113 protein-coding genes, 2 tRNA genes, 1 other RNA gene and 3 pseudogenes (2 of these 119 running past the window's edge) are annotated in these 112920 nt (G+C 71.1%); 48 read left to right on the top strand and 71 right to left on the bottom strand.

Features of this window, described 5'->3' with window-relative positions; genetic code table 11:
• From AB0K82_RS10130 to AB0K82_RS10120, 3 genes are all read left to right on the top strand, one after another.
• Nucleotides 1-528, top strand: the end of a protein-coding gene (locus AB0K82_RS10130) for a sensor histidine kinase (protein WP_364394958.1). The gene continues 636 nt to the left of window position 1, outside the view; 528 of the gene's 1164 nt are visible here — the last part of the coding sequence; its start codon lies off the left edge, out of view; it ends in the stop codon at nt 526-528.
• 32 nt (nt 529-560) lie between these two features.
• Nucleotides 561-1166: a response regulator transcription factor gene (locus AB0K82_RS10125; RefSeq protein ID WP_364394956.1), complete on the top strand. Its 606-nt coding sequence runs from the start codon at nt 561-563 to the stop codon at nt 1164-1166.
• 136 nt (nt 1167-1302) lie between these two features.
• Nucleotides 1303-1536 carry a hypothetical protein gene (locus tag AB0K82_RS10120; protein ID WP_364394954.1) on the top strand — a complete coding sequence of 78 codons (234 nt, stop codon included), beginning with the start codon at nt 1303-1305 and terminating at the stop codon, nt 1534-1536.
• A 1306-nt stretch (nt 1537-2842) separates the two neighbouring features.
• Here AB0K82_RS10120 and AB0K82_RS10115 read toward each other — a convergent pair.
• The 4 genes from AB0K82_RS10115 to AB0K82_RS10100 all read right to left on the bottom strand — a co-directional run bounded on the left by AB0K82_RS10115 (nt 2843) and on the right by AB0K82_RS10100 (nt 4659).
• A complete protein-coding gene (locus AB0K82_RS10115) occupies nt 2843-3418 on the bottom strand; it encodes a hypothetical protein (RefSeq protein WP_364394952.1) in 576 nt (191 codons plus the stop codon).
• Between the two features lie 2 nt (nt 3419-3420).
• Nucleotides 3421-3585, bottom strand: coding sequence for a hypothetical protein (locus tag AB0K82_RS10110; protein ID WP_364394950.1), 165 nt, complete (start codon nt 3583-3585; stop codon nt 3421-3423).
• A 138-nt stretch (nt 3586-3723) separates the two neighbouring features.
• Entirely contained in the window at nt 3724-4101 is a 378-nt protein-coding gene (locus tag AB0K82_RS10105; protein WP_364394948.1) for a hypothetical protein, read from the bottom strand.
• Between the two features lie 3 nt (nt 4102-4104).
• Nucleotides 4105-4659, bottom strand: a complete 555-nt coding sequence (locus tag AB0K82_RS10100) for a TetR/AcrR family transcriptional regulator (RefSeq protein ID WP_364394946.1) — start codon at nt 4657-4659, stop codon at nt 4105-4107.
• A 240-nt stretch (nt 4660-4899) separates the two neighbouring features.
• Here AB0K82_RS10100 and abc-f point away from each other — a divergent pair, with 240 nt between their 5' ends.
• On the top strand, nt 4900-6537 hold the full coding sequence (gene abc-f, locus AB0K82_RS10095) for a ribosomal protection-like ABC-F family protein (RefSeq protein WP_364394944.1): 1638 nt from the start codon (nt 4900-4902) through the stop codon (nt 6535-6537).
• Nucleotides 6538-6666: 129 nt separating this feature from the next.
• Nucleotides 6667-7245, top strand: coding sequence for a biotin transporter BioY (locus AB0K82_RS10090; RefSeq protein ID WP_364394942.1), 579 nt, complete (start codon nt 6667-6669; stop codon nt 7243-7245).
• A 144-nt stretch (nt 7246-7389) separates the two neighbouring features.
• On the opposite strand, the gene AB0K82_RS10085 is transcribed toward AB0K82_RS10090, so the two are convergent.
• Nucleotides 7390-7944: a TetR/AcrR family transcriptional regulator gene (locus tag AB0K82_RS10085; protein WP_364395057.1), complete on the bottom strand. Its 555-nt coding sequence runs from the start codon at nt 7942-7944 to the stop codon at nt 7390-7392.
• 148 nt (nt 7945-8092) lie between these two features.
• Between AB0K82_RS10085 and AB0K82_RS10080 the strand changes: the two genes are divergently transcribed.
• Nucleotides 8093-9382 carry a GH1 family beta-glucosidase gene (locus AB0K82_RS10080; RefSeq protein ID WP_364394940.1) on the top strand — a complete coding sequence of 430 codons (1290 nt, stop codon included), beginning with the start codon at nt 8093-8095 and terminating at the stop codon, nt 9380-9382.
• A 17-nt stretch (nt 9383-9399) separates the two neighbouring features.
• On the opposite strand, the gene AB0K82_RS10075 is transcribed toward AB0K82_RS10080, so the two are convergent.
• A complete protein-coding gene (locus AB0K82_RS10075) occupies nt 9400-10455 on the bottom strand; it encodes a CapA family protein (protein WP_364394938.1) in 1056 nt (351 codons plus the stop codon).
• Between the two features lie 65 nt (nt 10456-10520).
• Here AB0K82_RS10075 and AB0K82_RS10070 point away from each other — a divergent pair, with 65 nt between their 5' ends.
• The 4 genes from AB0K82_RS10070 (at nt 10521) to AB0K82_RS10055 (ending at nt 14453) form a co-directional block, all read left to right on the top strand.
• The gene (locus AB0K82_RS10070; protein ID WP_364394936.1) at nt 10521-11681 is read left to right on the top strand and encodes an aminotransferase class V-fold PLP-dependent enzyme; all 1161 of its coding nucleotides are present in this window, start codon (nt 10521-10523) and stop codon (nt 11679-11681) included.
• Nucleotides 11682-11749: 68 nt separating this feature from the next.
• Nucleotides 11750-12235, top strand: a complete 486-nt coding sequence (locus AB0K82_RS10065; RefSeq protein WP_364394934.1) for a Fur family transcriptional regulator — start codon at nt 11750-11752, stop codon at nt 12233-12235.
• Between the two features lie 448 nt (nt 12236-12683).
• The gene (locus tag AB0K82_RS10060; RefSeq protein WP_364394932.1) at nt 12684-13931 is read left to right on the top strand and encodes a lipase family protein; all 1248 of its coding nucleotides are present in this window, start codon (nt 12684-12686) and stop codon (nt 13929-13931) included.
• Between the two features lie 9 nt (nt 13932-13940).
• Entirely contained in the window at nt 13941-14453 is a 513-nt protein-coding gene (locus tag AB0K82_RS10055; RefSeq protein WP_364394930.1) for an O-acetyl-ADP-ribose deacetylase, read from the top strand.
• 82 nt (nt 14454-14535) lie between these two features.
• Here AB0K82_RS10055 and AB0K82_RS10050 read toward each other — a convergent pair whose 3' ends face one another.
• The 3 genes from AB0K82_RS10050 to AB0K82_RS10040 all read right to left on the bottom strand — a co-directional run bounded on the left by AB0K82_RS10050 (nt 14536) and on the right by AB0K82_RS10040 (nt 16685).
• Nucleotides 14536-15108, bottom strand: a complete 573-nt coding sequence (locus AB0K82_RS10050; RefSeq protein ID WP_364394928.1) for an NAD(P)H-dependent oxidoreductase — start codon at nt 15106-15108, stop codon at nt 14536-14538.
• Nucleotides 15109-15192: 84 nt separating this feature from the next.
• The gene (locus AB0K82_RS10045; protein ID WP_364394926.1) at nt 15193-16251 is read right to left on the bottom strand and encodes an SPFH domain-containing protein; all 1059 of its coding nucleotides are present in this window, start codon (nt 16249-16251) and stop codon (nt 15193-15195) included.
• A complete protein-coding gene (locus tag AB0K82_RS10040) occupies nt 16233-16685 on the bottom strand; it encodes an NfeD family protein (protein ID WP_364394924.1) in 453 nt (150 codons plus the stop codon). The genes AB0K82_RS10045 and AB0K82_RS10040 overlap by 19 nt, the downstream gene beginning before the upstream one ends.
• A gap of 201 nt (nt 16686-16886) precedes the next feature.
• Here AB0K82_RS10040 and AB0K82_RS10035 point away from each other — a divergent pair, with 201 nt between their 5' ends.
• Nucleotides 16887-17795 (top strand): Rieske 2Fe-2S domain-containing protein, encoded by a 909-nt coding sequence (locus AB0K82_RS10035; protein ID WP_364394922.1) that lies wholly within the window; start codon nt 16887-16889, stop codon nt 17793-17795.
• Between the two features lie 193 nt (nt 17796-17988).
• On the opposite strand, the gene AB0K82_RS10030 is transcribed toward AB0K82_RS10035, so the two are convergent.
• The 4 genes from AB0K82_RS10030 to AB0K82_RS10015 form a co-directional block, all read right to left on the bottom strand.
• Nucleotides 17989-18237 (bottom strand): hypothetical protein, encoded by a 249-nt coding sequence (locus AB0K82_RS10030; RefSeq protein ID WP_364394920.1) that lies wholly within the window; start codon nt 18235-18237, stop codon nt 17989-17991.
• A gap of 120 nt (nt 18238-18357) precedes the next feature.
• Nucleotides 18358-19293 (bottom strand): PrsW family glutamic-type intramembrane protease, encoded by a 936-nt coding sequence (locus AB0K82_RS10025; RefSeq protein ID WP_364394918.1) that lies wholly within the window; start codon nt 19291-19293, stop codon nt 18358-18360.
• Between the two features lie 193 nt (nt 19294-19486).
• Entirely contained in the window at nt 19487-20284 is a 798-nt protein-coding gene (locus AB0K82_RS10020) for an ABC transporter ATP-binding protein (RefSeq protein ID WP_364394916.1), read from the bottom strand.
• 127 nt (nt 20285-20411) lie between these two features.
• On the bottom strand, nt 20412-21059 hold the full coding sequence (locus tag AB0K82_RS10015; RefSeq protein WP_364394914.1) for a transposase: 648 nt from the start codon (nt 21057-21059) through the stop codon (nt 20412-20414).
• Nucleotides 21060-21127: 68 nt separating this feature from the next.
• Between AB0K82_RS10015 and AB0K82_RS10010 the strand changes: the two genes are divergently transcribed.
• Nucleotides 21128-21901 (top strand): hypothetical protein, encoded by a 774-nt coding sequence (locus AB0K82_RS10010; protein ID WP_364394912.1) that lies wholly within the window; start codon nt 21128-21130, stop codon nt 21899-21901.
• A gap of 67 nt (nt 21902-21968) precedes the next feature.
• On the opposite strand, the gene AB0K82_RS10005 is transcribed toward AB0K82_RS10010, so the two are convergent.
• From AB0K82_RS10005 to AB0K82_RS09975, 7 genes are all read right to left on the bottom strand, one after another.
• On the bottom strand, nt 21969-22739 hold the full coding sequence (locus AB0K82_RS10005; RefSeq protein WP_364394910.1) for an RDD family protein: 771 nt from the start codon (nt 22737-22739) through the stop codon (nt 21969-21971).
• Between the two features lie 71 nt (nt 22740-22810).
• Complete coding sequence (locus tag AB0K82_RS10000) at nt 22811-23137, bottom strand: DUF2752 domain-containing protein (protein ID WP_364395055.1); 327 nt, start codon at nt 23135-23137, stop codon at nt 22811-22813.
• 390 nt (nt 23138-23527) lie between these two features.
• Nucleotides 23528-24277, bottom strand: a complete 750-nt coding sequence (locus tag AB0K82_RS09995) for a protein phosphatase 2C domain-containing protein (RefSeq protein WP_364394908.1) — start codon at nt 24275-24277, stop codon at nt 23528-23530.
• 115 nt (nt 24278-24392) lie between these two features.
• Nucleotides 24393-25019, bottom strand: a complete 627-nt coding sequence (locus tag AB0K82_RS09990; RefSeq protein ID WP_364394906.1) for a response regulator transcription factor — start codon at nt 25017-25019, stop codon at nt 24393-24395.
• Nucleotides 25020-25071: 52 nt separating this feature from the next.
• Nucleotides 25072-26178, bottom strand: a complete 1107-nt coding sequence (locus tag AB0K82_RS09985) for a GAF domain-containing sensor histidine kinase (RefSeq protein WP_364394904.1) — start codon at nt 26176-26178, stop codon at nt 25072-25074.
• A gap of 65 nt (nt 26179-26243) precedes the next feature.
• Entirely contained in the window at nt 26244-26561 is a 318-nt protein-coding gene (locus AB0K82_RS09980) for a hypothetical protein (protein WP_364394902.1), read from the bottom strand.
• Nucleotides 26562-26573: 12 nt separating this feature from the next.
• Nucleotides 26574-26960 carry a DUF2752 domain-containing protein gene (locus AB0K82_RS09975; RefSeq protein WP_345365942.1) on the bottom strand — a complete coding sequence of 129 codons (387 nt, stop codon included), beginning with the start codon at nt 26958-26960 and terminating at the stop codon, nt 26574-26576.
• 112 nt (nt 26961-27072) lie between these two features.
• On the opposite strand from AB0K82_RS09975, the gene AB0K82_RS09970 reads away from it, so the two are divergent.
• The 5 genes from AB0K82_RS09970 (at nt 27073) to AB0K82_RS09950 (ending at nt 32457) form a co-directional block, all read left to right on the top strand.
• Complete coding sequence (locus AB0K82_RS09970; protein WP_364394901.1) at nt 27073-27741, top strand: SDR family NAD(P)-dependent oxidoreductase; 669 nt, start codon at nt 27073-27075, stop codon at nt 27739-27741.
• A complete protein-coding gene (locus tag AB0K82_RS09965; RefSeq protein WP_364394900.1) occupies nt 27738-29069 on the top strand; it encodes an MFS transporter in 1332 nt (443 codons plus the stop codon). Before AB0K82_RS09970 ends, AB0K82_RS09965 begins: the two co-directional genes overlap by 4 nt.
• Nucleotides 29062-30069, top strand: coding sequence for an S-adenosylmethionine:tRNA ribosyltransferase-isomerase (locus AB0K82_RS09960; protein ID WP_364394899.1), 1008 nt, complete (start codon nt 29062-29064; stop codon nt 30067-30069). The genes AB0K82_RS09965 and AB0K82_RS09960 overlap by 8 nt, the downstream gene beginning before the upstream one ends.
• Before the next feature lie 359 nt (nt 30070-30428).
• Nucleotides 30429-31634, top strand: coding sequence for a phosphoserine phosphatase SerB (gene serB, locus AB0K82_RS09955; protein WP_364394897.1), 1206 nt, complete (start codon nt 30429-30431; stop codon nt 31632-31634).
• Nucleotides 31635-32205: 571 nt separating this feature from the next.
• Nucleotides 32206-32457: a hypothetical protein gene (locus AB0K82_RS09950; protein ID WP_364394895.1), complete on the top strand. Its 252-nt coding sequence runs from the start codon at nt 32206-32208 to the stop codon at nt 32455-32457.
• 59 nt (nt 32458-32516) lie between these two features.
• Here the strand turns inward: AB0K82_RS09950 and AB0K82_RS09945 are convergent, their stop codons facing one another.
• From AB0K82_RS09945 to AB0K82_RS09925, 5 genes are all read right to left on the bottom strand, one after another.
• On the bottom strand, nt 32517-34670 hold the full coding sequence (locus tag AB0K82_RS09945) for an FUSC family protein (protein WP_364394893.1): 2154 nt from the start codon (nt 34668-34670) through the stop codon (nt 32517-32519).
• A gap of 65 nt (nt 34671-34735) precedes the next feature.
• Nucleotides 34736-35206 carry a histidine phosphatase family protein gene (locus AB0K82_RS09940; protein ID WP_364394891.1) on the bottom strand — a complete coding sequence of 157 codons (471 nt, stop codon included), beginning with the start codon at nt 35204-35206 and terminating at the stop codon, nt 34736-34738.
• A gap of 282 nt (nt 35207-35488) precedes the next feature.
• A complete protein-coding gene (locus tag AB0K82_RS09935; protein ID WP_364394889.1) occupies nt 35489-37879 on the bottom strand; it encodes a sodium-translocating pyrophosphatase in 2391 nt (796 codons plus the stop codon).
• 408 nt (nt 37880-38287) lie between these two features.
• Nucleotides 38288-38719 (bottom strand): ATP-binding protein, encoded by a 432-nt coding sequence (locus AB0K82_RS09930; protein WP_364394887.1) that lies wholly within the window; start codon nt 38717-38719, stop codon nt 38288-38290.
• A gap of 6 nt (nt 38720-38725) precedes the next feature.
• Nucleotides 38726-39121 carry an STAS domain-containing protein gene (locus AB0K82_RS09925; protein ID WP_364394885.1) on the bottom strand — a complete coding sequence of 132 codons (396 nt, stop codon included), beginning with the start codon at nt 39119-39121 and terminating at the stop codon, nt 38726-38728.
• Nucleotides 39122-39405: 284 nt separating this feature from the next.
• Between AB0K82_RS09925 and AB0K82_RS09920 the strand changes: the two genes are divergently transcribed.
• The 3 genes from AB0K82_RS09920 to AB0K82_RS09910 all read left to right on the top strand — a co-directional run bounded on the left by AB0K82_RS09920 (nt 39406) and on the right by AB0K82_RS09910 (nt 43748).
• Nucleotides 39406-41673, top strand: coding sequence for a DEAD/DEAH box helicase (locus AB0K82_RS09920; RefSeq protein ID WP_364395053.1), 2268 nt, complete (start codon nt 39406-39408; stop codon nt 41671-41673).
• 72 nt (nt 41674-41745) lie between these two features.
• Nucleotides 41746-42114 (top strand): hypothetical protein, encoded by a 369-nt coding sequence (locus tag AB0K82_RS09915; RefSeq protein ID WP_364394883.1) that lies wholly within the window; start codon nt 41746-41748, stop codon nt 42112-42114.
• A gap of 437 nt (nt 42115-42551) precedes the next feature.
• Complete coding sequence (locus AB0K82_RS09910; protein ID WP_364394881.1) at nt 42552-43748, top strand: FAD-dependent monooxygenase; 1197 nt, start codon at nt 42552-42554, stop codon at nt 43746-43748.
• 356 nt (nt 43749-44104) lie between these two features.
• Here AB0K82_RS09910 and AB0K82_RS09905 read toward each other — a convergent pair whose 3' ends face one another.
• The 9 genes from AB0K82_RS09905 to AB0K82_RS09865 all read right to left on the bottom strand — a co-directional run bounded on the left by AB0K82_RS09905 (nt 44105) and on the right by AB0K82_RS09865 (nt 53437).
• Nucleotides 44105-44917, bottom strand: coding sequence for a hypothetical protein (locus tag AB0K82_RS09905; protein ID WP_364394879.1), 813 nt, complete (start codon nt 44915-44917; stop codon nt 44105-44107).
• A gap of 529 nt (nt 44918-45446) precedes the next feature.
• Nucleotides 45447-45887: an Rv3654c family TadE-like protein gene (locus AB0K82_RS09900; protein ID WP_364395051.1), complete on the bottom strand. Its 441-nt coding sequence runs from the start codon at nt 45885-45887 to the stop codon at nt 45447-45449.
• Nucleotides 45888-46103: 216 nt separating this feature from the next.
• Complete coding sequence (locus AB0K82_RS09895; RefSeq protein ID WP_364394877.1) at nt 46104-46457, bottom strand: TadE family type IV pilus minor pilin; 354 nt, start codon at nt 46455-46457, stop codon at nt 46104-46106.
• Nucleotides 46458-46915: 458 nt separating this feature from the next.
• The gene (locus AB0K82_RS09890; RefSeq protein WP_345365978.1) at nt 46916-47110 is read right to left on the bottom strand and encodes a DUF4244 domain-containing protein; all 195 of its coding nucleotides are present in this window, start codon (nt 47108-47110) and stop codon (nt 46916-46918) included.
• A gap of 285 nt (nt 47111-47395) precedes the next feature.
• Nucleotides 47396-47977 (bottom strand): type II secretion system F family protein, encoded by a 582-nt coding sequence (locus tag AB0K82_RS09885; RefSeq protein ID WP_364394875.1) that lies wholly within the window; start codon nt 47975-47977, stop codon nt 47396-47398.
• A 660-nt stretch (nt 47978-48637) separates the two neighbouring features.
• Nucleotides 48638-49375 (bottom strand): type II secretion system F family protein, encoded by a 738-nt coding sequence (locus AB0K82_RS09880; protein ID WP_364394873.1) that lies wholly within the window; start codon nt 49373-49375, stop codon nt 48638-48640.
• Nucleotides 49372-50526 (bottom strand): TadA family conjugal transfer-associated ATPase, encoded by a 1155-nt coding sequence (locus AB0K82_RS09875; RefSeq protein ID WP_364394871.1) that lies wholly within the window; start codon nt 50524-50526, stop codon nt 49372-49374. The genes AB0K82_RS09880 and AB0K82_RS09875 overlap by 4 nt, the downstream gene beginning before the upstream one ends.
• The gene (gene ssd / locus AB0K82_RS09870) at nt 50523-51602 is read right to left on the bottom strand and encodes a septum site-determining protein Ssd (RefSeq protein ID WP_364394869.1); all 1080 of its coding nucleotides are present in this window, start codon (nt 51600-51602) and stop codon (nt 50523-50525) included. The genes AB0K82_RS09875 and ssd overlap by 4 nt, the downstream gene beginning before the upstream one ends.
• Nucleotides 51603-52651: 1049 nt before the next feature.
• Nucleotides 52652-53437: an oxidoreductase gene (locus AB0K82_RS09865; RefSeq protein WP_364394867.1), complete on the bottom strand. Its 786-nt coding sequence runs from the start codon at nt 53435-53437 to the stop codon at nt 52652-52654.
• Nucleotides 53438-53678: 241 nt separating this feature from the next.
• Between AB0K82_RS09865 and acs the strand changes: the two genes are divergently transcribed.
• The 4 genes from acs (at nt 53679) to AB0K82_RS09845 (ending at nt 57877) form a co-directional block, all read left to right on the top strand.
• The gene (acs, locus tag AB0K82_RS09860) at nt 53679-55649 is read left to right on the top strand and encodes an acetate--CoA ligase (RefSeq protein WP_364394865.1); all 1971 of its coding nucleotides are present in this window, start codon (nt 53679-53681) and stop codon (nt 55647-55649) included.
• A gap of 226 nt (nt 55650-55875) precedes the next feature.
• A complete protein-coding gene (locus AB0K82_RS09855) occupies nt 55876-56310 on the top strand; it encodes a phage holin family protein (RefSeq protein WP_364394863.1) in 435 nt (144 codons plus the stop codon).
• 113 nt (nt 56311-56423) lie between these two features.
• Nucleotides 56424-57365 carry an alpha/beta hydrolase gene (locus AB0K82_RS09850; protein ID WP_364394861.1) on the top strand — a complete coding sequence of 314 codons (942 nt, stop codon included), beginning with the start codon at nt 56424-56426 and terminating at the stop codon, nt 57363-57365.
• A 26-nt stretch (nt 57366-57391) separates the two neighbouring features.
• Nucleotides 57392-57877 (top strand): DUF309 domain-containing protein, encoded by a 486-nt coding sequence (locus AB0K82_RS09845; RefSeq protein ID WP_364394859.1) that lies wholly within the window; start codon nt 57392-57394, stop codon nt 57875-57877.
• Between the two features lie 10 nt (nt 57878-57887).
• Here AB0K82_RS09845 and AB0K82_RS09840 read toward each other — a convergent pair whose 3' ends face one another.
• From AB0K82_RS09840 to nth, 4 genes are all read right to left on the bottom strand, one after another.
• On the bottom strand, nt 57888-58691 hold the full coding sequence (locus AB0K82_RS09840; RefSeq protein ID WP_364394857.1) for an aminotransferase class IV family protein: 804 nt from the start codon (nt 58689-58691) through the stop codon (nt 57888-57890).
• An 87-nt stretch (nt 58692-58778) separates the two neighbouring features.
• A complete protein-coding gene (locus tag AB0K82_RS09835; RefSeq protein WP_364395050.1) occupies nt 58779-59972 on the bottom strand; it encodes a MarP family serine protease in 1194 nt (397 codons plus the stop codon).
• 84 nt (nt 59973-60056) lie between these two features.
• Entirely contained in the window at nt 60057-60719 is a 663-nt protein-coding gene (locus tag AB0K82_RS09830; protein WP_364394855.1) for a CoA pyrophosphatase, read from the bottom strand.
• Between the two features lie 64 nt (nt 60720-60783).
• Nucleotides 60784-61524, bottom strand: a complete 741-nt coding sequence (gene nth / locus AB0K82_RS09825) for an endonuclease III (protein WP_364394853.1) — start codon at nt 61522-61524, stop codon at nt 60784-60786.
• Nucleotides 61525-61842: 318 nt separating this feature from the next.
• On the opposite strand from nth, the gene AB0K82_RS09820 reads away from it, so the two are divergent.
• Both AB0K82_RS09820 and AB0K82_RS09815 read left to right on the top strand, forming a co-directional pair.
• Entirely contained in the window at nt 61843-62907 is a 1065-nt protein-coding gene (locus AB0K82_RS09820; protein ID WP_364394851.1) for a hypothetical protein, read from the top strand.
• A gap of 37 nt (nt 62908-62944) precedes the next feature.
• Nucleotides 62945-63805, top strand: a complete 861-nt coding sequence (locus AB0K82_RS09815; RefSeq protein WP_364394849.1) for a hypothetical protein — start codon at nt 62945-62947, stop codon at nt 63803-63805.
• Between the two features lie 62 nt (nt 63806-63867).
• On the opposite strand, the pseudogene AB0K82_RS09810 reads toward AB0K82_RS09815, so the two are convergent.
• Nucleotides 63868-64068: pseudogene (locus tag AB0K82_RS09810) on the bottom strand (hypothetical protein); the annotation flags it as partial.
• A gap of 54 nt (nt 64069-64122) precedes the next feature.
• On the opposite strand from AB0K82_RS09810, the gene AB0K82_RS09805 reads away from it, so the two are divergent.
• On the top strand, nt 64123-64809 hold the full coding sequence (locus AB0K82_RS09805) for a Crp/Fnr family transcriptional regulator (protein WP_364394847.1): 687 nt from the start codon (nt 64123-64125) through the stop codon (nt 64807-64809).
• A 55-nt stretch (nt 64810-64864) separates the two neighbouring features.
• On the opposite strand, the gene AB0K82_RS09800 is transcribed toward AB0K82_RS09805, so the two are convergent.
• The 5 genes from AB0K82_RS09800 to AB0K82_RS09780 all read right to left on the bottom strand — a co-directional run bounded on the left by AB0K82_RS09800 (nt 64865) and on the right by AB0K82_RS09780 (nt 68165).
• Nucleotides 64865-65644 carry an MBL fold metallo-hydrolase gene (locus AB0K82_RS09800; protein WP_364394845.1) on the bottom strand — a complete coding sequence of 260 codons (780 nt, stop codon included), beginning with the start codon at nt 65642-65644 and terminating at the stop codon, nt 64865-64867.
• Nucleotides 65641-66501 (bottom strand): NUDIX hydrolase, encoded by an 861-nt coding sequence (locus AB0K82_RS09795; RefSeq protein WP_364394843.1) that lies wholly within the window; start codon nt 66499-66501, stop codon nt 65641-65643. The genes AB0K82_RS09800 and AB0K82_RS09795 overlap by 4 nt, the downstream gene beginning before the upstream one ends.
• Before the next feature lie 78 nt (nt 66502-66579).
• On the bottom strand, nt 66580-67041 hold the full coding sequence (locus tag AB0K82_RS09790; protein ID WP_345366009.1) for a RidA family protein: 462 nt from the start codon (nt 67039-67041) through the stop codon (nt 66580-66582).
• Nucleotides 67038-67193: a DUF4177 domain-containing protein gene (locus tag AB0K82_RS09785; protein ID WP_364394841.1), complete on the bottom strand. Its 156-nt coding sequence runs from the start codon at nt 67191-67193 to the stop codon at nt 67038-67040. The genes AB0K82_RS09790 and AB0K82_RS09785 overlap by 4 nt, the downstream gene beginning before the upstream one ends.
• 12 nt (nt 67194-67205) lie before the next feature.
• Complete coding sequence (locus AB0K82_RS09780) at nt 67206-68165, bottom strand: slipin family protein (RefSeq protein ID WP_364394839.1); 960 nt, start codon at nt 68163-68165, stop codon at nt 67206-67208.
• Between the two features lie 125 nt (nt 68166-68290).
• On the opposite strand from AB0K82_RS09780, the gene AB0K82_RS09775 reads away from it, so the two are divergent.
• Both AB0K82_RS09775 and AB0K82_RS09770 read left to right on the top strand, forming a co-directional pair.
• The gene (locus AB0K82_RS09775) at nt 68291-69286 is read left to right on the top strand and encodes an ArsA-related P-loop ATPase (RefSeq protein ID WP_364394837.1); all 996 of its coding nucleotides are present in this window, start codon (nt 68291-68293) and stop codon (nt 69284-69286) included.
• 5 nt (nt 69287-69291) lie between these two features.
• Entirely contained in the window at nt 69292-70437 is a 1146-nt protein-coding gene (locus AB0K82_RS09770) for an ArsA family ATPase (protein WP_364394835.1), read from the top strand.
• A gap of 205 nt (nt 70438-70642) precedes the next feature.
• Here the strand turns inward: AB0K82_RS09770 and AB0K82_RS09765 are convergent, their stop codons facing one another.
• Nucleotides 70643-70951 carry a WhiB family transcriptional regulator gene (locus AB0K82_RS09765; RefSeq protein WP_364394833.1) on the bottom strand — a complete coding sequence of 103 codons (309 nt, stop codon included), beginning with the start codon at nt 70949-70951 and terminating at the stop codon, nt 70643-70645.
• Between the two features lie 239 nt (nt 70952-71190).
• On the opposite strand from AB0K82_RS09765, the gene AB0K82_RS09760 reads away from it, so the two are divergent.
• The gene (locus AB0K82_RS09760) at nt 71191-73476 is read left to right on the top strand and encodes a transglycosylase domain-containing protein (RefSeq protein ID WP_364394831.1); all 2286 of its coding nucleotides are present in this window, start codon (nt 71191-71193) and stop codon (nt 73474-73476) included.
• 97 nt (nt 73477-73573) lie between these two features.
• Here the strand turns inward: AB0K82_RS09760 and AB0K82_RS09755 are convergent, their stop codons facing one another.
• Nucleotides 73574-74023: a GatB/YqeY domain-containing protein gene (locus AB0K82_RS09755; RefSeq protein ID WP_364394829.1), complete on the bottom strand. Its 450-nt coding sequence runs from the start codon at nt 74021-74023 to the stop codon at nt 73574-73576.
• 66 nt (nt 74024-74089) lie between these two features.
• Between AB0K82_RS09755 and AB0K82_RS09750 the strand changes: the two genes are divergently transcribed.
• Complete coding sequence (locus AB0K82_RS09750; protein WP_364394827.1) at nt 74090-74992, top strand: metallophosphoesterase; 903 nt, start codon at nt 74090-74092, stop codon at nt 74990-74992.
• Between the two features lie 146 nt (nt 74993-75138).
• Nucleotides 75139-75212: transfer RNA gene (locus tag AB0K82_RS09745), tRNA-Pro, on the top strand.
• A 144-nt stretch (nt 75213-75356) separates the two neighbouring features.
• Here AB0K82_RS09745 and AB0K82_RS09740 read toward each other — a convergent pair.
• Complete coding sequence (locus AB0K82_RS09740) at nt 75357-76601, bottom strand: serine hydrolase domain-containing protein (RefSeq protein ID WP_364394825.1); 1245 nt, start codon at nt 76599-76601, stop codon at nt 75357-75359.
• Between the two features lie 223 nt (nt 76602-76824).
• Between AB0K82_RS09740 and AB0K82_RS09735 the strand changes: the two genes are divergently transcribed.
• Complete coding sequence (locus tag AB0K82_RS09735; RefSeq protein ID WP_364394823.1) at nt 76825-77310, top strand: hypothetical protein; 486 nt, start codon at nt 76825-76827, stop codon at nt 77308-77310.
• A gap of 145 nt (nt 77311-77455) precedes the next feature.
• Here the strand turns inward: AB0K82_RS09735 and AB0K82_RS09730 are convergent, their stop codons facing one another.
• Nucleotides 77456-77683 (bottom strand): hypothetical protein, encoded by a 228-nt coding sequence (locus AB0K82_RS09730; RefSeq protein ID WP_364394821.1) that lies wholly within the window; start codon nt 77681-77683, stop codon nt 77456-77458.
• A 222-nt stretch (nt 77684-77905) separates the two neighbouring features.
• Here AB0K82_RS09730 and AB0K82_RS09725 point away from each other — a divergent pair, with 222 nt between their 5' ends.
• Nucleotides 77906-78676: a hypothetical protein gene (locus tag AB0K82_RS09725; RefSeq protein WP_364394819.1), complete on the top strand. Its 771-nt coding sequence runs from the start codon at nt 77906-77908 to the stop codon at nt 78674-78676.
• A gap of 401 nt (nt 78677-79077) precedes the next feature.
• On the opposite strand, the gene AB0K82_RS09720 is transcribed toward AB0K82_RS09725, so the two are convergent.
• Entirely contained in the window at nt 79078-79842 is a 765-nt protein-coding gene (locus AB0K82_RS09720) for an SDR family NAD(P)-dependent oxidoreductase (protein ID WP_364394817.1), read from the bottom strand.
• Between the two features lie 100 nt (nt 79843-79942).
• Here AB0K82_RS09720 and AB0K82_RS09715 point away from each other — a divergent pair, with 100 nt between their 5' ends.
• Together AB0K82_RS09715 and AB0K82_RS09710 are read left to right on the top strand one after the other, a co-directional pair.
• Nucleotides 79943-80809, top strand: a complete 867-nt coding sequence (locus AB0K82_RS09715) for a helix-turn-helix transcriptional regulator (protein WP_364394815.1) — start codon at nt 79943-79945, stop codon at nt 80807-80809.
• Nucleotides 80810-81281: 472 nt separating this feature from the next.
• Entirely contained in the window at nt 81282-82343 is a 1062-nt protein-coding gene (locus tag AB0K82_RS09710) for a phosphatidylinositol-specific phospholipase C domain-containing protein (protein WP_364394813.1), read from the top strand.
• Between the two features lie 93 nt (nt 82344-82436).
• Here AB0K82_RS09710 and AB0K82_RS09705 read toward each other — a convergent pair whose 3' ends face one another.
• Entirely contained in the window at nt 82437-83036 is a 600-nt protein-coding gene (locus AB0K82_RS09705; RefSeq protein WP_364394811.1) for a peroxiredoxin-like family protein, read from the bottom strand.
• Nucleotides 83037-83106: 70 nt separating this feature from the next.
• On the opposite strand from AB0K82_RS09705, the gene AB0K82_RS09700 reads away from it, so the two are divergent.
• Nucleotides 83107-83739, top strand: a complete 633-nt coding sequence (locus tag AB0K82_RS09700) for a TetR/AcrR family transcriptional regulator (protein ID WP_364394809.1) — start codon at nt 83107-83109, stop codon at nt 83737-83739.
• Nucleotides 83740-83821: 82 nt separating this feature from the next.
• Here the strand turns inward: AB0K82_RS09700 and AB0K82_RS09695 are convergent, their stop codons facing one another.
• From AB0K82_RS09695 to AB0K82_RS09680, 4 genes are all read right to left on the bottom strand, one after another.
• A complete protein-coding gene (locus AB0K82_RS09695; protein WP_364394807.1) occupies nt 83822-84928 on the bottom strand; it encodes an AAA family ATPase in 1107 nt (368 codons plus the stop codon).
• Complete coding sequence (gene pnuC, locus AB0K82_RS09690) at nt 84925-85560, bottom strand: nicotinamide riboside transporter PnuC (protein WP_364394805.1); 636 nt, start codon at nt 85558-85560, stop codon at nt 84925-84927. The genes AB0K82_RS09695 and pnuC overlap by 4 nt, the downstream gene beginning before the upstream one ends.
• Before the next feature lie 155 nt (nt 85561-85715).
• Nucleotides 85716-86534, bottom strand: coding sequence for a PIG-L family deacetylase (locus tag AB0K82_RS09685; protein WP_364394803.1), 819 nt, complete (start codon nt 86532-86534; stop codon nt 85716-85718).
• Nucleotides 86535-86567: 33 nt separating this feature from the next.
• Nucleotides 86568-86792, bottom strand: a complete 225-nt coding sequence (locus AB0K82_RS09680; protein ID WP_364394801.1) for a hypothetical protein — start codon at nt 86790-86792, stop codon at nt 86568-86570.
• 167 nt (nt 86793-86959) lie between these two features.
• Between AB0K82_RS09680 and AB0K82_RS09675 the strand changes: the two genes are divergently transcribed.
• Both AB0K82_RS09675 and AB0K82_RS09670 read left to right on the top strand, forming a co-directional pair.
• Nucleotides 86960-87910 carry a serine hydrolase gene (locus AB0K82_RS09675; protein WP_364394799.1) on the top strand — a complete coding sequence of 317 codons (951 nt, stop codon included), beginning with the start codon at nt 86960-86962 and terminating at the stop codon, nt 87908-87910.
• Between the two features lie 12 nt (nt 87911-87922).
• Complete coding sequence (locus tag AB0K82_RS09670; RefSeq protein ID WP_364394797.1) at nt 87923-89686, top strand: prolyl oligopeptidase family serine peptidase; 1764 nt, start codon at nt 87923-87925, stop codon at nt 89684-89686.
• 257 nt (nt 89687-89943) lie between these two features.
• On the opposite strand, the gene AB0K82_RS09665 is transcribed toward AB0K82_RS09670, so the two are convergent.
• Complete coding sequence (locus AB0K82_RS09665) at nt 89944-90606, bottom strand: TetR family transcriptional regulator (protein WP_364394795.1); 663 nt, start codon at nt 90604-90606, stop codon at nt 89944-89946.
• A gap of 156 nt (nt 90607-90762) precedes the next feature.
• On the opposite strand from AB0K82_RS09665, the gene AB0K82_RS09660 reads away from it, so the two are divergent.
• Nucleotides 90763-91485, top strand: coding sequence for a hypothetical protein (locus AB0K82_RS09660; protein ID WP_364394793.1), 723 nt, complete (start codon nt 90763-90765; stop codon nt 91483-91485).
• A 180-nt stretch (nt 91486-91665) separates the two neighbouring features.
• Here the strand turns inward: AB0K82_RS09660 and AB0K82_RS09655 are convergent, their stop codons facing one another.
• The 7 genes from AB0K82_RS09655 to ffs all read right to left on the bottom strand — a co-directional run bounded on the left by AB0K82_RS09655 (nt 91666) and on the right by ffs (nt 98492).
• Nucleotides 91666-92736 carry an aspartate-semialdehyde dehydrogenase gene (locus AB0K82_RS09655; RefSeq protein WP_364394791.1) on the bottom strand — a complete coding sequence of 357 codons (1071 nt, stop codon included), beginning with the start codon at nt 92734-92736 and terminating at the stop codon, nt 91666-91668.
• Nucleotides 92733-94001, bottom strand: a complete 1269-nt coding sequence (locus AB0K82_RS09650) for an aspartate kinase (protein WP_364394789.1) — start codon at nt 93999-94001, stop codon at nt 92733-92735. Before AB0K82_RS09650 ends, AB0K82_RS09655 begins: the two co-directional genes overlap by 4 nt.
• Nucleotides 94002-94319: 318 nt before the next feature.
• On the bottom strand, nt 94320-94868 hold the full coding sequence (locus tag AB0K82_RS09645) for a DUF5063 domain-containing protein (RefSeq protein WP_364394787.1): 549 nt from the start codon (nt 94866-94868) through the stop codon (nt 94320-94322).
• Nucleotides 94861-95460 carry a recombination mediator RecR gene (gene recR, locus AB0K82_RS09640; protein ID WP_364394785.1) on the bottom strand — a complete coding sequence of 200 codons (600 nt, stop codon included), beginning with the start codon at nt 95458-95460 and terminating at the stop codon, nt 94861-94863. The genes AB0K82_RS09645 and recR overlap by 8 nt, the downstream gene beginning before the upstream one ends.
• A 217-nt stretch (nt 95461-95677) precedes the next feature.
• Nucleotides 95678-96034, bottom strand: coding sequence for a YbaB/EbfC family nucleoid-associated protein (locus AB0K82_RS09635; RefSeq protein ID WP_345366074.1), 357 nt, complete (start codon nt 96032-96034; stop codon nt 95678-95680).
• Nucleotides 96035-96249: 215 nt separating this feature from the next.
• Nucleotides 96250-98373, bottom strand: coding sequence for a DNA polymerase III subunit gamma and tau (locus tag AB0K82_RS09630; protein WP_364394783.1), 2124 nt, complete (start codon nt 98371-98373; stop codon nt 96250-96252).
• Between the two features lie 22 nt (nt 98374-98395).
• An RNA gene (gene ffs / locus AB0K82_RS09625) (signal recognition particle sRNA small type) lies at nt 98396-98492 on the bottom strand.
• A 50-nt stretch (nt 98493-98542) separates the two neighbouring features.
• Between ffs and AB0K82_RS09620 the strand changes: the two genes are divergently transcribed.
• Nucleotides 98543-98884 carry a DUF952 domain-containing protein gene (locus tag AB0K82_RS09620; protein WP_364394781.1) on the top strand — a complete coding sequence of 114 codons (342 nt, stop codon included), beginning with the start codon at nt 98543-98545 and terminating at the stop codon, nt 98882-98884.
• Between the two features lie 10 nt (nt 98885-98894).
• Nucleotides 98895-98982, top strand: a tRNA-Ser gene (locus AB0K82_RS09615).
• Nucleotides 98983-99130: 148 nt separating this feature from the next.
• Here AB0K82_RS09615 and AB0K82_RS09610 read toward each other — a convergent pair.
• Entirely contained in the window at nt 99131-99823 is a 693-nt protein-coding gene (locus tag AB0K82_RS09610) for an SDR family oxidoreductase (RefSeq protein WP_364394779.1), read from the bottom strand.
• A 169-nt stretch (nt 99824-99992) separates the two neighbouring features.
• Here AB0K82_RS09610 and AB0K82_RS09605 point away from each other — a divergent pair, with 169 nt between their 5' ends.
• On the top strand, nt 99993-100922 hold the full coding sequence (locus tag AB0K82_RS09605; protein WP_364394777.1) for a helix-turn-helix transcriptional regulator: 930 nt from the start codon (nt 99993-99995) through the stop codon (nt 100920-100922).
• 291 nt (nt 100923-101213) lie between these two features.
• On the opposite strand, the gene AB0K82_RS09600 is transcribed toward AB0K82_RS09605, so the two are convergent.
• On the bottom strand, nt 101214-102425 hold the full coding sequence (locus AB0K82_RS09600; protein ID WP_364394776.1) for an oxygenase MpaB family protein: 1212 nt from the start codon (nt 102423-102425) through the stop codon (nt 101214-101216).
• A gap of 356 nt (nt 102426-102781) precedes the next feature.
• Between AB0K82_RS09600 and AB0K82_RS09595 the strand changes: the two genes are divergently transcribed.
• Nucleotides 102782-103942: a TetR/AcrR family transcriptional regulator gene (locus AB0K82_RS09595; RefSeq protein ID WP_364394774.1), complete on the top strand. Its 1161-nt coding sequence runs from the start codon at nt 102782-102784 to the stop codon at nt 103940-103942.
• A 162-nt stretch (nt 103943-104104) separates the two neighbouring features.
• On the opposite strand, the gene AB0K82_RS09590 is transcribed toward AB0K82_RS09595, so the two are convergent.
• Nucleotides 104105-104665 (bottom strand): hypothetical protein, encoded by a 561-nt coding sequence (locus tag AB0K82_RS09590; protein WP_364394772.1) that lies wholly within the window; start codon nt 104663-104665, stop codon nt 104105-104107.
• A gap of 299 nt (nt 104666-104964) precedes the next feature.
• On the opposite strand from AB0K82_RS09590, the gene AB0K82_RS09585 reads away from it, so the two are divergent.
• From AB0K82_RS09585 to AB0K82_RS09575, 3 genes are all read left to right on the top strand, one after another.
• Nucleotides 104965-105549: a TetR/AcrR family transcriptional regulator gene (locus AB0K82_RS09585; RefSeq protein ID WP_364394770.1), complete on the top strand. Its 585-nt coding sequence runs from the start codon at nt 104965-104967 to the stop codon at nt 105547-105549.
• A 652-nt stretch (nt 105550-106201) separates the two neighbouring features.
• Complete coding sequence (locus AB0K82_RS09580; protein ID WP_364394768.1) at nt 106202-106711, top strand: hypothetical protein; 510 nt, start codon at nt 106202-106204, stop codon at nt 106709-106711.
• A 47-nt stretch (nt 106712-106758) separates the two neighbouring features.
• The gene (locus AB0K82_RS09575) at nt 106759-107724 is read left to right on the top strand and encodes an alpha/beta hydrolase (protein WP_364394766.1); all 966 of its coding nucleotides are present in this window, start codon (nt 106759-106761) and stop codon (nt 107722-107724) included.
• A gap of 266 nt (nt 107725-107990) precedes the next feature.
• On the opposite strand, the pseudogene AB0K82_RS09570 reads toward AB0K82_RS09575, so the two are convergent.
• The 6 genes and pseudogenes from AB0K82_RS09570 to AB0K82_RS09545 form a co-directional block, all read right to left on the bottom strand.
• Nucleotides 107991-108170, bottom strand: a pseudogene (locus tag AB0K82_RS09570) (transcriptional regulator); the annotation flags it as partial.
• 24 nt (nt 108171-108194) lie between these two features.
• A pseudogene (locus AB0K82_RS09565) lies at nt 108195-108295 on the bottom strand (hypothetical protein); the annotation flags it as partial.
• Between the two features lie 170 nt (nt 108296-108465).
• Nucleotides 108466-109371 carry a TIGR01777 family oxidoreductase gene (locus AB0K82_RS09560; RefSeq protein WP_364394764.1) on the bottom strand — a complete coding sequence of 302 codons (906 nt, stop codon included), beginning with the start codon at nt 109369-109371 and terminating at the stop codon, nt 108466-108468.
• 188 nt (nt 109372-109559) lie between these two features.
• A complete protein-coding gene (locus tag AB0K82_RS09555) occupies nt 109560-110261 on the bottom strand; it encodes a haloacid dehalogenase-like hydrolase (RefSeq protein WP_364394762.1) in 702 nt (233 codons plus the stop codon).
• A complete protein-coding gene (locus AB0K82_RS09550) occupies nt 110204-111142 on the bottom strand; it encodes a helix-turn-helix domain-containing protein (RefSeq protein ID WP_364394760.1) in 939 nt (312 codons plus the stop codon). Before AB0K82_RS09550 ends, AB0K82_RS09555 begins: the two co-directional genes overlap by 58 nt.
• Before the next feature lie 71 nt (nt 111143-111213).
• The gene (locus AB0K82_RS09545) at nt 111214-112431 is read right to left on the bottom strand and encodes an MFS transporter (RefSeq protein ID WP_364394758.1); all 1218 of its coding nucleotides are present in this window, start codon (nt 112429-112431) and stop codon (nt 111214-111216) included.
• Between the two features lie 82 nt (nt 112432-112513).
• Here AB0K82_RS09545 and AB0K82_RS09540 point away from each other — a divergent pair, with 82 nt between their 5' ends.
• A protein-coding gene (locus AB0K82_RS09540; protein WP_364394756.1) for an ABATE domain-containing protein crosses the window boundary here: on the top strand, nt 112514-112920 show its 5' portion. Its footprint extends 181 nt past the window's final position; 407 of the gene's 588 nt are visible here — the first part of the coding sequence; its start codon is at nt 112514-112516; the stop codon falls past the right edge of the window.

Genomic DNA, 112920 nt, shown 5'->3' with positions numbered 1-112920 from the left:
AGCGAGGTCGCGGTGCGCATCGCCGACCGCGACCCGGCCCGGAGCCTCGATGAGATGAAGGACATCGAGACGGTCGCCCGGCAGGCGCTGACGGACGTCCGCGCGGCGGTCAGCGGCTACCGGCGGCGCGACCTCGCCGAAGAGCTCGACAACGCCCGCGGGGTGTTGGTCGCCGCCGACATCGAATTGGCGCTCAGCATCTCCGGGACGCCCCTGCCGGACGGGGTGGACGACCTGTTCGCCTGGGCGGTCCGCGAAGGCGTCACCAACATCGTCCGGCACTCCCGCGCCCGTACCGCCGACATCTCGGTCACCCGCGTGGGCGCTTGCGCCGTCCTCCAGATCAGCGACGACGGAACGGGCCCGGCGGCGGACGGCGGCGGGCCCGGTGTCGGCGGCAACGGCCTGGCGGGGCTCGGCGAACGGGTCGCGCGGGTCGGTGGGTCGGTCGAGTCCGGCCGGGGGCCGGACGGCGGTTTCCGGCTGATCGTGCGCGCTCCCCTGGACGCGCCGGCGCCGATCGCGTGAGAAGGTCATCGGGTATCGAGAAGGATCACGGGATGATTCGCGTACTGCTGGCCGAGGATCAGGGCATGGTGCGTGGCGCGCTCGCCACCCTGCTGAGCCTCGAGGACGACATCGAGGTGATCGGCGAGGCCGCCGACGGCGACGAGGCCCTGGCCGTCGCCGCGCGGACGCGCCCCGACGTCGCGCTGCTCGACATCGAGATGCCCGGCCGCAACGGCATCGACACCGCCGCCGCGCTGCGCGAGTCCCTGCCGGACTGCCAGGTGATCATCCTGACGACGTTCGGCCGCCCGGGTTACCTGCGCAGTGCCATGGAGGCGGGCGCGTCGGCCTTCCTGGTCAAGGACAGCCCGGCGCGCGAGCTGGCGGCCGCGATCCGGCGCGTGCTGGCCGGCGAACGCGTCATCGACCCCGCGCTCGCCGCAGCCGCGCTCAGCGCGGGCCCGAATCCCCTGTCCCCGCGCGAACGCGAGGCGCTGGCCGCGGCGGCCGACGGCTCGACCATCGGCGACGTCGCGCGCAAGCTGCACCTGGGGGAGGGCACGGTCCGCAACTACCTGTCGGCGGCGATCCGCAAGACCGGCGCCCGCAACCGCATCGAGGCCGTACGGGCCGCCCAGCGCCAGGGCTGGCTCTAGATCTTCCGCGTCGACGCCGTGAACCGGTCACCCGTCCGGCCCGTATGCCGAATTAGATGATCTTCCAGGCCATCCAACCTGGGGTGGATGGCCTGGAAGGCATCGCTCGGCTTATCGTCGTCAGAAAGGGTTGCGCATGATCCGCGGAATCCTGCTGCCGCTGGGCCTCGCCGCCGGCATCGCCGGCGGTGTCCTCTTCTCCGCGGGCTCGGCCTCCGCCGCGACTTTCGTTCCCGGTGGGGTCTACCCCTCGGTCCAGGCGTGCTCGGACGCCGGCAACGCCGGCTTCCCGCAGGGACGCTGGGTCGGCTTCTACTGCCAGCCGCTCGGCTACGGCCAGTACGAGCTCTGGGTCCAGCCGACCCACTGACCTGATCTTCCCGGCGGCGCCGTCCCTTCCCGCCTGCGACGCGCACGGGAAGGGACGGCGGACCGCCGCTATGAACCCACCCGGCGGGGGCGTGCCGAACTCTCGGATACCACCGCCATAGCCGCCCAGATTGCCCTAATCCACCCGCTTCGCGAGCCAGCGGATACCAGGTTCACCGAGCATTCCGCACGCCGCCACCCGCCGGAGAGTCTCGCCACTCATCGTGGCCGCCGGACAGCGACCGCCGCCGATTCGGACCGGCCGCCGGCACCGGTTCCCGAAGTTGCCGTCGTTGCTGACGGATTGCCGTCGGCATGGCCGATAGAACGTCCGAACCGTCCGCGTTCAACCCGGCGACAGCGACGGCACGGTTGGGGGCGCCACCTGCTCTTTCGCCAAGCTGGTACGCGCGGGTCATCGCCTCCGAGGGGGAGGCGGCGTTACCGCCAACGCCATCACCCACGGCACCGCCCCCATCACCCTCGCCCTGACCGCACGCCTCGGGAACACGCCGGCCATCGTCATCGATGTCGCCGACGCCTCCCCGGATCTGCCCGCACAGGACCTTCCCGGAGAAGCGGTCACTTCGGCCTGGGGATCGCCGAAGAACTCGCCCGCGTCACCGTCCACCCGGCCCAGCCCGGCAAGACCGTACGCGCCACCTTCGGCGTCATCGCCGCAAGCCGGCTGCCGTGACCTCCTTAAGAGGCCGTTCTACCTGCCTCGCGTTTTCGCGAACGATCGGGTGACCAGCGGCGGGGCGGCGGCCATCCACCTCCTTGATGGCCGCTCAACGCAGCGCGCAGTTCCGGACGCGCACCTTCGGCGCGTTGCCGCGCCGATTTGCCCCGCTTGTCCGCCTTGGCTGATCCGGCGGCGGCCAGATCGCGCGCAGAAGTCTCGGAGAACGCGGCCGCAGCCGCCCAAGTTGCCCTGGTTCACCCCCTCCGCGAGCCGGAGCGGGGTGCGTTCACCGAGCGTTCTGCACCTGCCAGCGTCAGGCCGGCAAACGCCGTGGGCTCGGACCGGAGGCGGCAGCGCCGGCGCCTGTGGTCGCCGTCGCTGTCGACAGGTTGCCGTCGGGGTGGCCGGTGGGGTGTCCGGATCGTCGCGTTCGGCCCGGCGATACCGGCGGCGAGGTCCTAGGTCACGCAGTTTCCCGGCTCCTCAACGTGAGGAGCTCGGGAATTGGATCACCTTCAGTGACGCCAGCCGGTTCTACGGAGCCTTCGGCGCAGTCGGCGCCATTCGGGTGTCGGTTCCGGCGCGGGTGCGCCTGGTCGAGGGCGTCTGCGGGGGTGACGCCTCAGTGCGGGTCCCGGAGTATCCAGGGCGGCGGTCCGAACTCGATGACCGGCTGGCGGAAGATCGGGATGTCCGGGTTCCGCGCCAAGATCACGGCCCAGATCTCGTCGAACGCCCGCATCGCCCGGCTGATCTCATACCACTCGATCAGTTTGTCCAGCGTCGTCTCCTTCAGCCCTCCACCCCAGTGGCTGAGGACCTGCTGGTGACCGCTGTCGTCCCGGGTGCCCAGGCTGGCCACCATGTGGTTCGTTCCGCCCATGGAGATCACACATCCCGCGGGGACGTCCGGTGTGCTGATCTTGGTCACCGGGTCGATCTCAAGGCGGCTGCGCGGGCCGGAACACATCTGTTCCAGCAGCCTCGCGTAGTACCTGCGGCAGAGGCGGGCGGCCGCCGCGGCGTCGTGCGCGTTGACGTGAACCTGTTTCAGCCACGCCTTGTCGACGAGGCCGGCGCGGTAGGCGGTGTAAAGGACGGCCTCCCAGCAGTTCATCGTGTCCGACGGTCCCGGTTCGGGGCCGTCCTCGAAGAGCCAGGTCAGAAAGCCGTTCTTCGGATGGCCGGGAAGCTGCATGCTCACCCTGCCGGAAGCCCGGTCCAGTCACTGGGCACCCACGTGAACCAGCCGAGCATCTCCCTGCCCGCGCCGAGGAAGGCCCGCGCCCGAGTCTCGGCGGACCACGCCGCGGAGATGACGCCACCCTCAAGCCGCTCTTTCAGGGCTTCGCTGTTCGCGCCCATGGAAGCTCCCTTTTTCGTTGTACCCCTCCGCCGAACGGCGGACATGCCGGCCCTTATGACCGGCACTGCCGGAACCGTGCCGGGAGACGGTCGATCCGCCACTCGAGCGGCGGAGCCGCGCCGGGTGATCGGCTCCCGCTACCGGCGGAGGAACTCCATCGCCTGATGCCACACCTCGGGCGGTTCCGGATCGGCCATGGTCCACTCGGTGGACCGCACCGCCCCGCGGTGCCGGTACGTGCGCATGATCTGGCGGTGGACCGGCAGGGCGACGAAGTCGCGCATGGCCTGCCGGGTCCGCCAGACGGAGACCGAGCCCGACCTGCGCCGCAGGGGCTCCGCCCACAGCCAGTGTCCGACGGCGCCGTCGAGGGTCGGCCACAGCCGCGCGAGCCGGGTGCCGGCCCGGTAGATGCCCGGCATGTCCCACAGGTGGTCCGCGGTGAAGGCGGTGACGCTGACGAGCACCTGCCCGTCCGGGGCGGCCGGGCCGGGGGTCCACTTCGTTCTCAGCACGGTTCAGTCCTCCGGGAGGATGGCGGGATCGGTGGCGTTGGTGCGCAGCCGGTCCAGCACGGCGCGGCGGGCGCGGGCGAAGGTGACCTGTTGGTCGACGAGCCGCGCGTGGACCACCGCCGACTCGCCCAGCGCGTCGATCTCGTAGGCGAGCTGACCGGGGTCGACCCGGTCGGTGAGCTCGCCGAGGGCGATCGCCTCCTCGATCAGTGACCGGATGAAGTTCAGCCAGTCGTGGAGCGACTCGGCCGTCTTGGCGTGGACGGCGCCGGGCCGGTCGTCGAACTCGGTCTGCGCGGCGAGGAAGAAACAGCCTCCGGGCAGCACGCCGTCGGCGTAGAAGGCCAGCCGTGCCTCGTGGAGCGCGAAGACCCTGCGCAGGCCGGGGGGCGTGCGCAGGGCGGGGGCCATGACGCGGTCGGTCCACTGGCGGCGCGCCCAGTCGATCGCGTCCAGTTGGAGGTGTTCCTTGTCCTTCCAGTGGGCGAACAGCCCGGACTTGCTCGTGCCGAGATGCTCGGCGAGCCGTCCGAACGACAGGCCCTCCAGACCGTGCACCGAGGCCAACGTCCCGCTAAAGACGGCGCTGAGATCGCTGGTATGGTGAGATGCGAGTAGCCCCGATTTCAGGGAGACAGACGTGGTTGGTGACGACGACATCTCCGGCTGATACCCGGACATGACGGCCACCGGCAGGCGCGCAGGAGCGCCGCCGACGTGGCCGAACGGTCGTTTCACCCTTCCCTGTTTCCCCTGCGGATGGCCGTTGTGCCCCGCGTTCGACCCGAGGGCTCTCTCATGTCCGACGCTTTCATCGTCTGTTCGAACCTGTCCTTCTCCTGGCCCGACGACACGCCCGTCTTCGAGGACCTGTCCTTCGCCGTCGGCGGCGGCCGTACGGGCCTCGTCGCGCCGAACGGCGCCGGGAAGAGCACCCTGCTCAAGCTGATCGCCGGTGAGTACCGGCCCGGCGGCGGGACCGTGTCCGTCGAGGGCGTGCTCGGCTACCTCCCGCAGACGCTGCCCCTCACCGATGGCCTGACCGTGGCGGAGGTCCTCGGGGTCGCCTCGGTGATCCGCGCGATCGACGCCATCGAGGCCGGAGACGCCAGCGAGGAGAACTTCGCCACGGTCGGCGACGACTGGGACATCGAGGACCGCACGCAGGCGCAGCTCGACCGGCTCGGCCTCGGGGACGTCGACCTGGCCCGGTCCCTGCGTACGCTCAGCGGCGGCCAGATCGTGTCCCTTGGCCTGGCGGCCCAACTGCTGCGGCGGCCCGACGTCCTGCTGCTCGACGAACCGACCAACAACCTCGACCTGGAGGCGCGCCGCAGGCTCTACGGAGTACTGGAGGACTGGAAGGGCTGCCTGCTGCTGGTCAGCCACGACCGGGCGCTGCTCGACCGCATGGACCGCATCGCCGAACTCGACCGTGGCGAGGTCCGCTTCCACGGCGGGAACTTCACCGCCTACGAGGCGGCCGTACGCGCCGAGCGCGAGGTCGCCGAGAAGAACATCCGGGCCGCCGAGCAGGAGGTCAAGCGGGAGAAGCGGGAGATGCAGCAGGCCCGGGAGCGGGCCGAACGCCGGGCGGGCAACGCCGCGCGGAACATCCAGAACGCCGGCCTGCCCAAGATCCTCGCCGGGGCGCGGAAGCGGCGTGCCCAGGAGTCGGCGGGCAAGGCGGACGAGACGCACGCCGCGCGGGTGGCCGGGGCCAAGTCGCGGCTCGACGAGGCGAGCCGCGCGCTGCGCGACGATCAGCGGATCACGCTGGAGCTGCCCGAGACGAACGTCCCGGCCGGCCGCACGGTCTTCCTGGGCGAGCGGATGCAGGTCCGCCACGGAGATCGGGCGATCTACGCCGGCGAGGGCGTCGACCTCGTCATCCGAGGGCCGGAGCGGATCGCGCTCACCGGGCCGAACGGCGGCGGCAAGTCCACCCTGCTGCGCCTGGTCAACGGCGAGCTGGAGCCGGACGGCGGCGAGACGAGGCGGGCCGACGGCCGGGTCGCGTACCTGTCCCAGCGGCTCGACCTGCTCGATCCGGACCGCACCGTGGCGCAGAACCTCGCGGCGTACGCGCCCGGCATGCCGGAGTCGCAGCGGATGAACCTTCTCGCCCGCTTCCTGTTCCGGGGATCGCGCGTCCACCTCCCGGTCGGGGTGCTGTCCGGCGGCGAACGGCTGCGCGCCACGCTCGCCTGTGTCCTGTTCGCCGAACCCGCGCCCCAGCTCCTGCTGCTGGACGAGCCGACCAACAACCTCGACCTGGTGAGCGTCGGCCAGTTGGAGAGCGCCCTGGGCGCCTACGAAGGCGCCTTCGTCGTGGTCAGCCACGACGAACGGTTCCTCGGCGAGATCGGGATCAGCCGCTGGCTGCGGCTGACGGAGGGCCGGCTGCTCGAGACGGGCGCGCCCGCCGGGGAGTAGACCTTGAGCCGTTCCCGAGGGGGACCGGTTACAAAGCCGAGGGGCCATCTTTTGGCGGGGCCACCGCGCGCTCATCGCCGGTCCTGGAAGGGACAATGAGCGCGATAACCCTCGAAAGGGAGGTTCTACGTGTCCAACTCGCAGGCTGTGACGACCCGTCCGGCCGTCCTCGGCGACCTGGTGCCGGGCCGGCTGGTCCGCGACGTCGCGCTGGTCGTCGGCGCGGCGGTCTTCGTCGGACTGGCCGCACAGGTCAGCGTGCCCATCCCGGGAACGCCGGTGCCGGTGACCGGCCAGACGTTCGCGGTCCTGCTGTCGGGCGCGGCGCTCGGGTTCCGCCGTGGCGCCCTGTCCATGGCGCTGTACGCGCTCGCCGGAATGGTCGGCGTGCCGTGGTTCGCCGACGGCGGGTCCGGATGGCGGATGGCGTCGTTCGGTTACGTCCTCGGCTTCGTGCTGGCGGGCGCCGTCGTGGGCGCCCTGGCCGCCCGGGGCGGCGACCGGTCGCCGCTGCGGACCGTGGGCACGATGGCCCTCGGCCTCGCCGTGATCTACGCGGTCGGGGTGCCGTGGCTGATGGCCTGGACCCACAGCGACCTGGGCCAGGCCCTCGCGATGGGCGTCCGGCCGTTCCTGGTCGGCGACGCGATCAAGATCGCGCTCGCGGCCGGGCTGCTGCCCGGCGCCTGGCGGCTCCTTCGCCGCTGACGCCACCGCATGAGATGAGGGCCCGGCTCCCGGTGAACGGGGCCGGGCCCTCGTCGTCGGCGCGGGCCCTCGTCGTACGCGACCCCCGTCGTCGGCGCGAGCCCTCGTCGTACGCGACCCTCGTCGTCAGCGCGGGCCCCGTCGTCAGCGGCCGCTGAGGTGGTCGGCCAGGTAGCCGTGGATGAGCCGTTCGACCTCGGCGAGCAGCGCCGGGTCGCCGTCCGGTTTGTTGCGGAAGGCCAGCTTGAGCACCGCGTCCGCCGCCTCGACGGAGACGGCCAGCGCGCGGGCGAAGTCCCCGTCGTCCGGCAGGTCGAACGCCGAGACGAGGAGCGTCTTCAGCCGGTCCGCGACGACGGCGTTGTTCTCGGCGGCGACGTCGAGCAGGTGGACGTCCGCGATGTCCCCGAAGCGCAGCACCCGGAAGCCCGGGACCGTACGGTGCATGGCGACGAAGATCTCGATGACCGTGCCGACGGCGTCGTACCAGTGCGCGTAGCGCCGCTCGGCGAGCGCCCGCTCCACCCGGTCGCCGAACATGTCCAGGTTGCGGAGCGCGAGCTGCTGCGCGATCGCCTTCTTGTCCGGGAAGAACTGGTAGACCGAGCCGATCGCGACCTCGGCCCGCTGGGCGATCTTGGTGGTGGACAGGCCGTCGTACCCGGACTCGTCGAGGATCTCCGCACACGCGTCGAGCATGCGCTGGACGCGTTCGGCACTCCGTCGTTGCGCAGGTCGGCGGCGCAGCGCCGAGCTATCCGTCGTCACACGTCCAATCATGCCTTTCCCGACGGAGATACCGGCGCGTAATATCCGAGGTCCGTTCACGTTTGCGGGGAGGTGGGCCGTGTTCCCCACGGACTTTCAATGGGGTGTCGCGACCGCGGCGTTCCAGATCGAGGGCGCGACGGAGGAGGACGGCCGGGGGCCGTCCACGTGGGACACGTTCTGCCGGGAGCCCGGCCGCGTACGGGACGGGCACACCGCCGACGTCGCCTGCGACCACTACCACCGGTGGGCCGAGGACCTCGACCTGATCGCCGGCCTCGGCGCCCGCGCGTACCGCTTCTCCATCGCCTGGCCCCGCGTCCAGCCCACCGGCAGCGGCGCGGCCAACTCCAAGGGCCTGGACTTCTACGACCGTCTCGTCGACGGCCTCGCCGAACGCGGGATCGCGGCCGTGCCCACGCTGTACCACTGGGACCTCCCCCAGCCGCTGGAGGACGCCGGCGGGTGGATGAACCGCGACACCGCCCACCGCTTCGCCGAGTACGCCGCGCTCGTCGCCGAACGGCTGGCCGACCGCGTCGACCTGTGGATCACCCTCAACGAGCCGATGGTCGTGATGGCGTACGGCTACGCCTTCGGGATCTACGCGCCGGGCCGGGCGCTCATGCTCGACGCGCTGCCCACCGCCCACCACCAGCTCCTCGGCCACGGCCTCGCCGTCGCCGCCCTGCGCGACGCCGGTGCGGAGCGGGTCGGGATCGCCAACCACCACACCCCGGCGTGGCCGGTCGACGACACCGCCGAGGACGCCGAGGCGGCCGCCGCCTTCGACGACCTGCTGAACTGGCAGTTCGCCGACCCGATCCTGCTCGGCCGCTACCCCGACCTCGGCCTGGACATGTCCCACGTCCGGGACGGCGACCTCGAGGTGATCGGCGCGCCGATCGACGCGCTCGGCGTGAACTACTACCACCCGACCGGGATCGCCGCCCCGACCGACGACTCCCTGCCCTTCGCGATGCGCGACCTGACCGGCTTCCCGACGACGGGGATGGGCTGGCCGGTCGTCCCGGACGGGCTGCACCGGCTCCTGGTCGACCTGCGGGACCGGTACGGCGCCGCGCTCCCGCCGGTGTACATCACCGAGAGCGGCTGCTCCTACGACGAGTCGCTGGACGACGACGCCCGCATCGGCTTCCTGAACGCGCACGTCGGCGCCGTGCAGGCGGCGATGCACGACGGCGTCGACGTGCGCGGCTACTTCGTCTGGTCGCTGCTCGACAACTTCGAGTGGGCCGAAGGTTACGCGCCGCGCTTCGGACTCGTGCACGTCGACTACGCCACCCAGCGGCGCACGCCGCGCGCGTCGTACGGCTGGTACCGCGACCTGATCGCGGGCTCGTCCTGATCTTGGGCTTTTCCTGATCAGGGCGCGGCGGTGAGACCGGTGCAGCGGCGCAGCCGCTCCCACTTGGCGTGCGCCCGGGTCGCCGCCGCGCCGTCGAGCAGCCGCGGCACGCCCTTGGTGATGTAGGCCGGCTTCCACGCGGCCCCCAGCACCTTCCGCTTGCGCAGGGTGACCTCGAGGATGCCGGTGTTTGGGTCGTTGCGATCCGGGGCGGTGAAGAAGTAGTTGCCGAGGCCGTAGTCGACGTACCGGCCCTTCATGTACCCGCCGCCGAGGGGGATGTGGGCGTGCCCGCCGACGATCACGTCCGCGCCGGCCCGGACGAGGGCGCGGGCCAGCGTCTTCTGGCGGGGCAGCGGGCAGGGGTTCTTCTCCTGCCCCCAGTGCAGGTACACGATGACGGTGTCGGCGTTGCGGCGCGCCGCGCGCACCTCGTTGAGGAGGCGCGGGACGTTCTTGGCCGAGGCGAGCCCGCCCTTCGTCGCGGTCGCCGTCCAGGCGGTGAGCAGGTTGTCGTCCAGGACCTGGGTGGCGCCGAGGATCGCGATGCGGTCGCCCTTGACCGTCACGTAGTACGGCCGGAATGCCTGGGCGGCGTTCGCGCCGATGCCGACGGTGGGGAAGCCCGACTTCTTGATGGCCGCGAGCGAGTCGCGCAGGCCGACCGTGCCGTAGTCCATGGCGTGGTTGTTGGCCATGGTCACCACGTCGACGCCGGCGGCCCGCAGGGCGGTGAACGCGCTCGGCGGCGCCCGGAACGTGAACTGCTTCGGCGCCTTCGTCCCGCGCGTGGTGATGGCCGTCTCCAGGTTGACCATGGCAAGGTCGGCGCGCGTCAGCTCGGGGATGGTCGGGCCGAGCGCGGTGGCGGGGTCGGCCAGGCGGGCGCGGAGCCGCCCGTTGAAATGGACGTCCCCGGCGAACGCCACCGTGATCGGCCCGTCCTTGGCATCGCCCTGCGCCTTGCCGGACGGCGCGGAGGCGCGCGGGCTCTTCGCCGCGCCACCGCCGCCACAGGCCGCCGCCGCGGCCGCCACACCGGCCAGCGCGGCCGTCACCATCGTTCGCCGCATCACGCCCACCATCCCCGGGAAAGGATCACCAGGATGGCATCTTTTCCGCATTCCGGATAAATGGAGTGATCTTGCTCGACATCGCGAGCATCCGCGCCGAGACCCCCGGCTGCCGGGAGGTCGTGCACCTGAACGCCGCCGGATCGGCGCTGCCACCACGGGCCGTACTCGACGCGATGCGCGACCACCTCGACCTCGAAGCGCGCGTCGGCGGGTACGAGGCCGCCGACGCCGCCGCGGCCCGGCTCGCCGGGACGTACGACTCCCTCGCCCGCCTCATCGGCGCGCACCCCGACGAGATCGCCTACGCGGAGAGCGCCACACGCGCCTGGGACATGGCGTTCTACGGCATTCCGTTCCGGCCCGGCGACCGTATCCTCACCAGCGCCGGCGAGTACTCCAGCAACGCGATCGCCTTTCTCCACGCGGCCCGCCGTCAGGGCGTGAAGGTCGAGGTCGTCCCCGACGACGAGTACGGCCAGATCTCGCTCGACGCCCTCGATGCCGCACTCGACGACGACGTACGGCTCGTGGCGATCAACCACGTCCCCACCCACGACGGCCTGATCAACCCGGTCGCGGAGGTCGGCCGCCTGGCCCGGGCGGCCGGCGCGCTGTACCTGCTCGACGCCTGCCAGTCCGTCGGCCAGCTCGCGGTGGACGTCGAGGAGATCGGCTGCGACCTGCTGTCGGCCACGGGCCGCAAGTTCCTGCGCGGACCGCGCGGCACCGGCCTCCTCTACGTACGGCGGTCGGCGCTCGGCCTTCTCGAACCGCCGTTCCTCGACCTGCGGGCCGCGGACTGGACGGGGCCGGAGTCGTACGAGCTGCGGGGCGACGCCCGCCGGTTCGAGTCGTGGGAGAGGTCCGTCGCCGGGCAGCTCGGTCTGGGCGCCGCGGCGGAGTACGCCATGACGATCGGCCCGGCGGCCATCGAGGAGCGCGTCCTGGAGCTCGGCGCGCTGCTGCGCACGGCCCTCGCGAAGATCCCGGGCGTCACCGTACGGGACCGGGGGCTGCACCGGTCGGGCATCGTGACGTTCACGCACCGGGACCGTGAGGCCGCCGACATCGTCGCGTCGCTCGCCGAAAGACGGATCCACGTGCGAGTGTCCCAGCAGACCTACCGCTACGACGAGGGCGCGCGGCCCGAGCCGCGGGTGCGGGCGTCGGTGCACTACTACACCACCGAGGACGAGATCCATCGGCTCATCACCGCACTCTGAGGAGTATCTCCAGCTAGATCAACATTTAGGATGACCGTTCTCGGGTCAAGGCTGCATCTATCCTTGGTATGAACGAATTCAATCAGGGGGACAGCGTGGGTGAGGCCAAGGACCGGGGGCACGGCGACGCCGCGGCCGCCGAGCTGCGTGCTGCCGGGTTCCGCGTCACCGCCGCCCGGTTGGCGATCCTCGACACCGTGCGCTCGGGCGACCACCTCGACGTCGACACGGTCACCGCGCGCGTGCGCGAGCGGCTCGGCCGGGTGTCCGTCCAGGCCGTGTACGAGGCGTTGCACGCCTTCACCGGCGCCGGCCTCGTGCGCCGGATCGAGCCGGCCGGCAGCCCGGCGCGGTTCGAGGGACGGGTCGGTGACAACCACCACCACCTCGTCTGCCGGGAGTGCGGCCGCGTCACCGACGTCGACTGTGCCGTTGGCGAGACCCCCTGCCTCGCGCCCGACCACGACGCCGGCTACCTGGTCGACGAGGCGGACGTCACCTTCTGGGGCCACTGCCCCGACTGTCGGCGGAAGCCGGTCCGGGAACACGCCTGACCCGGACCACGCCGGTCACCGTCATCGGGCGCGGGACCGCTCGCGCCCGCCACATCCCTTCGGAAGGCCCGAACCCGTCGGGCCGCTCCTTGCTCCTCAGGGCAGCTGCCCGACCCGGTCGACGTACGCCGTGCGCAGCACCGCGTCGGCCGCGATCACGCTGCCCGCCGCGTGCCCGTCGAGCGGCCGTCACCGTTGCCCACCGTCGCAGCGGTCGCCGACGGGACCGCGACGCCCGTCGCCTGCCCTCTCCGGTCAGCCGGTCGCGCTGGCGAGCCAAGGTGGCCGGCGGCTCCCGGTCGAGTTCTGCGCCGAGCTCGCGGAGCATCGTCATGTCATCCATCGGTCCGCTCCTTCGTGGGGTCGACTCCGCCGAGTGCGGCACGATGCCGAAGAGCCAGGCCCCGCATCGATGAGGTCCGGTGCCCGCCTCCCGCTGGAGTGACCGATGCCAACGGCCGTCCCCCGCCTTCGGCTCGTCGCCAGAACCTTCCGCGCGCTGCCGATCGCCGTCGCCGCCCTGGCCCTCGCGGCCGGTACCGCCTCGGCCGCCGATCCGCCGCCGGCCGGTTCGGCCCCGCCGGACCAGGACCCCTTCTACAGCGCGCCCGCCGACATCGGCTCGTACCAGCCGGGTCAGGTCGTCGCCGACCGGAAGATCACTCCGGAGGTGGGCGGCCTGGCCACCACGACCGACGTGTGGCAGATCTCCTACCGCACCGACGACTCGCACGGCCGGCCCGAGCCGGCGGTCACGACGCTGCTCGTCCCGAAGAAGGCGTGGACGGGCGGCGGTCGGCGTCCCGTCGTCTCGGTGCAGGCGGCCGAGGACTCCACCGGCACGCAGTGCGCGCCATCGTACGGAGTCTCCTCGGGCCAGGGGTACGCGGCCTCGTCCGCGATCTACCCGGCCGCCGTGCTGGCCAAGGGCTGGGCGGTCGCGATGCCCGACTTCGAGGGCCCGAAGTCGGTCTTCATGGGCGGCCCGCAGGCCGGGCACGCGGTGCTCGACGGGATCCGGGCCGTTCGGAACCTCGGCGCCGGCGGCGTCGGCACGACCAAACCCTGGGCCCTGAACGGCTACTCCGGCGGCGCCCAGGCCACCGGCTGGGCCGCCGAACTGCAGCCCTCGTACGCTCCGGACGTCAGGCTCGTCGGGGCGGCCATGGGTGGGACTCCGGCCGACCCGACGGCGGTGGCGCGGTCGCTGGACGGCGGGGTCTTCTCCGGCTTCGAGGCCGCCGCCACCGTCAGTCTGGCCGCGGAGTACCCCGAGGCCGGCATCGACGACCTGACCAACGCCGCGGGCAAGGAGGCGCTGCAGAAGGCGCGCGGCACGTGCCTCGCCGACCTGCTCACCGGCTTCGCGTTCAAGAAACTCGCGGACTACACCACCGTGCCCGACCCCCTGTCGGTCCCCTCCGTGGCGGCGATGCTCGAGAAGAACACCATGGGCGCGGCGGCGCCGACGACGCCGATCTACGACTACCACGCCGACACCGACGAGATCGTCCCCGTCGCCCAGGACGACGCCCTGACCCGGACGTGGTGCGCCAAGGGCGCCACCGTGCAGGTCGTCCGCGACCTCCTCGGGGAACACGCCACCGAGATGGTCGTCCGGCAGAACGACGTGCTGTCCTTCCTCACCGACCGCTTCGCCGGCCGGACTCCCGGGACCACCTGCCGTCCCGTGTAGAAATGGACGATGACGTCCATCAGGCTGGTGCAGGGCGATATCACCGAGCAGGAGGTCGACGCGGTCGTCAACGCGGCCAACTCCTCGCTGCTCGGCGGAGGCGGCGTGGACGGCGCGATCCACCGCCGGGGCGGCCCGGCGATCCTGGCCGCGTGCCGGGACCTGCGCGCGTCCCGGTACGGCGGAGGGCTCCCGACCGGGCAGGCGGTGGCGACGACCGCCGGACGGCTGCCCGCGCGGTGGGTGATCCACACGGTCGGTCCGGTGTACTCCCGGTCCGAGGACCGCTCCGCGCTGCTGGCCTCCTGCTATCGAGAGTCGCTGCGGGTCGCGGACGAGCTGGGCGCCGTCACCGTCGCCTTCCCCGCCGTGTCCGCCGGCGTCTACGGCTGGCCGCTGGACGACGCCGCGCGCATCGCGGTCGGCACGGTACGGGCGACGCCGAGCCGGGTGGACGAGGCGCGGTTCGTGCTCTTCACCGCGGACGTCCACGACGCCTTCGCGCGGGCACTGGCGGGCTGAGAATGCGAGCGGCCCCTCCCCGGGGCCGCTTCGTCGTCAGGCGCTCCTGGAACCGCGGTCGGCACTATGGCGGTTCCTCCGCTCAACCGGTGTAGGGCCGGGCCGTACGGGCGTCGGTCAGGGCACGGGCCCACCAGACGAGCTGGTCGAGCAGGGGCGTGACGGCGGCGTTGCAGGCGGCGGTGGCCTTCGGCCAGCTGCCGTCGGCGGCGAACAGGTCCCAGTAGCAGGGCAGGCCGATCGTCGCCGCGATCGGCACCGCGTGCAGTTCGGTGAAGATCTGCCGGAGCTGGGCGACGGCGTGCAGGCCACCGGACTCCCGGCCGTACGCGACGAAGGCGACGGGCTTGGCGTGCCACTCCTCGTACAGCCAGTCGATCGCGGTCTTGAGCGGAGCGGGGAAGCTCCGGTTGTACTCCGGCGTCACGACCACGAACGCGTCCGCGGCGGCCAGGCGCGCGCCGAACTCCGCGACCCCCGGCGGTACGGCCTCGTCGTGGTCGCAGAGGGTCGAGGGAAGCCGCGTCTCGGCCAGGTCGACCAGGTCGACCTCGAGATCCCCGCGCCGCCGTGCCCGTACGGTGAACCACTCGGCCACGGTGGGGCCGAACCGGCCGTTGCGGGTGCTGGCGATGATGACGGCCAGTCGCACCATGTCCCCTCCCGCCGTTCTCGGTGTGGTCCCACCGTGCAGGAGGGGGTTTACGGCTTCTTTACGGCGTCCCGCGCCTGACCCAAGTCACTCGGTGGCCGCGTCCACCCGGCCCGGGGCGAGTTCGAAGGGCGGCGTGTGCTCCCGCAGGGCGGACTGCTCCTCCGGGCCGCCGATGGCTCCCGGCCGCGGTTCCGGCACGTGCGCGTCCCGTCCTTGCTCGCGTGGCGCCGGACGGACGTTCCCGGCCTCCTCCGGCTGCTCGGTCCGGCCGCCGAACGCGGCGCTGACCGCCCGCAGCGCGGCGGTGACCTCGCCGGGGATGACCCAGAAGGAGTTCCCCTCCCCTGCCGCGATCTTCGGCAGCGTCTGGAGGTACTGGTAGGCGAGCAGCTTGGGATCGGGGTCGTTCTGGTGGATCGAGCTGAAGACCTGCTCGATGGCCTTCGCCTCGCCCTCGGCCTTGAGGATCGCGGCCTGCCGCGCGCCCTCCGCCTGCAGGATCGCCCCCTGCTTCTCCCCTTCGGCGGTCAGGATCCGGGACTGCCGCACGCCTTCGGCCTGCAGGATGGTGGCCCGCTTCTCGCGCTCGGCCCGCATCTGCTTCTCCATCGCGTCCTTGATGGACTGGGGCGGTTCGATCGCCTTGATCTCCACGCGGGTCACCCGGATGCCCCACTTGCCGGACGCGTCGTCCAGCACGCCGCGCAGCGCGGTGTTGATCCGGTCACGGGAGGAGAGCGTGGCCTCCAGGTCGAGCGTGCCGATCACGTTGCGGAGCTGGGTGGCGGTGAGCTGCTCGATCGCCTTGATGTAGTCGACGATCTCGTAGTCCGCCGCCCGCGGATCGGTGACCTGGAAGAACAGCACCGTGTCGATGTGCACGACGACGTTGTCCTCGGTGATGACCGGCTGCCCCTGGAACGCCACGACCTGCTCGCGCAGGTCGATCAGCGGCTTCACCCGGTCCGCGAACGGCACGATGAAGTTCAGGCCCGGCTGGAGGGTCTTGCGGTAGCGGCCGAAGCGTTCGACGTTCCGCGCGCGGGCCTGGGGCACGATCCACACGGTCCGCATCACCACGGTCCCCACCAGGAGCAGCGCGATGATCAGTGCGACGATGCCTGCTACGGCGAAGTCGGCCATGGGTCCTCCCGAGGATGTACGAGGGCGGTGACGCCTTCGATGGCGAGGACGTCCACGACCGCCCCCTCTGGAATCACGACTCCGGGGTCGTACGGGCGCGCGCTCCATTCCTCACCGCCGATGCGCACCCGGCCCGAGTAGCGGGAGACCTCGGTGATGGCCAGCGCCTCACGTCCCACGAGCGCCGCGGTGCCGCTGCGCAGCAATGGCGGCTGCCGGACGTGCCGAAGGGCGATCGGGCGTACGGCGGCGAGCCCGGCGGCCGAGGTCGCGCCGAACACGATCACCTGGACCAGCAGGGGAAGGCCGACCGACGCGCTCACGGCGGCGACGAGCGCCCCGACCGCCATCAGCCCGAGCGCGAACGTCAGCGTGGTCACCTCGGCGATTCCGAGAACTGCGGCCACGACCAGCCAGACGACCCACGCCGGCATCGGGAGCTCCTTAAGTGACGCACGGCCCTGAGTCCACGGTAACTCCGTACGCGCCGATTGCCGCCGTCCGAGGAGGCGATACTTGCCGCTCGGACCGGTCCCTTATGTGCCAGGGGAAATCGAGACGGGTAGGACCCCCGGTGATGGGGACGTAGGACGGCAGACTAATGTCCGAAAAGCGAAGCCATCCGAGGAGGTGCGGTGAACCGCCAACGGGTGAGCAGGATCTCCCGGTCGCTGGTGCGGCCCCGTCCCCTGAAGGTCGCCGAAGATCTCGAGCACGCCGACGCCCTCGACGGGGCCGCGCGGTCGATCACCAAGGTCGTACGGCGGTTGCTGCCCCCAGGCCCCGTCAAGGATCTGCTGCACGGAGTTCCGTTGGGCCACCCGGCCCATCCCCCTTTGACCGACATCCCGATCGGCTGTTTCGTCTCGGCCGCCGTACTCGACCTGCTGCCCGGGACCGAAACGGCGTCCGAAGTGCTGGTCGCGACCGGGTTGGCGGCGTCGGTCCCGACCGTTCTGACCGGGGTCGCGGACTGGTCGGCCCTGCACAGCGAGCAACAGCGCGTCGGCCTGGTCCACGCGCTCAGCAACGCGGCGGGCAGCACGCTCTACACCGTCTCGCTCCTCGCCCGCAGGCGCGGCTTCACCGGTGCGGGCAAGGCGTTGTCCTTCGCCGGCCTGACCGCGCTGGTCGCCGGCGCGTACCTCGGCGGGCACCTGGCGTTCCGGCAGTCGGCCGGGCCGAGCCACGCCGAGTCCATCACGCACCTCGGCCCGCTGGGCTGGCACGACCTGTGCTCGATCGACGAGCTGCCGGACGGCTGGCCGGTCCACCGCAACCTCGGCTACATCAGCCTGTTCGTGCTGCGGGAGGGCGATGACGTGCACGTCCTCGCCGACCGGTGCTCCCACCTGGACGGGCCCCTGCACCAGGGCCGTGTGATCGAGGTCAACGAGGAGACCTGCATCGTCTGCCCCTGGCACGGCAGCACGTTCCGGGTCGGCGACGGCACCGTCGTGCACGGCCCCGCCACCGGCCGGCAGCCCGCCTTCGAGACGCGGATGGGCGACAACGGCATGATCCAGGTCCGCCCGGCCCGATAGGACCGTTCCACCCCGGCCGCCGTACGGCGCCTTCCCCCGCTCGAAGGCCCGTCACGGCGACCCGGCGTCGCCGATGGCGGCGCGGCACCGGGGCAGCGGACCGAACGCTCGGTGACCGAGAGCACGAATGGCGGCGAACCGCCATGAACGCCCGCTCGGTCGCCGCCTTGACCGAGCCCTCCGCTCGCCGGTACTACTCGTCGTCGGCCTCGGCCCGTGGGTCGCCGCGGTCGTTCACCGGGTGCTCGACCAGCGCGAGGATGCGGCTCGCCATGAATCGGGCGGTCCGCACCGGAGTGCCGTTCCGGGTGACCTCGACGACCTCGACCACGCCCCGGCGCGTGACGACCTCGACCCGCCGCCCGGCGCGCGTCGCCACCACCTCATAGGTGCGGGTCGCCCCTCCGGCATCGATCACGACCTCAACCCGGTCACCCTTCACACCGCACCCCTTTCGAACACGCATTCGATTGATACCCGCCCCTCAAACCTCCCAATCAGACCGAGAGCGAGATGTCACCGAATCAGTGAAGCGGTAACGGGAACGGCCGGGTCCGCGGGCTCAGTGGGGCAGGGTGGCGGTGGGGATGCGCCAGCCGGGGGGCGGGTTGTAGGGGCGGCGGGTCGAGTGCCACAGGCCCACCAGCCAGGCGACGCCGATCACGGAGATGACGGCGAGCCCCGCCCACGACAGGAACGTGAACAGGCGCACCTGCTCGTCGGTGGGCCTCGGCATCCAGCCCATCTCGAGCAGCCGGTACTGCGCGGGGCTCCCGGTGAGCAGCAGGGTGACGACCAGCGCGATGGAGTGCATCGAGTCCCACAGGGCGTGCAGGAGCGAGACACCGACGTAGGCCACGACCAGCCGATAGGTGATCAGGAAGTGATGCCGGGTGCTGGCCCGGAACAGCACGCCGCCGAGGATCCCCGTCCACAGGCCGTGGCCCACGGGGGCGAGCAGACCGCGGAGGAGCTCGGTCTGCACCACCTGCATCAACGACAGGCCGTTCTCGGTGAACAGCGCGGTGAAGGCGTAGCCCGCCGACTCGAAGGCGGCGAAGCCGAACCCGACGGCCGCGCCGAGGATCATCCCGTCGCGCATCGTCTTGGTCGCCAGGTGCCGGGTGAGGAAGGCCAGCGCGCCCAGCTTGACGGCCTCCTCGATCAGCCCGACCCCGACGAACAGCCAGGGCGACGGGTGCAGCAGGTACGTCTCCAGCAGGGAGGCGGCCAGCACGCCCAGCACCCCGCCGGTGAGGAATGTGCTGAACACCAGCGTCGGCGTCAGCTCGCCCGTGTCACGGCGTTCGAACGCCCAGACGACGAACGTCACCGGCACCAGGAAGCTGCCCAGCAGCACGAGGGTGGGGATCAGGTTCGGGTTCTGCGTGAGCAGGATGACGAGGACGGTCAGCACCCACAGCACGAGTCCGGTGACGAACACCCGGAGCCACGGCCGCGCGGCCCGCCGCGGAGCCTGAAAGGTGGGTGTGCCCATCGCCCGCTCCCGTCGTTTCGACCCGTACCGGGATTCATGCGCCGATCGGTCGGCGTCTACCCCGGCCGAGGCGTCGAAAAACGCCGCTGACCGGCGGTCAGGGATCGGGGCGGGCGTACCCCGGTAGAGGAGAGCGGGACCGGCCGGCAGGGCGGCCCGGCCGGTCCTCGGAGATCTGTCGTCCCGAGTGGGCTCAGGGGCGGGGGGCGACGGCGTGCGCGTGCCAGCGGCCGTCCTGCCGCTCGATCTTCAGGGGCAGGCCGAAGCACTCCGACAGCAGCTCTTCGGTGAAGACCTCGTCGACCTTCCCGGTGGCGACGACCGAGCCCCGGCGCAGCAGCAGCGCGTGCGTGAACCCCTCGGGAACCTCCTCCACGTGGTGGGTGACGAGGGCCATCGTGGGCGCGAGGCGGTCGTTGGACAGGGCCGTGAGGCGCGCCACCAGGTCCTCGCGGCCGCCGAGGTCGAGGCCGGCGGCCGGTTCGTCCAGGAGCAGCAGCTCGGGGTCGGGCATGAGCGCGCGGGCGATCGACACCCGCTTGCGCTCGCCCTCGGACAGGGTGGAGAACCGACGGCGGATCAGGTGCGCGCAGCCGAGCGCGTCGAGGAGCTCGACCGCCCGGGTGACGTCCGTGGAGTCGTACTCCTCTTTCCACCGGCCGATGATGGCGTACGACGCCGTCAGGACGATGTCGATGACCTTCTCGTCGGCCGGGATCTTGTCGGCGATCGCCGCGCTGGACAGGCCGATGCGGGGCCGCAGCTCGAAGACGTCGGTCTTGCCGAGCGTCTCGCCCAGCAGCTCGACCTCGCCCTCGGTGGGGAACAGCATGGCGGCGGCGACCTGCAACAAGGTCGTCTTGCCGGCACCGTTCGGGCCGACGATGACCCATCGCTCGTCTTCCTGGATCGTCCAGTCGACGTCGCGCAGGAGCGACGCGCCTTCGCGTCGGACCTCGACGCCCTTGAGTCGTAGTACCTCGCCGGCCATCGCATCCTTCCCCTAGAGCGCGCAGCGACCGGCGGGATGCCGCCGGGCGCTGTCCGGGTTCCGGAACGAACCTACGGCATTTTGACGTCCTCCCCCGCTTTGATCAGGCAGGGGATTCCAACCCGCTCTACCCGGAGGAGAGTACAGGTTGAGGTTCGCGGTTCACAGCCCCGCCCAACGGCTGGAGGGCTCCCCGCGCTGTCACCGTCCGCCCGACGGCGATGTCTCTGATGTTCTTGGCCGCGTTCACATCCGCATGATCTACATGCCCACAGGCGCGACAACGAAAGACCGCTTGGCTCTCGCGATTCTCCGGCGCGCGGTGTCCGCAGGCATGACAGATCTGGGAGGTGTACGCGGGGTTGATCTTCTCCACCCGGCCCGGCGCCTTCTGCTCCAAGCGGGTGACCAACTGGCCCCACCCGGCCGCATGGATGGAGGGGTTGAGTCCGGCTTTGGCCCGCACGTTGGTGCCTGGCACGGTGAGGGTGCCGCGCGCGGAACGGACCATGTTTTTGATCTTCAGGTCCTCGACGCGGATGAGGTCGTAGCGGCGGGCCAAAGCGGTGGAGGTCTGCTCCACCCAGTCCTTGCGACGGTCGGTCTCACGCGCCTTGATCCGGCCGATCGCGGTCCTGACCCGCGCCCGGCGATTCGACCCAGGTTTGGCGCGCGCCAGCCTGCGCTGGAGCCGTCGCACGCGCTGGACCTCAGTGTTGCGCAGGCCAGGCACGGACAGCCGTTCGCCGGTGGACAGGGCGGCCGAGACGGCCACGTTTCCCCCCGGCCCGAAGGCCGGGCAGGCCAAGCCGCGCAGCCGATGAACCGCTTATGGTGGTCGGCATGCGCCTCACTCACCCATCCACCGGGCTTGTCGCCTGGGGCAACGCCTGGCTGACCGGCCATGTGGGGCTCGACGAGGCCGCCGATTCCGTCGAGCGTCAGGGCAGCCCGCACGTGGTCGACCGCGTACCCGGCGAGAGCGGTGAGCTTCCGCTGCGACGGGGCCTCGGCGCGCTCCGGGTCGCGGGGCTCACCGCACTGCGCCTCGCGCTGCCCGCTCCGGGGGACCCCCTAGGGCTGACCGGCCCGTCGGACTTCAACACGGCGGCCATCGACGCCGGCGAGGCCGTCCTCGCCACGGTGGGCGAACGGTCGCTCGGCCTCATCCCGGCGGAGGACCGCCGGGGCTCCTCGTACGTCGGCACCCGCTGGGAGGTGCACGAGACCCGCCATGGCACTTCGGACATCCCCTCGCTGCCGGAGGCCGATCGCCAGTTGACGCTGGCGGTACGGGACGCCACCGAGGCGCTCCTGTCCGTGGACGGCGGGCAGGAGTGGCGGCCGGAGATCGCCGAGGCGCTGGGCGCGCTGCGCGAGTCGCACCGGCACGAGCACGTCGGCGGCCTCGCGCCCGGGTACCCCGCACGCGCGCACCGGGTCGCGGCGCTCGCGAGCCGGCTGGCCGTCGTGGTCGACCTGGCACGTTCCGCCGAGAGCGTCGGCCTGTCCGCCGCGCACGTCCAGCGTCGCTCCGAGGCTCTCCGCACCCTCGACCGCGCGGTCCGCCGGGCCCGGGTCGCCGCCTACAACAGCGTCCTGGACCCGGTCCGCTGACCCCGTACGCGAAACGCCCCGGCGATCGCTCTCGCGGTCGCCGGGGCGGCTGTCCCGATCCTGGATTTCAGGCCTGGACGACGATGGTGGTGCAGACCTTGTCGGCGAACGTCTGGCTCTTGTCGTCCCAGAGCGGCCACAGGTAGCCGATGTAGCAGGCGGCGCCGTCGAGGAAGTGGGCGAGCCGGCGCACGAACGCCATGCCGAACCCGATCGGCTGACCGGTGGTCTCCCCGATCAGCTTGATGCCGAGGGCGCGCTTGCCGGGCGTCTGACCGGTCGTGCCCTCCTGGTGGCACAGCCAGAGGCCGAGCCCGACCGCGACGAGGAACCCCAGGAAGACGACCAGGGCGCCACCGCCGCCGCCCACCGCGATGCCGATGCCGTAGAGCAGGCCGTACGGCACGCCGACGATCAGTCCGTCGACCAGCGTGGCGCCGACCCGGGAGAACCAGCTGGCGTACTGCCCCTGGTTGTAACCGGCGCCGTAGCCCTGCTGCGGGTACTGCTGGCCGTACGCGGCGGGCTGCTGGCCATAGCCCTGCCCGTAGTCCTGCTGGCCGTACCCGGGCTGCTGCCCGTAACCGGACTGCTGGCCGTACCCCTGCTGCTGGCCGTAGTCCTGCCCGTATCCGGGCTGCTGCTGGCCATAGCCGGGCTGCTGCTGCCCGTACCCGGGCTGCTGCTGGCCATAGCCCGGCTGCTGCCCATAACCGGGCTGCTGCTGCCCGTAGCCCGGCTGCTGCTGGCCGTACCCGGGCTGCTGCTGCCCGTACCCGGGCTGCTGACCGTAGCCGGGCTGCTGGCCCTGGCCGTACGGGTCGTAGGGGGTGCTCACGCTCTTACTCCTTCATCGAATGACGCCCGTCTGCGAGCCGGGCCCGGGGTCGCCGTGACGAGATATGGAATTCACCACTGCAGGAGCCCGAACCGGGCGAGCTGCCATAGCCAGGACAGGCCCAGCACGACGCCGAGCAGTGCAGTGCGGGCGCGCGGCTCGATCGTCCACCATCGGCGCCCGATCCCCAGAGGCGCCGTGGCCAGACCGATCGCCCCCGCGAGAGCGAACGGATTCGCGAGGACGGCTCTGACCGGGTGGGCGGCCCCCAGCTCCATGAAGACGGTGGTACCGCCACAAAGAGGGCAGGGGACTCCGGTGAACCGCCGAAGCGGACACAGTATGCCGGGATCGTGGGCATGATGCACGAGTGCCGCGAGTACGGCCGCGACGGCCATGCTCCCCGTGCGGATCGCCACACCCCGTACCCCGTCCCCTGCGGCGGCGGTGAAGGAGGCGAGCATCCGCGCCGGCGCGGTCGGCGCACCAGGGGTGACCCTCGTCCCCCGTGCGACGTCCAAACTCCGCCCTCCAACCCCGTGCCGTTGTACGCCTGTGGGACCTATATCGCAGCAAGGCGGGTAACGGTCAAGTCAGATGGGCCCCAGAGCCCATAACGTGACCGCACGGAGACATTCGGGACCGGTCGGCATCGACGCCGGGCGGCGTCCACCACCGTCCTCGGCGCCGGACGGCACCCACGGCGGTCGTGGGAGTCGACGACCGCCGTCAACGCCGGACGGCATCCACGACGGTCCGTGGGCGCCGGACGGCGTCGACGACCGTCGTCAGCGCTGGGCGGCACCCACGACGACCGGGGGCCTCGCGTCCGCGCCCTCCGGGACGACGTCCACCACGATGACGGTGATGTTGTCCGGTCCGCCGCCCTGATTGGCCAGATCGATGAGCGCGCGAACGGCCGCCTCGGGCTCCGACTGGGTCGTCAGGACCTGATGCAGCGTCTCGGCGTCGACCGGGCCGGTCAGGCCGTCGGAACACAGCAGGTAGCGGTCGCCCGGCAGGGACTCGCGCAGCGACATGTCCGGCTTGCGGTCCGGCTTGCCGTCGAGCACCCGGACGAGGCGGTTGGCCAGATGGGGCGCCGCGCCGTCCTCGCCGGTGAGCATCTTCTCCAGCGTGTGGTCCTCGGTGATCTGGTAGAGGATGGTGTCCCGCAGCATGTACGCGCGGGAGTCCCCGATGTGCGCGAGCGCGAGCTGGGTGCCGGACCACAGCATCGCCGTGCAGGTCGTGCCCATCGACTGCAGCGCCGGCTCCTGCGCGACCCGCTGCGCGATGGCCTGGTTGGCCGACAGCACGGCGTGTTCGAGCGTGTCCACCAGCGCTGGCTGGGGGACCTCGGCGTCGGTGGGCGCGAGGGTCTGGACGGCGAGGGAGCTTGCGATCTCCCCGCCGACGTGGCCCCCCATCCCGTCGGCGACTGCGAGCAGCCATGGGCCCGCATACGCCGAGTCTTCGTTGTTCTCGCGGGTACGGCCGACGTCCGACCCCGCGGCGTAGCGAATGGCGACTCTCATGTGAATTCCGATGACGTCCTCGGCGATGCGGTTCACTCAGCCGACTACTGAGGTTCATCAAGATATTCGACCGACGCGTCTTACGCCTCCTCGATCTCACGCGAATACTCGCGAGTCACCGATCGGCGAGGCCGTGACGCACGGCGTACAGGGCCGCTTGGGTGCGATCCTGCAGCCCAAGCTTAAGCAGGATGTTCGAAACGTGCGTCTTGACGGTCTTCTCGGAAACGACCAGCGCCCGGGCGATCTCGCGGTTGGACCGGCCCCGGGCGATCTGGACGAGGACCTCGCGCTCGCGTTCGGTGAGCGCCCCGGCGCCCGGATCCACCGGCGCGGGCGCCAGCATCGCCTCGGTCGCCTCCGGCGCGAACAGCATGTGCCCGTCGTGGACGGCGCGGATCGCCTGCACCAGGGCCTGCGGGTCGACGTCCTTGTAGAGATATCCGGAGGCGCCGGCGCGTACGGCCGGCAGGACGTGCTCCCGCTCGCCGACGCTGGTGAGCACGAGGACGCGGGACTCGATGCCGCGGGCGCGCAGCTCGCGCAGCGCGGTCGGCCCGTCCACGCCGGGCATCTTCAGGTCCAGGAGGACGACGTCGGGATGCAGGGCCTCCGCGCGGGAGACCGCCTCCGCGCCGTCGGCGGCCTCACCGACGACCTCGATGTCGTCCTGCACGCCGAGGAACGTGCGCAGCCCCTGGCGCACGACCGGATGGTCATCGGCGATCAGCACTCGGATCATGCGGGAACCTCCAGACACACGACCGGACGGTCATCGGCGATCGGCACGCGGGTCATGCGGGCACCTCCAGGCGTACGACCGTGCCGGCGGGGGACGAGTCGACCGTCAGGCGCCCGCCGACCGACTCCGCGCGTTCGCGCATGGACGCCAGCCCCAGACCGTCGCGCGCCCCGGCCCCGACGTCGAAGCCGGTGCCGTCGTCGTGGACCTCCAGCGCGCCCGCCGTCAGCCGCACCGTCACCTCCGAGGGGTCACCGTGGCGGAGGGCGTTGTACAGGGCCTCCTGGGCGACGCGGTACGCCACCGCCTCGACCTCGGCCGGCAGGGCGACGTCCTCGCCCTCGAACCGGACCCGTGGCCGGCGCCCGCGCCCCGAGCCCCAGGCGCGGTCCAGGACCCGTACGTGCTTGCGCAGCGACTCCGCGAGCCCGTCTCCCTCCAGCTCGGCGGGGCGCAGCTCGAAGATGACCTCCCGCAGCTCCGCGAGGGCCTCCTTGGCGAGCGTCTGGACGCGTTCGAGCTCGGCGCGGGGGTCGGGCGCGGACAGGGCCGCCGCGGCGGTCAGGCGGAGGGAGAACAGCTTCTGCGCCACCGCGTCGTGCAGTTCGCGCGCCAGCCGGGCACGCTCCTCGATCACGGTGAGCTCGCGGTTCCGCTCGTACAGCCGGGCGTTCGTCATCGCGATCGCGGCATGGGCCGCGAAGAGGGTGAGCAGGTCCTCGTCGGCGGCCGTGAAGCCGCCCGGCGTGCGCCGGTTGGCGAGGAAGATGATGCCGAGCGTCTCGGTCCCGTCCTTGATCGGGACGCCGAGGAAGTCCTTGAGGACCGGGTGCGCGGTCGGCCAGCCCTCGAACGCCGGGTCCTTGCGCACGTCCGGCAGCCGCTGCGCGCGGTCGTCACGCAGCATCAGCGCGAGCAGGCCGTGCTGCCGGGGCAGGGGGCCGATCCGCTTCCACTGCTCGTCCGAGACGCCCTCCACGACGAACTCGGCGAACGAGCCCTCGTCGTCGGGTACGCCGAGCGCGGCGTAGCGGGCGTCGAGGAGCTGCGCGGCGGCCCGGACGATCACCTGCAGGACCTCGTGCACGGACAGGTGCCGCGTGACCGCGAGCACCGCCGTGCTGACGGCGCGCAGCGTGGCGTCCCGATCGGTGTCCACGGCTCACGACCGTACCGCCGCGCGGCGCCCCCGCCCGATCCGGGCGGGGACCCCGCGGGAGACCGTCAGCTGCCGGCCTGAAGCCGGACGATCGCGCTCACGATGCCGAGGGCCAGCGCGACGATGCCGCCGATCCAGGCCACCCTGGCGATCGTGTCGGACCGCCCCTGGGCGCGGAACTGGTTCTGGGCGACGAGGCCCAGCACGATGGCCGCCGGCGAGCAGCAGAACCAGCAGATGATGCCGATGATCGAGAGCACCTGCGGCGTGCTCGACTGCGGCTGGGCGGGCTGTCCATAGCCGCCGCCGTATCCGGGCGGCGGGGGCGGCGCGGACGGCGGACCGTCGCCGTAACCGGGCGGGCCCTGAGGCGGGTATCCCACGGTTCCTCCAGTTCAGATGATGCCGAAGCGGGCGAGCTGCCAGACCTCGGAAACGATCAGAGGTGCGACGATAGCCACGATCGGGACGATTTGTCGCGTTCTACGGGACGATCGTTGCCAGAGCGTGCTCAACCGGGAACGCCGCGCGATCGGAACGAGCACGAACCCGGCACACACCGCCACCGCCAGCGGCGACGCGTCGAAGGCGCCCACGATGTCGGCGTGGCCGAGATGGACCGCCGCCGTCGTGAACCCGCACAGCGGGCAGGGGACGCCGGTGTACTGCCGCAGGACGCACAGCGTGGGCGGGCGCGGGATGCGCAGCGCCGCCAGGCCGACGACGACCGCGACCAGCAGGGCCACCCGTGCGGGCACCCCCCACGGCCGCCCGATCGCCATCCGCCCGTTCCTCACACGACAAGTGTGCCCGAAGGACCTACGACCATCAGCCCGGCCGGTCCAGGTCCCGCGACCGATGCCGGTCTCGCGGTACGGGCTTAACGTCGAGGACATGAAGGCACTGATCACCGGAGCGTCCCGCGGGCTCGGCCTGGCGCTGGCCCGCGCGCTCGCCCAGGACGGCTGGAGTCTGATCCTCGACGCCAGGGGGGCGCCCGACCTGGAGAAGATCGCCGCCGACCTGGCCGCCGCCGGCGTGGACGTCACCGCCCTCGCCGGCGACATCGCCGACCCCGCCCACCGGGAGGCGCTCGTACGGGCGTCGGACGGGCTCGACCTCCTCGTCAACAACGCGAGCACGCTCGGCGCGACGCCGCTGCCCCGCCTGGCCGAGTACCCGTCGTCCGAACTGGAGCGCGCGTTCGCGGTCAACGTGCTCGGGCCGCTCGCGCTCATCCAGGGCGTCCTGCCGGCCCTCCGCGCGCGCTGGGGCGCCATCGTCAACGTCACCTCGGACGCCGCTCGCGAGCCGTACGCGGGCTGGGGCGGGTACGGCGCGACGAAGGCCGCGCTCGACCAGTTGTCCAACGTCCTGGCCGCGGAGGAGCCCGAGATCGCCGTGTGGTGGGTCGACCCCGGCGAGATGCGCACCCGGATGCTCGCCGACGCCGGCGAGGACGCGGACGCCGCGCCCCTCCCCGAGGAGGTCGCCGTCCCCGCCCTCCGCAGACTGATCGGCGAACGCCTCGCGAGCGGCCGGTACGCGGTGGGCGACCTGTGAGCGCCCCGGCCGAGACCGCGGAGACGACCGGCCCGGCGCCGCGACCCCGGCTGCTGACCGGCCCGTACCGCACGACGACGATCGGCATCCTGGTCGTCGTCACGCTGCTGGCGTTCGAGCAGATGGCGGTCGGCACGGCCATGCCGGTGGCAGCGCGCGACCTGGGCGGCCTGTCGATGTACGCCTGGGGCTTCAGCGCCGTCTTCATCACCGGGCTGGTGGGCAACGTGCTGGCGGGCGGCTGGGCGGACGCGCGCGGCCCCGCGATGCCGCTCTTCACCGGGCTGGCGATCTTCGTCACCGGGCTGGTCATCGTGGGGACCGCCCCGGCGATGGGCTGGTTCGTGGCGGGCCGGGCCGTCCAGGGCCTCGGCTCCGGGCTGGCCGTCGTCCCGCTGTACGTGATCGTCGCCGGCGTCTACCCCGAGACGTCCCGGCCGCGGGTCTTCGCCGCCATGTCGGCCGCCTGGGTCGTGCCGTCGCTGGTCGGCCCGTCCGTCGGCGGGCTGGTCGCCGAGCACCTCGGCTGGCGCTGGGTCTTCCTCGGCCTCGTTCCCCTCGTCGTGCCCGCCGCGGCGATGCTGGCCCCGGCCCTGCGCGGCTCCCGGACGCGCGGCGCGATGCCCCGCGGCCGTACGCTCGCCGCCGTCGCGCTGGCCGTCGGCGCCGCCCTCCTGCTGTGGGGCATCGACCACCGCTCGCCGATCGCGCTGCCCGGCCTGGCCGGCCTCGCGTACGGCCTGCGGGTGCTGCTGCCGCGCGGCACGCTGCGCCTCGGCCGGGGCCTGCCGACCGCGATCGCCATGCGCGGCCTCCTGATGGGCACGATGTCCGGCACCGAGGTGTTCATCCCGCTCGCGCTCATCACCCGGCACGGTTTCACCCCCACCGCCGCCGGGGTCGTGCTGACCGTGGGAGCCCTCGGCTGGAGCGGCGGCTCCTGGCTCCAGGGCAGGGCCACCGGCGGCTCGCGGGCGCGGTTCGCGGTGCTGGGCGCCACCCTCCTGGTCATCGGAGTCGCCGGGATCGCCGTGGCGCTCTACACCTCCGGCTGGGCGGCGATCCCCGCCTGGATCGTCGGCGGTCTCGGGATGGGCATGGCCTTCCCGGTCCTCAGCGTGCAGGTGCTCGACCTGTCCGCCCCGTCCGAGCAGGGCGCCAACTCCTCGGCCCTGCAGATCGCCGACACCCTCGGCGCGTCCCTCGCCGTCGGTGTGGCCGGCGCGCTGGTCAACGCGGCGGGCCTGGGCGCCGGGCTCGTGTGCACCCTCGTCATCGCCGTCATCGCGGCCACGGCCGCGCACCGTGTGGAGGCCCCCCGTGCTTGACTTCGCCCTTCCACCCGACCTCGAGGCACACGAACCCCCGGCGCGTCGCGACGCCGTCCGCCTCCTCGCGGCCACCCGGGACGGCGTGAGCCACCACGCGTTCACCGACCTGCCGGATCTCCTCCGGCCCGGCGACCTGCTGGTCTTCAACACCTCGGCGACCCTGCCCGCCGCCGTACGACTCGACCGGCTGGCCGTCCACTTCTCCGGCCCGGTGCCGTCGGACGCCGGCTGCTGGCTCGTCGAGCTGCGGCTGCGGACCGGCCGGGCCTCGGAGCCGTACGCGGGCGGCTGCCCGGGCGAGTGGTTCCCCCTGCCCGGCGGCGCGACGCTGACCCTCCTGGACCGGTACACGCCCCGGCTGTGGCGGGCACGCCTCGACACCGACGTCGAGCCGTACCTGCGGCGGTACGGCGTGCCGATCCGGTACGGCTACGTCCGCAGCGACCAGCCGGCGGCGGCGTACCAGACCGTCTTCGCCGAGGCGCTGGCCCGGCAGGACGGCTCCGGGAGCGCCGAGATGCCGAGCGCGGGGCGTCCCTTCACCGCCGACCTGGTGACCCGCCTCGTCGCGCGCGGCGTGCTCCTCGCGCCGCTGACCCTGCACACCGGCGTGGCGTCCCCGGAGAAGGACGAGCCGCCGTACCCGGAGCGCTACGAGGTCCCGGCCACCACGGCGGCGTTGGTGAACCACGTGAAGTGGGAAGGGGGCCGGGTGGTCGCCGTGGGCACGACGGTCGTACGCGCGCTGGAGAGCGCCGTCACCGACAAGGGGTTCGTCCGGGCCGCCCACGGCTGGACGTCCCACGTGGTCACCCCGGACGAGGGCGTACGGGTGGTGGACGGCCTGCTCACCGGCCTCCACGAGCCGCGCTCCTCGCACCTGCGGATGCTCACCGCGATCGCCGGCGAGGAGCTGCTCGACCGCGTCTACACCGAGGCCCTGGCGGGCGGCTACCGCTGGCACGAGTTCGGCGACGCGAACCTGCTGCTGCCCTGAGGGACGGGTCCTGGAAGGGTGTGACCTGCGGGAGCGCCGGGCGGGCGCTAAGGGTCCGGGCGGCTCCGGTCCGCCGCTCAACGCGTACCGAATGCTCGGCGACCGCGGTCCCGGACGGGGGCAAAGCCCGCATAACGGCACCACAGGCGGGGCTTTTGCCGAGCATCCGGTCCTCGGCCCCGCCCGATTCGGCGCCATCGACCTTCGTTCCTGAGGGACGTGTCCGGAAAGACTGTGACCTGCGGTAACACCGGGTGGGCGCGGAGAGTCCGGGCGGCGAACGTCCGCCGAACCCTCGGTGTCCGGATGGTGGACCGTCGAGCGGCGCACTATGAGGGCCAAGTACCGTGGTGAACAGCATGGATGCCAAGACGCGCACGCTGCTGATCACGCTGACCGGCCGTGACCGCCCCGGAGTCACGTCCCGCCTGTTCAGTACTCTCGCCGCCTTCCCCGTCACCGTCGCCGACGTCGAGCAGGTCGTGATCCGCGGCCGTCTGGTGCTCGGTGTCCTCGTTTCGTACGGTCCCGACACCGACATCGGCCAGGTCTGGGCCGCCGCCGAGAAGATCGCCGCCGACCTCGGCATGGAGATCGAACTGGCCACGGGGACCGGCAACGGCAACCCGCGGCGCCGCCACGGCCGGTTGCACGTCACCATCCTCGGCCACCCGCTGACGCCCGCCGCGATGGCCGGCATGGCGGGGCGCGTGGCGGCGCACGGCGCCAACATCGACCGCATCGAGCGGCTCGCCCACCACCCGGTCACGTGCATCGAGATGGACGTGTCCGGCGCCGACCCCGACGGCCTGCGCGCCGCGCTCGCCGCGGAAGCGGCCGAGCAGCACGTCGACGTGGCCGTCCAGCGCGGCGGGCTCGCCCGGCGGGCGAAGCGGCTCATCGTCATGGACGTCGACTCGACCCTCATCCAGGGCGAGGTCATCGAGTTCATCGCCGAGCACGCCGGGCTCGAGGCCAAGGTCGCCGAGATCACCGAGGCCGCGATGCGCGGGGAGCTCGACTTCGAGGGCGCGCTGCGGGAGCGGGTCGCGATGCTGGCCGGGCTCGACGAGGGCGTCCTGGCGCAGGTGCGCGACCGCATCGAGTTCTCGCCGGGCGTCCGCACCCTCGTGCGCACGCTGAAGCGGCTCGACTACAAGTTCGCGATCGTCAGCGGCGGGTTCACCCAGATCACCGACGCGCTCGCCGCGGACCTCGGCATCGACTACACGGCCGCGAACGTGCTCGAGGTCGAGAACGGCAAGCTCACCGGGCGGCTCGTCGGCCCCATCGTCGACCGGGCGGGCAAGGCGGAGGCGCTGCGCCGGTTCGCGGCCGACGCCGGCGTGCCGATCAGCCAGACCGTCGCGATCGGCGACGGCGCGAACGACCTCGACATGCTCGCCGCCGCCGGGCTCGGCATCGCCTACAACGCCAAGCCCGTCGTGCGGGAGGCCGCCGACACGGCCCTCAACGTGCCCTACATGGACAGCATCGCCTTTCTGCTGGGCATCTCCCGCGAGGAGATCGACGCCGCGGACGCCGAGGACGCCGGGCTGCTCTGAGGCCGGGCTGCTCTGAGGCCGGGCTGCTCTGAGGCCGGGCTGCTCTGACGCCGGGCGCGTCGATCAGCCCAGCGACGCGGTCGCCGCGCGCAGATCCTCCAGGGCCGCCAGCGCATGGGGCGCGAGCCCCTCCGCGTCATCACGATCAGTCTGGCGTTCGGACGCGACTACAGCAGTCCGGACGCGCTCGCGCAGGCCGTCGCCGAGGAGAGCGCCGCTCTCACCGCGCTGGGGCAGGAACTCATCGGAAGCGACCGCCGATCGTCACGGTCTCGGGTACGCCCTGGGTGCCGGGACGCGCCTCCACCGAGGCCGATCCGCTGCCGACCGACGGACCGGTGGGTGGTCGAGGGCGTTCGGTCACCGCACTCCTGGACCTCGCCTCGCGCGGGGTGCGCAGCACGGCTGTCCGCATGCCGCGCACGGTCCACAACGAGGGCCGGGGCGGATTTCGCCGGCCTGTTGGTCGACGCGGCGCGCCGCACCGGGGGGTCCGGCTACCCGGGCGACGGCACCCAGCGCTGGCCGGCCGTGCACGCGCTCGACGCGGCGGTCCTGTTCCGTCTGGTCCTTGAGTCGGCACCGGGCCGGGACGTCCTGGCACGCCGTCGCCGACGAAGGCGACGCGGTGCGCGACATCGCAGCCGTCATCGGCCGACGACTGGACCTGCCGGTCAAGGAGGTTCCGCAGGAGAACTTCGGCCCGTTCGGCCCGATCTTCGCCATGGACCAGCCTTCGTCCAGCGCCCACACCCGCGATGCGCTCGGATGGCGGCCGACGCGCTCCAGCCTCCTCGAGGACCTGGAGAACATTCAGCCCTGACACACGGTCCGGGTCCGGCTCAATGGGTTGCCGACCGTCCACCCGCGCCGGCTTCCGGCTCAGGGAGTCGCGTCGCTCAGGACGGCCTGACGGAGGCGTTCGGCGTCGGAGGCGAGGCCGCGCAGCGCGTGCCGGGCGGCGGCGACCTGGACCAGTGAGCGGCGCAGCGTCGTGACCGCGTCCGTTCCCACGTCGTCCAGCTCGACGCGGCGGCGGCGGGTCAGCTCGGCCAGGTGCCGGTCGAACTCCTCCAGGAGGTCGTCCAGCCGCAGTTCGGCGACCGCGCCGTCGGGGGACAGCAGGGCGTCCGCGCTCTCGTCGAGTTGGTCGGCGACCCGTTCGAGGATGGCGGGCAGCGGGCCGGCGTCCGTACGGTCCTCCCAGAGCGTGCCGACGGCCTGCACGTCGTCGCGCAGCCGCCGGGCGATCGACGTGGCGTCGAGCAGCCGCCGGACCAGCTCCGCCGGTGGCGCCGGCTCGTGCCCGAGCCTGGTCGCCGACTCCTCGACGTCGGCGGCCGCCGCCGCGGCGTCCTCCATCCGCCTGCGGACGGAGGACTCGGCCTCGCCGTCGAAGCGCGCCGCGACGGCCCTGGCCAGCCCGGCGTGCGTCCGCATCAGGCGGGCCAACCGTCCGGGCAGGAGGCCGATCGTGCCGGCCGGCCAGAGGACGCGGGCGGCGGCCAGCGCGAACAGCCCGCCCACGACCGTCAGCCCGATCCGCCATCCGGCGGCGGACCAGCTCATCGGGGCGGAGTAGTCGATCAGCAACATGATCATCGGCGTGGCGACGGCCATCCAGTGCCCGTGGTTCACCGGCCGCACCGTGAACCCGAGGGCCGCTCCGATGAAGACCAGCACGATCAGCGTGGCCTGGTGCGGCACGAGCGCGAGGGCCAGCGCGGCGACGATCGCGCCGATCGCCGTGCCGCCGATCCGCTTCACGACCCGCGTCACCGTGTCGCCGTACGAGTCGCGCAGGCTGGCGACGACCGTGATGGTCAGCCAGTGGCCGTGCGTCAGGTGCAGCCAGGTGGTGAGGGCCATGGCGACGGCGATCGCCACCCCCATGCGCGTGGAGTGCCGGAAGCCGGGCGAGCGCGTACGGACGCCCTCGGTGAAGCGGGTCCAACCGCCCGTCGGGCGTTCGGGGAGGCGCGGCGAGTCGATCCCGATCTTCAGGCCGGGGGCGATGATCTCCCGGGCGCCGTCGACGGTCGCGGCCATCCGGCCGATCGACTGCCGGACCTGCACGATGAGCGCCGTCCGTACCAGGTCGTCCGGGAGCCATGCCTGGCGCACCTCCTCGCTGACCCGGGCGAACCGGTGCAGCGCGACCGGCTGGTCCGCGCCGAGCGGTGTGCCGCCGCCCGCCTCGATCCCTCCGGCGACCAGCCGCAGCCGGGCGGCGATCGCGGCGACGGCGACCCGGCGCTCGCGCTCCCACTCCTCGGGCGGGGACGTCTGCCGCGCGGCCTCGAGGTGCGTGCGCAGCGCGACGGCCTCGTCCATGACGCGGTTGAACGCGTCGATCAGCCGCCGCGGACGCTGCTCGTCGTCCCGCCCGCCCGACAGGTACAGCCCGTACGTCGCCCGGGCCTTCCTGATCTCGTCGTACGCCTGGCGACGCCGCCGCTCCCACTCGTCGGCCCGCAGCTCCGGCTCGGCCAGGAGGTCCAGCGCGAAGGCCACCGAGCCACCCGCCTCCGCGAGCGCCGTGCGCAGCGGCTGCAGGCGGTGGGTGAGCAGGGGAACGACCATGAGCAGGGAGACGAACAGCCCGCCGAGCATCTCCAGGAAGCCGTTGAACAGCACCGGGCTGCCCGCCGGCCGGACCGTCGCGGCGATCAAGACCAGTGTCGCCGTCACGCCCAGCCAGGGGACGGCCACGGCCACCGCCGCGACGACGGGCACGACGACCACCGCGAGCACGGGATGACCGGCCAGCAGGCCGCCGAGCACGGAGAAGCCCGTCACCACCAGGACCGCCGCGAGCAGCGCGCGGGCGCGGGCGCCGTACGGGCCCTGGGGCGTGGTGTTGACCACGAAGAAGGCCCCGAGAGCCGCCACTCCGCCCTGAGCCGGATGCCCGGTCACCGTCCCGATCACCAGCGGGACGGCGATGCCGATGGAGGCCACCACGCCGTACATCGGCGACGCGCGCCCCTCGGACTCCGCGTACGTCTCCCGCAGCCAGGCAAGCGACGACCGCAAAATACGCCCCTCCGTCCGAGTCCTCCCGCAGTAAGCGTACGAAAGGCCGGGTAATCGGAGGCGGGTCAGCGGGTGCGCGGGGTCCAGTACGCGGTGAGGCGGCCGGCGCCCGGCCAGAGGTCGGACCAGTCTCCGTCGAAGTCGATGACCGCCGTGGCCGACGTCGGGAAGCCCTCCCCCGCAGCGCCCCCGAGGTCGAGCACCAGCCGGTGCATCGAGGGGTTGTGGCCGACGAGCAGGAGCGTGGCCGGCTCGTCGGGCCGAGCCCGCAGCAGGTCGAGAATCGCCTCGGGATCGTTGTCGTACACCCGGTCGTCGAACTCGACGGGGGCGTCGATCCGGAGCTCCTCGAGGGTCTGCCGGGTGCGCACGGCGGGCGAGCAGATCACGTGGTCGGGTACGCGTCCGGCCGCGCGGAGCTCGTCGCCCGCGGCCCGCGCGTCGCGCCGGCCGCGGGAGGTGAGCGGGCGCTCGAAGTCCGGCGTGCCCAGGGGAGAGTCGGCCTTGGCGTGCCGCAGCACGATCAGCGTGGGCATCAGTGCGGGGAGAAGATGACGGCGATCAGCATGATCACCAGAACGATCGCGACCATCACGCCGACGAGGATCGCGAACCCCTTCGCGCCGGACGGCTGGGACTTCTGCATGCCTCCAGTCTGCCGCCTCCCCGCAGTGCCCCGACCACACCCCGCCCCCTGGCCGCAGACGCACCGGTCAGGGGCCGCGGCGCGAGGGCCTCATCCTGCCCGTACACGCGGAGAGGGCCGGACGGTGATCCGTCCGGCCCCCTCTGCCCTCTTCACAGAGTGGCTGATGCGGTCACGACGCCTTGGCCGACGCGGCCTCCTCGTCCGTGTCCTCCGCGCCGCCCGGCGCCTTCGCGCCGCTCTCGACGGCCGGCTCGGCCTCCCCGCCGATGGAGGAGGCCCGCCGCTTCGAGACGACGATCGCGCCGACGATGATGCCGACCGAAACGACGGTGACGACGACCCGCAGAACGGTGTTCGCGGCGTACGTGACGACGGCCTGGGCGATCAGCAGCGACACGAGGTTCATCACCTTGATCAGCGGGTTGATCGCCGGGCCCGCGGTGTCCTTGAACGGGTCGCCGACCGTGTCGCCGATGACCGTGGCCGCGTGCGCCTCCGAACCCTTGCCGCCGAGGTTGCCCTCCTCGACGAGCTTCTTGGCGTTGTCCCAGGCGCCACCGGAGTTGGACAGGAACACCGCCATCAGGGCGCCGGCCGCGATCGCACCCGCGAGGTAGGCGCCGAGCGGCGCGTACCCGAGCGCGAAGCCGACCGCGATCGGCGTCATGATCGCCAGCAGACCGGGCGTGGCCAGCTCGCGCTGCGCGTCGGCGGTGCAGATGCTGACCACGCGGTCGTAGTCGGGCTTCTCGGTGAAGTCCATGATCCCGGGCTTGGTGCGGAACTGCTCGCGCACCTCGACCACGACGCGTCCGGCCGCGCGGCCGACCGCCATGATCGCCAGACCGGAGAACAGGAACACCACCGAGGCGCCGATGATCAGACCGATCAGGACGTTCGGGTTGTCGACGCCCAGGTTGAAGGTCTGGAACGTCGGGCCGAGGGCCTTCTTGACGCTGTCGCTCGCACCGGTCAGCTCGTTGACCACCGTCGTGCGGAACGAGCCGAACAGCGCGGTCGCCGCGAGCACCGCGGTGGCGATGGCGATGCCCTTGGTGATCGCCTTCGTGGTGTTGCCGACCGCGTCGAGGCTCTCCAGCACGCCGGCGGCCTCGCCCTCGACGTCGCCGGACATCTCCGCGATGCCCTGCGCGTTGTCGGACACCGGGCCGAACGTGTCCATCGAGACGATCACGCCGACCGTGGTGAGCAGACCCGTGCCGGCCAGCGCGACCGCGAACAGCGCGACGGTCGTGTTGTCGAACCCGAGCAGGAACGCGCCGTACACGGCGGCGGCGATCACCAGCGCGGTGTAGACGGCCGACTCCAGGCCGAGCGAGATGCCCGACAGGATGACGGTCGCCGGGCCCGTACGGGCGCTGTCGGTGGTCTCCCTGACCGGACGGCGGTTGGTCTCGGTGAAGTAGCCGGTGAGCAACTGGATGGCGCTGGCCAGCACGATGCCGATCAGCACGGCGCCGAGCGCGACCCAGCGCGGGTCGACGTCGGCGAGGTTCGAGTCGCCGGTGATCGAGGCGTTGGCCCCGTGCAGCTTGGCGAACGAGTCGGGCAGGTACAGGAACGTCGCCACGGCGACCGCGACCGCGGAGATGACCGCCGAGATGAAGAAGCCGCGGTTGATCGCGCTCATGCCCGACCGGTCTTTGGCCCGCGGCGCGACCGCGAAGATGCCGATCACCGCGGTGATCACGCCGATCATCGGCACGATCAGCGGAAAGACCAGCCCCTCGGTGCCGAACGCCACCCGGCCGAGGATGAGGCTCGCGACGAGCGTGACGGCGTACGACTCGAACAGGTCGGCCGCCATGCCGGCGCAGTCACCGACGTTGTCGCCCACGTTGTCGGCGATCGTCGCCGCGTTGCGCGGGTCGTCCTCCGGGATGCCCTGCTCGACCTTGCCGACGAGGTCCGCGCCGACGTCGGCCGCCTTGGTGAAGATGCCGCCACCGACCCGCATGAACATCGCGAGCAGCGCGGCCCCGAATCCGAAGCCCTCGAGCACGCCCGGGGCCTTGCCCTTGTAGGCGAACACGACGACGGCGGCGCCGAACAGGCCCAGGCCGACGGTGAACATTCCGGCGACGCCGCCGGTGCGGAAGGCGATCCGCATCGCGAGTTTCTCGCCGGTCTCGCGCGCCGCCGCCGCGACCCGGACGTTGCCTCGCACGGCGAGCCACATTCCGGTGAACCCGGTAATGCCGGAGAACAGCGCGCCGACGACGAAGAACACCGATCTACCGATCTTCACCCCGGTCGTCTCCGCCGGAAGCAGGAGCAGCAGGAACGGAATGATGACCACGAAGATGCCGACCGTACGGAACTGGCGCTTGAGGTACGCCAGCGCGCCCTCTTGCACCGCCGTTGCGATGCTCTGCATCTTCTCGGTGCCCTGGCTCGCGGCGAGTACCTCGCGAACCAAGACGCCTGCGACAGCCAGTGCCAACAAGGCGATCACGCCGACAACGACCACCAGACTGAGGTCGCTGCCGCCGAGACTCACCTCCGCACTGGCCTGGGCGGGCGGGTGAAGCCCAGACATGCATCCTCCTCGACAGCCGCGTTCGATCCGATCGCCCCAGGGGTGACCGGCCACCGCCACGCGTCGGGCGGGGCAATGGTGCCGGGAGTCTACGCAGGCGTAGCCGGAATTAGAAGCCTGCTCGGTTGCTTAACGGTAATGCGACCGAGATGTGACACTCGCTGCACCAGAAATTAATACTACGCGGTTAGTCAGAGGCATCTTCGCTGGTCAAAGCGGACTTACGCGGCGATCCACTTCTTGACCAAAAAGCTGTCCATAAGCGGCGATCAGGGGATTAGGGCCGCGAAAACTGGGAAAAGTGTAGTGCCCGTATAAAGCAGAAGCCCCCGGAGTCGCGTATCACGCGACCCCGGGGGCGAAGCCTTCATGCCGGCCGATGCCCGTCCGACCGACGGATCGGGCCGGTCAGTCCTTCTTGACCGGCCAGCTCATTGTGATCTCGACTCCGGACGGCGTCGAAGCGATGTCCACGTCGTCGGCCAGCCCCGCGATGACGGCGAACCCCAGATTGAGGTCGCCGTTCAGCTCCGTGAGGTCGACCGGCCCCGTGCCGCCGTTACGCGTCGGATCGTCGTCGGGCACCCGGTCGGTGACCACGACCACGAACCGATCCCCGCCGTCCCGCAGCTCCACCCGGACGGGCTCTTCCGGGCACTGCTGCCGATGGGCCTCCACCGCTCGGGAGCAGGCCTCGCCGACCGCCAACCGCACCTCGTCGAGCAACGATTCTTCGACCCCGCCCCGCCGGGCGACGGCGGTCGCGATCAACCGGGCGGTGCGGACATGAGCCGGGAGGGGACTGAACGCGAGCTCGACGGTGGCTGTCTCGGGCGCCATCCGACCCTACTTCTGCTTCTTGCGGTGCTCTCGCGCGTCGTCGACCGAGTCGAAGATGCCGAAGACCTTGGTCAGGCCGGTGATCCGGAAAATCTTCAGGATGCGCTCCTGCGTGCAGACGAGCTCCAGCGAGCCGTCGTGCGCCCGAACCCGCTTGAGCCCGCCGACCAGAACCCCGAGGCCGGTGGAGTCGAGGAACTCGACCTTCTCCATGTCGACGAGGAGGTGGTACTTGCCCTTGTTCACCAGGTCGATGAGCTTCTCGCGGAGTTTCGGCGCGGTGTAGACGTCGATCTCTCCCTCCACGTTGATGACGGTGAGGTCATCGTCGGTGGTGTAGTCGTTCACCTTCAGGATCCACAGATCCTCCTGCGCCGTGCCGCGTATGGAAGTCGGGGCCATGGAACCCCGCCGTGATTCAACCACGCTCCGCCATCGTGTCTACACGAAATCACCACACAGGGCGACCCCGCCCAGCGTGGCGTATGCCTCGTGCGAGCAGGGGGTAGGCACGTGACGGCCCAAGCGTTGTGCCCAGGATGCCAGACTGGAAACCTCCGCATGGCGAACCACTTTCAACCGAAGGGGTGACGCAGGCCATAGAGACGGACTCCGCCTTCCCCTCCGACCGCGACGCCCCGTCGGCCGCGCGCGGCCGTGCCGCCCCGGACGGGCGCGCCCCGCTGATCCTGCGCCGCCTGCTCGACGACCCTCGCCGCCGCGGTCGCATCACCCATGTCCAGAGCGTTCCCGCAGGCGACGGCCGTACCGCCGACTGGCCCGCGTGGGCGCCGCCGCTCCTGGTCGACCGGCTGCGCCTGGCCGGCGTCGACCGCCCGTGGGAGCACCAGGTCAAGGCGGCCGAGCTCGCCCACGAGGGCAGGTCTGTGATCATCGCCACCGGGACCGCCTCGGGCAAGTCGCTCGCCTACCTGCTGCCCGCCCTCCAGGGCGTGTTCGACGGCGGCTCGGTGCTCTACCTCACCCCGACCAAGGCCCTGGCCGCCGACCAGCTCCGCTCGCTGCGCGGCCTGAAGCTCGCCCGGCTGCGGGCGGCGACCTTCGACGGCGACACCCCGGCCGACGAGCGCGCCTGGGTCCGGCAGTACGCCGACTACGTCCTCACCAACCCCGACATGCTGCACCGCACGGTCCTGCCCGGCCACGCGCGCTGGGCGCCGTACCTGCGCCGGCTCCGCTACGTCATCGTGGACGAGGCGCACGGCTACCGCGGGGTGTTCGGCTCCCACGTCGCGCAGATCCTGCGCCGGCTGCGGCGCGTCTGCGCCCGGTACGGCGCCGAGCCGGTGTTCATCCTGGCCTCGGCGACCGCGTCGGATCCCGGCCTGTCCGCGTCCCGGCTGACCGGCGTGGACGTGGCGGAGGTGGCGGAGGACACCTCACCGCGCGGCGCGACGTCGTTCGCGCTCTGGGAGCCGCCGCTGACCGACCTGCGCGGCGAGCAGGGCGCCCCCGTACGCCGCACGGCCACCGCCGAGGCCGCCGACCTGCTCGCCGACCTGGTGATCGAGGACGTGCAGACGCTGGCGTTCGTACGCTCGCGGCGCGGCGCGGAGGCCGTCGCGCTCGGCGCCAAACGGGCCCTCGAGGAGATCGCTCCGGACCTGCCCGCCCGCGTCGCCGCGTACCGCGCGGGGTACCTGCCGGAGGAGCGGCGCGCGCTGGAGAAGGCGCTGCGCTCCCGGGAGCTCGTCGGGCTCGCCTCGACCAACGCCCTCGAACTCGGCGTCGACGTCTCCGGCCTCGACTCGGTCATCATCTGCGGCTGGCCGGGCACGCGCGCGTCGCTGTGGCAGCAGGCCGGCCGCGCGGGCCGCTCCGGCCAGGACGCCCTCGCCGTCCTCATCGCCCGCGACGACCCTCTCGACACCTATCTCGTGCACCACCCATCGGCGATCTTCGGTACGCCCGTCGAGGCGACCGTCCTCGACCCCGACAACCCGTACGTCCTCGCCCCACACCTGTGCGCCGCGGCCGCCGAGCTTCCGCTGACCGAGAAGGACCTGCCGCTGTTCGGCCCGTCGACCGGGGAGATCCTGCCCGATCTCGTACGCCGGGGGATGCTCCGGCACCGGCCCACCGGGTGGTACTGGACCAAGCGCGAGCGGGCCACCGACCTCGCCGACATCCGCGGCGCCGGCGGACCGCCCGTCCAGGTCGTCGAGGCCGCGACCGGACGCCTGCTCGGCACGGTCGACGAGCCGTCCGCGCACACGACCGTCCATCAGGGCGCCGTCTACCTCCACCAGGGCGAGTCGTACGTCGTCCAGACCCTCGACCTGGACGACTCGGTGGCGCTGGTGGAGGCTGCCGACCCCGACTACACGACAACCGCCCGTGACGTCACCGACATCTCGATCCTGGAGACCCTCCGGTCGACGTCCTGGGGCGAGGCGACCCTCTGCTTCGGCACCGTCGAGGTCACCCAGCAGGTCGTCTCGTACCAGATGCGCCGCCTCGCCAGCGGCGAGGTCCTCGGCGAACGCCCGCTCGAACTCCCGCCGCGCACGCTCCGCACCCGGGCGGTCTGGTGGACGCTGCCCGACGAGGCCCTGCGCGTGCTGGGCGACGCCGACGTGGGCGGGTCCGCGCACGCCGCCGAGCACGCCTCGATCGGCCTGCTGCCACTGTTCGCCACCTGCGACCGCTGGGACATCGGCGGCGTCTCCACGGCACTGCACCCCGACACCGGCCGCATGACGGTGTTCGTCTACGACGGACACGACGGCGGCGCGGGCTTCGCCGAACGCGGCTACGAACAGGCCGGGCGCTGGCTCCGCTCGACCCGTGAGGCGATCGCCGACTGCGAGTGCGAGCACGGGTGCCCCTCCTGCATCCAGTCGCCGAAGTGCGGCAACGGGAACGACCCCCTCGACAAGCAGGGCGCGCTCGACCTGCTCGACGCCCTGCTGAAGCAGGCCCCGCCCCGCTGAAGCAGGCCCCGCCCCGCTGATCGAACCGACTCGACTCTTGCGACCACCACGCTGATCACGCCCGCCCGACTCTTGCGGTCCGAGAACTCATCACCCGCCTCGATCGACATCTTCGGCCAGCACGTGCCGGGCGTGCAGACCGAGGGACAGGTCTTCGCCGCAGGCGTCCTGGTGGCGTTCGTGTTCATGCTGGGCATGGGCCTGGCGTTCCTGACGCTGAACCGGGCGCTGCGCGTCCGCCGCGAGCTCCGTGACCTGCGAGAGGAGCACCGCGAGTCGATCAGCACGCTGGAGATGGAGAAGCAGCGGCTGCAGCGCGAACTCGCCCGCGCCCGCGGTGCCGCCGGAGAGACGGCCACCACCGCGGACGACATCCGCGTCGCCGGCCGCCCGGCCCCCGACCGCGACCCGGTCTCCTCCTTCTCCGACCGCACCGACTGACCCCTCCGCCCCACGGCCGCCCCCGTACAGCCGCCGCTCCCGGCACTCGCACGAAAGTCTCGGTGAAGCCGCGCCGCGACGACCAGCTCGCCCTGCTTTCGGGGCGATTGAGAGCCGGCGCGGACGGCGATCACCGAGACTTTCGCCCCTCCTCCCGACGCGCGCCGTCCAGGGCAGTACGCCGGGCCTGGCGAGGCCGGACGAAACGCTCGGAGATCGCGCGCCACAGCGGGTGATACGCCCCGCTCAGTCGGGACTCCTGACTAGGCGGGAGGCCGATCGCCGAGCGTCGGGTACGGTGCGCGACCCTGTTGGTGCGCGCCGGATCGGTCCGGCTCCCTGCCGGCGTCTCGTCCGGTGGCGTCGGACGTCCCGGCTCGGGAACGGACGGCTGGGCAGAGGCGAGGTGACCCCACGCCCGTGGGGAAGGAGGCCGGATGGACGGCAGCGCGCTCGGCGGCGCGGCGAGCGGACGCAAGGCGATCGTGGTCGGCGGCGGCATCGGCGGCCTGGCAGCGGCCATCGCGCTGCACCGCCGAGGTTGGCAGGTGGAGATCCTCGAGCGGGCCGCGACGTTCGGTGAGATCGGGGCCGGATTGTCGCTGTGGCCCAATGGCGTACGCGCGCTGGACGCGCTCGGCCTCGGCGACCAGGTCCGCGAGCGCACCCTCACCGAGACCGAAGGCGGCATCCGCGACATGACCGGCCGGTGGTTGTCGCGAACGGACGTCCAGGAGTTGGAGCGCCGGTACGGCCCGGTGGTCGCGGTCCACCGCGCTCACCTGCTCGAGATTCTGCGCGAGGCCGTGCCGGCCACGGCGCTGCGCACGGGCACCGAGGTCAGCGGGGTCGGAATCGATGGTCCGCAGATCGAGGTGCGGCACAGCGCGGGAACGTCACGGAGTGATCTCCTGGTGGGCGCCGACGGCATCCGCAGCGTCGTCCGGCGCTCCCTGTGGCCGGGGCACCCGGACCCCCGCTATGCCGGATACACGGCTTGGCGCGTGATCGTCGACACGGGTCGCCCCCTCACGTCGGGCGGTGAGACCTGGGGGCGCGGCGAACGCGTGGGCATCGTGCCGCTCGCCGACGGTACGACGTACCTGTTCGGTGCCGCGAGCGCCCCCGAAGGACAGCGCAGCCCCGACGGCGAACTGGCGGAGATGCGGCGGCGCTTCAACGGCTGGCACGCGCCGATCCCCGAACTCCTGGCGGCCGCCTCCGAGGACGCGGTCATGCGCCATGACATCTACCACCTGCCGCCACTGCCTACCTTCGTCCGGGGAACGACGGCGCTGCTCGGCGACGCCGCACACGCGATGACACCGGACATGGGACAGGGCGCCAACCAGGCGCTGGAGGACGCCGTCACCCTCGCCGCGATGCTCGCCGCACACCCGACCATCGAGTCGGCGCTCGCTGCCTACGACCGCCGGCGCCGCGCCCGCGCCCAGATGATCGCGCGCCGGTCCCGCCTGATCGGAACCGTCGCGCAGTGGAGCTGGTCTCCGGCCGCGACGGTTCGGGACTGGGTCGTCCGCCTGAGCCCGTCGGCGTCCATACTGAAGGCCCTGGACTCCGCCCTCACCTGGAGCCCACCGACTCCGGATGCCACCGGAGCCGACCGGCCGTAGATCCCGTGCTCGGACCGTCTTGAGCGCCCGGCCGCGCCGCCGGCACCTGCCGCCGGCGGCGGATGGCGACGCCGACGCATGAACCCGCAGCGACGAAGGCGACGAGCCCTCACCGGCAGCAGCGCCCCACGGGACAGAGCCCGTGGGGCGTTCAGCGGCGGCAGAGGCCCGTGGGACTCTGAGGGTCAGCGACCGCAGAGAACCAAGAGACCATTAGGCGCGGCAGCGACCCATTTCACCGTTAGCCGCGGCAGGGCCAAGAGGCCCTCCCTCAGTGGCGGCAGAGACGCACCGCCTCATCAACTGGCGGCAGAGACGCACCGCCTCTTCAACTGGCGGCAGGGACGCACGGGCTCTCAGCGGCGACGACGACGCCCGCGGTAGCCACGACGAGCCGGCGTGGCCTCCTCGGCGGCGGTGGGAGATGATTTCTCCGCCGCCGACCCGTCCGAAGACGCCTGCGTCGCCTCCGCCGTAGCAGCGGACTCGGTGGCCGCAGCCGTCTCGGCGGCGCCCGACTCACTCGTCCCGGTCGGCGTGCCGGTCTGGGCGACGCCGGACGAGGTGGTTCCCGCGGTGGCGAGCTCGGTGATCGGTGGCCTTCTCCGGCGCCGCCCGGCGGCGGGACCCCGACCACGCGTGCTCTTCCCGGCGGGGCCGGTCTGTACGGCGCGAGCCTCCGCCGCGAGACGCTGGCGGCGGGACCACATGCCGAAGTGCGCCGAGAGCAGCAGGAGCACCAGCGCGGCCGCGATGCTCTGGCCCCATTTGACCGGGGTGGTCGCGGAGGCGTCACCGGCCTGGATCTGCTTGGCGGCCGGCGCGGCGATCTGCGGATCCGGAGTGGGGTACTGGAACCCGACCCCGGAGCCGTTCGGCGCCAGCGACGGCAGGCTGAACGGCGAGTTGTTGCTGCTCGAGGGCTGCGTCCCCGGAACGCCTGTCGTACCGCTGCCGGAATCCGTGCCGGTGGGCAGGTTCGGAACCGAACCCGGAGCGGTCGGGTCACTCCCGGACTTCGGGCTCTTGCTCGGCGTCTTGGAGTGCGTCGGCGTCGGCTTAGCCTCCGTCGCCCGGGCTTTCACGGAGAATCCGCTGGTGTCATACGTGCACTTGGTGATGTCCCCGACGACGCTCAGGGTGAAGTATCCGGCTTCGGAGACCTTCACATCACCCGCGATAGTGCCGTTGCCGGTACGTGATCCGACCTGCTGATCGATGCCGGGCCCGGAGATCTGTAGATGCGCCGAGAGCATTCCTTTGACCGTGGCGCTCACGTGGACACTCGACCCCGCCGTAACCGGTCCGGAGGGAGGGCTGATCGATGCGCTCCCCAGCAACGAGCAGGGACTCGCAGCGTTCGCGGAGCCGCTGATGCCGAGCGTGATGGCGGCCGTGGCCAGGGGAGTCATCAGGGCGACAGTGGCGACCTTGCCGACCTTCCTCAAGACGCCGTCCCTTCGTCGACACTCTTCCGTCGCCCCGGTCTGCTGAACTCCGGCGGCGACTTTCAGCCCTTGCTCGGGAACGACCCCGCGGTGAACGCGTGTCGGCCGTTCCGAGTGACTGTAGGGCTTTTCGAGGCTGGTGGGGGTAATTGTTCGCAGCAGCTTATCGGACACTAGCTCCAATAGTGTCACCGATCAATACCGAAACATGCAGGGCAGGGCAGGAGATCTCTGGATACTTGTGAGGGGTTCAACGAGGCGAAGCCCAGCGGGTGACGGTCGAAGCCGGGAAATCGGGGACGGAGCCTGAATCGTCATCGACCGGCCCGGCGCGTGCCCGCGCGGTGGCGGTCAGCCGGCCCATTCGCGGAAGGGCGCCGACGCGGGCGGTGACGATGACATCGACGACCCGGCCGCGGAACGCGCACCGCCGGAGCAACGCTTCCGAGGCGCGGGCGACTCGTGCGGCCAGCTCGCAGGCGTGTTCGGATCCCTCGGCCACATGGGCCGCCGCGGCGAGGGCCGCCAGGTCGGCGGCGGCGTCCGCGCGATGCCGTGCGACACGCGCCCCGCCCACCGCCATCGCCATGACGGCCACCGACCACACGGCTCCGATCAACGCGACCATCCACACAGTGCCCGACCCCCGATCGCCACGGCCCGCCCTCCGGACACGCCACCCGCTCCTCAGCGGAAAGGCCTCCCGCAGCGCACGCCACCCGCTCCCCAGCGGAAAGGCCTCCCGCAGCGCACGCCGCCCAAAGCGGTGGTGCGCCGCGCTACCGGGGCGCGTGCGATCGGGAAGCGCACGTCGGTCGCGTTGCCGGATGAGCCGCATACGGTCGGACATGGTCGTCCTTCGCTGTCCTGGGCCGCGTGCGGCCGCACCGGTGACCTGGTGGAGCGGTCAATTCCGTGTAGAGATCGGTTGGCCCCCTCCCTCCGGTTCGGTGGCGGCGACGGACTGGGCTCGCAGCCGTAGCGCCGGGAACAGCCGTCGTATCGGAGAGTCGACGGTGGCTCTCACCCGCACCCGGGTGAACCGACGATCACGGTTGATCGAGACGCCCGCCCCGGGCGGTGCCGCGCGGCGAACGGCGGCACGGACCTCGGCCAGAGACTCGCCCCTGGCGGCGGCGCGGGCACCCGCTCGAGCGGCGTCCACGCACGCCACCTGCGCTGCCGCGGCGCTCACGCCCCACAGGGCGATCGCGAGGAGCAGGACCAGCGCCGGAAAGGCGACCGCTGTCTCAACCGTCACCGAGCCTCGATCCCCACGCGTCCTCGAATCACCCGGTCGCCGTCGCACCCACACCGCCGCAGCAGCCGAGCGCACGAACGACCCAGACCACCGACCGGGCCTCAAAACACCCGATCGCCGACGCCCCCACGCCGCCACAGCCGAGCGCACGGACGGCCCAGGCCACCGGCCCGGCTCTGAGCCACCTGATCGCCGAAGGCCCCGCACTACCCCTACAGCCGAGCACGCGAACGTCTCAGACGGCCAGCCTCGCTCCGAGCCACCCGATCGCCGACGCCCCCACGCCGCCACAGCCGAGCGCCCGGACGGCCCAGGCCAACGATCCGGCCTCGGCCCGCCGGCCGTCTCCTGTGTCCGCGGCCGTCCGGGGACCCGGCGAAACACCGGGCTGGAGAGCCGCGGCGACCCGGTGAGACGGCCGGATGCGCCTGGCGATGCGCGCTGCGCGCGGCGGTCGGTCACCCGACGAAGTTGAGCGCGCGATGGATGATCGTTAAGAGCATCTGCCGGACCTCGGAGCTGGTCACGATCTTGAACAGCAGGCCGGCGAACGCGGCGGCCGCCACGGTGCCCACGGCGTACTCGGCGGTGGACATGCCGTCATCGGCCTTGCGCGCCTGCCAGCGGCGCCTCAGCGCGGAAACGATGTGCATGTGGGCCCTCCTGTTCGGACGACGGACGCGAGCACGTCCGGGATCCAGCGTTGCGGAGCGCTCAGACACCCACCACATCCGAATGCGGTTCTGTGGATAACCCGTCCCCGCTGCGAGTTGGTGATGTCCCCGCCGTGGCTCTGATCCGGGTCGCGCTTCGCAGCGTCGTCATCGCCCGCCAGACCGGTCTCGTACGGCCGGGGTCATCGCCACGGTGAGGTCGGCGCCGAGGGTTTCCGTCGTCACAGCGACGGAAACCCTCGGCGCAGCGGGATAGTGCGGCGGTCAGGGCAAGAGCACGGTCGCGGCGATTCCGGCGACGGCCGGGACGATGCCGAGGAGGATAAACGCGGGAAGGAAGCACAGGCCCAGCGGCGCGACGGCTCGCACCCCTGCGGATCTGGCGCGTGACGCCGCGGCGACCCGGGCGACGCGCCGCTGGTCTCTGGCGAGGCGGGAGAGCGTCGCGGCGAGCGGTGCGCCGCCGGACGCCGCCCGGGCCGCCGCACGGCCCAGAGGCGCCAGTACGGGGTCCTGCGCGAGGGCGAGCCACTCGGCGGCAGGGTCGGCGCCCAGCCGGATACGCGCCGCCACGTAGGCCAGTTCGGCACCGAGCGGGCCGCCGACCGCACCGGCCACCGCCTCGACCGACTCGTGCCACGCACCACCGCCCCGAAGGCACGCCGCGAGTAGGTCGATCGCGATGGGCAGTTCGGCGACCACGCGGGTCCGGCGGAGGCGGGCCGCCCGCGGCTCGAGTCGCGCGAGGAGACGCATCGATCCGACCGCCACGAGCACGCCGACCACCCAGCCCACCGGGCCGCCGAGCGACAGCGCGCAGACAAGACCCGCGACGACGCTCAGCACGGGCCGGAGCCGATCTCTCGTCCCGTCCGCTGAAGCCTCCGGACCCACGTTCGCCGCACCAGAGCGGCCGGCCGCCGTGCCGGAACGGATCTCGGCGGATACCGAAGTGCTCGGTGCCCCTCCCGCCGGGTTCCTCACCGCGCGTGCGCTCCCGGCGACTGCTCCTGACCCGATCGGGGATCGGGCGCCGCCGTGCTCGTCAGGGAACAGCCTGCCCAGTCGCTTACTCGCATCGTCGGCCGAGATGACGACGAGACCGGCAACACCGGCGCAACCGATGGCGATCAGCTCAAGGAACACCGGCGGTCCCCCACAGGGCCGGCGCGCTCAAAGGCCCACCTTGTCCGTCGCATCGGCCCCGACCGGGATGCCGCTCGGGGCCGGCGCGCTCGAAGGGCCGCTTTCTCCGTCGCGACGACCCGACCGGGGTGCCGCTTGAGGCCGGCGCACTCCAAGGCCCGCCCTGTCCGTCGCATCGGCCCCGACCGGGATGCCGCTTGAGGCCGGCGCGCTCGAAGGGCCGCTTTCTCCGTCGCGACGACCCGACCGGGGTGTCGCTCGGGGCGGCGTCCGGGTTCCCGTGTCGGTGCCGGGGCTCGGCGCGGTCGGGGGATCTCGCCGCGCTCGGCATGTTTTCGGGGCGGCGTCGGCTCGGGGCCGTCACCGGGGCTCCTCGGCGGCGATGGCGAGGCGCCTGGTCCACCACAGGCCGAGGACGTCGAGGCCGGTCCCGAGCCCCAAGCACAGGGCTCCTGGCACCGTGCCGAACAGGAAGGCGAAAGGGCGTGCGCCCAGCGCGATCGCCATGAGCAGGCCGAGGAGGGGCAGCCCGGCGAGCATCCGGGCGGTCGCGCGGGGACCGGCGAGTTGCAGGGAGACCTCCTCGCGGTGCGTCTGCTCGTCGCGGAGTGCGTCGGCCAGCCCTTCGACGACGGAGGCGAGCATGCCGCCCCGGTCCATCCCGATGCGCCAGCATCCGGCGAGCAGGCGGAGACCTTCGCAGCCGGGCGCCACGGCCGCCCGGTCGAGCGACGCGGCGACGTCGTCACCCGACCGGGCGGCGGCCACGACGGACTCGAACCGGGGAATGGACGAGAGCCCCTCGGCCGCGCCGGTCAGCGCGGCGCCGGGTGGGCGTCCGGCGGCGAGCTCGGCGGCGATCCCGTCGCACAGCTCGACCACCGCCGCCCGCCGTGCCGTGACGTCTCGCCGGCCGCCGAAGAGCAGGCCCCGTACGTGGCGCAGCCGGTCGGCGGGCCGGGGCGCGGCCACCCGCTCGGCGGCCTCGCCGGCCGACCGGGTCCCCATGATCGAGGTCAACCGCAGCACGGTCGGCGGGGGCAGCGCCAGTGCCCAGACGCCCGCGAACACACAGGCCACGGCCAGCACGGCGGTCACGACCGCGGCTCCCCGAGTCGGGCGGCCAGCGCCGCGGCCCCCGGACCTTCCCGGATCTCTCCCCCTGGCCCGCAGGACACGGCGGGGACCACCTCCACCAGGCCGTCCGGCCGCCGCTGGAAGACACAGATCGCGGCCACCCGGCGGCGTCCTCCGGGCGCCTCGCGGACGAGGTGCACGACCACGTCGAGGGCCGCGGCGAGCTGGCTGTGTACGGCCTCCCGGCTGAGGCCGGCGGCGCACGCGAGGGCCTCCAGGCGGGCGGGGACGTCGGCCGGAGCATTGGCGTGCAGAGTGGCGCAACCGCCCTCGTGCCCGGTGTTCAGCGCGGCCAGCAGGTCGACGACCTCGCGCCCGCGCACCTCGCCGACCACCAGGCGGTCCGGACGCATCCGCAGAGCCTGGCGGACGAGGTCGTGGAGGGTGACGCCACCCGCGCCCTCGATGTTCGGTGGACGGGTCTCCAGGCCGATGACGTGCGGGTGCGCGGGCCTGAGCTCGGCCGAGTCCTCGACGAGGACGATGCGCTCCCCCGGGTCGGCGAGCGACAGCAAGGCCGACAGAACGGTCGTCTTGCCGGTCCCCGTGCCTCCGGTGACGAGGAACGCCAGCCGGGCGGCGACCAGGGCGTCCAGCAGGTCCGCTCCCTCCGGGGACAGGGTCCCGGCCGAGACCAGCTCGGCGAGCGTGAAGGCCCGGCGTCGCGGCAGGCGCAGCGACAGGGCGGTGCCGCCGGACGCGACCGGCGGCAACACCGCGTGCAGGCGCACTCCTCCCGGCAGTCGCGCGTCGGCGTAGGGCGCGGTGTCGTCGAGCCGGCGGCCGGCCGCGGCGGCGAGCCGCTGGGCCAGCCGCCGTACCGCGGACTCGTCCGGGAATCGTACGCGGGTCAGCCGCAGGCCGGCGCCCGTGTCGACCCAGACCTCTGCGGGGCCGTTCACCAGGACATCGGTGACATCGGGATCCCGGAGGAGCGGCTCGAGCGGCCCCGCTCCCACCAGGTCGGCCCTGACCTCATCCGCCAGGGACAGGACCTCGGTGTCGCCGAGAACGGGCTCCTCGGCCCGCAGCGCCGCCGCGATCTGGGCCGCGGTCGGGACCGCGCCCGTGCCGACGAGCCGTCCGCGGACCGCCTCGGTGAGGTCGCTCATGGCAGCCCGCCTCCCTCACCGCTCATCGGCCGGACCTGCCGGAGCTCCGTGAGGAAGCGGCGGCAGAAGCCGTCGAGCGCCCCGCCCCGGCCGGGACGGTGGCCCCGCTCGATCGCGGTGGCCAGCCGCCGGTCGGTCGCGACCACCCCCGCGAGCGGAAGGCGCAGCGACTCCGCGATGACCGCGGGTTTGAGACCGCCGGGCGCCGGACCGCGCACGACCACCCGCAGGTCGCGGGAGTAGTTGCGGACCAGGTCGGCGACGCGGTCGGCCGCCACGGTGGCGCGGACCTCGGCGGGCACCACGATCAGCGTGGAATCGGCGGCCGCCAGCACCTCGACGCCGGCGTCGGTCGGCTGGCGGGGCAGGTCGGCCACGACGAGGTCGTAGCCCCGGACGGCCGCGTCGAGCACCGACCGCATCGTCTCCGGCGAGACCGGCTCGGCCGCGCCACGGTGCCATGACAGCACGGCGAGGCCGTCACGCGCCGGCAGCGAGTCGTGGAGCGTCGCGGTGCTCAGCCGTCCTTGCCGGTCGGCGTAGTCGGACCACCTGGCCCCGGGCGTCCCCTCCGCGCCCAGGACCAGGTCGATCCCGCCGCCGAGCGGATCGCCGTCGAGCAGGAGCGTGCGCAGCCGGTGCCGGGCGGCGACACCGGCCAGCACCGCGGCCAGCACGCTCGCGCCCGCACCGCCGCGCCCTCCCAGGACGGCGACCACGGCGGCGCGTCGACGGGCCGGCTCGGCGGCCGCCGCCATCTGCTCGACCACCCAGGTCTCGCCCGCCGGCAACGCGATGACCTGCTGCGCGCCGATCTCGACCGCGAGGCGGTAGACCTCATCGCCGTCAGGCTCCGCCGCGGCGAGGATGACGCCCGGCCGTCGCTCGGGAGACGACCGGGCGAGGTCACCGGCTAAGTCGGCGCCGACGACGATGAGCGCGGCCTCGCGCCAGGCGGCCCGCGCGCTCGTGGGATCGGTGGCGAGCCGGCTCTCGACGTCCGCCGCCGTGGCCAGGCGCATCAGGTCGTCGATGAGCAGGGAGTCGGCAGAGACGATCAACACGGTCGCGGACATGGCATCTCCTCGCTTTCGCGAGATCAACCATGCGGCCCCGCTCGCCCCCTCGAAAGGCCCCTGCGCCAACCTGTGGATAACCCGGCCCCGGCGGCGTCGCGCGAACCTGAATGCCCCTGGACACGAGACGACCCCCGCCGGGGGGGAGAGCGGGGGTCGCCGGACGGTCCGGCTCCGGGGGGGTAGAGCCGGTCCCGTTTCCCGGAAGGTCTCGAAGGTCAAGCCAAGGCCGGGCGTTCGTCAGCGCACCGTAAACCCGGCGACCCCCAGTCTATGCAGATTAGACATAAAGTCGCCCGATCACTCGGAGTTCCGTCGAGTGGCGACCAATTCGTGATCATTGGCCGATCACCCAAAACGGGAGTATTCGGGCGTTTGCCACGCGGGGGGTGCGGCGAGAACGCCTGTCCTAAGCGTCTGCAGCGTAGCGGAAGGAAGCGAGATCGTTCTCCTCTGAGCCATGGTTGATTGATTCAGAGGTAGATCACACTATGTGATCAGCCTGCCGAGCCCGGCCATTCCGATCATCTCGGCGAAACCGCTCTCTTCACGGTCGATCGCTTGCTCGGGCCGCCGCCCTTCTTTCGGACGAAGATCCTCCGCTGGACCTCCGCCAACCCGGCCAAGGGGCTTGCGATCTGCGCTGATTCGGCGTAGACAGAATGCACGGACCAAGTGTCCGAGCACGGCAGCCGGGCACCCACGCGCGACCAGCCGCGGGAGGCGCGTCGAGACGGGCTTGACCCGATCCGACGATTTTGAGGTGCACGCTTGGTAACCCGGTGTGACGTGTCGGCGACGGCGTTCCTCCGGGAACGCCGTTCGCTTTGTCGCAGGCAGCCACCTGTTTTGGATCGGCCGAAATCGGCACTGATGAAGTGATCTTCTGAGATCCATGCGCGCTTTACCGGGAGCGCGTTCTCCGCGCCCGCGATCCCCTACAGGCGACTCGCCCACCGGGTGACCCGTCGCGTCCGCCGCTGTCCACTCGCGCGTTCGCCGCTGTCCACTCGCGCGTTCGGCACCTTCCACCCGCGTGTTCGGCGCGGTCAGCCGCGCATGAACGCCTCACAGACCGCGAGCGCCTCGCGCGCGCCGAGTTCGACGGCCTCGGCGCAATGGCTCACCCATCGCCCCACGCCCTCCGGGGTGCCGGTCACGTAGCCGCGCAGCGCGTCGCCGTACGCGGCCCGCAGTTCGAGATGTCCGACCTCCGGGGCGGTCAGCGACTTCGGATCGAGGCCCCGGTCGACGAGGGTCAGCCGCGCGGCCGCGCGGGCCACGATGCCGTCGCCCCACCCGAACGGCCGCAGGGCGAGCAGCTCCCCGTGCACGATCGCGGCGATGACGATCGCCGGCGCCTCCGTCGTGATGGTCAGCAGGTCGCTGAGCACGTCGAGCCGCGCGGCGACGTCCGCGGGCGGCAGGGGCGTGCCGAGTTCCAGCGGGTCGGTCGCCTCGTCGCCCGGACGGGGCCGGCCGAGCGCGTCGGGGTCGACGGCGTCCGCGGCCGCCAGCACGTGGAGCCGGGCGAGCGCCTGGCGCGGCGCCTTGTGCCAGGTGTCCGCGAGCGCGCCGAGCTCGGCCGACACGCGCAGGGCGCCCTGCACGACCGGGTCGTTCGTCAGGCCGCCGCGTACCTCCTCCAGCGGGACCGCGACCCCCTCCAGGGCCGCCGACGCGCGGGCGCCGCGCAGCGCCGACTCGGCGGACACCTCGGCGCTGCGCCGCCGCAGGATCCGGTGGCCGAGCAACCGGTCGACGGCATCCCGGGCCCGGGCGACGGCCTCGGGAACCTCCGGCAGGCCTGCGACGTTGGCAAATGGGTCGCTCATTCGAACGCGCGGCGTTCGGTCGCCGTCCCGGCGCGGGCCGGTCCGCGAACGCCGCTTCCTCCTCGGGATGTCGGTGGCCGAACACGCCACGGCGCGGGTGGTCGCGGCGCGGGTCCCCACCGGTGACGGGAACGGCGCCACCGCATGACCCTATGCCGCGAGCACCCCTTGTAACGACACATGCGAAGCTGCTGAAGTTGGCTTGGACCGTCCTGACCTCCCCACCCGAAGGAGACGCGCCGTGACGCAGGAAACCCCACACGAGACCCTCTCCAATCTTCTCCAGGAGAGTCGGCGGTTCGCTCCCCCGGAAGAGCTGGCCGCGGCGGCCAACGTCACCTCGGCGGCGTACGAGGAGGCGGCGGCGGACCGGCTGGCGTTCTGGGAGAAGCAGGCCAAACGCCTGCACTGGACCGCCGAGTGGGACACCGTCCTCGACTGGTCGAACCCGCCGTTCGCCAAGTGGTTCGTCGGGGGCAAGCTGAACGCCGCGTACAACTGCGTCGACCGGCACGTCGAGGCGGGCAACGGCGACCGCGTCGCGTACCACTGGGAGGGCGAGCCCGGCGACACCCGCACGATCACGTACGCCGACCTCAAGCGCGAGGTCTCCAAGGCCGCGAACGCCCTGCTCGAGCTCGGCGTCCAGAAGGGCGACCGCGTCGCGATCTACATGCCGATGATCCCGGAGACGGTGTTCGCGATGCTGGCCTGCGCCCGCATCGGCGCGCCGCACACGGTCGTCTTCGGCGGCTTCTCCGCCGACGCGCTGCGCGGGCGTATCGAGGACTGTGACGCGCACGTCGTCATCACCGCGGACGGCGGCTACCGCCGGGGCGCGCCGAGCGCGCTCAAGCCGAACGTCGACGAGGCCGTCGCGGGCGTCGACCACGTGCGCAACGTCCTCGTCGTCCGCCGTACGAACCAGGACGTCGCCTGGACCGAGGGCCGCGACATCTGGTGGCACGACCTCGTCGACCGGCAGAGCGAGGAGCACGAGCCGGAGGCGCACGACGCGGAGCACCCGCTGTACGTCATGTACACCTCGGGCACCACCGCCAAGCCCAAGGGCATCCTGCACACCACCGGCGGGTACCTCACGCAGGTGTCCTGGACGCACCACGCGGTGTTCGACCTCAAGCCGGAGACGGACGTCTACTGGACCGCGGCCGACATCGGCTGGGTGACCGGCCACTCGTACATCGTGTACGGGCCGCTGTCCAACGGCGCGACCAGCGTCATGTACGAGGGCACCCCCGACACCCCGCACAAGGGCCGCTGGTGGGAACTGGTCGCCAAGTACAAGGTCTCGATCCTGTACTGCGCGCCGACCGCGATCCGCACGTTCATGAAGTGGGGCGAGGACATCCCCGCCCAGCACGACCTGTCGTCGCTGCGGCTGCTGGGCTCGGTCGGTGAGCCGATCAACCCGGAGGCGTACGTCTGGTACCGCAAGAACATCGGCGCCGACCGTACGCCGGTGGTCGACACCTGGTGGCAGACCGAGACCGGCTCGATCATGGTCAGCCCGCTGCCGGGCGTCACGCACGGCAAGCCCGGCGCGGCGATGCGGCCGCTGCCCGGCATCGAGGCCGACGTCGTCGACGACCAGGGCAAGCCGGTGCCGAACGGCGGCGGCGGCTTCCTCGTCGTCAAGGAGCCGTGGCCGTCGATGCTGCGCACAATCTGGGGCGACGACGAGCGGTTCATCAAGACCTACTGGTCGCGCTTTGACGGGCTGTACTTCGCCGGCGACGGCGCGAAGAAGGACGACGACGGCGACTTCTGGCTGCTCGGCCGGGTCGACGACGTCATGCTGGTCTCCGGTCACAACATCTCGACCACCGAGGTCGAGTCGGCGCTGGTGTCGAACCCGAAGGTCGCCGAGGCGGCCGTGGTGGGCTCCACGGACCCGGTCACCGGGCAGGCCATCGTCGCGTTCGTCATCCTGCGCGGGGAGGTCGCCGACGACGGCGAGGCGCTGGTCGCTGAGCTGCGCGACCACGTCGCCAAGCACCTCGGCCCGATCGCCAAGCCCCGGCAGATCATGATCGTGCCGGAGCTGCCGAAGACCCGGTCCGGAAAGATCATGCGGCGGCTGCTCCGTGACGTCGCGGAGAACCGCTCGCTCGGGGACGTCACCACGCTGACGGACAGCACGGTGATGGACCTCATCAAGGACAAGATGCCGGCCGCGTCGAGCGACGAGTAACGGCGGCGAACGGGTGAGCGCGGCCTCCGGGGCCGCGCTCACCCGTTCGCGGCGGTACCGGCCCGCCGCCGGAGGCGACGGAACCCGCCACCGGTAATCTCGGACAGTCGCGTGCCGATAAGCCGTTCTTTCGCCGGGCTTCGCCGGTTCACTCCTCATCGGCGATTCGGCCTATTCGGATCCTGCCCGATCCGGGAGAGTGGCGACCTGCACTGAGAGGAGAAACATGACCGAGGTACGGCCGAACGGCCAGTATGACGACAAATCACTCGGCGAGCTGGTCGCCATCGCCACGGGCAGCGTCTCCCGCCTCGTGAAGTCGGAGCTCGAGCTCGCCAAGCTGGAGCTGAAGGGCGACGCGAAGAAGGCCGCTCTCGGTAGCACCCTGTTCGCCGTCGCCGGCGTGATCGGCGGCGTCGTCGTCATCCTGTTGTCGATCGCCCTCGCGTACGGTCTGGTCGCGCTCGGCATCTGGAACTGGGCCGCGTTCCTCATCGTCGCCGGGGTCTACGTCCTGCTGGCGGCCGTGCTGATCCTCATCGGCCTGTGGCGGATGAAGAAGATGAGCGGCGCCAAGCGATCCCGGCAGTCGGTCATGGAGGACTTCGCCATGCTCCGCCGGGGCGGCGACTCCGAAGACAAGCCCGCGCTGGAGGAGTGACACCCTCCGCGCGGAAGCCCGCGCCGGCGGAGTGACTCCCACGGAGGAGAAGCCGGTGCGGGCGGAGTGACGCCCACCGGCGCTCGCCGGGGGCCGACGAAGGGGGGCCGTACGTGACCGACGAGTCCGTCGTTCAGATCGACGGCCCGTGGCGGCACCGGTCGGTGAGCGCGGGCGGTACCCGCTTCCACGTCGTCGAGATCGGCGAGGGGCCGCTCGTCCTGCTGCTCCACGGATTCCCGCAGTTCTGGTGGTCCTGGCATCGCCAGCTCGTGTCGCTGGCCGAGGCCGGGTTCCGGGCGGCGGCCGTCGATCTGCGCGGGTACGGCGGCAGCGACAAGCCGCCGCGCGGGTACGACCTGATCACGCTGGCCCGGGACGCCGCCGGCCTGATCCGGGCGCTCGGCGAGGCGAACGCGACCGTGGTCGGGCACGACTGGGGCGGCCTGCTCGCCTGGACGATGGGGGTCTACCAGCCGCGCGTCGTGCAACGGCTGGTCACGGTGTCGGCGCCGCACCCGCTGCGCATCCGTACCGCGATGGCGACGGACCTGCGCGGCCAGGCCTGGGCGGCCCGGCACACCTTCGGCTTCCAGTTGCCGATGGGACCGGAGCGGCTGCTCGTACGGGACGACGCCGCCCAGGTGGGCCGGGTGCTGCACTCCTGGTCGGCGCCGGGATGGCCCGACTCGGGCAGCGAGCGGCTGTACCGCTCGGCCTTCCAGATCCCCGGCGTCGCGCACTGCGCGCTGGAGTACCACCGCTGGGCGGTGCGGTCGATACTGCGCCCGGACGGAGTGCGGTACGCCCGCCGGATGCGCACGCCCATCCGCGTCCCCACCCTTCAGCTGCACGGCTCACTGGACGGCTACGTGCTGCCCCGCAGCGCGCAGGGTTCGGGCCGGTTCGTCGACGCGCCGTACCGGTGGCGGCTGATCGACGGCGTCGGGCACTTCCCGCAGGAGGAACGCCCGGGGGCCTTCGACGCCGAGCTCCTCTCCTGGCTCTCGGGACCCCGCCCGGGCCGCCGCGCCGCCTCCCCGGGACCCGGCTGAGGCCGTCCGGAGCGGACAATAGGACCATGCGCGATCGGGATGAGGCGGGACGGGCACGCAACGCGCGGCCCCGTGACGCGTACGGTCGGCCGCTGCCGCATGACGCGGTCGGGGAGGAACGCGTTCCGGACGACTACGCGGCCGAGCCGGCCGAGGCTCTCGCCGAGGCGCAGCGGCTGCTCGACACGGACCGGCCCTTCCACGCCCATGAGGTGCTGGAGGCCGCCTGGAAGGCCGCGCCGGAGGCCGAGCGTCCCCTGTGGCAGGGGCTGGCCCAGCTGGCGGTCGGATTCACGCACGTACGGCGCGGGAACGCGCGAGGGGCCTGCACGCTGCTGCGCCGCGCCGCCGACCGCATCGCGCCGTACGCGAATGCCGCCGCACCGCACGGGATCGCGGGGGCCGACCTGGCGAGGGCGGCCCGCGAGCTGGCCGACCGCATCGAGCGCGACGGGCTGGGCGCGGTCGCGGACGCCGACCTGACCCCTCGCCTCGCCGCCCCGTGTCCCTAGCCCCCTGAGCTCAGCACTCGGTGAGCGGTTCGGCCTGGTAGGCCTGGTGGAGCAGGTCCAAGAAGCGCGGTGCCTCGGGCACGGCCACGGAGCCGATCCGGTGGACCGCGACGCCCGGCGTCCATGAGTTCATGACCACGGCACCGGCCAGTGCCGGCAGGTCGGCGGCCGTGATCTCCTGTACGCGCTGCGGGACGCCCAGGCGGTCCAGTTGCCGGCGGACGATGCCCATCGTGGTCCCGACCAGCATCTCGGCGTCGGGCCACACCACGGCGCCGCCGTCCCAGGAGGCCAGGTTCCAGATCGTTCCCTCGCTGAGCCGACCCCGGCGATCGACGAAAGCGGCGTCGTCGAAGCCTTCCCGGGCGGCCTGGCGCATGAAGTAGGTCTTGGCCACCTCGCCGACGTGCTTCACGGCGGGCAGGACTCGTTCGTACTCGACCGTCGCCAGGGTCAGCGGTCCGGCCGGTCCGGACGCGGGCGGTCCGGTACGGACGAGGACCTCGGGCTCCACCTCGTCGCCGTCCGCGGTGAACTCTCCCGGCGACGAGTACACGGTGGCCGTCAGCGAGAGGTCCGCGGGACCCGCCTCCAGCGCCGCCCGCAGATGGGACCGCATCCGGTCGTCGGGCAGTGCCCGGCCGAACAGCTCCATCGAGGCGGACCGCAGCCGCCGCAGATGAAGATCGAGGCCCCGGACCCGGCCCCCGCGCACCTGCATGGCGGTGAAGTGGGCATAGCCCGCGAAGGCGAGCGGCGCCAGTTCTTCGATGGTCGCCGCGCGACCGTTGTGTTGAACGACGAGAGAGGTCATGCGTGTCTCCAACGGTGCGGAATGATCGCTCGCAGGACGACGCTAGGCCTTCACACCGGTGAGAAGGTCAACCCCGATGGCCTCGGTCTAGTCCGAGCAGGACTGCGTCGAGACGCTGCCGCTCGCGTTGATGCCCGCCTCGGCGTCCGGCGCGACCTCGTGGGCGGTGAGGGCGTACCCGGTCTCCTTGTTGTCCAGGGCGGCGGCGAAGACGACGCCGTACACCCTGCCCGACGGGGACAGCAGCGGGCCGCCGGAGTTGCCCTGCTCGACCAGCGCGCGGATGGCGTAGATCTCGCGGGTGACCTGGCCGGAGTGGTAGATGTCGGGGCCCTTGGCCTTCTGCTTGGCACGGATCCGCGCCGCCCGCGCGGTGAACGGCTGGTTCTTCGGGAAGCCGGCGACCACGGCGTCGTCGCGGCTCTGGGCGCCCTCGTCGAACTTCAGGGACGGCAGGCTCAGCCCCGGCACGTCGAGGACGGCGATGTCGCGCTTGTCGTCGTACAGCACGACCTTCGCGTGGTAGTTGCCCTCCTTCTCCGTGTAGACGGTCGGGCCGGAGTCCACGCCCGCGACGACGTGCGCGTTGGTCATGACGCGGCCGGGCGCGTACACGAAGCCGGTGCCCTCGATCCTGCGCTGGCAGCTGTGCGCCGTACCCATGATCTTGACGATGCTCTTGCGGGCGGCCACCAGCTGCGGAGTGTTGAGGATCTTGGTGTCGGGCGGCGGCACCTCGGCGATGGGCTCGCCGCCGAGCCCGCCGAACACCTGCGGGAACTCCGTCTTGGACACGAACCCGCGGAAGGAGGAGAACCAGGTGTTCGCCTGCTGCGGCATGAACGTGTCGACGCCGTGCAGCACCTGGGAGCTCTTGACCTGGGTGCGCAGCCAGACGATCGGCGAGGTCACCAGGGCGCTGCCGATGAACCACGCGACGACGAGCAGCGCGACGCTGCTGACGCAGGCGCCGCCGACGGCGTCGACGCTCCGGGCCGACTCCCAGGTCACGCGGCTGCGCAGCGCTGACCCGACGGAGGAGGCGATGAGCTGCCCGAGCGTCGCGGCCAGGAAGGCGATGACCACGGCGAGCAGCGCCTGCTGCGCCGCTCCGTCGACGACCGTCTTGACCAGAGGCGGGGCGATCAGCATGCCGAGGACGACGCCGCCGACGAAGCCGACGAAGCTGAGGACGCCCACGATGAAGCCCTGCCGGTACCCCGAGATGGCAAAGAGCACGACGAGCACCAGCAGGATGAGATCAAGAACGTGATCGCCCAGCACCGGTCAACCGTATAGCGCATTCGGCCCCGAGGACGTCCCCTCCCTGGACCAGATCGGCCGCGGAGGCGTACGAACCGAGGACTACTCGCGCCGCCCGAGGTCGATGACCTCGGGGGGAAGGTCCTCGACCCGCGTGGTGTCCCAGGGACGATCCCAGCCGCCCGCCTCGAGCACCGCGTGCAGGATCCCGGCGGTGAACCCCCACACGAGCATCCCCCGGACGCGGAAGGCCGGGCCGAGGTGCCCGGAGGGCCCGCGGATGCGCAGCCGGTTGGCCGGGTCCGTCAGCTCGGACAGCGGGACCCGCGCGACCGAGGCCACCTCGCGAGGGTCGGCCGGGCCCACGGCGGACGGCTCCCGCCACCATGCGACGACCGGGGTGACGCGGTACCCGCTGTGCGCGACGTACATCTCCGGCATGGTCGCCAGGACGGCCACGCCGGAGGGGTCGACCCCGGTCTCCTCGGTGGCCTCGCGCAGCGCCGCCCCGACCGGCCCGTCGTCCCCGGGGTCGACGCCGCCGCCGGGGAACGCGGGCTGCCCGGCGTGCTTGCGCAGCGTGTCCGCGCGCTGGAGGAGCAGGAGGTCCGGGCCGTCGGGGCCCTCGCCGAACAGGATGAGCACCGCGGCGGCGCGGGCGCCGTTCGCGGGCGGACGAAGGAGCGCGGGGACCTGCAGCCGGGGTGCCTTGGCCGCGAACCCGCGCAACCACTCCGGGCAGTCCGTTCCATGGTCGACCGACATCATTGAATGTTCAACCGGCTCGGACCCCTGATCCTTCCCCGTCACGCGATCTGATCCCTCCCGGTCACGAGAACGGACCGGGCCTCACCAGCTTGCGCGCCGTCTCCTCGTCGGTCGGCCCCTCGCCGTACGACGGGCAGAGCCGGGCGAGCGGGCACGCCCCGCAGGCCGGGCGCCGCGCGTGGCAGATGCGCCGGCCGTGCCAGATCAGCCGGTGCGACAGGATGGTCCAGTCCTTGCGCGGGATCAGCTCCCCGACCTCGTACTCGATCTTCACCGGGTCGGTCTCGGTGGTCCAGCCGAACCGTCTGCTCAACCGCCCGAAGTGCGTGTCGACCGTGATGCCCGGCACGTCGAAGGCGTTGCCGAGCACGACGTTGGCGGTCTTGCGCCCCACGCCGGGCAGCGTCACGAGCTCCTCGAGGGTGTGCGGCACCTCGCCGCCGAACCGGTCGCACAGCTCCTGGCCGAGCTTCAGCAGGCTGTTGGTCTTGGCCCGGAAGAAGCCCGTCGACTGGATGATCTTCTCCACCTCTTCCCGGTCGGCCGCCGCGAGGTCGGCGGCGGTCGGGAAGCGGGCGAAGAGGGTCGGGGTGACCATGTTGACTCGCTTGTCCGTCGTCTGCGCGGACAAGATCGTCGCAACCAGGAGCTGGAACGGATCAACGAAATCAAGCTCACAGTGCGCATCCGGGTACACTTCCGCCAGCTCTCGATTGATCCGGCGAGCCCGGCGTACGAGGGCGAGACGCGACTCCGGCCGCCTCCCGTCGGCGGATCTCGACCCGGTCGAATTCGTCGCCATGGCGCAAGCGTAGGGCCATAGCGCAGAGGTCGGGCCGCCCTCGGCGCGCTGCCACGTCCACCGCCGTCCTGTTTGTCTCATCACTTGCCGCAGACCCCAGCTTTCCCGGATCGGTACATCGCTCAGTCACAGCAAACTTGCCTAGAGACACCAAGTTGCCTCGCCGAGGAAAGTTGGCGAACCAAGCAAGTTTTCCTTCAATGCAGCGATTCCCTATGAGACGATGGGGACGTGAACGGGGACATGCGGCTGGGGGACCTGCTAGCTCGAGGGGTCGAAGCCCTGGGTGACCTTCTTGGGTCGACGTGGGATGTGAGGGTGATCTCCACCCCGCAGGACGAGACTGGAGCATGGGGGCGACGAGTCGACGCCCTGGTGGAGGTTCATCCCGAGGGCGGCAGTGTGTTCGCCCAGTTGCTGATCGATCTGAAGAGTCAGGTCACTCCAAAGGCCATAGAGCAACAACTACTCCCCAAACTGGACCTGGTTCGCCAGGTGACCCCGCACACCCACCTGATGGTGATGGCTCCGTGGATCTCCCCACGTAGTCAAGGGATCCTGCGAGACCACGAGATCGGTTATCTGGATCTCACCGGAAACATCTTCTTGCGTGTCCCCCGGCCGGCGATCGTGATCTCTACGGAGGGAGACAGGCGAGCTCCCCGATCGGAGCAGCCTCGCCCTGGGAAGCCGACCTTGGCCGGCCCGAAAGCAGGCCGACTCGTCAGACTGCTTGCGGACGTCGCTCCTCCCTATCGCGCGAAAGAAGTCGCAGCCACCGCACGCCTCAGTCTGCCTTATGTATCCCGGCTGCTCGACACCCTCGAGGACCAACTCGTGATTCGGCGCGACGGCCGGGTCATCGTGGATGTCGATTGGGTCGGCCTGCTCCGACTCCGTGCCGGGCATTTGAGCCTTTTGCGGCATAACTCGTACGTCGGAATGCTAGCTCCCAACGGCCCCGGACATCTCATGAGGCGCCTACGTGACCTCCAAAAGACCGGACGAGGATCTCGGATCGCCCTTACCGGTTCCTACGCCGCCCGCGCCGTTGCTCCACTGGCGGTCGGAGGGCAGGTGATGCTCTACGTGTCGGCCGACCTTGATTCGACGGACGCCGTCGCCGAGGACCTCGGTCTGCTGCGCGTAGACGAAGGAGCAGACGTCCTACTTCTCCGCGCACATGACGAGGTCGTGTTCGAGCGCACCCGAGATGTCGACGGAATCCGCCAAGTAGCGCTCAGCCAACTGGTCTTGGACTGCTTGTCGGGACCCGGCCGGATGCCTGCGGAAGGCGAAGCGGTCCTCCACTCCATGGCAGAGGACGAGCGCCTCTGGCGAGCACCTGGAATCAGCTATGCACATCCGGCCCATGATGAATAACATAGCCTCCCTTGACCAGCCGACGATGTGAGAAAAAGTGTCGAACACTCCCGATGGCGTAGATCCACAGGAACTTACGGTCGTTGCCCGTCGAGTTCTCTTGGACGGTCTCAAAGCCCTGGAGAGCCACCTCGAGGCGATCACTGTCGTCGGAGCTCAAGCCGTCCATCTCCGCACGCCGTCCGCTGCAATGCGAAGCGCGCCATTCACTGCCGATGGCGACCTGAGTGTCGACCCTCTCCTCTTGCCTGATGAGCCATTGATCGAGCAGGCTTTGGAGAATGCCGGCTTCGAACTCCGTCAGCAGAACCAACCGGGCCGCTGGGCTCGTGCGGAGAAGGTGGGAGACAAGATCGTTCCGGTAGAACTCGATCTTCTGGTACCCGAAAATCTGACAAAACGCGGCAGCCGCAGTGCGCGGATACCCCCGCACGGCAGGCTTTGCGCGCGGTGGGTCTCTGGACTCGAGGTCGCGGCCGTCGATCGATCGCCGATGACGATCAGCAGCCTCGAGGCCGATGACCCGCGTACGGTTACGGTCAACGTCGCTGGACCTGCTGCCCTACTGGTCGCCAAGGCCTACAAGATCGACGATCGCCGAGACCAGGCCGCGACATCACCCGATCGATTGACGAACAAGGATGCCGGTGACGTCCTCCGTCTCATGATGACCATCGACGCCCGGGAGGTAGCCGTCTCCTTCGCGGCACTACGCGAGGATCCTCGCGTCGGAGCGACCGCGACCGAGGGTGCCGAGCGTCTCTACAGGCTCTTCGGCGGAGCGTCCGCTCCAGGCGTCGACCTGGCCGTCGCCGCGCTCCAGGGAGACGTTCCCGAGGCGCGGGTCCGGGCGCTCGCGCCTGCGTTCGTCAAACGCTTGCGGGTGAATGAGCCTTAGGCCGCGTTGAGCGAGTGGCCAGGGGACCGCCTCACCAGCGAGCACTCGCGCAGTCCAGCCATGTTGACTCGCTTGTCCGTCGTCTGCGCGGACAAGATCGTCGCAACCAGGAGCTGGAACGGATCACCGAAATCAAGCTCACAGTGCGCATCCGGGTACACTTCCGCCAGCTCTCGATTGATCCGGCGAGCCCGGCGTACGAGGGCGAGACGCGACTCCGGTTTGCGTGGCACGAACGCAAGAGTAACGGGGGGGTCGACCAAAACTCATCCTGCGATGTGCGTCACACTGTGGTGGTACGTCAGCAAGGAGGAAACGTGAACGACCGCGACGTGGAGGTTCTGGGACGGGCCCCACTGTTCGAAGCACTCGACGAGGAAGGGGCGAAGGCGCTTCGCGCCATCGTGTCAGAGGTCCACCTCTCACGCGGTCAGACGCTGTTCTCCGAGGACCAGGAAGGCGACCGGCTCTACGTCGTCCTCGAGGGCAAGATCAAGCTCACCCGGACGGCACCCGACGGCCGGGAGAACCTTCTGAGCGTGCTCGGCCCCAGCGAGATGTTCGGCGAGCTGTCCCTGTTCGACCCCAGGCCGCGTACGGCCAGCGCCATCGCCGTGACCGAGTCGCGGCTGGCCGGGGTGGGCCACAGCGACCTGTGGCCGTTCCTCAAGGGCCACCCCGAGATAAGCATCCACCTGCTGCGCGCACTCGCCCAGCGCCTCCGCCGGACCAACGAGAACATGGCCGACCTCGTCTTCACGGACGTGCCCGGCCGGGTCGCCAAGGCCCTCCTCGACCTCGCGGAGCGGTTCGGCCAGCCGAGCGAGAGCGGTCTGCACGTCCACCACGACCTGACGCAGGAGGAGCTCGCCCAGCTCGTCGGCGCGTCCCGGGAGACGGTGAACAAGGCCCTCGCCGACTTCGCCCAGCGCGGCTGGCTGCGCATCGAGGCCCGCGCCGTACAGGTCCTCGACATCGACCGCCTCCGCAAGCGCTCGCGCTGAGCGGGTTCCGGCCGAGCGGGTCTCAGGTGAGCGGGTTCCGGCCGAGCGGGTCCCGTCAGCCGACGCCGCGCTCGGCCAGGTAGTCGAGCTGGGCCTGGACGGCCCACTCGGCGGCCGGCCACAGCGAGCGGTCGACGTCGGCGTAGACCCGCTCCACGACGTCCCGGGCCGTCCGCGCGCCGGCCGCGACCGCGGCCTCGACCTGCTGGAGGCGTTCGCGCCGGTGGGCGAGGTAGTGGTCGAGCGCGCCAACCGGATCATCGAGCCGGGGGCCGTGGCCCGGCAGGATCACGCTCGTCCCCTCGGCCATCGCCCGCAGCCGGCCCAGTGAGGCGAGGTAGTCCCCGAGCCGGTCCACCACCGTGGTGCCGTAGCCGAGCACCGTGTCGCCGGTGAGCACGGCCCGGTCGCCCGGCAGCCAGAAGCACAGCGAGTCGTGGGTGTGGCCCGGGGTCTCCATGACCCGCAGCTCCAGGCCGTCCAGCTCCACCACGTCGCCCTCGCCCAGGCCCTCCTCGCCCAGCCGCAGGGCCGGGTCGAGCGCCCGGACGGGGACGGGGTGGGAGTTCCCGGCGGCCAGCTCGGCGAACCGCCGCGCGCCCTCGGCGTGGTCCGGATGGCCGTGCGTGAGGAGGACGAGGGCCACGCGTCCCGCCCGGGCGGCGACCCGGCGCAGGTGCTCCTCGTGTTCCGGCCCCGGATCGACGACGATCGACCGCTCGGCGCCCGGCTCGCGGAGCACCCAGGTGTTCGTACCGTCCAGGGTCATCGGCGAGGGGTTCGGCGCCAGCACGCACCGGGCCCGCTCGGTGCCCATGCCGTCGATGCCGCTCATGGCCGGGCTCCGGGAACGTGGCCGTCGAGCTCCGGTGGCAGGACGAGGTAGACGCCGTCGCCGGTCACGCGTGTCTCGGGCAGCCGGGGCCGTACGTCCCGGTCGGCGGCGAGGACCGCGGCGACCGAGTCGTACGCCGTCAGCTCGGTGAGCGTGACCATGGTCGGCGGCAGCAGCGCCATCTCGCCGCGCCGGGCGGCCTCGACGGCGTCGCGCGGGCGTACCCACGTGACCCGGTCGGACTCGGTGCTGACGTCGCGGGTGCGCTGGCCGGCGGGCAGCGCCGCGACGAAGAACCTGGTGTCGTAGCGGCGTTCCTCGATGACGGGCGTGATCCAGTGCGCCCAGGGGCGCAGCAGGTCGCCGCGCAGGACGAGGCCGCGCTTGTCGAGCAGCGCGGCGAGGGACAGCGAACGGTCCAGCAGCGCCTGCCGGTCCGCCTCCCAGTCGTCGCCGCTGATGTCCCCCGCGATCAGGTCCGCCGTGGGCCCCGCGAGGAGCACGCCCGACTCCTCGAACGTCTCACGGACGGCCGCGCACACCAGCTCGCGGGCGAGGGTCTCCCCGGCGTCGAACGCCGCGCCCCACTCCTGCGGCGACGGCCCGGCCCAGCCCACCGTACGGTCGCCGTCCCGCGCGTCCACCGAACCGCCGGGGAAGACGTACGCGCCCGGTGCGAACGGCATCGACGACACCCGGCGCAGCATGTACACCTCGATGCCGCCGCTCGGGGCGTCGCGGAGCAGGACGACCGTGGAGGCGTCCCGTGGCGCGGCCGGGTTCGCCCGGCCCTCCTCGATGTCGCGGGCGCGCTGGGCGAATTGGTCGGGCAGCCGAAGGCCGGGAACGTCCGCCAACGGGGCCTCCTCGTTCGGGCCGGGACGCCGTCCGGCGGGTGCCGGCGCGGCGTCCCGTAAGGCTCTATCCGCCGAACATTATTCGACTTCGGCGATCAGTTCGACCTCGACGGGCGCGTCCTTCGGCAGCACCGCGACGCCCACCGCGCTGCGGGCGTGCCGGCCCGCGTCGCCGAACACCTCGCCGAGCAGGTCGCTCGCCCCGTTGATCACCTGCGGCTGGCCGTAGAAGTCCGGCGCGCTGGCGACGAAGCCGACGACCTTGACGATGCGCCGCACCCGCGACAGCTCCCCGACCTCGGCCTTCAGGGCGGCGATCGCGTTGAGCGCGGCCGTACGGGCCAGCCCGGCGGCCTCCTCCTCGGTGACCTCCGCGCCGACCTTGCCGGTCGCGAGCAGCTTGCCGTCGGCGATCGGCAGCTGGCCCGACGTGTAGACGAGGTTCCCGGACCGGGCGGTCGGGACGTACGACGCCAGCGGCGCGACGACGTCCGGCAGCTCCAGGCCGAGCTCGCGGACCCTCTCCTCCGGGGTGCTCACTGCTTCTCCCGCTTGAGGTAGGCCACGAGGTTCTCGGGGTTCGGGCCGGGGACGACGGTGACGAGCTCCCACCCGTCCTCGCCCCAGTTATCGAGGATCTGCTTCGTCGCGTGCACGAGCAGTGGAACGGTCGCGTACTCCCACTTCTTCATGGGGGAACGCTACTACCGCTGGGCGGGCGGCTCCTCGTGTCGCGCGGCGATGCCCGGCTGCTTCCCCGTCTCCAGTCCGGGCACGGGCGGCACCTCCTTGGCGGAGTCGATCGACGCCGGCTCGCCGGCCTCGGCCAGCTCCTCCTCGGCCTTGGCGAGGCGCTCGGCGAGGTCGGTCCGGGGCGTGCCCTCACGCGGTGTCTGGTCCCCGCCGGCGGCGCGGTCGAAGAAGCGCAACAGCTCCACGGGGAACGGCATGACGAGCGTGCTGTTCTTCTCGGCGGCGACCTCCACCACCGTCTGCAGCAGCCGGAGCTGGAGGGACGCGGGGTCCTGCGCCATGACCTCGGCCGCGGCGGCGAGGCGCTTGGACGCCTGGAACTCACCGTCAGCGGTGATGATGCGGGCCCGGCGCTCCCGCTCGGCTTCGGCCTGGCGCGCCATCGACCGCTTCATGCCCTCCGGCAGCGAGACGTCCTTGATCTCCACCCGCTCGATCTTGACGCCCCAGGGCGCCTCGGTCATGCCGTCCATGATCTGGCGGAGCTCGGCGTTGATCGACTCGCGGTCGGACAGCAGCTGCTGCATGTCGGCCCGGCCGATGACCGAACGCAGTGACGTCTGCGCCACCTGCGAGATGGCCCAGTTGTAGTTCTGCACGTTGACGATCGCCTTCACCGGGTCGATCACCCGGAAGTAGACGACCGCGTCGACGCGGACGCTGACGTTGTCCTGGGTGATGCCCTCCTGCGCGGGCACGCCCATCGCCACCGTCTGCATGTTGACCTTCGTCATCCGGTCGATCACGGGGAAGATCAGCGTCAGGCCCGGCGGCCGGAAGTGCGACTGCACCTGGCCGAGGCGGAAGACCACGCCGCGTTCGACCTGCTGAACGACCTTGATCGACGACAGGATGATCAGCAGGATCACGAAACCGATGACGCCTAGGAGCACGAATGCCGCTTCAGCCACGGCGCTCACCTTTCTGACGGCCGATTCCCTCATGTCCGACACTAGTCGCCGGATCCCCTGAGGTGGCAGACGTCACCTTGCGGGGGTTGCGAACGCGTCGCCGGACGGACGATAACCTCACAAGAGTGAGCGCGAGAGACACCGACTGGGACGGTGTACGGCTGCACGTCGTCACTGGTAAGGGCGGTACCGGCAAGACCACGGTGGCCGCCTCCCTGGCGCTCGCCCTGGCCGCGGGCGGCCATCAGGTCCTGCTCATCGAGGTGGAGGGCCGGCAGGGGATCGCCCAGCTCTTCGACTGCCCGCCGCTGCCGTACGAAGAGCGCAAGGTCGCGGTGGCGCCGGACGGCGGCGATGTGTACGCGCTCGCCGTCGATCCCGAAGAGGCCATGCTCGAGTACCTCGAGATGTTCTACAACATCAAACGGGCGGGCAAGGCGCTGGGCAAGATGGGCCTGATCGACTTCGCCACCACGATCGCCCCCGGCCTGCGCGACGTGCTGCTCACCGGCAAGGCCAGTGAGGCCGTGCGCCGCCGCGACAAGAGCGGCCGGTTCAGCTACGACGCGGTGGTGATGGACGCCCCGCCGACCGGCCGGATCGGCCGGTTCCTCAACGTCAACGCCGAGGTCGCGGGGCTGGCGAAGGTCGGCCCGATCCGCAACCACGCGGACACCGTCATGCGGGTGATCCGCAGCCCGGAGACCGCGGTGCACTTCGTCACGCTCCTGGAGGAGATGCCGGTCCAGGAGACCCTGGACGGGATCACGGAGCTGCGGGAGGTCGGCCTGCCCGTCGGCGGCCTGATGATCAACATGGTCCGGCCGCCGCTGCTGCCCGCGGACGAGCTGGCCCTGGCCGTCCGCGACGAGCTCGACGTCGAGGCGATCCGCATGGGGATCAAGGCGGCCGGCATCGAGGACCGCACCGCCGAGATCGCCGACGCCCTCGCCGAGGAGGCCGCCGACCACGCGCGGCGCACCGCCCTGCAGGAGCGCGAGAAGGCACGCCTCGCCAACGCGCGCGTCCCGCAGTACGAGCTGCCGCACCTGAGCGACGGCATGGACCTCGCCGGGCTGTACGAGCTGGCCGCCGAGCTGAGGAGGCAGGGAGCAGCGTGACCCCCGTGGCCGAGAGGACCCCGCCGGACTTCTGCGTCGACGACCTGATCGACGACCCCGACACGAAGATCATCGTCTGCTGCGGGTCGGGCGGCGTGGGCAAGACCACGACCGCCGCCGCCGTGGGCGTCCGCGCCGCCGAGCGCGGCCGCGACGTCGTCGTGCTGACCGTCGACCCCGCCCGCCGGCTCGCCCAGGCGCTGGGGCTCACCGAGCTGGACAACACCCCGCGTCTCGTCGAGGGCGTCGACGGCGAACTGCACGCCATGATGCTCGACATGAAGCGCACCTTCGACGAGATCGTCGAGGCGCACGCCGAGCCCGAACGCGCGCAGCAGATCCTGGCCAACCCCTTCTACCAGTCGCTGTCCTCCAGCCTCTCGGGGACGCAGGAGTACATGGCGATGGAGAAGCTGGGCCAACTGCACCGGTCCGGCGCCTGGGACCTCATCGTCGTCGACACGCCGCCGTCCCGGTCGGCGCTGGACTTCCTCGACGCGCCGGAGCGGATGGGCCGGTTCCTCGACGGCCGATTGATCAAAATTCTTATGGCCCCCGCCAAGGCGGGCGGCCGCTTCGGGCTGAAGGTCGTGACCGCCGGCTTCGGCATGTTCACCAGCGCGATCACGAAGGTGCTCGGCGGGCAGTTGCTGAAGGACGTCCAGACGTTCGTGCTGGCCTTCGACACGATGTTCGGCGGGTTCCGGGAGCGGGCGGAGCAGACGTACCGGCTGCTGCAGGCGCCCGGCACGGCGTTCCTCGTCGTCGCGGCCCCGGAGCCGGACGCGCTGCGCGAGGCGTCCTACTTCGTCGAGCGCCTCGCCGAGGAGCGGATGCCGCTGGCCGGCATGGTCCTCAACCGGGTGCACAAGTCCGATGCCTCGCACCTGTCGGCCGTACGCAGCCAGGCCGCCGCGGAGATGCTGGAGGACCGCGGCGCGCACCCCCTCGCCGCCGCGCTGCTGCGCCTGCACGCCGAGCGGATGCACGTGACCGCGCGCGAGGCGCGGCTGTGTGAGAGCTTCACCTCGTCGCACCCGACCGTGCCCAGGGCCACGGTCGCGGCCATGGCCGAGGACGTACACGACCTCGACGGGCTCCGGTGCATCGCGAGGGACCTCGCGGGCGAACCGGAGGAGCCTGCGGCCTGACCGCCGGGCCGCTCTCCTACGCGACGCGGGCGTCGGCGACGCCGACGCGCGCCCGGCACGCCGAAGGAGTCGGCCGCCTGATCGTTCAGGCGCTGCATGAGGGAACCTGGCCGGCCGGGGCGGCCAGGCGATCGACTCGCCGGACCGGTCGGGCGACGTGCCGGTTCGACCGACGACGTGCCGACTCGGTCGGCGATCCGCCGGATCAGCTCGCGACGAGCTCTTCGTCCGGGTCCTGCGACTGCTCGTACCGCTCCTTGGCGGTCTCCAACAGTTCTCGCCACGACGAGACGTCCGGGCGCCGACGAAGCAGCGCACGGCGCTCGCGCTCCGTCATGCCGCCCCAGACACCGAACTCGATGCGGTTGTCGAGAGCGTCGGCGAGACACTCGGTGCGCACTGGGCAGCCGCGGCAGATCAGCTTGGCCCGGTTCTGAGCCGCCCCCTGCACGAACAACGCGTCGGGATCCGCGTTACGGCAGGCGGCGCGGGCGGTCCAATCCGTGATCCACATCTTGGCCCCACTCCCCTTGGGTCGGTTGTCGTTTGCGAGCCCCGGCCGGACGGGCGCGGACGTCAGGCCGCCATACGAAAGCCGTGGGGAGAAACTTACGGAAGAGCGCGCCGCTTCAACAGCCCCCGATGGGTCCATTCTTGAGATAGCCCCTACGGGCCATAGGGAGGCAACGAACTAGTCATCTCCCACGGCAAGGTGTCCCATATGCACCTCTAGTCCCGCGTAACCTATGTCGCGTGACTGATGAGAAGGCAGACCGGGAACCAGCCATCGTCAAGCTGCTACGCCTCCTTGGGGCGGCGCTCGTGGCCGGAGTCCTGATCAGCTTCCTCGCCCTGCCGGCCGTCGGCAGTGCGGGCATGGCGACCCGGAACGCCGCCGACGGCTTCCAGAACCTCCCGGACGACTTCAACATCCAGCCGCCCCCAGAGCGCACCACGGTGTACTCCGCGGACGGCGAGGTGATCGCGACGTTCTACCACCACAACCGCGAGTCGGTACGTCTCGACCAGGTCGCCCCGATCATGCGGCAGGCGGTCGTCGCGATCGAGGACTCGCGCTTCTACCAGCACGGCCCCCTCGACTTCAAGGGTTCCGCCCGCGCGCTGGTCACCAACGCCCAGGAGGGCGGGGTCAAGCAGGGTGGTTCGACGCTCACCCAGCAGTACGTGAAGAACCTGCTGGTCGAGAGCGCGGACACCGACAATGAGGTCGAGGAGGCGAAGGCCCCGACGTTCGGCCGGAAGCTGCGCGAGCTGCGGTACGCCGTCAACGTCGAGAAGCGGCTCTCCAAGGACCAGATCCTGCAGGGCTACCTCAACATCGCCTACTTCGGCGCCGGCGCGTACGGCGTGCAGGCCGCGGCCCAGCGCTACTTCAGCAAGGACGCCACCGAGCTGACCCTGCCGGAGGCGGCACTGCTGGCCGGCATCACCAACAGCCCCAGCTACTACGACCCGACGATCTTCCCGGACCACGCCCGGGAGCGTCGCAACACCGTGCTGTACCGCATGGCCGAGCTGAAAATGATCACCAAGCAGCAGGCCGACCAGGCCGCTGCCCAGCCGATCAAGCTGCACACCAAGGTGCCCAAGACCGACTGCGTCGCCAGCAAGGTGCCGTTCTTCTGCCAGTACGTGAAGAACGAGATCCTTGGCAACCCGGCGTTCGGCAAGACGGAGCACGACCGGGAGAAGCTGCTGTACCGCGGCGGCCTGACGATCCGCACGACGATCGACATGAAGGCGCAGAGGGCCGCGCAGCAGGCGCTCAGCCGTCGCCCCAGCCACAGCCGAACCGCCACCGAGGCCATGGTCAAGCCCGGCACCGGTGAGATCAAGGCCATGGTGGTCAGCCGCACCTACGGCGCGAACGTCAAGAAGGGCGAGACCCAGCTGAACCTCGCCGCCGACTACGCGCACGGCGGCAACCTCGGCTACTCCGCCGGATCGACCTTCAAGATCTTCACGCTCGCGGCCGCCCTCGACAAGGGCATCAGCGCGGGCACCTCCTTCCCGGCGCCCGAGAGCGCCACGGTGTCGGGCTACCGGGACTGCAAGGGGAACGGCTCGGAGCCCTGGCCCGTCCAGAACGCCGAGAAGTCCAAGGGCAAGTCCGCCAACCTGCAGACCGGGACCTGGGAGTCGATCAACACCTTCTACGCCTACCTGGAGAGGGCGGTCGGCATCTGCGACGCCGTCAAGATGGCGCAGAACTTCGGCATGAAGCGCTCGGACGGCAAGCCGCTCCAGCAGAACCCGGCCCAGGTCCTGGGCACCAACGAGATCGACGTCACCCACCTCGCCGCCGCGTACGCCGGGTTCGCCGCACGCGGCCAGTACTGCACGCCGATCGCCATCACCGAGGTGACCGACTCGACCGGCAAGAAGATCAAGGTGCCGAAGTCCAAGTGCACCACGGCCGTCGACGCCGAGATCGCGGACCAGGTCACGAACATCCTGCAGGGCGTCCTCACCAAGGGCACCGCGGCCGGCATGGGCATCCGCCGGCCCGCCGCGGGCAAGACCGGCACCTGTGAGAGCTTCACCTGCGCCGTCTTCGCCGGCTACACCCCCGACCTGGCGGCCGCCGTCTGGTACGGCGACCCGGAGGCGCCCTGGGGGCACCGCAACTACAACGTCTACGGAAAAGACGTCGCCCCGATCTGGCGGGCCTCGATGATGGGCGCGCTGCGCGGGACGAAGGCCTCGTCATTCCACACGCCGGTGAAGGACTTCGGCACGCTCGACCAGAAGCAGATCCCCAACGTCCAGGGCATGCCGGTGCAGCAGGCCAAGAAGCAGATCGAGAACGCCGGGTTCAGCGTGCAGATCTCGCCGCGCGCGGTCGACTCGAGCCAGCCGGCGAACACCGTCGTCTACACCTCGCCGAGCGGCGGCAGCCAGGTCGACCAGGACACCACCGTCATGCTGTTCGTGAGCAACGGCAGCGGCGCGGGGGTCGCCGACAAGAAGGGCAAGCGGGGCGGTAAGAAGCACGGCGGCTGGCCGTTCGGCAACTGACCACCGAACCGTGAAAGGTCCCGCGCACGAACCGTGCGCGGGACCTTTCCGTTGTGCGGGACCTTCCCTGCCGGGCTCCCGTCGTGCGGAGCGCCGGTCAGCCCGCGAGCTGGCGCTTGACCTCTCCCGAGACCCGCTTGCCGTCGGCCCGGCCGGCGACCTTCGGCGTGACCGCCTTCATCACCTGGCCCATCGCGCGCGGCCCCTCGGCGCCGATCTCCGCGATCGTCGCGGCGACCAGCTCGGTCAGCTCCGCGTCGGACAGCTGGGCCGGAAGGTAGTCCGCCAGGACCACTCCCTCGGCCCGCTCCGCCTCCGCCTGCTGCGTACGGCCCGCGTCGGCGAACGCGTCCGCCGCCTCACGGCGCTTCTTGGCCTCCCGCTGCAGCACCTTGACGACCTCGTCGTCGGAGAGCTCGCGCGCCCGCTCGCCCGCGACCTCCTCGTTGGTGACGGCCGTCAGCACCATGCGGAGGGTACGGGTGCGCACCTCGTCGCGTGCCTTCATCGCGGCCGACAGATCGGCCTGCAGCTTCTCCTTCAACATACGGACAATCTTGCCCTGCGTACGGGCTTGGACGCCCGGCAATAATCGGTGCGTCGTTCTGGCACGATGGTGAGCGTGCGAAAGAGATACGCGGTCCCCCTGGGCGTCCTCGGCACCGGGGTCGCCGGAATCGGTTACGCGTCGGTCATCGAGCGGAACTGGTTCCGCCTCCGCCGCTACGACGTGCCGATCCTCTCACCCGGCCAACGGCCGATCAAGATTCTGCACATCTCCGACACGCACCTGACGCCGGGCCGCCGCCGGCTGATCAAGTGGGTGAGCGCGCTCGACTCCCTCGAGCCCGACCTGGTCGTCAACACCGGCGACTCGATCTCGCACCGCGACGCCATCGGCCCGTTCCTCGACCTGCTCGGACCGCTGCTGGACCGGCCGGGCGTGTTCGTGTACGGCTCGAACGACATGTACTCCCCGGTTCCGAAGAACCCCGCCCGCTACCTCTGGCGGACCAGCCAGAAGGACTACGGCAAGAGGCGCACCGTCCCCGACCTGCCGTACCGCGAGCTCGGCTCCGCCATGACCGCCGCCGGCTGGCTCGACCTCAACAACGCGACCGGCACGATCAAGGTGGGCGACACCGAGATCTGGCTCGGCGGCATCAACGACTCCCACATCCGCAAGGACCGGTACGACGAGATCGCCGGCCCCGCCAAGGGCCCGCTCAGCATCGGCGTGATGCACTCGCCCGAGCCGCGCAACCTCGACCGCTTCGCCGCCGACGGCTACCAGTTGCTGCTGGCCGGCCACACGCACGGCGGCCAGCTCTGCGTCCCGCTGTACGGCGCCCTGGTAACCAACTGCGGCATCGAGCGCGCCCGGGTGAAGGGCCTGCACCGGCACGGCGACGCCTGGCTGCACGTCTCCGCCGGCCTCGGGACCTCCCCGTACGCCCCGGTCCGCTTCTGCTGCCCCCCAGAGGCATCGCTGCTGACGCTGGTCCCGGCGAGGTGAAGCGAGCCTTGATCACTGGCACCCACTGCGCCCTACGGTCAGCGTCCGCCAGTGATCAGAGGCCGAGTCGGTAACCATGGCGCGGGCAGGGCCAAAAGTCCGCTAGACTCGTCGAGGCGCAGGCGTTGAAGACGACCTGCAGCCACCGGGGTGTAGCGCAGCTTGGCAGCGCGCTTCGTTCGGGACGAAGAGGTCGTGGGTTCAAATCCCGCCACCCCGACCCAGATGAAGGGCCACTTCCGATCATCGGAAGTGGCCCTTTCTCATGCCGTACAGCGCTCAAGTACGGCAACGCGTACGAATCGAGCTGTTCGCCGAGGCTCTTGAGCGCCTTGAGCGCCTTGAGCGTCTTCTCGTCGGTGGCTCAGCCACCACCACCCGGCCCCCCGCCGGCCGGAGCCCCGGTGATGGCCTGCCTCTCCTGCCCGATCATCTCCTGCAGCGGCACGCCGTCGCAGTTGCCGAGGATGACGCCGACCCAGCCGGTGTACGGGTAGATGTCCCAGTTGGCGCTGACACCGGGGTTGCCACCGGCGCGCTGGTACATCCACTGGCCGTTGACGATGGAGACCGGAATCCCGTACGCGCCGAACGACTGGGGCCCGTGGGGGATCTTGGCGGCGGTGAGCACATCGGCCCAGGGCCGGTCCAGCAGCGTGCCGTCGCCCAGCGCGCGTGCGAACCGGACCAGATCCGGCGCGGTGGCGAACCCACCGTCCCCGGGAGCATCGATGAAGGCGCGGCCCGGATTCTTGCCGAGAACGGTCGGGCCCGGGCTGCTCTTGTCCAGGTTGCGGACGGCGTCCACCACGCTGCCGTCGGCCAGCGTCATGTACGGGTGGGCGATGTGCTTGTCGGTGAGCCACTGCGGCCTGGTGTAGAACCCCGAGCCGGTCATGCCGCAGCGCCCGAAGATGTTCTCCTGCACGTAGTCCCAGTACGTCTTGCCGGTCACGGCCTCCACGATCAGCGCGGAAATGGTGACCTCCGCCTCCGCGTGGGCGGTGTCGGGAACGCCTGGGACGCCCACCGGTTTCGCCTGCCGGGCCCGCTGCTCGTAGTACTCGTGCACCTCATCCCGGCTCTGGAAGACGCGTTGCACGTCCTCGTCCGGGCTGTCCAGCCCGGAGGTGCCGGACAACAGGTGGTGGACGGTCACCTGTTCGGCGATCTCCTTGGCGAAGCCGTCCAGATGGGTGCCCACCGTGTCCGACAGCTTCAGCTTGCCCTGCTGCGCCAGCTGCAAGATGGCCACCGCGTGAAACGGCTTGCCCGCCGAACTGAGGCTGAACGCGGTGCCCTCCTGGTTGGCGATCCCCTTCTCCTTGTCGGCCATGCCGTAGCTGCGGGACAGCACCGTCCGGCCCCTGCGCGACAACAGCACCACGCCGGAGAACTTCCCGTCGGCGGCCAGCTTCGCCACATACCGGTCATAGGCTCCGCCGGGCAGGGTGTCCGGCGGGATCTGGTCGGCCTCGGTCAGGGCCGGGGCGGCGTGGCCGGGCTGGGCGCCCACCAGCGACGCGCCGGCCACCACGCCGGCCGCCGCCAACCCGCCCCACCCGAGCAGCCGCCGCCGGCCGACACCACCCGCGGAATCCGGGTTCATGATCACAGTCCTTTCCCGATGGAGGAGCCGACCATTGATGCGCTGTGGTCCATGCCCCCACTGAAGACGGGAGACCGTTGCGGTGGCGTATGCGATTTTCGATACGTCCGCGATACACGTTTCACCGATGCGTTCCGCCTCGCCGCGTGGTCTACATCTCGGGAACGTCCCCCCTTCCGCGCCTGCGGGAGGCCGAGATGAGCTGACAAGGAGCGTGCACCCCGTGGACCAGGAGAACATGAGCGCCGCCCTGACCGTCGCCGTGCCCGCCGCCAGGGTGTTCGCGGTGCTGGCGGACCCGACGACCCATTCCGCGATCGACGGCACCGGCTGGGTGCGGGAGGCCGTCGACCGGGCGCCGCTGACCGAGGTGGGGCAGATCTTCCGGATGGACATGTATCACGCCAACCATCCAGACGGTGACTACCGGATGGCCAACAAGGTCCAGGTGCTCGACCCGGCGCGCGCCATCGGCTGGCTGCCGGGGCAGGAGAAGGGCGACGGCCGGCTGGAGTTCGGCGGCTGGAGCTGGCGTTACGACCTGGTGCCGCTCGGTCCGTCCGAGACCGAGGTCACGCTCACCTACGACTGGTCGGCGGTGCCGCAGTTCATCCGGGAGTACCTCCAGTTCCCGCCGTTCGGCCCTGAGCACCTCACCAACTCGCTGCACCACCTGGCCGAACTCGCCGCACATACGTCCCGGGCCTGAACGCCCGATGGCTCAGCCCGAAGTACCCACAGGGCCGCCCGCGCTGAGGCGGCACGAACCTCTGCCTGATCCGCGCTGATCGGAGCAGGTGATCCAACGTCCCGGCGGGGTGGCGGCACGAGCCACCACCCCGCCGGGACACTCCTCACAGGCCGAGTTCGACCACGTGCGCCGGAATGCCGTGGCTGATCAACGCCGCCAAAGGGGTGGCGAGGTCGCGAGGCGAGAACAGGTCGGGGCCGCGATATTCGGCGATCTCCTGCGGCGGCCACCATCGAAACCCGCTGATGTTCTCGTCGGCGAGTTCACCGTCGGACAAGGTGCCGTGCGGACGGAACGCCTCAGCGCGGACGAGGAAGTAGTCGTTGACCACGCCGTCGTAGCCCGGCGCGTGGTCGGCACCCTTCTCCCGTCAAGCGACAGAGAAGCAGCCCTTATTCTCATTTACGTGCGACCCTTATTATGATTTGCACTTTTTGGACACGCATGCCATCTGAACCTCGATCAATGATCTGTCGGGGTTTCTACGGATGTGTCACTCGACTGATGATTCGTAACGTGAATGACCGTTCGTTCGCCCGTTACGGAGGTCGATGTGAACACCGAACCGAAGATGGCAGTAGGCCGCGTAACCAGTGCCGCCGTCATCGCGATTTCATCGGCCGGGCTGGTCGTCTCCGCCCTCGCGGGGACCGGCCGAGCCCAAACGGTCACCCAAGGCAAGAAGGTCACGTTCTTCTCCGCCCGGCCCATGCCGCTCAACACGCTCACCCCGACGGGCGCGCTCCCGCAGGTAGCCAGGCAGCAGCTCAAGGGGACGCTCAAGGTCCGGACCAACACCCCGAGCGGATACCACCTCCGACGCGGGAACCGCCGGACGGATTACACCTATGCGTCCGCCTACGTCTGGGCCATCGAGGCGTCTTGCGGTTCCAACGGCTGCAAGCCGATCCAGCAGGTACGCCTACAACTGATCGAATCCCTCCAGGGCACCACGTCCAAGCGGTGGACCAACACGATGTGGTCAGCGCCCTGGTCCGGGCCGTCCTACTTCGTGCTCCGCTACTACTACCAGTGCGGCGTCAACATCAAGGGTGCTCGCGACAAGACGTGCAGCACGTGGAAGCACGATGGCGCTGACGGATCGTCCAGCGGGGGCGCCTACAACGGATACAAGATCAACCGGACCTTCGGCTCAACGAATAATGTCACCAAGTTCCCCATGGTCGACTTCATGGTGACCTTCAAGGACGGATCCCACGCCATCGGCGATGACGGCCACGCAGGAGAGAAGTTCCGGGGCTGGGACGCCTGTGTGAAAGCACGCTCGACTAAGCTCTGCAAGACGACCGGAAACGGCGGCTAGGTAGGTAGGGACTCCATCGAGAGGCGGCCGGATGCCTGAGCGCCATGAGCAGGACGAGAAGTTGACCTTCTTCTCCCACGCCCCGCTACCTGTGGGGCAGTCAGTCCCCGCCGCCTCTCTCCCGCCCGCCGCCAGGCGGGCCCCACGCCCCCCCGTCGAGCCCCTGCCAACGCCGCAGCCTCCGAGGCCGGGCCACGGCACCGTCTTCATCACCTTCGATGAGAACGGTGAGCGGAGGGCCTCCTGGCACGACGAGGACAGGTTCGCTGAATCACCGGATACCGGCGAGGCAGCCATTGAATGGGCCAGACAGCAACCGGCCGCGGACTTCCTGATCCTGGACAGGCGCGTTCAGGACTACGTCACGTGGACGGATCGATAGATCCGCGAGGTCGGTCCGGCTATTTCCCGTGCGGGTCGGAGGCGTTGAGGGTCGCGACGACCTGGTCGTAGTCGCCGCGGGCCTCGCCGTACCGGAGGAGCTTCACCCGCTCGACCTGGATCTCCTTGGCGTCGGGCCGGGTCTCGAGCAGTTCCATGACCTCCGCCACGAACTCGTCGAGCGGCATCGCGAACTCGCTCTCCTCCTGGCCGGGCAGCAGCGAGGTGCGGACGGCGGGCGGCTCGAGCTCGACGATCTTCACGCTGGTGTCGGCGAGCTGCAGCCGGATCGACTCGCTGAGCATGTGGATCGCGGCCTTCGACGCGTTGTAGCTCGGGGTGACCTTGAGCGGCGTGAACGCGAGACCCGAGGAGACGGTGACGATCGTGGCGTCCGGCTGCGCCTGCAGGTGCTCGATGAACGCGGCGATCAGCCGGATCGGGCCGAGCACGTTGGTCGTCACGATGGACTCGGCCGAGGCCAGGAAGGACTCGGGGCGGTGCCAGTCCTCGACGCGCATGATGCCCGCCATCGCGATGAGGACGTTGAGGTCCGGGTGCTTGGCCAGCACCTGCTTCGCGGCGGCCTCGATGCTCGCCGCGTCCGCCGTGTCGATCTGAACGGTGTCGATGCCGGGGTGCTCGGTGGCGATCTGTTCGAGCAGCTCGGTACGGCGGCCGCCGACGATGACGGTGTTGCCCTTGGCCTGGAGTTCGAGGGCGAGGGCGAGACCGATGCCGCTGGTGGAGCCGGGGATGAAGACGGTGTTTCCGGTGATGTCCATGTCTCAAGACTTGCCCACCGGCCGCCGTGGGTGCAGAGAGCGGTCATCGGGGGATCGGCGATCCCTGGCTGGCACAGGGCGCCGCCCGAATAATGGACGCATGGATCGTGCAGCACTGGCGGACTTCCTGCGTCGCCGCCGCGACGCACTGCGACCCGAGGACGTCGGGCTCCCGGAGGGTGCGCGCCGCCGGGCCCCCGGCCTCCGGCGGGAGGAGGTCGCGGCCCTCGCCGTGATGTCGACCGACTATTACACGCGGCTCGAGCAGCAGCGCGGTCCGCAGCCGAGCGAGCAGATGCTCGGGTCGCTCGCCCGGGCGCTGCGGTTGACCGGTGACGAGCGGGACTACCTGTTCCAGGTGGCCGGGCACAACCCGCCGGCTCCGATGTCGGCCGCGGCGCACGTCGCGCCCGCGCTGCTCCGCGTGCTGGACCGCCTCGCCGACACCCCCGCGCTCATCCTGTCCAACCTGGGCGAGACCCTCGTGCAGAACCGGATGGCCGAGGCGCTGTTCGGCGACAGGTCGGGCTACACGGGCCTGGCCCGCAGCGAGACCTACCGCTGGTTCACCGATCCCGGGGAGCGGCTGCGCTATCCCGAGGACGACCGTGACCGGCAGAGTCGCGCCCAGGTCGCGAACCTGCGCGTGGCGTACGGGTCGATGGGCCCGAACTCGCCGGCGGGCGAGCTCGTACGGGCGCTGCAGAAGGCGAGCCCGGAGTTCGCCGGGCTGTGGGAACGGCACGAGGTGGCCAAGCGCTTCGAGGACCACAAGACGCTCGTGCATCCCGAACTCGGCCCGATCGAGGTGGACTGCCAGGTGCTGTTCACCGAGGACCAGTCGCAGGCGCTGCTCGTGCTCACCGCCGCGCCGAACACCGAGGACCACGAGAAGCTGCGGCTGCTCGGGGTGCTGGGACACCAGCGTTTCGCCGAGCCCGAGGACAGCCGGTCCGGGCGCGCATAAAGGACCTACAGGGCGATTTCCCTTCGCCGGCATTGTCCGGGTCAGGTCGTGGGGGTCGCCGTCCAAGAGCCTTTCAGCTCCTGTAGGGGCTCATCGCCCCTTCCGGCCTCTCAGCCCTTCCTCGCGAATCCCGTCCGGGCGATTCGTGTGGTCGAGCTCCCTCGCACGTCCCGTAGGCCACCTCCCAGACTGCCCCGGCGCACCTACTTCTCTCAAGGGACCAAAGTCCCTGGTCATGGGGACCATGGCCCCTCCATCGTGACCGCGACCGTCTCCCCGCTGCCCACTACTGGCCGCGCATCCCCGTGTCAATCAGTAAGCATAGCCCGAGATCAAAGCCTCTCTTCGGCGGACTCTGCGCTTGACAGAAATAAATTCATATCAGCGACGAGATTTCGCTTTATTCGTAGCCGTGAACGGGGTGAATATTCCCCCGTACGCTCTTCATTCCGGTACGGATCTGGGAGGCGGGATGTGGGTCGGCCTTCGGAGGTGCGTCGCGGTCGCCGCGGCGGCCGTGCTGACGGGAGCGCTGGGAGTGGGCGGGTCGGTGCTGTCCGCGCGGACCGCTCGCGCGGACGTGTCGCTGGCGCAGACGACGGTGGTCGGCGTGCACAACGCCTACAACCCCGCCGCGTATCCGTACCTGGCGAAGGCCCTCGACGCGGGCGCGTCGATGGTCGAGCTCGACGCCTGGGACGACGTCTTCACCCATGAATGGAAGGTCAGCCACGATTCACTGACCAGCAACAAGAACAACTGCGTCGACGCGTCGAGCCCGTCCGACATCTACTCGGGCAGCGCGAACAAGGACCTCGGGTCGTGCCTCGACGACATCAAGTACTGGCTGGCCGCGCACCCCGGAAAGGGCCCGATCCAGGTCAAGGTCGAGCTCAAGGCCGGCTTCCAGAACAACTACGGCATGGGACCGGCGGCGTTCGACTCCTATGTCAACGCCCACGTCGGGAGCGTGCTGTACCGGCCCGCCGACCTCTTGGGCGGCCACGCGAGTCTCGACGAGGCCGCCAGGGCGAACGCCTGGCCGAGCCGCGCCGCGCTCGCGGGCAGGCTCATCATGTACGTCATCCCGGGCACGGTCGAGCTGAACAACCCGACCGACACGCTGCACACCGACGTCGAGTACGCCACCTACCTGAAGAATCTCCGCGCGGCGGGCACGACGGCGACCGCCACGACGTTCCCCGCGGTCCTCGGTGCCGCCTCCGGCGATCCGCGCACGCAGTACGCCGACACCTCGATCCGGCCGTGGTTCGTCGTCTTCGACGGCGACGCCGCCACGTACGTGGGCGGCGTCGACACGGCCTGGTACGACGCGAACCACTACCTCCTGACCATGACCGACGCGCACAACGTGGCGCCAGCGCTCGACCAGTACGCCCCGCCGGTGTCCGACGCGCAGGCACGGGTGGCCCGGCTGGCCGCAGCGCACGCGAGCGTCGTCTCCTGTGACTGGTACGGCCTGCAGAGTGTCCTGTCCCTGACGCTGAACCGCGGCGCCGCGTCGGCGAGTTGACCTCGCCGGGGCGGATCAGGCGGGGGGCACCAGTTCCAGGCGTACCTTCGTCTCCGCCCGGCGGCCGTTGCGCGAGTCAGAATCGGGCCGTGCTCACCGCCGCCGCTCGGTGAGTTCGGGCGCCTGGGAGGCCAGGGCGAGCAGTTCGTCGACGGACCACTGGTCGTAGGCGTGGTCGCCGTACTTGCAGGCCAGGATGGTGCCGTCCGCGGCGATCAGGAAGTCGGCCGGCAGGCCGAAGCGCCCGCCGTGCGGGGTCGCCGCGGGGGCGCGTTCCCGGCCGCGCACGATCCCCCAGGCGTTGCGCAGGACCGCGCGGCCGATCGTGCCCCAGACCCGCGGGTTCAGGAGCGCCCGTTTCGCCGATTCGACGCCGAACTCGACGTACAGCCGCTTGTCCGGATCGGCGATGACGGCGAACGGCAGGTCCGGCGTGTACTCGCGCAGTTCGTCGGCCGGCGAGTGGAAGAGGACGACCTCGCGGATGCCGGCCGCCTCGATCTCGGCGTGCCGGCGGACGATCGATCGCAGGTGGAGGTTGCAGACCGGGCAGCCCGCGAAGCGGCGGAACTGCACGTGGACGAGGTGGCCCGGCTGCGGGAGGCGGATCGCGGGGCCGGTGACGGGAGTGAGTTCGCGGTCCCGGATGACGTCACCGGGGTGGAGCCGGTGAGAAGCGTCGGGTTCGGTCATCGGGTCACCCTTCAGGTAGGCGTACAACATACGCTAACACTCGTACGCGTACCTTGTACGCTGTCTGGCCATGCCCCGTCCACGCTCGCTCACCGAGTCACAGATCGCCGCGGCCGCGCTCGCGGTCATCGACCGCGAGGGACTCGCCGCGCTGACGATGCGCGCCGTCGCCAAGGAGCTCGGCATGGGGACGATGTCGCTGTACCGCTACGTCGACGACCGCGAGCAGTTGGAGGGGCTGGTCGTCGAACGCGTGCTGGGCGCGGTCGACACCACGCCGCCGACCGGACCGTCGTGGCGGGACCGGCTCGCGACCATGGTGGAGCGCGTACGTCGCGCGGTCGCCGCGCACCCGGAGGTCGTTCCGCTGACGCTCACCCACCGGCAGAGCTCACCGAGCAATCTGCGCTGGGCGGAGACGGTGCTCGGCATCCTCACCGAGGCGGGGATCGACGGCGAACGGCGCGTCATCGCGCTGCGCGGCCTGATCGCGTACCTGATCGGGGCGATCCAGCTCGAGCATCTCGGCCCGCTGTCCGGCGCGGGCACCCGGGGGATCGCCGCGCTGCCGGCCGGGGAGTTCCCGCTGATGGCCGAGACGGGACGGCTGGCGGCGGAGGTGACGGCGGACCAGGAGTTCCGCGCGGGCCTCGCGGTCCTGCTGGACGGGCTGCAGCACGCGACCGGCGGGGACGAATCCTGATGCGGTCCGGGGCCGATCGGACGACGGGTTCCTGCGCGACACCCTCGCGCGGACGGGTGCTCCTGATGCGGATCCGGGCCGGTCAGAGCGGGTCGGAGAACGTCCAGCCCTTGGCCAGGAGCGCGTCGACGGCGGTGACGGCGGTGGCGAGGCGGTCCTCGTGGGTCCCGGTGACGACGACGTACGGCAGGCCGCGCCGGTCGAGCTCCTCCCGGAACCGTTCCGACATCCGTTCCCGGATCGACTCGCCGTCGCGCCAGCCGTCCTGCTCGAAGGGCACGCCGCCGGTGTCCGTCAGGATCCACAGGTCGTGGTGGGCGCGGGCGTGCAGGCGTTCGACGTCGGGGGCCGGCGCGCCGACGTAGCGCTCGTGCCAGAGGCAGGTGGCGAACGCGTCGGTGTCGCAGACCAGCAGCGGGGAACCGGAACGGGCGGCCGCGTCCTCCAGGGCGAGCTGCCGCTCGGCGATCACCGTGAACTCCTCCGATGACCAGTCGAGATCCCCGATCCACAGGCCCGGATCGGCCCGCCGGGCGACGGCCAGCTTCTCCTCGCAGTACAGGCGGCCGTACTCCGGAACCCATCGGGTCGCCGCCCAGACCCCGCCCCGGGCGGCGTAGTGCGCGGCCAGGGCGCGGCTGAGCGTGGTGGTGCCCGAGGACTCCGCGCCGAGGACGACGACGCGCCGGGTGAGGTACGCCCGGACGGCGGGCGAGAGCCACTCCCAGCAGGCGGCGGGGTCCCGCCGTACGGCGGTGCCGCTGACCGGGAACCGGTCGCGCGGCGGATCGACGGGGACGTGCGCGGCGGCGAACCGGCGCGCGAGCTCGGGACCGTACGCCTCGGAGCTGAACACCGCGTCGACCGGCGGTACGCCGAGCGCGCCGACGCCGTGCCCGGACGCCGTGGCCAGGCCGGTTCGGAACGCCGTCACGTGCGCCGCCCAGATCTCGTCGGAGTCGTAGTCGACCTCGACGTCGTCGAGGACCGGGACGATCTCGACGTGCGGCTGGGGGTGCCGTTCCCGGAGCCACGCCGCGCGCAGGGCCACCGGGATGCTCTCCACGGTCGAGGCGGCCACGACGACGGTCACGCGCGCGCAGGCGTCCGCCGCCGTGTCGATCAGGTGATGGTGGCCGGCGTGCGGCGGATAGAACTTCCCGATGACCAGCCCGTGCTCATACCTCACGAGGCCACCGCCCGCCGGGTCCAGTCCTTCCGCCAGGCGAGCAGCCCGGCGACGCACAGCGCGAGGAAGACGACGTAGAGCACGCTGGTCAGGTAGAGCTGCTTGTAGGCGTACAGCGGGATGTAGATCAGGTCGGCGCTGATCCACAGCCACCAGGACTCCAGCAGCTTGCGGCTCTGGCCGTACGTCGCCGCCAGCGAGATCACGGTGGTCAGCGCGTCCCAGAAGGGGACGTTCGAGTCGGTCCAGGTGCTCAGCACCCAGGTCAGCAGGCCGATGGCCGCCAGGCCGGCCGCCGCGATCCCGGCCCACTCGGTGCGCGACGTCCGCTGGACGCGGCGTTCACCGCGCTCCTGCCCGCCGTACAACCACTCCCACCAGCCCCACGCCTGGAGGACGACGTAGACCGCCTGCAGGCCCGCGTCGGCGTACAGGCCGCCGTCCACGAAGATCAGGCCGAGCAGGACGACGTTCGCGATGCCGATCGGCCAGTTGGCGATGTGCTGGCGGACGACGAGCCAGACGTTGATCGCGCCGGTGGCGAACCCGAGGACCTCGGCCCAGCTCGTCGGTGTGCCGCCGAGCGTGACGGCGGGCGCGAGAAGCGGACCCAACAGGCTGTGCAGCGACAATCCGGCATACTCCTCGCGATCAGGCGGTATGTCGGCAGAACCCTACATGTGGGGCACGCGCGCCCGGCGGATCGGCGTATGCGGTTCCGAGGACGCGCGAGCCGACCTCCGCCCGCGCGGAGGGCCGGGCCGCGTCGGCCCTCCGCGCCGCCCGGTCAGCGCAGGCCGGCGAACAGGTCGTCCTCCTCCCCGTCGGGGACGGGAACGGCGCTGAAGCGCCGCACGAAGACCTCACGGCCGAGCGCCTGGAGCTGCGCCTCCTCGGGCATGCGCAGCAGGAAGATGTTCTCGCCCTGGCTGGCGTGGGCCTCCAGGGCCTTGCGCTTGCGCTCGAAGTAGGCGGAGACGTCCACGGCGGTGGTGATCTCCTCGTCCGGCGTCCCGAAGTCCTCCGGGAGGTCGAAGTCCCCCACATCGACGCCGGTGCTGCGCAGGTAGTCCATCATCTGGGCGATTCCGGCCCGGGGGATGGCCGTGTAGTAGAGCTTGCGGGGGATTCCCGTCGCCTCAGCGGCGGCGATCGCGATCCGGTGCGCCTGGATGTGGTCGGGGTGCCCGTACCCGCCCTTCTCGTCGTAGGTGACCACGACCTGGGGGCGGTACCGCTCCATCAGCTCGGCGAGCCGGGCGGCCGACCGGTCGAGGGGGACGTTGCTGAACACCTCGGCGTCGGCGTTGGCGTCCCAGCCGGCCATCCCCGAGTCCGGGTACCCGAGCAGTTCGACGTGGTCGATGGCCAGGTGGGCGGCGGACTCCTGGAGCTCGTCGAGCCGCCGGCGGCTCACCTCGGCCGGGTCGTGCCCCGGTTCGCCGGGCTTGACCCCACCGGGGCCGTCGCCCTGTTCCCCGTTCGTACAGGTCACCAGGACCGTACGGACGCCCTCCTCGGCGTAGCGCGCGAGGACGCCGCCCGTGCCGATCACCTCGTCATCCGGGTGGGCGTGCACGGCCATCAGCGTGAATTCGGATTCCATGCCCCCCAGCATGCACGTGCGAGGGCCGTCCGGTCAGCGGGAGCGGCGGCGACGGCGTCGCCAGATCTTCGCGCACTCGGCGCAGGTGTTCGGGGGAGGCGCGGACGAGGACTCCCCGCGCACGGTCATGACCGCGCCGCAGTAGGCGACCACGGTGCTCCCGGCGGGCCGGGCGGGCGGTGGGTAGCCGTGTTCGACCTCCTCGTCACCGGTGCCGTCGGGCCTCAGTGCGAGCTCTGTCGAGGATCTCGGCGTCACCCCTCAACGGTACGACGCGCCGTCCCGAACGTCCCGATCAGGGGCGAACGGGCCGCCGCGAAGCGTGCGGGCTGACCGCATCCGGACCGAAGGTCACGCGTGTCCCGATTGCATCGCATTCCGCCCACCTGCGAGCATGATCCCTTTCCCCACCACCAGGAGTCCGCATGCGTTTCAGCGCGCGCCTGACCGCCGCCACCGTCGCGGGGGCCATGATCTCCTCAATTCCGTTGGGCGCCCCGAACGCCCTCGCGGCCACGCCGTCCCCGACGGCCGGTTCGAGGGTCGTGACCGCCTCCTCCGCGCCGTCCGGCGTCGTGGCCAAGGGCGCCTACATCTACGACGCCTCCAAGGGCAAGAAGCTCTGGGGCCGCGCCACCACCACGAAGCGCCCGATCGGCAGCATCACCAAGGTCATGACCGCCCTCGTCGTGCTCCGCGCCGGCGGCCTCGACCGCTCGGTCACCATCAAGAAGTCCTACGTCGACCACGTGAAGAACAACGACGCCACGACCGCCGGCCTGAAGACCGGCGACAAGGTGACCGTCCGGCAGCTGCTGAGCGGCATGATGCTGCCGTCCGGCTGCGACGCGGCGTACGCCCTCGCCGACGTGTACGGCCCCGGGCAGACGAAGTTCCTCGCCAAGATGAACAAGACGGCCAAGTCGCTCGGCATGACGAGCACGTACTTCCGGACCGCCGACGGGCTGCCGACCTCCTCCCACAAGGAGGGGTACTCCACGCCCAGCAACGTCATCAAGCTGACGAAGAAGGCCATGGCCAGCTCGACGTTCCGGTCGATCGTGGCCGAGAAGACGTACAAGCTGTCGAAGACCAGCCGCCACCACGCCTACAGCTGGAAGAACACCAACCTGCTGCTCGGCTCCTACAGCGGCACGATCGGCATCAAGACCGGCCACACGGACGGCGCCGGATACTGCCTGCTGTTCGCGGCCAAGCGCGGCGGCCGTACGATCTACGGCCTCGTCCTGAACAGCACGACCACCGACCCGAACCGCCGGTTCACCGACGCCGCCAAGATGCTCGACTGGGCGTACGGCACCAAGTCCACCCAGCTCCGCCTGCAGTCCGTGCCCGCGGGTCCGCAGACGGACTGAGACACTTGACGCATGGGTGACGACGAACGCTGGAAGGCCCGCTTCCGGGCCGCGCGGGTGAGCCTGCCGGGCTGGGCGGATGACGCGCCGCACCGCTCGGTGTACCGCTCGAACGCCACGGGCACGTGGGAGATCTACACCTGGGACCGTACGACCGGTGACCGCAGACAGGTCACCGACCGGCCGAACGGCACCTGGATGGCCGGCGTCGAGCCGACCGGTGAGTGGATCTGGTGGTTCTCCGACACCGACGGCGACGAGTTCGGGGTGTGGAAGCGCCAGCCGTTCGGCGGCGGCCCGGACGAGCCCGCCGTTCCCGGCCTGGAGCCCGCCTACCCCGCCGGGCTGTCGGTGGGGTCCAGCGGACTCGCCGTCATCGGCCGGTCCACGGACGGCGGCACGACGATCCACGTGTCCCGTCCGGGGGCCGACCCGTACGTCCTGTACTCCCACGCCGAGGACGCCTACGCCATCGGCCTGTCGAAGGACGAGTCGCTCGTCGCGATCAACCACAGCGAGCACGGCGACAGCCGGCACATGGCGCTGCGGGTCGTCCGGGCCGACGGCGAGACCGTCGCCGACCTGTGGGACGGTCCGGGCAAGGGTCTCGGCGGGCTGGCGTTCTCGCCCGTCCCCGGCGATCAGCGGCTGCTCGTCGAACACGAGCGCCGGGGCAAGCCCGAGCCGCTGATCTGGGACCCGGTGAGCGGGGACGTCCAGGAGATCACCCTGGACCTCCCCGGGGAGATCGGCGCGGACTGGTACCACGACGGGTCCGCGCTGCTGATCTCGCACTCCCACCACGCGCGCGACGAGCTCTACCGGTACGACCTGACGAGCGGCGAGCTGTCGAGGATCGACACGCCGCCCGGCGTGATCGGCGGCGCCACCGCGCGCCCGGACGGCACGGTCGAGTTCTCCTGGTCCTCCTCGGCGTCCCCGCCGGTGATCCGGTCCACCTCCGGCGAGGTCGTGCTCACCCCGCCCGGCCCGCCCGCGCCCGAGTCCGTCCCGGTCGAGGACGCCTGGGTGACGGGGCCGGGCGGTGACATCCACGCCCTGGTCTCCAAGCCCGACGGGCCGGGCCCGTACCCGACGGTCTTCGACGTCCACGGCGGGCCGACCGCCTACGACTCCGACTCCTTCTCCCCCGACACCGCGGCGTGGGTGGACCACGGGTTCGCCGTCGTCCGCGTCAACTACCGGGGCTCCACCGGCTACGGCAGCGCCTGGCGCGACGCCATCGAGGGCCGCCCCGGACTGACCGAGCTGGAGGACATCAAGGCCGTCCGCGACTGGGCGGTCTCCTCGGGGCTGGCCGATCCGGCGCGGCTCGTCCTCACCGGCGGGTCGTGGGGCGGGTTCATCACCCTGCTGGGCATCGGGACCCAGCCGGAGGACTGGACCGTCGCGATCGGCATCGTCCCGGTGGCCGACTACGTCGCCGCGTACGAGGACGAGATGGAGGCGCTGCAGGCGTTCGACCGGTCGCTGTTCGGCGGCTCGCCGACGGAGGTGCCCGAACGGTACGAGGCGTCCTCCCCGATCACGTACGTCGAGCGCGTCACCGCCCCGGTGCTGGTCATGGCCGGGGAGAACGACCCGCGCTGCCCGATCCGCCAGATCGACAACTACCTGGCCCGCCTGCGGGAGCTGGGCAAGGACCATGAGGTCTACCGGTACGACGCCGGGCACGGCTCCCTCGTCGTGGAGGAGCGCATCCGCCAGGTCGCCGCGACGATGGACTTCGCCCGCAAGCACCTCGACCTGACGTGACCCGCGGGGCCTGCCGGGACCCGCGACGGTCCCGGCAGGCTCGCCTCACCGCTACGCCCCCGCGCCCTGCCCCCGCCACCACGATTCCAGCAGGACCCACCGCGACGACCCCGGCAGGGCCGCCTCACCGCTACGCCCCCGCGCCCTGCCTCTGCCACCACGATCCCGGCAGGACCTACCGCGACGACCCCGGCGCCTTGGCCCGCCAGCGCGATCCCCGCGGACCGCCGCGGCGTGAGGGATTCGGTCGGCTCCCGTCACCGCCGCAGGTCGCGGTAGGTCGCCAGGGCGTCCCGTACGATCCCCCGCATGCCGGGCACCCGTGCGAGGCCGACGAGACGGTCGATCAGCGGGACCGTCCGCTCGATCAACCGGTAGGTCTTGGCCGCCCCCGGCGAGCTGTCGTACACCCAGTGCAGGATGACGCCCATGCTGTACAGCCAGAGCAGCTCGGGCAGGTCGGCGCGGATCTCCGTGTCGGTCTTGAGGGTCGAGCCCTCGACGACCTCGCGGTAGACGGCGATCGCGGCCTCCCGGATCGGCGCCGACTCCGTGCTGAACGGGCTCAGCGGACTCGTCGGCTCCGCCGCGTACTTGAAGAACTTCCCGGCGAACTCCTTGTACGGCTGCAGCGTGTCGATGCGGGCGCGCACCACCCCGAGCAGCCGCGCGCGGAACTCCCGCTCCCGCGCCAGCACGGCCCGGCACGCCTCGGTGTGATCGTCCTGCGAGTGCTCGTAGTAGAGCTGGATCAGCTCTTCCTTCGAGGAGAAGTAGTAGTAGGCGTTGCCGACCGACACACCGGCCTCCGCGGCGATCGCGCGCATCGTCGTCGCCTCGTAGCCACGCTCGCGGAACAGCCGCAGGGCGGTCTTCGCGATCAACTCTCTCGTCTGCTCGGACTTGGTCGGTGTGGCCACACGCGACACTGTACGACCCTCCGCGGACCATCCGGGTCCGTCATCCAGCGGCCAGAAGTTGGTGTGGATTCGGGAAAGCGGCGCGTCCCTTGCCGGAGTGTCGCGCTCGCGACGATCAATGCTGCGACTGGCGATGCGACAGTACGGGAGGGCTACATGTCGATACGCACTGCCGTCATCGCCGGCTGCGCAGCCGGATTCTGGACGTTAATGGCCGGTTCGGCCATGGCGCGCACCCACACGCCGACGTCGGAGCCCGGTCTGCTGCACCAGCGACTGGCCGGTGCGCTGTTCCGGGCGGTGGGGGTCCGCTGGATCTCCTCCGGACACTGCAGCCGGCGCGGCAACCCGCACTGCACCTCGTTCGAGGGGCTGCGGGCGGCGACGTTCGCCGGGCTGATGGCGCTGAAGGGGGCCAGCCACTGCCACCTGACCGTCTCCGGCGGCACCGAGGCGGGACACGCGGCGGGCCGCTACAGCCACGGCGGGGGCTACAAGCTCGACCTCCTGCCCAACCGGTGTCTCGACACCTTCATCCCGCACCATTTCGAGCACGTCCCGACGCGCGGCGACGGCGCGGCGCAGTACCGGGCGCCGGGACCGGTGACGTTCGCCCGCGAGCGGTCTCACTGGGACGTCACCTTCGGCGGCGTTCCGGACTCTCTGACCGGGTGGAAGGGCGCCAAGACGTCGCCCGACCACGAACCGGACAAGACCGGGCGGCCCGAGGACCGACCGGGGACCGAGCAGGCGGACAAGCCGGGCGTCGGCCACGGACCCGGACGTTCACCGGGCGCGCCGGGGACCACCAAGGCGGATCGCGACCGCCGGAACGTCGACGGCTTCTCCGACGGGGATGACGACGACGCGGACGATTAGGTTTCCCGTGAAACATGAGCGTCCCGGCGGTGCGCGGCACCGCCGGGACGTCTCACGTCGATCGGACGCTCACCGGCCAGACACTGGTCGGTGAGCACTCGCCGGTCAAGCACTCATCGATCAAACGCTCACCGATCAAACGCTCACCGATCAGGCGCTCGCCGGTCAGGTACTTCTCGGTCAGGCGCTGAACTCGGCGGCCACCAGTTCGGCGATCTCCGCGGCGTTCAGCGCGGCGCCCTTGCGCAGATTGTCGCCGCAGACGAACAGGTCGAGCGTGTTGGGGAAGTCGATCGCCTGGCGGATCCGGCCGACGTACGTCGGGTCCGTGCCGACCACGTCGGCGGGCGTCGGGAACACGCCGTTCTCCGGGTCGTCCATGACGACGACGGTCGGGGCGGCGTCCAGGATCGAACGCGCGCCCTCCACCGTGATCGGCCGCTCGAACGTCGCGTGCACGGCCAGCGAGTGCGTCGTGATCACCGGCACCCGTACGCACGTGGCGGAGACCTTCAGGTCGGGGATGCCCAGGATCTTGCGGGACTCGTTGCGGAGCTTGAGCTCCTCCGACGCCCAGCCGCCCTCCTTGAGCGAACCCGCCCACGGCACGACGTTGAGCGCCATCGGCGCGGGGAACGGCGACTCGGTTTCGCCGAGGCGGTTCTGGATCGCCTTGCGCACGTCACCGGCGGTCTGGCCGAGCGTACGGTCGCCGGCGACCGCCTCGATCTCCGCGTACAGCCGCTCCGAACCGGCCACGCCGGCCCCGGACACCGCCTGGTACGAGGCGACGACGAGGGAGTCCAGGCCGTACTCCGCGTGCAGCGCGCCCATCGCGGCCATCATCGACAGGGTCGTGCAGTTCGGCGTCGAGATGATGTTCCGCGGCCGGTTCCGTACGGCCTCGGGGTTCACCTCGGGGACGACGAGCGGCACGTCCGGCTCCATCCGGAACGCACCGGACTTGTCCACGCCGATCGCGCCGCGCTCGGCCGCGATCGGCACCCAGACCTTCGACACCTCGTCCGGCACGTCGAACATCGCGATGTCGACGCCGTCGAACACCTCGGCGGTCAACTCCTGGACGACGAGCTCCTCGCCGCGTACCGAGAGCCGCTTGCCGGCGGACCGGGCGGAGGCGACGAGACGGATCTCGCCGTACACGTCCTCCCGGGACGAGACGATCTCCCGCATGACGGTGCCGACCGCGCCGGTCGCCCCGACGAGGGCGAGGGTGGGCTTGCGACTCATCGGCCGGTACCTCCGTAGACGACGGCCTCGATCTGGTCGGCGTCCAGGTCGAACGCGCGGTGGGCGGCGGTGACGGCGGCGTCCACGTCGTCCTGGTCGACGACCACCGAGATCCGGATCTCCGAGGTCGAGATCATCTCGATGTTGACGCCCGCGTCGGCGATCGAGCCGAAGAACTTGGCGGTGACGCCCGGGTGGGAGCGCATGCCCGCGCCGATCAGCGAGACCTTGCCGATCTGGTCGTCGTAGCGGAGCGAGTCGAACCCGATGCGGTCCTTGACCTTGTTGAGGGCGTTCATCGCGGCCTGGCCGTCCGTACGGGGCAGCGTGAACGAGATGTCCGTGCGGTTGGTCGCCGCGGCCGAGATGTTCTGCACGATCATGTCGATGTTGATCTCGGCGTCGGCCAGCGTCGAGAAGATCGTCGCCGCCTCGCCGACCTTGTCGGGCACCCCGACAACGGTGATCTTGGCCTCGCTCCGGTCGTGGGCGACGCCGGAGATGATCGCTTGTTCCATCTGGTTTCCCTCGATGCTGGTCTTGACCCAGGTCCCGGTCTTGTTGCTGAACGACGACCGTACGTGGATCGGCATGCCGTACCGCCGGGCGTACTCCACGCAGCGCAGGTGCAGGATCTTCGCGCCGCAGGCCGCCATCTCCATCATCTCCTCGTAGGAGATGTCCGGGATGCGGCGCGCCGCGGGCACGATCCGCGGGTCGGCGGTGAAGATCCCGTCGACGTCGGTGTAGATCTCGCAGACGTCCGCGCCGAGGCCCGCGGCCAGCGCCACCGCCGTCGTGTCGGACCCGCCGCGACCGAGCGTGGTGATGTCCTTGGAATCCTGGGAGACGCCCTGGAACCCGGCGACGATCGCGATCGACCCCGCGTCGATCGCGTCGCGGATACGGCTGGGCGTCACGTCGATGATGCGCGCCTTGCCGTGCTTGCTGTCCGTGATGACGCCGGCCTGGGAGCCGGTGAAGGACCGCGCCTCGTGTCCGAGGTTGGCGATGGCCATGGCGAGCAGCGCCATGGAGATCCGCTCGCCGGAGGTGAGCAGCATGTCCAGCTCACGCGCGGGCGGCAGGGGGCTGACCTGGTTGGCGAGATCAACGAGCTCGTCCGTCGTGTCGCCCATTGCGGAGACCACGACGACGACGTCGTGTCCGTCCTGTTTCGTAGAGACGATGCGCTGGGCGACGCGCTTGATGCTCTCAGCGTCGGCGACGGAGGAGCCACCGTACTTCTGCACGACTAGGGCCACGCGTGTGCACTCCTCGGATCGGGATCAGGGCAGTCGAACGCCGAGTCTACCGAGGTCAACGCGATACCCAGCGCGGTTTATCCCGCTATGCGAGATTTCCCGAAAGTCGGGTGACGGTCCGGAAACCTTGCGCGAAACGACCCGCTCGCCACGAGATCCGGGACGGCCCGACCCGTGGCCCGGTCAGGGCCACGGGTCTCTTCGATCTTGGGGGGATCCGGTGACCGGCCGGGGACCGGCCCGCGACCGGCTGGTCGGGAGCCGGCCCGCGACCGGCTGGTCGGAGGTCAGCCCGCGACCGGCTTGGCTGATCGGGGGTCAGCCCGCGACCGGCTCCTCCATGACGTCCAGCCGCGCACTCGCCGAGACCGCGTAGAGCGCCCGCAGCGCGGCACCGGCGTGGTTGCCCCAGTGGTTGAAGTAGCTGTACTGCCACCACCACAGCGCCTCGAGCTTGCGGTCGGCGTCGTAATGACGGAGCCCGTGCACCAGGTCGCTGGCCACGTCCACCAGGTCGTCCGACAGGCGGTACACGGTGGTCTCGGCGTCCTTGTACGGGTCGAAGACCTCGGCGTACTCGTCGACGGTGGTCAGCCGTTCGGCCAGCCCCTGCCGGACCGTGTCCAGGTCCGGGTCCTCGCCGACGTCCGGCTCCCAGTTGTCCGGCAGGATCACGTCGGTGCTGGCGCCGAGTTGGGCCCCGGCCACCGCGATCTGCGACACCTCGAGCAGCAACAGCGGCACCGTGTGCCCTCCGGTCTCGCCCACCGCCACGGCGTTCAGTCCGGTCAGGTAGTTCTGGGCGTGCTTCGCCACACGGTCGGCGAGCGTCATCCAGCTGTGCTCAGAATTGCTGTTCTCAGACATCGAGCAGCCTCCGTCCTTCAAACGCGCGACCGAGCGTCACCTCGTCGGCGTATTCCAGGTCGCCTCCCACCGGCAGGCCGCTGGCCAGCCGGGTGACGGTGAGACCCATCGGTTTCACGAGCCGGGCAAGATAAGTGGCGGTCGCCTCGCCTTCGAGATTCGGGTCGGTCGCCAGGATCAGCTCGGTCACCTCGCCGTCCGCGAGGCGCTGCATGAGCTCCCGGATGCGCAGGTCGTCGGGGCCGACGCCCTCGATGGGGCTGATCGCGCCGCCGAGCACGTGGTAGCGCCCGCGGAACTCCCGCGTCTTCTCGATCGCGACGACGTCCTTGGGCTCCTCCACCACGCAGATCACGTGGGTGTCCCGGCGGGCGTCCCGGCAGATCCGGCACTGCTCGGCCTCGGCGACGTTCCCGCAGACGCCGCAGAACCGGACCTTGTCCTTGACCTCCCGCAGCGCCTCACTCAGCCGCGTGACGTCGGCGGGATCCGCGGCGAGCAGGTGGAAGGCGATCCGCTGTGCGCTCTTCGGCCCGACGCCGGGCAGCCGGCCCAACTCGTCGATGAGGTTCTGGACAACCCCTTCGTACACGGTCCCTCCCTTCTCGTCGTCGACGCGCTCACCGGGAGCGCCGTCATGAGTGGACGTTCTCGTGGAGGCCGTTCACAACGGGCGGACGCTCCCTCATGCGGCACACGGCCACCACGGGTGACGTCCCAGGCGTCCTTCGAGACCTCCCGATCGAAGCACGCCCGGCGGACATGGGCACACGGCGGGTCCGTGGGTCTGCTGGATCCGCCGCCTCAGGTCACATGCCGGGAAGGCCCAGGCCGCCCAGGCCGCCGCCCAGTCCCTCGGTCAATGGTCCCATCTTCTCCTGCGCGAGGTTCTGGGCCTCTTCCGTGGCGTTGTGGATGGCCGCGAGCACCAGGTCGGCGATGGTCTCCGCGGTGTCCGCCGGGTCCTCGGGGTCGATGGCGGCAGGATCTATGACGATCTTGACGACCTCGTTCTGCCCGTTGACGGTCGCGGTGACCAGCCCGCCGCCGGCGGTGCCCTGGACCTCCGTCTCGGCGAGTTCGCGCTGCAGGCTCATGAACTGCTCCTGCATGCGCTGCGCCTGCTGCAGCATCTGCTGGATATTCGGCTGGCCACCGGGTTCCACGGTGCTCTCCTCATTCGATCGTCCGTTGAGACGAGACTACGGGGTTCGCCCCCGATCCGGTATGCGGCTCCCGGCAACCGGTACGGCCGTCCCAAAACGCCCCCGACCGGGCGGCGAGCGCCGTGCGAAAGGCTCGGCGAACCCGCAGGTCGGCCGAGGAACATGCCCGGTTCATGGCGAGATGACCGTGACGTTACCGAGCCTTTTCCCGGACGTCAGGTGTTGTCGAACTCCTGGATCACTTTTCCGCCGAGCATCTGTTCGATCAGGGCCATTCCGGTGAGAGCGGCCTCGCTCCCCGCGTCCGCGTCGCCCTCCGGATCGACCTCGTCCTCCTCGTCCACCGGCTCGGGCGGCGGCGGGACCGGACTGGGCGGCGGAGTCGGCGCGGAAGGGGCCGGCGACGGCGTACGGGACTCGCGGGGCGGAGCCGCCGGAGCGCCCCACCCGCCCGGGTCCGGAGGCGGCGGCGCGGGCCGTGCCCCCTGCCCCGAGCCGCCGACGAGGACGGCGTCGATACGCCAGTCGACGCCGAGGATCTCCTTCAGCGCGTCGCGGAGGACGGCGTCCTTGCCGCCGGTCGTGAACCCGCGCCGCTTGCCGTCGTTGGCGAACGCCAGCGTGAGCACCTGGCCCTCGATCGACGCGACCTCCACGCCCTCCATGAGGACGATCCACGCGACCTTGCTCCGCTGCTTGACCGCCTCCAGGATGTCGACCCACATCCGCCGGATCGCGGCCACGTCCACCCCGCCCGCCGGCGCTGCCGCGCCGGAGCCTCCGCTCGGCGCCGCGGCCGCCGGTGCGGGCCTGGTCGGCGCCGCGGCGGACGGCGTCGGCCACTCGGCGGCGGACGACGGCCCGGCGGCCGGTGCCGACGGGCGCCCAGCCCCGGACGTCCGAGCGGGCACGGGCCAGTCCGCGCCGCCCGGTGACTCCTCCCGCTGCGCGGCGGGCCGCTGGGCGGCGGAAGGCTGATGCCCGGCCGAGTCCGACGGCTGCGGCCGGGGAGCCTCGGCCGGAGCCGTCGCCTGCGGAGCGGGCGGCTGCGGAGCGGGCGGCTGCGGACGGCTCTGCGCCGCAGCCGGTTGAGCGTGGCTCTGCGGGACGGACGGCTGCGGGTGGCTCTGCGGCACGGACGGCTGCGGTACGGCCTCGGCCGCGGCGACCTGGCCGCCGAGGGCGATGCGGCGCTCCAGCCGCTCCAGCCGGGTCAGCAGCGACGCCTCGTCGTCGTACGCGCCGGGCAGCAGGATCCGCGCGGAGATCAACTCGAGCAGCAGCCGCGGCGACGTCGCCCCGCGCATCTCCGTGAGGCCGGTGTGCAGCAGGTCGGCGGCGCGCGTCAGCTCCGCCCGGCCGAGCCGGGACGCCTGCGCCTGCATCCGCTCCAGCTCGTCCGGCGGCACGTTGAGCAGGCCCGTCGCGCCGGAGTCGGGGACGTTCGACAGGATGACGAGATCACGGAAGCGCTCCAGCAGGTCGGCCGCGAACCGCCGCGGGTCCTGGCCGCCCTCCATCACCCGGTCGATCGCGGCGAAGACCGCCGCCCCGTCCCGGGCCGCCACCGCGTCCACGACCTGGTCCAGCAGCGACGAGTCGGTGTACCCGAGCAGGGACACCGCGCGGGCGTACGTGATGCCCTCCTCGCCCGCGCCCGCCAGCAGCTGGTCGAGGATCGACTCCGAGTCACGGGCGGACCCCGCCCCGGCGCGTACGACCAGCGGAATCGCGGCCGGCTCGTACGGCACGCCCTCCTTCTGCAGGATGTCCTCGAGCAGCTCACGGAGGGTGCCCGGCGGGATCAGCCGGAACGGATAGTGGTGGGTACGCGACCGGATCGTCCCGATGACCTTCTCGGGCTCGGTGGTCGCGAAAATGAACTTCAGGTGCGGCGGCGGCTCCTCGACGAGCTTCAGCAGCGCGTTGAACCCCTCACGGGTCACCATGTGCGCCTCGTCGATGATGTAGATCTTGTAGCGCGCCGCCACGGGCGCGAAGAAGGCGCGCTCCCGCAGATCACGCGCGTCGTCCACGCCACCGTGGGAGGCGGCGTCGATCTCGATCACGTCGATGTGGCCCGCACCGGACGGCCCGAGCGCGACACAGGACTCACACTCGCCGCAGGGCTCGGGAGTCGGGCCTTTCTCGCAGTTCAGCGAGCGGGCGAGGATGCGCGCGCTCGAGGTCTTGCCACAGCCGCGCGGACCACTGAACAGGTACGCGTGATGGATGCGCCCGTTGCGCAGCGCCTGCTGCAGCGGCTCGGCGACGTGCTCCTGCCCCTTGAGCTCGGCGAACGTCGCTGGCCGGTACTTGCGGTACAGAGCCAGACTCATGGGGGTCCGTCCTCGTCGAAAAGCAGAGGACCCCCCGCACACCCGTCAGAGCCTGCTTATCCTTGCTGCCTTCCGGCCCTGGGGAGGTTCACAGGATGGACGCCGTGCGAGGGGTCTGATCCGAGTCTATGGCATCCGGCGCATGGATTCGGCCCGTACGCTCTGCTTCATGGCCGGCGATCTGACAGACCCGCGTACACCGATCCTCCACATCGCCGAACGGACCCAGTGGGAGGCGTCGCGGGACTCCGGCCGCCCGTACGAGGTGTCGACCCGCGGCCGCACGCTCGCCGAGGAGGGCTTCATCCACGCCTCCCGCGATGAGGACCAGGTACGCGGCGTCCGGCGCGCCTTCTACGCCGACCTCGACGATCTAGTCCTTCTCGTGATCGACCCGGCGGGTCTGGACGTCCGCCACGAGCCCGTCGGCGACGACGTCTTCCCCCATATCTACGGCCCGATTCCGCCCGAGGCGGTCATCGAGGTTCGCGCACTGCCGGAGAACCGGTAGGCTCTGCGGCGGAGGATTCGCCTAGTGGCCTAGGGCGCACGCTTGGAAAGCGTGTTGGGGGCAACCCCTCGCGAGTTCGAATCTCGCATCCTCCGCCAGCTTGATCAGGCAAGACGTCGGCCGGTACCCCCAGGGTGCCGGCCGACGTGCTTCCTGGCCTGAGGCGTAGCCTCAATCGCTCGCCGGAGGCAGCACTGACCTTAGCCCGGCATGCGGCACGCGGCGTGGTGTGACAACCGAGCGTGGTCAGACGGGCTGGCCCACGGGCCGGATGGTCAGGGTGTTGAGGTCGACGCCCGCCGGCTGGTCGAGGGCGAAGCAGATGGCCTCGGCGATGGGCTGGGGAGGCAGGGCGAAGGGGGGAACGCCGGCGCCTTGCCAGAAGGGTGTGTCGATCATGCCGGGGTTGACAAGGGTGACACCGATGCCGCGGGTCGTGGCGTGCAGGCGCAGGTTCTCAGCGAGTCCGGTGGTAGCCCACTTGGTGGCCGAGTAGAAATTGGCGGGAGAGTTCTTCAGCCCGGCGACGCTGCCGATGAGCACCAGCCGTCCGCCAGTGGCCTCAAGGTGGGGCAGGCTGGCATGGGCCAGCAGGGCGGGGCCGAGGACGTTGGTGAGGACCATGGGCGACCACAGTGTCGGGTCGCCGGCCCCAATGGAGTCACCGGACATGAATCCGGCGTTGGCCACCGCCGCGTCAAGGGCACCGAAATGCTCCACGGTGCGAGTCACGACCGACTCGGTGGCCTGCCAGTCGGCCGCGTCCGCGATCAGGCCCAGCAGCCGGTCGGGGTGGCCGGCCTCGTCGAGGAACGCCTTCAGTTTGTTCTCGTTGCGGCCGGTGACGGCCACGCGGTGGCCGCGGTCGAGGAGCAACCGCGCGGTGTGGGCGCCGATACCGCTGGTCGCCCCGGTGATCAGTACGGTCTTGCCGGCCATGGTCATGCTCCTGAGGTGTGGATGGGGGACGGCGGACGGCGGCCTGAAGGAGTGCGCTTCTAGTCCGCCGACCCCAGGTAACCGGCGCCGTCGGAGGCGGGCAAGGGCGCGTTTATGGGGGGTATAAACACAACCTCTCTATCGGCCGGACCATGGGTACTGTGAACGAATGGAACCTCCGTCCGAAAACCACACCGGTGATCCCACCGACAACCGCTCGGACATCCGCGACTTCCTCATCAGCCGACGCGCCAAGCTCACCCCGGAGCGGGTCGGACTGCCCACCAGCCGACGCCGACGGGTTCCGGGACTACGGCGCGAGGAGGTCGCGGCCCTCGCCGGCGTGAGCACCGAGTGGTACACGCGGCTGGAGAAGGGCCATATCAGCGGCGTCTCTGAGAGCGTGCTGGAAGCGGTCGCGCAGGCCTTGCTCCTCAATGAGGACGAGCGCACCTACCTGCTCGATCTGGCCAGAGCGGCTCGCCCCGCCCGCCGCAGGTCGCACCGCCGCAAGGACGTCAGGATCCCGTCTCCCGTCCAATGGATGGTGGACTCCATGACCATGGCCCCCGCCTTCGTACGCAACGGTCGTTTGGACATCGTCGCAAGCAACGCGCTGTGCAGGGCCCTGTACTCACCGATGTTCGACAGCGACACCACCGGCGGTCGGGGCTTCGCCAATTTCGCCCGTTACTTCTTCCTCGACCCCGGCTCCCCCGACTTCTTCGTCGACTGGGAGGAAGGCGCTAGGGCGACGGTCGCAGTGCTCCGCGCCGAAGCCGGACGTGAACCTCACGACCTGGTCCTGCGCGAGCTCGTCGGCGAACTGTCCACGCTCAGCCCCGACTTCCGCACCATGTGGGCCAGTCACGACGTCCGAATCCGTCACGAAGGCGTCAAGCGGCTGAACAATCCTGAAGTCGGCCGTCTGGAGATGACCTTCCGCTCCCTGAACCTGCCGCTGCCTCAACGGGCCGTCCACGACCTGATCATCTACACGGCCGAGCCGGGCACCCCCTCGGAGGACCGCCTCAAACTCCTCGCCAGTTGGACAGCACCGCAGACCTCGCCCACGGAACCAATCCGGCCGCCCCGCTGACCTCACGCGTTCATGAGGTGGCTGTCCAGGGGTTGATCAGAAGCTCGCCGTTGCCCGCAGCGGTTGCGTCGTCGATGCCGTGCTGAACTTGACGCCTGAGGACCTCATCACTGCCTGGACGTGACCAGAGCGGTTGAAGGGCGCTCGCGTGTGCGGTCGGGCGGCTCACGAGCCAGTCTCATCCGCCGACGTTCACCGTTGTTCAACAGAGATCGTCGCTTCGCTCCGGTGCAGGTCACAGACGGTGCCGACCTGCACCGGATGTGGCTCCGTGGTGCGGGTTCGGCGGATTCAGGCGCCGGGTCGGTTCGCGCTGGGGAGGGTGATGGGGGTCTGTGTCGCCGACGTGCCGTTGTTGAGGTACAGCATCGCGACGCCGCGTATGAATGAGTCGAACAGGGAGTAGCCGCTGGGGGCGGTGCTCGACGTGCCTTCGCGGAACGCGACGTAGAGCGGCCAACCGGTCTCGATCAGGGCGCGTGAGACGAGGTCGTGTGGCAGCTTGAGCCAGTCCGAGTAGGTGTCGCCGATGAGATAGCGGACCATCTCGCTGACGAAGCCGGTGTCCACGCCCAGGGTGGGCTGCTCGATGTAGCCGAGCAGCGTCCGGGCCAGGCTGATGCCCTCGGTCGTGGAGGCGAGGTTGGGCCACAGCATCTGCTGCGCCTGTGCCTGAGCGTCGGCCCAGCTCTGCGGGATGAACCGGTCCTGGACGCCGAGCAGGTGGAGGGCGACCTGCCAGGCGTGGAGGTCCGCCGCCTGCTCTGCGGCCGACAGCCTGACGCCCCACTTCTGCATGTTGTTGTGCGCGACCGTGGCCACCGAGTGGAAGGTGCGCAGGATGTCGCCGTTGCTGATCGGCTTCGGCTCGTCCGCGGTCGCCTCGAAGTGCGTCGAGGTCGGGAGCAGGTTGCGCACCATGGAGTGCACCAGTCGCGTCTTGTTGGCGCTGACGATGAAGTGACCGGTTGGGTGCCAGGCACTCCCGCTGTGCAGGTCGTACCCGAAGGTGAAGGTCTTGGCCGCGCGGGCCTTCATGTCGGCGCCGCCAGCGGACCAGTAGACCGCGCGGGCCTCCCGTGGGATCACGGTGCTCAGGATCCCGCTACCGAGGCTCTCGGACACGAACAGGTAGCTGCTCAGGCGCGTGTAGAGCTTCTCGGACGCGGCGAGCACGCTGGGGTCGGCCCACGAGGGGAGCTGGTTGACCTGCTGCAGGTAAGAGACCAGGTAGCTCGGCATTCCGGACGGAAGCGGATCGCTGTTGTTGACCCACGACTGCCAGGCGGTGTTGACCGCCGAGATCTTGCCGTCGGCGAGTAGCTGAGCCGCCACTTGGTCCGGCACGGGGTCCCACACCGAGAACGGGTCGGTGACCGTGTCGGCCTTGGCGATCGAGCCTGCGGACGACCACGACCACGGCTTGGGTGCCTCAAGCGCCGCGGTCGTGAGACCGAGGGCGGCGCCGAGCGTCAGGACGCGCCTTCTGCTGAGACTTTCCATTCACTTACCTACTTCCGCGTGGGGCCAGATACAGCGCATCTCGTCTGCACCTGGGGGGACGGGCGGAGTCGGAGAGGAGAGAATTTCCATTAACATAACCAGGTGAGTCGAGGACGGCAAGGACCTGTTTCACGCGAGTTCTCCTGCTGCCGCGATGGCCATGCCCCGGCCGGTCGGTGGAGACCTTCTGGCCGCGCTCCCCGTCGAATCGACGGAGACGCCCTTCATCAGTTCGTACAGCGGATCGCGCTTCCGCCCGGTCGGCGGGCCGCCTCTGGACCAGGAGCTGATCCATCACGCTGTGATTGACTTGCGCGTATGGCCGTGTTCGTCGGTACGTCCGACCGAGTGTCGCCGTGACGTCAGGGACTGGCGCGGCCACCCGCCCGCGCAACCGCAAGCAGTTGATCATCGAATCCGCCGGCCAGGTGTTCAGCGAGCGGGGTTACCACGGGGCGTCCATGGACGAGATCGCCGCCAGAGTGGGCATCACCGCGGCGGCCTTGTACCGACACTTCCCGAACAAGTACGCGCTGTTCGCCGAATGCGCGGACGGGATGGCGGAGCGGCTCGTCGGGGCGCTCGACGGCGTGCCCCCCGAGGCTTCGCTGGCAGAGGTGCTCAGCGCGCTCATCCGGGTGACGGTGGAGTACCGGACGTCGGGAGGCCTGTACCGGTGGGAGGCTCGGTATTTGAACGATGCCGACCGCCGACGGGTCGGGGGCAAGTTCGCGCAGGTCGTCGAGCGGGTGACGGTGGCGGTGCGCCGCGAACACGCGCTGCCTCTGGAGGGGCTGCGTACTGTGGCGGCACTCGGGGTCATCGGGTCCATCACGACGCATCACACCTCCATCGCTCAACGTCGTCTCGAAGAGGTGCTCCTTTCCGCCGCGCTCCGGGCGGCGGCGACCGATCCGGCTTCGGGCGGGCGCGTGCGGTCCGTCGACCTGCCCGCCCGGCCCGTACCGCGTACGCGACGGGCGGAGATCCTCGCGGCGGCCATCCCGCTGTTCGCTCGGGATGGATTCGCCAACGTCACGAACGGGCAGATCGCGAAGGCGGTCGGGCTGGCCCCTTCCGCGCTCTACCGGCACTATTCCGGCATGGTCGACATCTTGACCGCAGCTTGCCTGCAGGCCGCCGGAATCCTGGCCCAGGCCGTCGACCAGAACCTGCGCGACGTGGCCGACCCCCACGAAGCGGTGCTCGCGCTGGCGGCGACCTATGTGGCCTACAGCTTCGAGTACACCGCGCTGACCAGCGTCGCCAGCGCCGAGATACCCGGCCTGCCACCGGATGTGCGCGAGCCACTCGCCCTCGCCCAGCGCGAACACATCACCGTCTGGGAACAGCAGCTCCGCCTGGCTCGCCCCGACCTGGACCGGCGCCAGGCCCGAGTCCTGGTCCACGCAGGTCTCGGCGTAGTAGCCGAAGCCGGCCGTACCCTCCGCTGGGAGGACACCCCCGACCACCGAAACAGCGTAACCGCCCTGATCGTAGGAGTCCTGGGCCTGTAACGGGAACGCCGCTTCAGTGTCTCGTCGGCGAGTCTCGGCTCCACGTCAGGACCAAATGATCGACGATCGGGACCTGGACGCTGGGTGCGTTGTCCACTGCGGGAGGCCACGGGCACCGTCTGCGGCGGGCCGGACGGGGCCCGTGGTCCATGGGAGCCAGGGTCACGCCTTCGTACGGGTGCGTCCCAGGCGGAGGGCGGAGACGAGGAAGAAGACGCCGCCGAGGAAGGCGTATCCGGCCAGGTTGCTCAGGGAGGCGCCGTCCTCGCCGGCCTGGGCGACGAACGAGGCGCCGGCGAGTGTGGAGATGGCGCCGCTGGCGATCATCGCCCACTGGCCGCCGAGCCGGCGTCGGACGACGCCGACGATGAGCTGGACGATGCCCGCGGTGACGGCCCAGGCGCCCCAAACCCGCAGGACGGCGGGGATGCCGGAGGTGGCGGCGATGGCGAGGCCGATGCCGGCGAGGGTGCTGAGCACGATGTTCACGTACAGGCCGCGCACCGGTCGGCCGTTCCCCTGGGCGGACCTGATGTCGATGACCGCGCACGCCACGTCGAACAGGGGGTAGATCACCAGCAGCGTGGCGGTGAGCGCGCCCAGCGTGTCGGCGGTCGCGAACAGAAGGACCGCCCACACAGCGGCGAACGCGAAGCGCAGGAGGTACAGCTTGCGCAGGGCTGCGGGGACGCTGACGGGAGCGGTGCCGACGAGGGTGTCCACGGACGTTCCTTTCAGTGAGAGCGTGTCGGTGTCACTCGGCCGGGTCATCGGATGCTCCTGTCCGCTTCCTCGATCGGACGCGTGACCGCGCCGGGGCGGCGAACCGGTCGCGGGAAAACGGTCGCGGAGCCGGCGACGGCGGTCGGGGCCACGCCCGCGAATAGCGGGATGCGGCGGAGAGCCATGAAGGCACCCCATTTCTGAGGGAGAACGTTCGGTCTTGTTGTGTATCCAAGAGGGCGGAGTCGACGTCTGTCAAGACCGAACGTTCTCCCTCGTGAGCGAGATAGGCTGGCCGCATGAGTCAGGGCACAGGAGGCGGCAGCACGTCGGCGGCGCGAGCGCGGCTGCTCAGCACGGCGACCGAAATCTTCTACGCAGAGGGAATCCACTCCGTCGGCGTCGACCGGATCATCGCGGAGGCGCAGGTGACCCGCGCCACGCTGTACCGGCACTTCGCGGGCAAGGAAGAGCTCGTCCTCGCCTACCTCGACCAGGCGGACCGGGGAATCCGGGCAGGGGTCGAGGCCGCTCAGGCGGGCGAGCAGTCGGCGGCCGACGCGGTCCGGGCTGTCGGCCGGTTCATCACAGAAGGCATCCAGGGTCCCGGGTTCCGCGGCTGCGCCTTCCTCAACGCGGCAGCCGAATACCCTGACTCGACCCACCCGATCCACCAAGCCGTCCTGGCCCACCGCCAGTGGTTCCTGGACACCGTCACCGAGTTGCTGGCGCAGGTCGGCGACGCTCCCGCCGACGAAGCCGGCCGGCATCTCGTCATGCTCCGGGACGGCGCCATGGCCGCCGGCTGCCTCTTCGACCCGAAACTGATCTCCGAGACCTTCCTGCTGGGCGTCGAAGGAATCCTGCGGGCGCGCGGCGCCTGAACCCGCGCTCAAAGCGAAGCGGCCCCCGGTGAAGGGGGCCGCCCGTTCGGCTCATGACCGTCGCAGCGGCGATGCCGTCACAGGACGATCCGGGCCCCCGACTGAGCGGTCGAAGCCGTCAGGAGCGGTTGTTCTCGCTGTGCTTGGCGGCCGCACCCGCGGCGGCGCCGGCTGCAGCGCCGAGGAGGGCGCCACCGACCTGGCCGGTGAGGCCGGCGCCGGTGACCGCACCGGTGATGGCACCCTTCTTAAGGACCGACCTTGGCGGCCGTGCCGACGGCCGCGTCCTTGGCCTTTCCGGCGGCCTCGCTCACAATGCCCATGAGTATCAACTCCGGCTCTTTCTTCTGTGCACCGCCTGAGCGGGACGCTCCTGGTTGTCCCAGGGCGTACTTGAGAGCGTCCGGAGCGCCGTCCGGTCGGCAAGGCCGGGTGCCCCTGTTCGCGAAGTCGACGATCGGGACTCGGAGGACGAAGCCGTCGGCGGCTTATGCCCACCGGCTTGATGGCTGGCGCCTGCCGTGTTCTACACGCACCGATCGCCGGTGGTCCGAGCCCACCGCCGGGAAGGCGCTCGCGACGGGAACGAGTCGTTCCCATCAGTCTTCGTCGGTGGCGGTCCAGCGTGTCTGGCGGGCGGAGGGCCGCGGAAGTGCGCCGTGGGCGAGGCGAGGCGGCCGGTGTGGTGGACGCGGTCGGTTCCTCGGTGAGCGACGTGCGGCCGGGTGACGCGGTCGCGGTCTTCCTTCCCGAACTCGGTGGTTACGCTGGTCAGATGCTGGCCCGCTACTGGGTGCGGGTGGCGCAGTCAGCCAGCGCCCAGGACGCCGCGGCGCTGCCGGCCTCTGGTGAGGCGGCGGCGCGGGTCGTCGACGAGGTCGGCGTCGCCGCAGGTGAGACCGTACTGATCGCCGGAGCGGCCGGACCGGTCGGGTTGATCGCCAGCCGGCTCGCCGTCGCTCGCGGCGCCCAGGTGCTCGCCGCGGTCCGCCCCGGTGACTTCGACCTTCTGACGAAGGCGGGTGCCATGCCGGTCGCCTACGGTCCCGAGATGGCGGCGAACGTCCGGGCGGTCGTCCCGCCGGCGGACGCCGCGCAGGTCCACCGCGACCTGGAGAACGGCGGCCTGCGGACCAAGGTCCTGCTGTCCGCCCGGGCCTGAGGACTTCGGCCCTTCTTCCACACTCACGGATCCAAAGGAGACTCATCATGACCGACCAGGTCAAGCCCGTGCTCGAGCCGGTCGCCCAAGCGTTCGCCGATGCGAACTCCACGCCGCCGTTCCTGTTCCAGTTGCCGCCCGAGGAAGGGCGGAAGATCGCGGTGAAGGTGCAGACCGACCCCGTACCCACGGTGGCGCCCGCCGATGTGGAGGACATCGAGGTCGACGGCGGCCCGACCGGCAGCGTCCGGGTGCGCATCGTCCGCCCGGCCGGCGCCAGCGGCGTCCTGCCCGTCATCGTGTACGTGCACGGCCTGGGCTGGGTGTTCGGCGGCCCGGTGACCCACGACCGGCTGATCCGGGAGTTGGCCGCCGGGACCGGCGCCGCCGTGGTCTTCCCCGACTACGACCTCGCGCCGGAGGCGAAGTACCCGACCCAGATCGAGCAGGTCTACGCCGTCGCCGAGTGGGTCGCCGCCAACGGCGCGGACTACCGGCTCGACAGCTCACGGATCGCCATCGCCGGGGACTCCGTCGGCGGCAACATGGCCACCGTCGCCACCATCCTGGCCAAGCAGCGCGGTGGCGTACGGTTCGCCGGGCAGCTGCTGTACTACCCGGTCACCAACGCCGACTTCGAGACCGGCTCCTACCATCAGTTCGCCAGCGGCTACTTCCTCGCCCGCGAGGGCATGCAGTGGTTCTGGGACCAGTACACCACCGACCCCGCTCAGCGGGCCGAGATCACCGCCTCGCCGCTCCGCGCCACCGGTGACGACCTCGCCGGGCTGCCCCAGGCCATGGTGATCGTGGCCGAGGCCGACGTACTGCGGGACGAGGGGGAGGCCTACGCGGCCAAGCTCCGCGCGGCCGGCGTGCCCGTCACCGCGGTCCGGTACGGCGGGATCATCCACGACTTCGTCGGCCTCAACCCACTGCGGCACACCTTCGCCGCCCAGGAGGCGGTCCAGCAGGGCATCGCCTTCCTCTCCCGCGTGCTCGGCACCGACTGAGCCCGGCACCGGGCAGAACGCCAGGGCCGGTGTCCGTAGGACACCGGCCCTTCGCGATGTCCGGTCTCAGTCGCCCCGTCACGACAGGCCAGTTCGCCGTGTCGGCCACGCTGAGCATTTCCCACATGAGCTTCAACCCGGCCGTCCTCGACAAAGCCGCCGAAGCAGTGCTCTGCCCCGAGGAATAGCCTCAATCGCCCATTGGGCCGCTTCGAGAGGAGACCCGCCCGATCGTTCTAGTCGGGCGGGAGCCGCCGACAACGCGATCATGGGCTCGGTCGCGCATCGCCGGTCGTCACGCCGGTGACGCGGGCGAGGTCGAGCTTCGTCTCGTCTTCGCCGCCGGGAACGGCCGTGTAGATGACGATCTTGAGGTCGGTGTCCGAGTCGGCGAGTACGTCGCAGTCGACGGTGATGTCGCCCATGATCGGGTGCTGAATCGTCTTTCGATACTCCCCGGAAAACGCACGCGTACGAGATTCCGTTCCTCGGGCGCGGCCACGGAGGGATCACCGAGGAGGGCCGCCCAGCTGCGGTTCCACCACACCAGTCGCCAGTCGGCGGCGAACACGGCGGACCGGTCTGTCGCCGAGCCGGGCGAGCACGACCGAGGGCGTGGACGCCGGGACGGGCCGGTTCATCGACCGCTTCGGTCCCGTGCGCTGACGATGACGCACGTCATCCGAGTCCCCCACCGGACCTTCCTGCCCCGCGAGGCGGGCCCTGACGGCGTGGCCGCGGTCAGAGCAGGTCGGCCAGTGCGGGCCTCAGCTCCGGGAAGGCGAACGTGAAACCCGCCTCGCTCAGGCGGGCGGGTACACAACGTCGGCCGAGCAGCGCCAGCGCCGGGTCGGTTCGCAGCACCAGCGCTCCGAGCCGCAGCAGGGGCGTCGGGGTCGGCGGAGCCGGCGGGCGGTGCCGGAGCAGTCGCAGTGTCGCCATGAGCTCGTGGTTGCGGACCGGACGAGGGCTGGTCGCGTGGACGACGCCGGTCAGCGCCGGGTCGTCCAGGCACCGGCGCACGATGGCGAGCAGGTCCGCGATGTGCAGCCAGCTGATCCATTGGCGGCCGGAGGCCATCCGGCCGCCGAGTCCCCAGCGCACCAGGCCGGTCAGGCGGTCGAGCGCCGGGGTGTCGCGGTCGAAGACCACCGCCGTGCGCAGGATGACCTGGCGTTCGGCGGCCGCGTCGGTGGCGGCCGCCTCCCAGGCCCGCGCCACCCCGGTCATCTGCGGTGGCTCGTCGGCGGGCGGATGGTCTTCGGTGATCACCTCCTCACCGCCGTCGCCGTAGATCGCCAGCGTGCTCATCTGAACCCAGGCGATGGGCGGCTCGTCCAGGCGGGACGCCGCTTCGGCGAGGGCCCGGGTCGGCTGAACACGTGATCTGGTGAGCAGTTCGACGTTGGCCGGGGTGGGCCTGCGGTCCACGAGTTCGCCCGCCAGGTTGACGACGGCCGCGCCCGCCAGCTCCGCCGCCCACGAACCCGTGTTCGCGCCGTCCCAGCCGACCTGCCGACCGGGGCGACCGGCGTCGTCCGGGCGCGGCGAACGCGTCAGCACGACGACCTCATCACCGCGCGCGGTCAGGTCGGCCGCGATCCGCCGACCCAGCACGCCGGATCCTCCGGCGAGTACGACCTTCATGAGGCTCCCCGTTCGACGCGGCGACGGCCGTCACCCTGTAAAAGATCAACCTAAGCCGATCGGGGATGCGGGTATCGCTCCCCGGCCGATCCCGGCCGCTGATCACTGGTGATCGATGCTCTTAGGGAACAGTAGGTGCCAGTGATCAGCGGCGCCGTGGCGTATGCCGTCGGCGTGAGCGCCAGTGATCACCGGCTGCTGACGCCCAACACCGAGCGGACCACCGTCTCCGTGTCCCTCAGGTCGGCGAGGACCAGTTCGGCGCCTGCGGCGCGGAGGGTCGCCTCGTCGCTGGCGCCGGTGGCCACGGCGACGACGCGGGCGCCGCCCTGGTGGCCGGCGCGCACGTCGTGCGGTGTGTCGCCGATGACGACCGTGTGCGCGGGGTCGAAGGAGTCGCCGTACTTGTCGGTGGCGCGTCTGCGGGCGATCCCGACCATCGGTGGGCGCAGGAGGTCGTCGAAGCCGAACGCCCCGATCTCGAGGTCCACGAAGGTGTGCAGGTCGAAGGCGCTGAGCTTGCCGAGGGCGATCGGCGACAGGTTGCCCGTGAGGACGGACTGTACGACCTCGGGCCGGGCCGCGAGCGCGGACAGCGCCTCGCGGGCGCCCGGCAGGGGCGCTCCACGGCGGCCGATCTCGTCCTCGCGGTCGGCGAAGCCCGCCACGAGCGCGTCGTGGAAGGCCATCAGCAGGCTCTCCGTCGGCGTGATCCGGTGCAGGCGCAGCGTCTCGGTGATGATCGCGCGGTCGGTCTTGCCCGCCAGGTCCGCGAGGCGCTCCATGGCACGGCCGGTGACCTGGCGGAACACCGTCGCGTAGATCTCCGCGCTCAGTCCGCGGATCCGGACCAACGTGTGATCGACGTCCCACAGGACGAGAGTGCGCACGCCGGAATGGTAGATGCCCAGGTCGCCGCGCGGCGCTCGGCGCGGAGGTGGAGGAGGTCGGCGGTGGCCTGGTCGGCTGGCAGGAACGCCTCCAGGTGGAGTTCGGCGAGCGTGACGTCCGTGGCGGTGGCGAACGACGTCAGCGTGGTGATCAGGCGCAGCTCACCGTCCGCCGAGGCCAGGCGCATCGGTACGGCGAAGCCGAGGTGGTCCGGGCCGACCGGCGTGTCGGGCACGTATCCGGCCAGTTCGGCGACGAACTCGTCGAGGCGTGGGTCGGGGCTGCGCTGCGCCCGGGCGTGAAGGCCTTGGATGACGTGCCGCCCCCACTCGGCGAAGTTCCGCACTCTGGGGGCCATCCCCTCCGGGTGCAGCATGAGCCGGAACATGTTCACCGGAGGCGTGAGCAGTTCGGGCGAGGCGCCCTCGGTGAACACCTCGACGGCGTCGTTGGCCGCGACCACCCGGCCGCGTGGTCCGACGACGAGCGCCGGATACGGCAGGTGGCCGTACAGGATCTGTTCCAGCGCCGTACGGACCGGGCGCAGGGCCTCCTCGTCGAAGCCGGACTCGCTGAAGACCGGTGCGTAGCCGGCCGCGGCGAGCAGGCCGTTGCGCTCCCGCAGCGACAGGCGGAGCGACTCGGCCAGCCGGATCACGATCGCGCGGCCCGGCTGGGATCGGCCGCTCTCGATGAAGCTCAGATGGCGTTGCGTCGTGCCCGCCAGCACGGCGAGCTCCAACTGGCTGATCCGGCGGACACGTCGCCAGCGCCGCAGCTCCGCCCCGACGCCGGTCCGCTCGGTCGTAATGGTCACGAGGCAGTTGTATCGGGCGTTCCGCGCGTCGGCGATTCCCTGGGAGGAATCGCCGCGTGTCATGGCCGCTCTCCAGGATCACCCGACGTGGGCGGATCGTGCCGCCCCACCGCAGGAGCCTCTGAGAGGCGGCGTCAACGCTGACCGCGGCGTTCGGTGCACCAGCCGAGGAGGGCCAGGACGGGGAGGGCCGCGCCGAAGGCGGTCAGGGCGCCCCAGCCCCAGTCGTGGTAGGCGAACGATCCGAGCTGTGACCCCGCCGCCCCGCCGACGAAGAACGTCGCGATGTACGCGCTGTTCAGCCTGGCGCGGGCGGTGGCGTCCAGCGCGTAGACGGTGTGCTGGCCGAGGACCAGGGTCGTCTGCACGGCCATGTCGATGAGGACCGCCGCGAGGCCGAGCAGGATCACGTTGTGCCGGCCCAGCGCCGCGACGCCGAAGGACACGGCCGCGCCCGCCAGGCCGACGGCCGTCATCGGCCGGGTCAGCCCCCGGTCGGCCCAGCGCCCGGCCCAGGGCGCGATCAGCGCGCCGCCCGCGCCGACCAGAGCGAACAGTCCGACGCCGAGCTGGGAGTAGTGGAACGGCGGGCCGGTGAGGACGAAGGCGATCGTCGTCCAGAAGGCGCTGAACGCGCCGAACATCGCGGCCTGGTACAGCGCCCGCCGCCGCAGCGCCGGGTGGACGCGCACCAACTGGACGGTCGTGCGCAGCAGACGGCCGTACGACAGATCCGTCTTCGCGGGGTGCGGCGGCAGGGTCGTGCGGAGGACGAGCCCCAGCACGGCCATGAGGACGGCGGACGCGAAGTAGATGACGCGCCAGCCCGCGAGGTCGGCCAGCATGCTGCTCAGCGCGCGGGAGAGCAGGATGCCGGCGAGGAGCCCACTCACCACCCGGCCGACGATGCGGCCGCGCGTGGCGTCCGGCGCCAGGTCGGCGGCGAACGGGATGAGGATCTGGACGACGACCGAGGTCGCCCCGCTGACGAGCGAGGCGACGAGGAGGACGGGGAACGCCGGAGCCGTCGCGGCGACGAGCAGGGCCGCGCAGGTGATCCCCAGCAGCGTCGAGACGAGCCGCCGGTTCTCGACGCGGTCGCCGAGGGGGACGAGGAAGAGCATCCCGGCCGCGTATCCGAGCTGGGTCACCGTGATCAGCGCCCCGGCGGCGACGCCGCCGATGTGGAACGAGCCGGTGAGCTCGGCCAGGAGGGGCTGGGCGTAGTACAGGTTCGCGACGGTCAGCCCGCACGACACCGCGAGAAGCAGCACCAGCCAGCCCGGCGGGCCGGACTCCGGCGCGGAGCGGGCGGGAGACGCCTCGGTGTCGGGAGAGGGGCGGAGAGACACGGAACCTCACATGCGGGGGACGGTCCGGGAGTTCCGGCAAAAGGTACCAGTTAAACCGGTTCCCTCCAGTTAGGGTGGGTGCATGACGACGACGAGCGTCCGGTTCCGCGAAGGAGCGGGCCGACTGTGCCTGGACTTCATCCGCACCCTGCGGTACCGCGGGACGCCGGTGGAGTCGGAGGAGCTGCCCGACGGCCCGGCCCTGGCCGCCTGGGTCCGCCAGTGCGGGCCCTGCTCCCTCGACGTCATGGCCGACTCCGCGCGGGCGGCCCGCGCCCGCGAGCTGCGCGAGGCGGTGCACGCGCTCGTCATCGCCGCCGTCCGTACGGGCGACCCGGCGGCCTGCGGCGACGACGCGCGGCAGCACCTCAACCGGGCCGCCGCCGTGCCCGTTCCCGTACCCGTCCTGGACGCCTCCGGGGAGATCCGGTGGCGGGCGGACGACCCGGTCACGGCCACGCTCGCCCTGATCGCACGGGACGCGCTGGA

Source organism: Actinoallomurus sp. NPDC052274, from assembly GCF_040679475.1.
Classification (GTDB): Bacteria; Actinomycetota; Actinomycetes; order Streptosporangiales; family Streptosporangiaceae; genus Actinoallomurus; species Actinoallomurus liliacearum.
Note: the sequence above shows the minus strand (reverse complement) of the source record. Positions and strands in the feature narration are given on the sequence as shown.

Coding starts and splice junctions, on each gene's coding strand:
- AB0K82_RS09785 (WP_364394841.1), bottom strand. CDS start 67,193: ATGAAGAAGTGGGAGTACGCGACCGTTCCACTGCTCGTGCACGCGACG.
- AB0K82_RS09755 (WP_364394829.1), bottom strand. CDS start 74,023: ATGTTGAAGGAGAAGCTGCAGGCCGATCTGTCGGCCGCGATGAAGGCA.
- AB0K82_RS09575 (WP_364394766.1), top strand. CDS start 106,759: ATGACCGACCAGGTCAAGCCCGTGCTCGAGCCGGTCGCCCAAGCGTTC.
- AB0K82_RS10085 (WP_364395057.1), bottom strand. CDS start 7,944: ATGCTCGACGCGTGTGCGGAGATCCTCGACGAGTCCGGGTACGACGGC.
- ssd (WP_364394869.1), bottom strand. CDS start 51,602: ATGTCCGCGACCGTGTTGATCGTCTCTGCCGACTCCCTGCTCATCGAC.
- AB0K82_RS10120 (WP_364394954.1), top strand. CDS start 1,303: ATGATCCGCGGAATCCTGCTGCCGCTGGGCCTCGCCGCCGGCATCGCC.
- AB0K82_RS09865 (WP_364394867.1), bottom strand. CDS start 53,437: ATGAGCGACCCATTTGCCAACGTCGCAGGCCTGCCGGAGGTTCCCGAG.
- AB0K82_RS09670 (WP_364394797.1), top strand. CDS start 87,923: ATGGGTGACGACGAACGCTGGAAGGCCCGCTTCCGGGCCGCGCGGGTG.
- AB0K82_RS09715 (WP_364394815.1), top strand. CDS start 79,943: ATGGATCGTGCAGCACTGGCGGACTTCCTGCGTCGCCGCCGCGACGCA.
- AB0K82_RS09990 (WP_364394906.1), bottom strand. CDS start 25,019: ATGATCCGAGTGCTGATCGCCGATGACCATCCGGTCGTGCGCCAGGGG.
- AB0K82_RS09940 (WP_364394891.1), bottom strand. CDS start 35,206: ATGCCCACGCTGATCGTGCTGCGGCACGCCAAGGCCGACTCTCCCCTG.
- AB0K82_RS09740 (WP_364394825.1), bottom strand. CDS start 76,601: ATGAACCCGGATTCCGCGGGTGGTGTCGGCCGGCGGCGGCTGCTCGGG.
- AB0K82_RS09845 (WP_364394859.1), top strand. CDS start 57,392: ATGCGCGATCGGGATGAGGCGGGACGGGCACGCAACGCGCGGCCCCGT.
- AB0K82_RS09620 (WP_364394781.1), top strand. CDS start 98,543: ATGGCCGGCGATCTGACAGACCCGCGTACACCGATCCTCCACATCGCC.
- AB0K82_RS09705 (WP_364394811.1), bottom strand. CDS start 83,036: ATGACCGAACCCGACGCTTCTCACCGGCTCCACCCCGGTGACGTCATC.
- AB0K82_RS09585 (WP_364394770.1), top strand. CDS start 104,965: ATGAGTCAGGGCACAGGAGGCGGCAGCACGTCGGCGGCGCGAGCGCGG.
- AB0K82_RS09600 (WP_364394776.1), bottom strand. CDS start 102,425: ATGGAAAGTCTCAGCAGAAGGCGCGTCCTGACGCTCGGCGCCGCCCTC.
- AB0K82_RS09925 (WP_364394885.1), bottom strand. CDS start 39,121: ATGGCCCCGACTTCCATACGCGGCACGGCGCAGGAGGATCTGTGGATC.
- AB0K82_RS10020 (WP_364394916.1), bottom strand. CDS start 20,284: ATGGCCGGCGAGGTACTACGACTCAAGGGCGTCGAGGTCCGACGCGAA.
- AB0K82_RS09605 (WP_364394777.1), top strand. CDS start 99,993: ATGGAACCTCCGTCCGAAAACCACACCGGTGATCCCACCGACAACCGC.
- AB0K82_RS10050 (WP_364394928.1), bottom strand. CDS start 15,108: ATGGTGCGACTGGCCGTCATCATCGCCAGCACCCGCAACGGCCGGTTC.
- AB0K82_RS09560 (WP_364394764.1), bottom strand. CDS start 109,371: ATGAAGGTCGTACTCGCCGGAGGATCCGGCGTGCTGGGTCGGCGGATC.
- AB0K82_RS10025 (WP_364394918.1), bottom strand. CDS start 19,293: ATGGGCACACCCACCTTTCAGGCTCCGCGGCGGGCCGCGCGGCCGTGG.
- AB0K82_RS09630 (WP_364394783.1), bottom strand. CDS start 98,373: ATGAGTCTGGCTCTGTACCGCAAGTACCGGCCAGCGACGTTCGCCGAG.
- AB0K82_RS09800 (WP_364394845.1), bottom strand. CDS start 65,644: ATGAGCGGCATCGACGGCATGGGCACCGAGCGGGCCCGGTGCGTGCTG.
- AB0K82_RS10045 (WP_364394926.1), bottom strand. CDS start 16,251: ATGGCCGACTTCGCCGTAGCAGGCATCGTCGCACTGATCATCGCGCTG.
- AB0K82_RS09675 (WP_364394799.1), top strand. CDS start 86,960: ATGCGTTTCAGCGCGCGCCTGACCGCCGCCACCGTCGCGGGGGCCATG.
- AB0K82_RS09660 (WP_364394793.1), top strand. CDS start 90,763: ATGTCGATACGCACTGCCGTCATCGCCGGCTGCGCAGCCGGATTCTGG.
- AB0K82_RS09550 (WP_364394760.1), bottom strand. CDS start 111,142: ATGACACGCGGCGATTCCTCCCAGGGAATCGCCGACGCGCGGAACGCC.
- AB0K82_RS09970 (WP_364394901.1), top strand. CDS start 27,073: ATGAAGGCACTGATCACCGGAGCGTCCCGCGGGCTCGGCCTGGCGCTG.
- AB0K82_RS10075 (WP_364394938.1), bottom strand. CDS start 10,455: ATGCGGCGAACGATGGTGACGGCCGCGCTGGCCGGTGTGGCGGCCGCG.
- AB0K82_RS10125 (WP_364394956.1), top strand. CDS start 561: ATGATTCGCGTACTGCTGGCCGAGGATCAGGGCATGGTGCGTGGCGCG.
- AB0K82_RS09930 (WP_364394887.1), bottom strand. CDS start 38,719: ATGGCGCCCGAGACAGCCACCGTCGAGCTCGCGTTCAGTCCCCTCCCG.
- abc-f (WP_364394944.1), top strand. CDS start 4,900: ATGTCCGACGCTTTCATCGTCTGTTCGAACCTGTCCTTCTCCTGGCCC.
- AB0K82_RS10110 (WP_364394950.1), bottom strand. CDS start 3,585: ATGGGCGCGAACAGCGAAGCCCTGAAAGAGCGGCTTGAGGGTGGCGTC.
- AB0K82_RS09890 (WP_345365978.1), bottom strand. CDS start 47,110: ATGCACATCGTTTCCGCGCTGAGGCGCCGCTGGCAGGCGCGCAAGGCC.
- AB0K82_RS09610 (WP_364394779.1), bottom strand. CDS start 99,823: ATGGCCGGCAAGACCGTACTGATCACCGGGGCGACCAGCGGTATCGGC.
- AB0K82_RS09710 (WP_364394813.1), top strand. CDS start 81,282: ATGTGGGTCGGCCTTCGGAGGTGCGTCGCGGTCGCCGCGGCGGCCGTG.
- AB0K82_RS10040 (WP_364394924.1), bottom strand. CDS start 16,685: ATGCCGGCGTGGGTCGTCTGGCTGGTCGTGGCCGCAGTTCTCGGAATC.
- AB0K82_RS09685 (WP_364394803.1), bottom strand. CDS start 86,534: ATGGAATCCGAATTCACGCTGATGGCCGTGCACGCCCACCCGGATGAC.
- AB0K82_RS09855 (WP_364394863.1), top strand. CDS start 55,876: ATGACCGAGGTACGGCCGAACGGCCAGTATGACGACAAATCACTCGGC.
- AB0K82_RS10065 (WP_364394934.1), top strand. CDS start 11,750: ATGAACGAATTCAATCAGGGGGACAGCGTGGGTGAGGCCAAGGACCGG.
- AB0K82_RS10010 (WP_364394912.1), top strand. CDS start 21,128: ATGCGCCTCACTCACCCATCCACCGGGCTTGTCGCCTGGGGCAACGCC.
- AB0K82_RS09840 (WP_364394857.1), bottom strand. CDS start 58,691: ATGACCTCTCTCGTCGTTCAACACAACGGTCGCGCGGCGACCATCGAA.
- nth (WP_364394853.1), bottom strand. CDS start 61,524: ATGGCGACGAATTCGACCGGGTCGAGATCCGCCGACGGGAGGCGGCCG.
- AB0K82_RS09655 (WP_364394791.1), bottom strand. CDS start 92,736: ATGAGTCGCAAGCCCACCCTCGCCCTCGTCGGGGCGACCGGCGCGGTC.
- AB0K82_RS10060 (WP_364394932.1), top strand. CDS start 12,684: ATGCCAACGGCCGTCCCCCGCCTTCGGCTCGTCGCCAGAACCTTCCGC.
- AB0K82_RS09750 (WP_364394827.1), top strand. CDS start 74,090: ATGGTGAGCGTGCGAAAGAGATACGCGGTCCCCCTGGGCGTCCTCGGC.
- AB0K82_RS09720 (WP_364394817.1), bottom strand. CDS start 79,842: ATGGACATCACCGGAAACACCGTCTTCATCCCCGGCTCCACCAGCGGC.
- AB0K82_RS10115 (WP_364394952.1), bottom strand. CDS start 3,418: ATGCAGCTTCCCGGCCATCCGAAGAACGGCTTTCTGACCTGGCTCTTC.
- AB0K82_RS09875 (WP_364394871.1), bottom strand. CDS start 50,526: ATGAGCGACCTCACCGAGGCGGTCCGCGGACGGCTCGTCGGCACGGGC.
- AB0K82_RS09765 (WP_364394833.1), bottom strand. CDS start 70,951: ATGTGGATCACGGATTGGACCGCCCGCGCCGCCTGCCGTAACGCGGAT.
- AB0K82_RS09700 (WP_364394809.1), top strand. CDS start 83,107: ATGCCCCGTCCACGCTCGCTCACCGAGTCACAGATCGCCGCGGCCGCG.
- AB0K82_RS09995 (WP_364394908.1), bottom strand. CDS start 24,277: ATGAGAGTCGCCATTCGCTACGCCGCGGGGTCGGACGTCGGCCGTACC.
- AB0K82_RS10000 (WP_364395055.1), bottom strand. CDS start 23,137: ATGGCCGTCGCGGCCGTACTCGCGGCACTCGTGCATCATGCCCACGAT.
- AB0K82_RS09935 (WP_364394889.1), bottom strand. CDS start 37,879: ATGTCTGGGCTTCACCCGCCCGCCCAGGCCAGTGCGGAGGTGAGTCTC.
- serB (WP_364394897.1), top strand. CDS start 30,429: ATGGATGCCAAGACGCGCACGCTGCTGATCACGCTGACCGGCCGTGAC.
- AB0K82_RS09910 (WP_364394881.1), top strand. CDS start 42,552: ATGGACGGCAGCGCGCTCGGCGGCGCGGCGAGCGGACGCAAGGCGATC.
- AB0K82_RS09975 (WP_345365942.1), bottom strand. CDS start 26,960: ATGGCGATCGGGCGGCCGTGGGGGGTGCCCGCACGGGTGGCCCTGCTG.
- AB0K82_RS09830 (WP_364394855.1), bottom strand. CDS start 60,719: ATGTCGGTCGACCATGGAACGGACTGCCCGGAGTGGTTGCGCGGGTTC.
- AB0K82_RS10055 (WP_364394930.1), top strand. CDS start 13,941: ATGACGTCCATCAGGCTGGTGCAGGGCGATATCACCGAGCAGGAGGTC.
- AB0K82_RS09645 (WP_364394787.1), bottom strand. CDS start 94,868: ATGTCTGAGAACAGCAATTCTGAGCACAGCTGGATGACGCTCGCCGAC.